Raw genomic sequence first — 115343 nt, 5'->3', positions numbered from 1 at the left:
CGTATTTTCGGGCCAGTAAAAGACTATGAGTGCCTGTGCGGTAAGTACAAGCGCCTGAAACACCGCGGTGTGATCTGTGAGAAGTGCGGCGTTGAAGTGACCCAGACTAAAGTGCGTCGTGAGCGCATGGGCCACATCGAGCTGGCATGCCCGACGGCGCACATCTGGTTCCTGAAATCGCTGCCGTCCCGTATCGGCCTGCTGCTGGATATGCCGCTGCGCGATATCGAACGTGTACTGTACTTCGAATCCTACGTGGTTATCGAAGGTGGCATGACCAACCTCGAACGCAACCAGATTCTGACTGAAGAGCAGTACCTGGATGCGCTGGAAGAGTTCGGTGACGAATTCGACGCGAAAATGGGTGCGGAAGCGATCCAGGCGCTGCTGCGCAATATGGATCTGGAGCAGGAATGCGAACAGCTGCGTGAAGAGCTGAACGAAACCAACTCCGAAACCAAGCGTAAAAAGCTGACCAAGCGCATTAAGCTGCTGGAAGCGTTCGTTCAGTCTGGCAACAAGCCGGAATGGATGATCCTGACCGTTCTGCCGGTTCTGCCGCCAGATCTGCGTCCGCTGGTTCCGCTCGATGGCGGCCGTTTTGCGACTTCTGACCTGAACGATCTGTATCGTCGCGTCATTAACCGTAACAACCGTCTGAAACGTCTGCTGGATCTGGCTGCGCCGGACATCATCGTACGCAACGAAAAACGTATGCTGCAGGAAGCGGTTGACGCCCTGCTGGATAACGGCCGTCGCGGTCGTGCGATCACCGGTTCTAACAAACGTCCTCTGAAATCTTTGGCCGATATGATCAAAGGTAAACAGGGTCGTTTCCGTCAGAACCTGCTCGGTAAGCGTGTTGACTACTCCGGTCGTTCTGTTATCACCGTAGGTCCATACCTGCGTCTGCATCAGTGCGGTCTGCCGAAGAAAATGGCGCTGGAGCTGTTCAAACCGTTCATTTACGGCAAGCTGGAACTGCGTGGCCTGGCCACCACCATCAAAGCCGCTAAGAAAATGGTTGAGCGCGAAGAAGCCGTTGTTTGGGATATCCTGGACGAAGTTATCCGCGAACACCCGGTACTGCTGAACCGTGCGCCAACGCTACACCGTTTAGGTATCCAGGCATTCGAACCGGTTCTGATCGAAGGTAAAGCTATTCAGCTGCACCCGCTGGTTTGTGCGGCCTATAACGCCGACTTCGATGGCGACCAGATGGCTGTTCACGTACCGCTGACGCTGGAAGCCCAGCTGGAAGCGCGTGCGCTGATGATGTCTACCAACAACATCCTGTCCCCGGCGAACGGCGAACCAATCATCGTTCCGTCTCAGGACGTTGTACTGGGTCTGTACTACATGACCCGTGACTGTGTTAACGCCAAAGGCGAAGGCATGGTGCTGACTGGCCCGAAAGAAGCGGAGCGTATTTATCGCGCCGGTCTGGCCTCTCTGCATGCGCGCGTTAAAGTGCGTATCACTGAATACGAAAAAGACGAGAATGGTGAATTCGTCGCGAAGACTAGCCTGAAAGACACGACCGTTGGCCGTGCCATTCTGTGGATGATCGTACCGAAAGGTCTGCCGTTCTCTATCGTGAACCAGGCGCTCGGTAAGAAAGCGATCTCCAAGATGCTGAACACCTGTTACCGTATTCTGGGCCTGAAACCGACCGTTATTTTTGCGGACCAGACGATGTACACCGGCTTTGCTTATGCAGCGCGTTCAGGTGCATCCGTTGGTATCGATGACATGGTCATCCCGGAGAAAAAATACGAAATCATCAGCGAAGCGGAAGCGGAAGTTGCTGAGATTCAGGAACAGTTCCAGTCTGGTCTGGTCACCGCGGGCGAGCGCTACAACAAAGTTATCGATATCTGGGCTGCGGCGAACGATCGTGTATCCAAAGCGATGATGGATAACCTGCAAACCGAAACCGTGATTAACCGTGACGGTCAGGAAGAGCAGCAGGTTTCCTTCAACAGCATCTACATGATGGCCGACTCCGGTGCGCGTGGTTCTGCGGCACAGATTCGTCAGCTGGCTGGTATGCGTGGTCTGATGGCGAAGCCGGATGGCTCGATCATCGAAACGCCGATCACCGCGAACTTCCGTGAAGGTCTGAACGTACTCCAGTACTTCATCTCCACCCACGGTGCGCGTAAAGGTCTGGCGGATACCGCACTGAAGACAGCGAACTCCGGTTACCTGACTCGTCGTCTGGTTGACGTTGCCCAGGACCTGGTCGTCACTGAAGACGACTGCGGCACCCTGGAAGGCATCACCATGACGCCGGTTATCGAAGGTGGCGACGTTAAAGAGCCGCTGCGCGATCGCGTACTGGGTCGTGTGACTGCTGAAGACGTTCTGAAGCCGGGTACCGCGGACATTCTGGTTCCACGCAACACGCTGCTGCATGAGCACTGGTGTGACCTGCTGGAAGAGAACTCCGTTGACTCCGTCAAAGTTCGTTCCGTTGTATCCTGTGACACCGACTTTGGTGTATGTGCGCACTGCTATGGTCGTGACCTGGCGCGTGGCCACCTCATCAACAAAGGTGAGGCTATCGGCGTTATCGCGGCACAGTCCATCGGTGAGCCGGGTACACAGCTGACGATGCGTACGTTCCACATCGGTGGTGCGGCATCTCGTGCGGCTGCTGAATCCAGCATCCAGGTGAAAAACAAAGGTAGCATCCGTCTGAGCAACGCGAAGTCGGTTGTGAACTCCAGCGGTAAACTGGTTATCACCTCGCGTAACACCGAGCTGAAACTGATCGACGAATTCGGTCGTACCAAAGAAAGCTATAAAGTGCCTTACGGCTCCGTTATGGCGAAAGGCGATGGCGAACAGGTTGCCGGCGGTGAAACCGTTGCAAACTGGGATCCGCATACCATGCCGGTTATCACCGAAGTGAGTGGTTTCGTCCGCTTCACTGACATGATCGACGGCCAGACCATTACTCGTCAGACCGACGAGCTGACCGGTCTGTCTTCGCTGGTGGTTCTGGATTCCGCAGAACGTACCTCCGGTGGTAAAGATCTGCGTCCGGCGCTGAAAATTGTTGATGCTCAGGGCAACGACGTTCTGATCCCAGGCACCGATATGCCTGCTCAGTACTTCCTGCCGGGTAAAGCGATTGTTCAGCTGGAAGATGGCGTACAGATCAGCTCTGGTGACACCCTGGCGCGTGTTCCGCAGGAATCCGGCGGTACCAAGGACATCACCGGTGGTCTGCCGCGCGTTGCGGACCTGTTCGAAGCACGTCGTCCGAAAGAGCCGGCAATCCTGGCTGAAATCAGCGGCATCATTTCCTTCGGTAAAGAAACCAAAGGGAAACGTCGTCTGGTTATCACCCCGGTAGACGGTAGCGAACCGTACGAAGAGATGATTCCGAAATGGCGTCAGCTGAACGTGTTCGAAGGTGAACGTGTAGAACGTGGTGACGTGGTTTCCGACGGTCCGGAAGCACCGCACGACATTCTGCGTCTTCGTGGCGTGCACGCGGTAACGCGTTACATCACCAACGAAGTGCAGGACGTTTACCGTCTGCAAGGCGTTAAGATTAACGATAAGCACATTGAAGTTATCGTTCGTCAGATGCTGCGTAAAGCGACCATCGAAAGTGCTGGTAGCTCCGACTTCCTCGAAGGCGAGCAGGTTGAATACTCCCGCGTTAAGATCGCTAACCGCGAGCTTGAAGCGAATGGCAAAGTGGCGGCAACCTATTCCCGCGACCTGCTGGGTATCACCAAAGCGTCTCTGGCAACCGAGTCCTTCATCTCCGCGGCCTCGTTCCAGGAGACCACTCGCGTGCTGACCGAAGCAGCCGTTGCGGGCAAACGCGACGAACTGCGCGGTCTGAAAGAGAACGTCATCGTGGGTCGTCTGATCCCGGCGGGTACCGGTTATGCGTACCACCAGGATCGTATGCGCCGTCGCGCAGCGGGCGAACAGCCAGCTGCTCCGCAGGTGAGCGTAGAAGAAGCGTCTGCCAACCTGGCAGAACTGCTGAACGCAGGCCTGGGCGGTTCTGACAACGATTAATCGTTGATGCACTGCTAAAAAGCCGGTCAGGTTTCCTGACCGGCTTTTTTATTGTTTGTTCGCCGCCTCACCCTCTTCTTTAATTACATTTACGACATATTAACGCCGCATATTTTTAGCAATTAATTCATATAAAATATCCATCCCCCGTTCACTGGAAAAACCTTTGTTTATATATGGGTAAAAGTTCTACTCATATCAAAAAATAATCAATCCAAAGGCGATATATTCAAAATACCTAATGAATCATGGGATTACTTCTGCTGCTTTATCTTCGAAGCCACGGCTCTGGAGAGGGATCGCCGCATCTCATGCTTCTCCCGATAAGACGCAGAAATAATACCGGCAGGCAGGTGTTGGTCATTTCTTTTGGTCTGAGTGGACAGGCTCTGGGGGCTGCATGGAATTTGCGATACAACTCATTATTATCTTAATTTGTCTGTTTTATGGTGCCCGAAAAGGCGGTATTGCGCTGGGCCTGTTGGGCGGCATCGGTTTGGTTATCCTTGTTTTTGTGTTCCATCTTCAGCCGGGTAAACCACCGGTTGATGTAATGCTGGTGATCATTGCCGTCGTGGCCGCTTCGGCCACGCTACAGGCGTCCGGCGGGCTGGATGTCATGTTACAGATTGCCGAGAAGCTGCTGCGGCGCAACCCGAAATATGTTTCAATCGTCGCGCCTTTCGTCACCTGCACGCTGACCATTCTCTGCGGTACCGGACACGTGGTGTACACGATCCTGCCGATTATCTACGATGTCGCCATTAAGAATAACATTCGTCCGGAGCGTCTGATGGCGGCCAGCTCCATAGGTGCCCAGATGGGGATCATCGCCAGCCCGGTCTCGGTAGCGGTGGTGTCGCTGGTGGCGATGCTGGGGAATTTTACCTTTAACGGTAAACACCTGGAATTTCTCGACCTGCTGGCGATAACCATTCCGTCCACGCTGTTGGGGATCCTGGCGATTGGTATCTTCAGCTGGTTCCGTGGCAAAGATCTGGATAAAGACGAAGCCTTCCAGGCGTTTATTGCGGTACCGGAAAATCGCCATTATGTCTATGGCGATACGGCGACGCTGCTGGATAAAAAGCTGCCGACCAGCAACTGGATTGCGATGTGGATCTTTCTGGCCTCCATCGCCGTGGTGGCCTTGCTCGGCGCGTTTTCCGAACTGCGTCCGGCCTTCGACGGTAAGCCGCTGTCGATGGTGCTGGTGATCCAGATGTTCATGCTGCTCTCCGGGGCATTAATCATCATCATTACCAAAACCAACCCGGCGTCGATTTCTAAAAATGAGGTTTTCCGTTCGGGGATGATCGCTATCGTCGCGGTATACGGCATCGCGTGGATGGCGGAGACTATGTTCGGCGCGCATATGACCGAGATTAAAGGTGTGCTCGGGGAGATGGTGAAGGAGTACCCGTGGGCTTACGCCATCGTACTGCTGCTGGTTTCGAAGTTTGTGAACTCTCAGGCGGCAGCGCTGGCGGCGATTGTTCCGGTGGCGCTGGCCATCGGCGTCGACCCGGCCTATATCGTGGCTTCCGCGCCGGCCTGCTATGGCTACTATATTCTGCCGACCTACCCAAGCGATCTGGCGGCGATCCAGTTCGACCGCTCAGGGACCACCCATATCGGCCGCTTTGTCATTAACCATAGCTTCATCCTGCCCGGGCTCATCGGCGTCGGTGTCTCCTGCGTGTTTGGCTGGGTATTCGCCGCGATGTATGGTTTTCTTTGAGAGGGGACGGGCGCCGGCAGCGGCGCCCGTTAAATCCGCGAGATTACTGCGCGAGCGGCAGACGACGATAGAGTTCAATCATATCGGTCGCCAGATCCTGAATGACCATGGCGTTCATCAGGTGGTCCTGAGAGTGAACGGTGATCAGGTTGACCGGCAGCTTACCGGTGCCTTCATCCAGGCCGATGAGCTGGGTCTGGATTTTATGCGCATGTTTGACGAACTCATGGGACTCGGCCATGGCCTGCTCGGCTGCCGCAAAGTCACCTTTCCGTGCTAACTGGAGAGCAGTGAGCGCCGCGCTACGTGCGGAACCGGCATTAACCAACAGTTCCATGATGATCGTTTCTAAATCTTCCATCGATTACTCCAGCATCTTCAGGGCTTTATCCAGAACGGCATCGCCTTTCATCATGCCGTAGTCCATCATATCGATCACCGCGACTTTCTTGCCGAATGGATCGGCCAGCGCCTGCAGTTTCGCCTGCTCATATTTCACCTGCGGGCCGAGCAAAATAATGTCGGCGGCGGCCAGGTTATCTTTAAACTCGGCGACCGGGACGGCCTTGATAGAAACCTCAACACCTTTTTTCTGCGCGGCATCTTGCATACGCTGAACCAGCATGCTGGTGGACATACCGGCGGCACAGCACAAAACGATATTCTTCATAGTCAGTGGCCCTTGTGTTCCGTGATGTCTTATCTTTATCGCGGCCCTGGCGATGCGACAACCGCTTTACCGTGATTGTGTGTAAGTCATCACACAAAAATTGAAACCGGTTTCATTTTTGCCGATAAAAATAAAAAAGCCCACCGAAGTGGGCGGCCGCGTCCTGTTGTCTCACGCGCGGAGGATGCGGTTTTTACCTTGTTGCTTGGCTTTGTAAAGTGCCTCATCGACGCTCACCACCAGCTTATCCAGCGGCTCCATATTCCATTCCCCCAGTCCGGCGCTAAAGGTGACCGTCAGGCCATCTTCGCGCCAGGTACGCCGTTCGACGTTGACCCGCCATGTTTCCAGTAGCGTTCGGGCGTTATCGATGTGTTCGGCAGGAAAGACCACCGCGAACTCTTCACCGCCGTAGCGATAAAGGGAAATCTCCAGCGGCTGGAGGACCTGCAGCCCCTCGCGGGCGACGTTGCGCAGGACGATATCGCCGTTGAGGTGTCCCCAGGTGTCGTTGATCGATTTGAAGTTATCGATATCGACCAGGGCAAGGGCGAAAGGTTGGTGATCGTTCATCAGCGCGGCGATATCGCTGTCGAAGGCGCGGCGGTTTTTGCAGCCAGTGAGGGCGTCGATGGTGGCCTGGCGAACGTAGGTCAGTTCACGCTGTTTGTTGGTTTCAATGGCTTTACTCAGCATTGCCTCAAGGCGCGGAGCGCGTTTGACGTCGCCGGTTTTAATCGCATTGATGATATTCATCAGCACGGTACGGGAAGCATGACGCAGATAAAGGCCGAACAAGAGGATGATAATCGCCGCGAGTGAGAAACCGCCGATCACTAAGTTTGTCTCATGGCGCGTCAGATTGATCAGGGTGGCGTTATCGACACGGTAAATCACGAACCAGTCGGGATTGGTAAAGGAGTAGTAGTAATACCAGGTATCGCTCCTGACATCGTAAAGCTGCCCCTCTCCGCTGGTCATTTTATCCATCAGTTCGTCGCTGACGAAGGGTTTAAACAGCGCGCCCGGGTCGGAGTGCAGGACAACTTTGCCATCCCGCTGCACCACAAAAAATTCCCCCTGTACGGGGGCGACCATCTGCCGTAGCGCGAACCCCATGGAGGTGAGATCTAGATGAAAAGCCAGGCTGCCCTTGAGTTTACCCTCCGGAGTAATGATGGGTTTGAAAATGGTAATCGTCGGATGGTGGGTGAAAAAGTCCATATACGGGCTGGTGTAGTGGCTGAAGGTGCTGGCTTCTGCCTGTTTGATAAACCAGGGCCGCGTTTTGGGGTCGAAAGCCAGGCTGTCTTCATTTTTCAGTACTTCCGGGGCGCGCAGATAGTGGCCCTCGGTATCCGCCAGCGAGATGGATGAGACGCTTGGCATCATGTTCTGTAACTGCATTAGCGTGGTTAACCCTTTCTCCGGATCAACGTTCACCGCGCGGTTCAGTTCGTCATTACGGGCAAAGAAGGTGGCCGCGCGGCCGAGGATAAAATCATTTTCCCGCAGCAGCGTTTCCGTATAGTTGATGGCCAGGTTGTGGGTAAAGTTGCGGTTAATATCGTGATAATCTTCGAGAAAATCTTTCCGCTGTGCCAGGGTGACAAAAGTAGCAATCAGCATGAAACTGAGCAAAATGCCGGCAAACCCCACGACGATTGGTGTCGTAAAAGAGAGTTTTCTGTTGTGTAGCGCCATGAATCGTTAATCGTCCCGGATGTATAAACCAAGGGTCCGAACGCAGCTTGTGTCAGCGAGCCTGCCGATCGAATCAGTTAACTATTGCTCAATTATAACTCTGAGGCCTTCATCTATCGTGATTTATATTCGTCGATAATGAACCGGCCCTCGCGCAGCGCGGAGAGGCAGGGCGAAAATGAGGAAGAAAACGTTCGCCCTGGTCAGCGTCCGCTGCTGACCCGGGCAGAATAGAAAAACGGCGGCAATCGGGCGACTCCCCATTTTTCATCTCTCGTGCAGGCACGCAAAATAATCAGCGGCTTGCAACATACTTCATGATGATTGCGAGGCGCGTCCCAGCCAGCTGTCCCAGTCTTTCCATACCGGCTGCAGGCCACGGGCGGCTAGCGCGCTGGCGACCTCTTCAGGGCGGCGATCGTCATGTGGGGCAAATTGCTCGAGCTCCGGATGATCGTCGGCGTAGCCGCCGGGCTGCGTTTTAGAGAAGGCGCTGACGTTATTGATCGCCAGCGGGATCACCCGGTCGCGGAACCAGGGTGATTCACGGGTTGAAAGCGACAGCTCAACCTCCGGCGCCAGCAGGCGGAAGGCGCAAATGGTCTGCACCAGCTGGCGCTCATCCATCAGCGAAGCTGGTTCAATACCGCCGGCGCAGGGACGCAGGCGCGGGAAGGAGACCGAGTAGCGGCTGCGCCAGTAGCGCTGTTGCAGCCACAGCAGGTGCTCGGCGACCATAAAGCAGTCCACCCGCCAGCTGTCGGAAAGACCAATCAACGCGCCGAGGCCGATCTTATCGATCCCCGCCTCGCCCAGGCGATCCGGTGTATCCAGCCGCCAGAAGAAATCCTGTTTTTTCCCTTTCAGATGGTGCTGGGCATACATGCTTTCATGGTAGGTCTCCTGATAGACCATTACCCCGTCGAGCCCCAGCGTTTTCAGCTCGGCATACTCTTCGGTCGCCAGCGGCTGCACCTCCATATGCAGCGAGGCAAACTGGCTGCGGATAGCCGGCAGGTGCTGGCGGAAATAATCCATTCCCACCTTGCCCTGATGTTCGCCGGTCACCAGCAGCAGATGCTCAAAGCCCAGGTCGCGGATCGCGGCGCACTCGCGGGCAATCTCGGCGGCATCCAGCGTCTTGCGCTTAATGCGATTGCTCATTGAGAAGCCGCAGTAGGTGCAGTCATTGGCGCACAGGTTGGAGAGATACAGTGGTACGTAAAAGCTGACGGTATTGCCGAAGCGCTGCCGGGTGAGCCGCTGCGCGCGCTGGGCCAGCGGTTCAAGATAGTTGGCCGCCGCCGGTGAAAGCAGGGCCATCATGTCGTCACGGGTGAGCTGTTTGGCCGCCAGCGCCCGTTCGACGTCGGCGGCGGTTTTGCTGTTGATGCGCAGGCGGATGTCGTCCCACTCCAGCTCCCGCCAGCGATCGCTGAAGGTTTTCATGCCAGCGCCTCCAGGAATCCGGTCAGCGGGCTGGTGGCCTGCGCCTGCGTACTGCGTGCCCCCGGTCCGGCCTGACGCGCCAGTAATCCGGCATCGACTGCCATACGGAAGGCGCGGGCCATGGTCACGGGGTCGTCGGCGACGGCAATGGCGGTATTGACCAGCACCGCATCTGCGCCCATCTCCAGCGCCTGCGCCGCATGGCTCGGCACGCCAATTCCGGCATCGACCACCACCGGTACCGCCGCCTGCTCGATAATAATCTCCAGCATGGCTTTGGTTTCCAGCCCCTGATTGGAGCCGATCGGCGCGCCCAGCGGCATCACCGCCGCGCAGCCAACCTCTTCCAGCCGTTTACATAGCACCGGATCGGCGCCGCAGTAGGGCAGGACGACGAACCCTTCGCGGACCAGCAGCTCCGCCGCCTTCAGGGTTTCAATCGGGTCAGGCAGCAGCCAGCGGGCATCCGGGTGGATCTCCAGCTTCAGCCAGTGGGTGCCCAGGGCTTCCCGCGCCAGGCGGGCGGCAAACACCGCCTCTTCCGCCGTCTTGGCGCCTGAGGTATTCGGCAGCAGGTTAACGCCCGCCGCCAGCAGCGGCGCGAGAATCGCGTCATTGTGCTGGCGTAAATCGACGCGCTTCATCGCCAGCGTCACCAGCTGGCTTCCCGAGGCGCGAATCGCCTCGACCATCACCTCCGGGGCGGCGAATTTGCCGGTACCGGTAAAAAGATGGGATTCAAACGTTTTGTCTGCAATACGTAACATGTCAGCCTCCAGCGATAACCTGAAAAAGCAGGATCCGATCGCCTTCCTGTAAGAGATGATCTTCCCACCGGTCGCGCGGCAGGATGTGTTGATTAAGCGCCAGCGCAACGCCCGGCTGCAGCTGTTCGAGCTGGGTCAGCAGGGCGCTGACGCTGAGATTGTCGGCACATGCCAGCGGCTCGTCGTTAAACCAAATCTGCATGCCGCCCTCCGCACACCGGGCAATTCCGGGAGCGCTGTAGCGCCAGATTACGCCAGTTGCTGGTGCGGGCGTCGAACAGCCGCAGGGTATTACGCGGCGTCGTCATGCCGCTGAGCAGCTTAATCGCCTCCAGCGCCTGCAGCGTGCCCATCATGCCGACGACCGGGCCGACGATCCCCGCGGTGCGGCAGTTGCGCTGCGGTTCGTCGCTATCCGGCCACAGGCAGCGATAGCAGCCCTGCGTCCAGGGGGGAGTGAGCACCATCAACTGACCGCCGAAGCCGACGGCGCTGGCGGTCACTAACGGGGTGTCGAGGGCCACACAGGCGGCGTTGATTGCCTGTCGGGTCACCATGTTATCGGTGCAGTCCAGCACCACGTCCGCTTTCGCCACCTCAGCGCGCAGCGCCTCGCCGCTCAGACGTTGCTGGAGCGCAACCAGTTTGATCTGCGGGTTTAGCTGACTGAGCCGGGTCTTTGCCGCCGCGGCTTTTGGCCGGTCGATATCCTCGCTGGTGAACAGGATCTGCCGCTGCAGGTTGCTGAGATGCACGGCGTCGTCATCGGCCAGGGTCAGCGTCCCGACGCCCGCTCCGGCAAGATAGAGCGCCGCCGGAGAGCCCAGCCCGCCAAGGCCGATAATCAGCACCCGGCTGGCTAACAGTTTCTGCTGACCCTCGATGGCAATATCCTCCAGCAGCAGCTGGCGGCTATAGCGCATAAAGTCGTGATCATTCATCGCCCGCTCCCGCCAGCGCCAGCAGCTGGTCTGTCGCTGCCCGCCAGTCCGCCGCCTGGGTAATAGCGCTGACCACCGCGATGCTGCCGACGCCGGTCGCCAGTACGCCCGGCGCTTTTTCCAGACTGATGCCGCCGATCGCGACGGTGGGGTAATCCGCCAGGCGTTGAATATGTCTGGCTAGCTGGTCGAGGCCCTGCGGCGCGGAAGGCATCTGTTTGGTTTGCGTCGGGAAGACATGGCCCAGCGCGATGTAAGAGGGGCGCGCCGCCAGCGCGACATCAATTTCCATATCGTCGTGAGTGGAGACGCCGAGACGCAGTCCGGCTTTGCGGATAGCGCTCAGATCGGTGGTTTCCAGATCTTCTTGCCCCAGGTGTACCCCGTAGGCCTGATGCTTAATCGCCAGCTGCCAGTAATCGTTAATGAACAACCGGGCGTGATAGCGGCGGCCAAGGGCGATGGCGGCGATCACGTCATCCTCCACGTCGCTGTCACGTTGATCTTTGATGCGCAGTTGAAGAGTACGCACTCCCGCCTCCAGCAGGCGCTCAATCCACGCCACGCTGTCAACCACCGGGTAGAGTCCAAGACGAAATGGGACGGGTGGAAAATCAGGTTGATACATCAGGCTTCCTCCTGTTTCAGGTAGATTTCGCCGCCACGGGCGCGGAAGTGATGCGACATATCGGCCATGCCAGCTTCGATATTTTGCTTCGCGGCGTAGTCGCGGACTTCCTGGGTGATTTTCATCGAACAGAATTTCGGCCCGCACATGGAGCAGAAATGGGCGACCTTGCCGGACTCCTGCGGCAGGGTTTCATCGTGATAGGCCCGCGCGGTGAAGGGGTCGAGCGCGAGGTTGAACTGGTCTTCCCAGCGGAATTCGAAACGCGCTTTGGACATCGCGTTGTCGCGGATCTGCGCCCCGGGGTGGCCTTTCGCGAGGTCGGCGGCGTGGGCGGCGATTTTGTAGGTAATCAGCCCCTGTTTCACATCCTCTTTGTTGGGCAGGCCGAGATGCTCTTTTGGCGTGACGTAGCACAGCATCGCGCAGCCAAACCAGCCGATCATCGCCGCGCCGATACCGGAAGTGAAATGGTCGTAGCCCGGCGCGATGTCGGTGGTGAGCGGGCCTAAGGTATAGAACGGCGCTTCGTGGCAATGCTCCAGCTCTTCGGTCATATTGCGGCGGATCATCTGCATCGGCACGTGGCCGGGGCCTTCAATCATCACCTGTACGTCATACTCCCAGGCGATTTTCGTCAGTTCGCCTAGGGTGCGCAGCTCGGAAAACTGCGCCTCGTCGTTGGCGTCCTGAATGGAGCCGGGGCGCAGGCCATCGCCGAGGGACAGCGAAACGTCATAGGCGGCGCAGATTTCGCAGATTTCGCGGAAGTGCTGGTAGAGGAAGTTTTCCTGATGGTGCGACAGGCACCATTTGGCCATGATTGAACCACCGCGCGACACGATACCTGTCAGGCGCTTCGCGGTCATCGGCACGTAGCGCAGCAGTACGCCGGCGTGAATCGTGAAGTAGTCGACGCCCTGTTCGGCCTGTTCCAGCAGGGTATCGCGGAAGGCTTCCCAGGTCAGGTTCTCGGCAATGCCGTTGACCTTCTCCAGCGCCTGGTAAATCGGAACGGTACCAATCGGCACCGGGCTGTTGCGCAGGATCCACTCGCGGGTTTCGTGGATATAGCGGCCGGTGGAGAGGTCCATCACCGTGTCGGCGCCCCAGCGGGTTGACCAGACCAGTTTTTCCACCTCCTCTTCGATGGAAGAGGTCACCGCCGAGTTGCCGATATTGGCATTCACTTTCACCAGGAAATTGCGGCCGATAATCATCGGCTCAGATTCCGGGTGGTTGATGTTGGCGGGGATGATGGCGCGCCCGGCGGCAACTTCATCGCGGACGAACTCGGGGGTAATGTTTTCCGGCAGGCGGGCACCGAAGCCTTCCCCGGCATGCTGCTGGCGCAGAACCTCGCTGCGGATACGTTCGCGACCCATGTTTTCGCGAATGGCGATGAACTCCATCTCCGGCGTGACGATCCCCTGGCGGGCGTAGTGCAGTTGGGTAACGCATTTCCCGGCGACGGCGCGTTTGGGCGTCAGCAGGCCGCTGAAGCGCAGCTCATCGAGACCGTCATCGGCCAGCCGCGCTTTGGTATAGGCCGAGCTGCGTTCGCTGAGCGGAGCGCAGTCGTTACGCGCGTCGATCCACGGCTGGCGCAGCTTTGCCAGCCCCTGGCGGACATCAATGCCAATATCCGGGTCGCCATAAGGGCCGGAGGTGTCATATACCGGGATCGGTTCATTGGCTTCGTACCGGGGGTTATCTTTATCGCCGCCGACGAGGGTCGGGCTGAGCTGAATTTCACGCATCGGGACGCGGATATCCGCTTGTGAGCCGTGAACGTAGATGCGGCGTGAATTGGGAAAAGCGGTACCTGCCAGCGTATCAATGAATCGCTGCGCGTGCTCGCGTTGTTCCCGACGGGTGAGTTTGGTAGTAGACATAGCGCATTCCAGTTAAAAAAGGAGATGGCTTGTCAGACGACGGATGGAGTAACAGATGCGACCGGTCCAGAACGGACAGGAGCGACCAGCAGTTTACTCTTGTTCCCTTCGCAGGTATTAGCCTGATCAGGTTCCGCGGATCCCGAATTAACGGTCTCAGCCTTTTCCACTTTAGCCAGCGCATGGAAAATAGGCACTCCGACAAGATGACGTCCCCTCCGGAGAGGGGGAATGGAGGTAAACTACTCGTTAATTGCGCACAACTCAAGCGGTCGGCGCAATATTATCGCGCACGTCGTTGCTCAGGTTATGCGCGACGGCGAGGGCGATCAGTTTATCCTCCAGCGCGAAACGTGCTTCCAGCGACTCGCCGATATCCGACAGCGCCTGCTGAAATTCAAGGTAGTTATCGTGATCGATAGCGTTTTCGAGGCAGGTATCGTAGTAGTCCATCATCTGCTGGGTATTGGCTTCCAGCTGTGGATAAAGCCGGGTGGCGGCTAAAAGTGGGGTGTCGCCTTCCATTTCGCCAATAATGCGTTCATAAATACTAAAATGACCGGATGAGAGGTAATCCACCAGACTTTGGCAAAAGTCATCCAGCGCCTTTTCGTTTAGCCGCATAAATGACTCTTTGCCCGGTTTCAGGCCAACCAGATTGTAGTAAGCCACGAGCAGATGCTTACGCACTTGTAGCCAGCGATCGACCAGTTCATTACTACCGCCAACGCGCTCCGTCAGATTTTCCAGCTGGTTTAGCATGATTGACTCCGCTAGTTTTGATTTAAATCTGCTCACCAAAATGTAAATATAATGTTAACAACATGCCAGTGAAGCAAAGGTAGTGCAATAGATATGGATCGTATTATTGAAAAATTAGATCGCGGCTGGTGGGTTGTCAGTCACGAACAAAAATTATGGTTGCCTGGTGGAGAATTACCACATGGCGAAGCGGTTAATTTCGATCTTGTCGGACAGCATGCGCTGCATATTGGCGAGTGGCAGGGCGAGTCCGTCTGGATGGTGCGCCAGGATCGCCGCCATGACATGGGATCGTTACGCCAGGTTCTGGATCAGGATCCGGGTCTCTTCCAGCTGGCGGGGCGAGGGATCCAGCTCGCCGAATTTTATCGATCGCATAAATTTTGCGGCTACTGTGGCCATCCGATGCATGCCAGCAAAAGCGAATGGGCGATGCTGTGCAGCCACTGCCGTGAACGCTATTACCCGCAAATTGCCCCCTGCATTATCGTCGCTATCCGTCGCGATGATTCGATCCTGTTGGCGCAACATACCCGCCATCGTAACGGCGTGCACACCGTGCTGGCCGGGTTTGTCGAAGTGGGTGAAACCCTTGAGCAGGCGGTGGCCCGCGAGGTGATGGAGGAGAGCGGTATCAAGGTGAAAAACCTGCGCTATGTGACCTCTCAGCCGTGGCCGTTCCCGCAGTCGCTGATGACCGCTTTTATGGCGGATTACGCGGATGGCGATATCGTGGTCGACAAAAAAGAGCTGCTGACCGCGGACTGGTACCGCTATGACAATCTGCCGCTCCTGCCACCGCCGGGCACGGTGGCGCGTCGGCTTATCGAAGATACGGTGGCGATGTGTCGGGCAGAGTTCGAGTGACATGTTACACTGGGCGCATCAACGCTAAAGGAATGTAAAAATGACCGAACTGAAAAACGATCGTTACCTGCGCGCGCTGCTGCGTCAGCCGGTTGATGTCACCCCGGTGTGGATGATGCGCCAGGCGGGCCGCTATTTACCGGAGTACAAAGCCACCCGTGCGCAAGCGGGCGACTTTATGTCGCTGTGTAAAAATGCCGAGCTGGCCTGCGAAGTGACGCTCCAGCCGCTGCGCCGTTACCCGCTGGATGCGGCGATCCTCTTTTCGGACATCCTGACGATCCCGGACGCCATGGGTCTGGGGCTGTACTTTGAAGCTGGCGAAGGTCCGCGCTTCACCTCGCCGATAAAAAGCAAAGCCGACGTCGACAAGCTGCCAATCCCGGATCCGGAGCAGGAACTGGGCTATGTCATGAACGCCGTGCGTACCATTCGCCGCGAACTGAAAGGCGAAGTGCCGCTGATCGGCTTCTCCGGTAGCCCCTGGACGCTGGCGACCTACATGGTGGAAGGCGGCAGCAGCAAAGCGTTCACCGTGATCAAAAAGATGATGTACGCCGAACCGCAGGCGCTGCATGCGCTGCTGGAGAAGCTGGCGAAAAGCGTCACCTTGTACCTCAACGCGCAGATCAAAGCCGGCGCGCAGTCGGTGATGATTTTCGACACCTGGGGCGGGGTGCTGACCGGTCGCGACTATCAGCAGTTCTCGCTCTACTACATGCATAAAATTGTCGATGGCCTGCTGCGGGAGAACGAAGGCCGCCGCGTGCCGGTGACCCTGTTCACCAAAGGCGGTGGCCAGTGGCTGGAAGCGATGGCGGAGACCGGCTGTGACGCGCTGGGGCTCGACTGGACCACCGATATCGCTGATGCTCGCCGTCGTGTAGGTCACAAAGTGGCGCTCCAGGGCAATATGGACCCGTCGATGCTGTATGCTCCCGCCCCGCGTATTGAAGAGGAAGTGGCGACTATTCTCGCCGGCTTCGGCCAGGGCGAAGGCCATGTCTTTAACCTTGGTCACGGCATCCATCAGGATGTCGACCCGCAGCATGCGGGCGTCTTTGTTGAGGCGGTGCATCGTCTTTCCACACCCTATCATCAATAGGAGATAAGCCGTATGGATTTAGCCGCGCTACGTACCCAACAACAACAGTTAGCCGCGTCGGTCGAGCGAGCGGATCGACTGGATCGCGACCCGCCGGCGTTGATCGGCGGCGCGGATGTCGGGTTTGAGCAGGAAGGGGAAGTGACCCGGGCTGCGATGGTGCTGCTGACCTGGCCTGAGCTTGAGCTGGTGGAGTATCAGGTGGCGCGCGTCGCCACCACCATGCCCTATATTCCCGGCTTTCTCTCATTTCGCGAAACACCTGCGCTGCTGGCGGCGTGGGAGCAGCTTTCGCAAAAACCGGACCTGCTCTTCGTCGACGGCCACGGTATCTCCCATCCCCGGCGGCTCGGCGTCGCCAGCCATTTTGGTCTGATGATTGACGTGCCGACCATCGGGGTGGCGAAAAAACGGCTGTGCGGAAAAATCGGCGAACTGGGTGATGAGCCCGGCGCACTGGCCCCGCTGATGGATAAAAATGAGCAACTGGCCTGGGTCTGGCGCAGCAAAGTGCGCTGCAACCCGCTGTTTATTAGCTCCGGTCACCGGGTGGGCATGGACAGCGCCTTAATGTGGGTTGAGCGCTGCATGCGAGGCTATCGTCTCCCCGAGCCGACGCGCTGGGCCGATGCGGTGGCGTCCCGTCGTCCGTCGTTTGTGCGTTGGCAAGCAAATCACGGCTGATTCAGGTACACTGCGCCTAATTTCTGACTTCGAGAATTCATCATGTTACAAAACCCGATTCACCTGCGCCTGGAGAAGCTGGAAAGCTGGCAGCATGTCACTTTTATGGCCTGCCTGTGCGAGCGTATGTACCCTAACTACGCCATGTTCTGCAAGCAAACCGAGTTCGGCGACGGCCAGCTGTACCGTCGTATCCTGGACCTGATCTGGGAAACGCTGACGGTTAAAGATGCGAAGGTGAATTTCGACAGTCAGCTGGAGAAGCTGGAAGAGGCCATCCCGGCGGCAGATGATTTCGACCTGTACGGTGTTTACCCGGCTATAGACGCCTGCGTGGCGTTGAGCGAACTGATCCATTCGCGTCTGAGCGGTGAAACACTTGAGCACGCGATTGAGGTGAGCAAGACATCCATCACCAGCGTGGCGATGCTGGAAATGACCCAGGCCGGTCGCGAAATGACCGATGAAGAGCTGAAAGCGAACCCGGCGGTAGAGCAGGAATGGGATATTCAGTGGGAAATTTTCCGCCTGCTGGCCGACTGTGAAGAGCGTGACCTTGAGCTGATAAAAGGTCTGCGAGCGGACCTGCGTGAGGCCGGTGAGAGCAATATTGGTATAAATTTTCAGCAGTGAGACCAGAAAACGTGATTTACCGCCTGAATTGTAGCGTCTGAAGGCTTCCATTCCGCCCCCCGTCTGGTCTACATTTGGAGGGCGAAAAAAAGTGGCTATCGGTGCGTGTATGCAGGAGGGTGCTTTTTTGGCATTTCCGTCGCACTCGATGCTTAGCAAGCGATAAACACATTGTAAGGATAACTTATGAACAAGACTCAACTGATTGATGTAATTGCGGACAAAGCTGACCTGTCCAAAGCACAGGCTAAAGCTGCCCTGGAATCTACCCTGGCTGCAATTACTGAGTCTCTGAAAGAAGGTGATGCTGTTCAACTGGTTGGTTTCGGTACCTTCAAAGTGAACCACCGCGCTGAGCGTACTGGCCGCAACCCGCAGACCGGTAAAGAGATCAAAATCGCTGCAGCTAACGTGCCGGCATTTGTTTCTGGCAAAGCACTGAAAGACGCAGTTAAGTAAGACCGCGTGGCAGTGAACAGTTTTATCGAAGGGGCTATTAAGCCCCTTTTGTCTGTCTGGCGCCGGCCTCTGGCGCTGGCGGGCATCCTGTTGCTGACTGCCTGCAGCCACGACGCCTCGCTTCCACCGTTTACCGCCAGCGGTTATGCGGATAATCAGGGGGCGATGCGTATCTGGCGTAAAGATTCAGGTGATGAAGTCCATCTTCTCGCCGCTTTCAGCCCGTGGCGTCACGGGGATACCTCGACCAGTGAATATCGCTGGCAGGGCGATCAATTGACGTTTATCGAACTCAATGTCTACGGTAAGCCGCCGGAACATATTCGCGCCCGCTTCGACGCGCAGGGCGATCTCAGCTTTATGCAGCGGGAAGTCGACGGGCAGAAGCAACAGCTCTCCAGCGACCAGGTCGCACTGTATCGTTATCGCGCCGAGCAGATCCGCCAGACCAGCGATGCTCTCCGCCAGGGACGCGTCGTCCTGCGTCAGGGGCGCTGGAACGCTGCCGCGCATACCGTGTTGACCTGTGAAGGTCAGACGGTTAAGCCTGACCTCGATAGCCGGGCCCTGGCGCATATTGAACGTCGCCAGAGTCATTCCTCCGCCGCGGTGAGCATCGCCTGGCTTGAGGCGTCTGAAGGCTCTCAACTATTGCTGGTCGCCAATGAAAACTTTTGCACCTGGCAGCCGACAGAAAAAAGCTTCTAACGATTACCAGTGGTTCATGCCCCTATGACCACCGCCGTTACCGCGGCAGCCGTTGTATCCCATTCCTGCGCCACGGGGAACGCCCGCCTCAGCCAGGGCGACATCAAACTTCACCCGCTGCTGATCCAGCTTCTGGCGTAAGCCTTCCATCTCCTGAGCGACAGCTTCAATCTTTCCACTGTCCGGCTTTTGCGTCGTGAGCAGCGCATTGTACTCATAGCGTTTGGACTGCAGCTGCTGGCGCAGGGCGCTGGTTTGCGCAGCGTAATCGTTATGCAGCTTTTGCGCGGTAGCCTGCTGCTCCTGGGTCAGCTGGCTGTAACCCTGCGCGCCCATTCTGTTGTTATCGCCCCAGTGATGGTTGGCCCAGGCCGCGTTGCTGCCAAAGGTCAGTGCGGCAAGGGTGACGAGGGTGAGAGGTAAGTTACGGTTCCGTTTCATGGCATTATCTCCTGTGTGGTTTCTCTCGTTATTGCATCTTCCATGCCAGCCTGAAAAAGCCCGCCCGTACGGGCCTGCCGGAGGAGCCGATGGGGAAGGTGGGTAAAAATGACCCGTTCCTGGCGGGTCAGGCGGGTCATTTTTACTCGCTAAACCGCAGGCGATATGTTTGAGAACAGGATTGACGGCGTGGGAAAATGGCATGATTTCTGCTGAAGGATCCTGCAGAAAGCGAAAAAGAGATGACAAGGACTCACCGATGAAGATCAAACCTTTCTCCCGGCACGCCGCTGCGGACGCCCTGAGCTGGCTGCTGACCGGCGCAATGGTGCTGTTGGTCATGCTGTTCTCCGTAATGATCGTCCGCGACTACGGTCGTGAGACGACCGCCGCCCGACAAACCATTGAGGAGAAGGGGAGCGTGCTGATCCGCGCGCTGGAGTCTGGCACGCGCGTCGGGATGGGGATGCGTATGCATCATGCGCAGCTGCAGGCCCTGCTGGAAGAGATGGCCTGGCAGCCTGGAGTGCTGTGGTTCGCGGTGACCGATGAAAACGGTAAAATCATCGCCCATAGCGATCCGCAACAGGTGGATAACGCGCTGTACAGTCCGGCGCAGATGCGCGAACTCCACGTGAGCGAACAGGCCCGCTGGCGCCGGCTTAGCGAACCGCAGCCGGCGCTGGAGATCTATCGCCAGTTCCGCCCGCTCAATCCTGCTCGCGGCCATCATATGGGGATGATGAATCGCGGCAACAGCGCGCTGGCTCAGCCCACTGTCCCGCAGGTGATTTTTATCGCCTTTGATAGCCGCGAGCTGGATGCGGCGCAGGCCCGCGGCCAGCGTAACATGATGATCATGCTGGGCGCCGCGGCGCTGGTCATCGCGGCGACGATCCTCGCTCAGTTCTGGTTCCGCCGCTATCGTCGCTCACGCCAGCAGCTGCTGGAGGCGATGGCCCGCAAAGAAAAGCTGGTGGCGCTTGGCCATCTGGCGGCGGGTGTCGCGCATGAGATCCGCAATCCGCTCTCTTCGATTAAAGGGCTGGCGAAGTATTTTGCCGAACGCACTCCCCCAGGCGGCGAAGCGCAGCAATTAGCCCAGGTGATGGCGAAAGAAGCCGACCGCCTGAACCGGGTGGTCAGCGAGCTGCTGGAGCTGGTCCGGCCCGCGCATTTAAATTACCAGCCGGTGGATATCAACGCGCTTATCCGGCACTCATTGCAGCTGGTAAGCCAGGATGCGCAGAGTCGCGGGATCGCACTGCAATTTACTCCGCGCCCTGAGTTAACCACGATCAACGCCGATGCTGACCGCCTGAACCAGGTGCTGTTGAACCTGTACCTGAACGCGATGCAGGCGATTGGCCGTGATGGCGTCATTCACGTATCGGCAAGCGAAGCCGATCGTCAGCGGGTGAAAATCGTCGTCACGGATAGCGGTAAGGGGATGAGCGATGAAGAGCTGCAGGCCATCTTCACACCGTATTTCACCACCAAGGCGGACGGCACGGGGCTGGGGCTGGCGGTGGTACAGAATATTATCGAACAACATGGCGGGACAATCCGCGCCGAAAGCCAGCCGGGGGCCGGAGCGATATTTACGCTTTGGCTACCGGTGGAGGCTCAACGGAGGGAAGATGAGCAGCGATAAAGTACAGATTCTGGTTGTCGATGATGACGTCAGCCACTGCACAATTCTGCAGGCGCTGCTGCGCGGCTGGGGCTATCAGGTGGCGTTAGCTCACAACGGCCTGCAGGCGCTGGAGCAGATCCATCAGCAGGTCTTCGACCTGGTGCTGTGCGATATCCGTATGGCGGAGATGGACGGTATCGCGACGCTAAAAGAGATTAAGGCCTATAACCCGGCGATACCGGTGCTGATCATGACGGCGTTTTCCAGCGTCGGCACGGCGGTAGAGGCCATTAAGTCCGGGGCGCTGGATTACCTGGTCAAACCGCTGGATTTTGACACCCTGCAGCAGACGCTGGTTCAGGCGCTGGCGCACACGCAACAGAGCGAGAGCGATCCCAGCGTTGCGACGGATTCACGGTGGGGCATGATTGGTGATAGCCCGGCGATGCGGGCGCTTATCAACAATATTATGTTGGTGGCGCCCTCAGATGCGACGGTGCTGATCTGCGGCGAATCGGGAACGGGTAAAGAACTGGTGGCGCGCGCCATCCACGCCTGCAGCGAGCGCCGCGAGAAGCCGCTGGTGACGCTAAACTGCGCGGCGCTGAATGAGTCGCTGCTGGAGTCCGAGCTGTTCGGTCATGAAAAAGGGGCGTTTACCGGGGCGGAACGGCGGCGGGAAGGGCGTTTTGTCGAGGCGGATGGCGGCACGCTGTTCCTTGATGAAATTGGTGATATCTCACCGCTGATGCAGGTGCGTCTGCTGCGGGCGATTCAGGAACGCGAGGTGCAGCGCGTTGGCAGTAACCAGACGCTTGCCGTTGATGTGCGGCTGATTGCCGCTACCCATCGTAATCTGGCGGAGGAGGTGAGCGCCGGGCGCTTTCGCCAGGATCTCTATTATCGCCTGAACGTCGTGACCATTGATATGCCGCCGCTGCGTCAGCGCCGGGAAGACATTCCTCTACTGGCGCAACACTTTCTTAAGCGCTATGCCGAACGCAATCGCAAAACGGTGCAGGGGTTTACGCCGCAGGCGATGGATCTGCTGATCCACTACCCCTGGCCGGGTAATATCCGTGAACTGGAAAACACGGTGGAGCGGGCGGTGGTGCTGCTGACCGGAAACTATATCTCCGAACGAGAACTGCCGCTGGCGATAGCGGGCACGCCGTTGCCGTCGGGTGGTAGCGAGAACGCGCTGATTCAGCCGTTAGTGGAAGTTGAAAAAGAAGTCATTCTTTCGGCGCTGGAAAAAACGGGCGGCAACAAAACTGAAGCCGCCCGTCAGTTAGGCATTACGCGGAAAACGCTGCTGGCAAAACTTAGCCGTTAGCTTTTTCACGTTCGATGGCGCGCCAGCCGATATCGTTACGGCTAAAGCTGCCGTCCCAGTGAATATCGGTCAGCAGTTGATAGGCGCGCTGCTGCGCCTGCGCCACGGTTTCACCCAGCGCGGTCACGCACAGCACGCGCCCGCCGTTGGTGACGACGCGCTGGTCGTCTGCCAGTTTGGTGCCGGCATGGAAGACTTTACCATCTGCCGCTTCCTGCTGCGGCAGGCCGAAGATCTCATCACCCGTGTTGTAATTGCCCGGATAGCCGCCGGCGGCAACCACCACACCCAGCGACGCGCGGTCATCCCACTCGGAGGTTTTCTCGTCCAGTTTGCCCGCGCAGGCGGCGAGGCACAGATCTACCAGGTCGGACTTCATGCGCAGCATGATCGGCTGGGTTTCCGGATCGCCAAAGCGGCAGTTGAACTCAATTACCTTCGGGTTACCCTGTTTGTCGATCATCAGACCGGCATACAGAAAACCAGTATAGGTATTGCCTTCAGCGGCCATGCCTTTCACGGTTGGCCAGATAATCCGCTCCATGGTGCGCTGATGGACTTCATCAGTCACGACCGGCGCCGGAGAATAAGCGCCCATCCCACCGGTGTTCGGGCCGGTATCGCCGTTGCCGACGCGTTTGTGATCCTGGCTGGTGGCCATCGGCAGGACGTGCTCGCCGTCGACCATCACAATAAAGCTGGCCTCTTCGCCATCGAGGAACTCTTCAATCACGATACGGTGGCCAGCATCGCCAAAGGCGTTGCCGGCCAGCATATCTTTGACCGCCGCTTCGGCTTCCTCAAGGGTCATCGCCACGATAACGCCTTTACCTGCCGCCAGACCGTCGGCTTTGATGACGATCGGCGCGCCTTTCTCCCGCAGATAAGCCAGCGCAGGCTCGACCTCGGTGAAATTCTGGTATTCCGCCGTCGGGATATGATGACGGGCGAGGAAATCTTTGGTGAAGGCTTTTGAGCCTTCCAGCTGCGCGGCGCCTTCGGTTGGCCCAAAGATGGTCAGCCCTGCGGCACGAAACGCGTCAACCACGCCAATGACCAGCGGCGCTTCCGGGCCAACGATGGTCAGATCGATGTTCTCATCCTGCGCAAAGCGAAGCAGCGCCGGAATATCGGTGACGCCGATGGCGACGTTTTGCAGCGCCGGCTCCAGGGCGGTACCCGCGTTGCCCGGCGCGACATAGACGGTATCAACCAGCGGTGACTGGGCCGCTTTCCAGGCCAGCGCGTGTTCGCGCCCGCCGTTGCCGATTACTAATACTTTCATCTGCTGCTCCGTGAATTAATGGCGGAAGTGGCGCATGTCGGTGAAGATCATGGCGATACCATGTTCGTCCGCGGCGGCAATCACTTCTTCGTCGCGGATAGAGCCGCCCGGCTGGATCACACAGGTGATGCCTACTGCGGCTGCGGCATCAATGCCGTCGCGGAACGGGAAGAAGGCGTCAGAGGCCATGGCGGAGCCTTTCACTTCCAGACCTTCGTCACCGGCTTTAATCCCGGCAATTTTCGCTGAGTAGACGCGGCTCATCTGACCGGCGCCTATGCCGATGGTCATGTTGTCTTTGGCATAGACGATGGCGTTGGATTTAACGAATTTCGCCACTTTCCAGCAGAACAGCGCATCGCGCAGTTCCTGCTCGCTCGGCTGACGTTTGCTGACCACGCGCAGTTCGCCCGCAGTGACCATGCCGAGATCGCGGTCCTGAACCAGCAGGCCGCCATTGACACGTTTGAAATCGAGGCCGGCAACGCGAGTATCCCACTGGCCACAGACCAGTACGCGGACGTTCTGTTTCGCGGCGGTGATCTTCAGCGCTTCTTCGCTGGCGGACGGCGCGATGATCACTTCGACGAACTGGCGAGAGATGATCGCCTGCGCGGTTTCTGCATCCAGCTCGCGGTTAAAGGCGATGATGCCGCCGAACGCGGAGGTTGGGTCAGTTTTATAGGCGCGATCGTAGGCGTCGAGAATCGAGTCGCTGACGGCAACGCCGCATGGGTTAGCGTGCTTAACGATCACGCAGGCTGGCTCATTGAACTCTTTCACGCACTCCAGCGCCGCATCGGTATCGGCAATGTTGTTATAGGAGAGCGCTTTGCCCTGCAGCTGAGTGGCGGTCGCCACGGAAGCTTCTTTGACATTCTCTTCTATATAGAAGGCAGCCTGCTGGTGGCTGTTTTCGCCGTAGCGCATATCCTGCTTCTTAATGAAGTTCAGATTCAGGGTGCGTGGGAAGCGGCCAGCGGCTTCTTTGCTTTCGCCGTGATAGGCCGGAACCATGCTGCCGAAGTAGTTAGCGATCATGCTGTCGTAAGCTGCGGTGTGTTCGAAGGCTTTAATGGCGAGGTCGAAGCGGGTGTTCAGCGTCAGGGAGCCTTCGTTGGCGTCCATCTCATTAATGATGGCGTCGTAGTCGCTGCTCTTCACTACGATAGCAACGTCTTTATGGTTCTTCGCTGCGGAGCGCACCATGGTTGGGCCGCCGATATCAATGTTTTCCACCGCGTCTTCCAGCGAGCAGCCTTCACGAGCGACGGTCTGGGCAAACGGGTAAAGGTTAACGACCACCATATCGATAGGCGCAATACCGTGCTGCTGCATGATACCGTCATCCTGACCGCGACGACCGAGGATGCCGCCGTGTACTTTCGGATGCAGGGTCTTCACGCGTCCATCCATCATTTCCGGGAAACCGGTGTAGTCAGAGACTTCGGTAACCGGCAGGCCTTTATCTGCCAGCAAGCGGGCGGTGCCGCCGGTGGACAGCAGCTCGACACCACGAGCGGAAAGCGCCTGCGCGAATTCGACGATACCGGCCTTGTCAGAAACACTGAGCAGAGCGCGGCGGACTGGACGACGTTGTTGCATGGTATTAAATCCCCAGGATTTGAACATTACAGAGAGCGTTAGGTGAGTTTTTGCCTAAAAACTCACCTAACGCACCCAACCGGGCATCCGTGTCATAGCGCGGCATTGTAACGAAAACGTTTGCGCAACGCTCGCGAATTTTTATCTTTCTCTTTCAGGCACCGTTTCTTCTTTATATAGAAGCTGACCCACCGGGCTTTTGTCGCCCTTTCATCGCGCTTCTGTGGATAATTCTGTGTGTAAAAGGGTATAAAGCGGGGTTTTGCTGGGGAATGCAGCAGTCAGTCATTTTTCTGCCATTTTTCTATTGCAGGCGCTCGAAAACTCCCTATAATGCGCCTCCATCGACACGGCGGATGTGAATCACTTCACACAAACAGCCAGTTCGGTTGAAGAGAAAAATCCTGAAATTCAGGGTTGACTCTGAAAGAGGAAAGCGTAATATACGCCACCTCGCGACAGAGCGCTAAAGCGCGTCGCAACTGCTCTTTAACAATTTATCAGACAATCTGTGTGGGCACTCAAAGTGACATGGATTCTTAACGTCCTCGGACGAAAAATGAATACCAAGTCTCTGAGTGAACATACGTAATTCATTACGAAGTTTAATTCACGAGCATCAAACTTAAATTGAAGAGTTTGATCATGGCTCAGATTGAACGCTGGCGGCAGGCCTAACACATGCAAGTCGAGCGGTAGCACAGAGAGCTTGCTCTCGGGTGACGAGCGGCGGACGGGTGAGTAATGTCTGGGAAACTGCCTGATGGAGGGGGATAACTACTGGAAACGGTAGCTAATACCGCATAACGTCGCAAGACCAAAGTGGGGGACCTTCGGGCCTCATGCCATCAGATGTGCCCAGATGGGATTAGCTAGTAGGTGGGGTAACGGCTCACCTAGGCGACGATCCCTAGCTGGTCTGAGAGGATGACCAGCCACACTGGAACTGAGACACGGTCCAGACTCCTACGGGAGGCAGCAGTGGGGAATATTGCACAATGGGCGCAAGCCTGATGCAGCCATGCCGCGTGTGTGAAGAAGGCCTTCGGGTTGTAAAGCACTTTCAGCGGGGAGGAAGGCGGTGAGGTTAATAACCTCATCGATTGACGTTACCCGCAGAAGAAGCACCGGCTAACTCCGTGCCAGCAGCCGCGGTAATACGGAGGGTGCAAGCGTTAATCGGAATTACTGGGCGTAAAGCGCACGCAGGCGGTCTGTCAAGTCGGATGTGAAATCCCCGGGCTCAACCTGGGAACTGCATTCGAAACTGGCAGGCTAGAGTCTTGTAGAGGGGGGTAGAATTCCAGGTGTAGCGGTGAAATGCGTAGAGATCTGGAGGAATACCGGTGGCGAAGGCGGCCCCCTGGACAAAGACTGACGCTCAGGTGCGAAAGCGTGGGGAGCAAACAGGATTAGATACCCTGGTAGTCCACGCTGTAAACGATGTCGATTTGGAGGTTGTGCCCTTGAGGCGTGGCTTCCGGAGCTAACGCGTTAAATCGACCGCCTGGGGAGTACGGCCGCAAGGTTAAAACTCAAATGAATTGACGGGGGCCCGCACAAGCGGTGGAGCATGTGGTTTAATTCGATGCAACGCGAAGAACCTTACCTGGTCTTGACATCCACAGAACTTTCCAGAGATGGATTGGTGCCTTCGGGAACTGTGAGACAGGTGCTGCATGGCTGTCGTCAGCTCGTGTTGTGAAATGTTGGGTTAAGTCCCGCAACGAGCGCAACCCTTATCCTTTGTTGCCAGCGGTTAGGCCGGGAACTCAAAGGAGACTGCCAGTGATAAACTGGAGGAAGGTGGGGATGACGTCAAGTCATCATGGCCCTTACGACCAGGGCTACACACGTGCTACAATGGCATATACAAAGAGAAGCGACCTCGCGAGAGCAAGCGGACCTCATAAAGTATGTCGTAGTCCGGATTGGAGTCTGCAACTCGACTCCATGAAGTCGGAATCGCTAGTAATCGTAGATCAGAATGCTACGGTGAATACGTTCCCGGGCCTTGTACACACCGCCCGTCACACCATGGGAGTGGGTTGCAAAAGAAGTAGGTAGCTTAACCTTCGGGAGGGCGCTTACCACTTTGTGATTCATGACTGGGGTGAAGTCGTAACAAGGTAACCGTAGGGGAACCTGCGGTTGGATCACCTCCTTACCTTAAAGAACCTGCCTTTGTAGTGCTCACACAGATTGTCTGATGAAAGTAAAGAAGCAAGGCGTCTTGCGATTGAGACTTCAGTGTCCCCTTCGTCTAGAGGCCCAGGACACCGCCCTTTCACGGCGGTAACAGGGGTTCGAATCCCCTAGGGGACGCCACTTGCTGGTTCGTGAGTGAAAGACGCGTGCCGATGTATCTCAAAACTCATCTCCGGGTGATGTTTGAGATATTTGCTCTTTAAAAATCTGGATCAAGCTGAAAATTGAAACGACACACTGTTTAAGTGTGTTCGAGTCTCTCAAATTTTCGCGACACGATGGTGTTTTACGAAACATCTTCGGGTTGTGAGGTTAAGCGACTAAGCGTACACGGTGGATGCCCTGGCAGTCAGAGGCGATGAAGGACGTGCTAATCTGCGAAAAGCGTCGGTAAGGTGATATGAACCGTTATAACCGGCGATGTCCGAATGGGGAAACCCAGTGCAATTCGTTGCACTATCGTTAACTGAATACATAGGTTAACGAGGCGAACCGGGGGAACTGAAACATCTAAGTACCCCGAGGAAAAGAAATCAACCGAGATTCCCCCAGTAGCGGCGAGCGAACGGGGAGCAGCCCAGAGTCTGAATCAGCTTGTGTGTTAGTGGAACGGTCTGGAAAGTCCGACGGTACAGGGTGATAGTCCCGTACACCAAAATGCACAGGTTGTGAACTCGAAGAGTAGGGCGGGACACGTGGTATCCTGTCTGAATATGGGGGGACCATCCTCCAAGGCTAAATACTCCTGACTGACCGATAGTGAACCAGTACCGTGAGGGAAAGGCGAAAAGAACCCCGGCGAGGGGAGTGAAAAAGAACCTGAAACCGTGTACGTACAAGCAGTGGGAGCACCTTCGGGTGTGACTGCGTACCTTTTGTATAATGGGTCAGCGACTTATATTCTGTAGCAAGGTTAACCGTATAGGGGAGCCGCAGGGAAACCGAGTCTTAACTGGGCGTTAAGTTGCAGGGTATAGACCCGAAACCCGGTGATCTAGCCATGGGCAGGTTGAAGGTTGGGTAACACTAACTGGAGGACCGAACCGACTAATGTTGAAAAATTAGCGGATGACTTGTGGCTGGGGGTGAAAGGCCAATCAAACCGGGAGATAGCTGGTTCTCCCCGAAAGCTATTTAGGTAGCGCCTCGTGAACTCATCTTCGGGGGTAGAGCACTGTTTCGGCTAGGGGGTCATCCCGACTTACCAACCCGATGCAAACTACGAATACCGAAGAATGTTATCACGGGAGACACACGGCGGGTGCTAACGTCCGTCGTGAAGAGGGAAACAACCCAGACCGCCAGCTAAGGTCCCAAAGTCATGGTTAAGTGGGAAACGATGTGGGAAGGCACAGACAGCCAGGATGTTGGCTTAGAAGCAGCCATCATTTAAAGAAAGCGTAATAGCTCACTGGTCGAGTCGGCCTGCGCGGAAGATGTAACGGGGCTAAACCATGCACCGAAGCTGCGGCAGCGACACTATGTGTTGTTGGGTAGGGGAGCGTTCTGTAAGCCTGCGAAGGTGGCCTGTGAGGGTTGCTGGAGGTATCAGAAGTGCGAATGCTGACATAAGTAACGATAAAGCGGGTGAAAAGCCCGCTCGCCGGAAGACCAAGGGTTCCTGTCCAACGTTAATCGGGGCAGGGTGAGTCGACCCCTAAGGCGAGGCCGAAAGGCGTAGTCGATGGGAAACAGGTTAATATTCCTGTACTTGGTGTTACTGCGAAGGGGGGACGGAGAAGGCTATGTTAGCCGGGCGACGGTTGTCCCGGTTTAAGCATGTAGGCGGAGGTTCCAGGTAAATCCGGTACCTTTTAACGCTGAGGTGTGATGACGAGGCACTACGGTGCTGAAGTAACAAATGCCCTGCTTCCAGGAAAAGCCTCTAAGCATCAGGTAACATTAAATCGTACCCCAAACCGACACAGGTGGTCAGGTAGAGAATACCAAGGCGCTTGAGAGAACTCGGGTGAAGGAACTAGGCAAAATGGTGCCGTAACTTCGGGAGAAGGCACGCTGGTGTGTAGGTGAAGTCCCTGCGGACGGAGCTGAGACCAGTCGAAGATACCAGCTGGCTGCAACTGTTTATTAAAAACACAGCACTGTGCAAACACGAAAGTGGACGTATACGGTGTGACGCCTGCCCGGTGCCGGAAGGTTAATTGATGGGGTTATCCGTAAGGAGAAGCTCTTGATCGAAGCCCCGGTAAACGGCGGCCGTAACTATAACGGTCCTAAGGTAGCGAAATTCCTTGTCGGGTAAGTTCCGACCTGCACGAATGGCGTAATGATGGCCAGGCTGTCTCCACCCGAGACTCAGTGAAATTGAACTCGCTGTGAAGATGCAGTGTACCCGCGGCAAGACGGAAAGACCCCGTGAACCTTTACTATAGCTTGACACTGAACATTGAGCCTTGATGTGTAGGATAGGTGGGAGGCTTTGAAGCGTGGACGCCAGTCTGCGTGGAGCCAACCTTGAAATACCACCCTTTAATGTTTGATGTTCTAACGTAGGCCCCTGACCGGGGTTGCGGACAGTGTCTGGTGGGTAGTTTGACTGGGGCGGTCTCCTCCCAAAGAGTAACGGAGGAGCACGAAGGTTAGCTAATCCTGGTCGGACATCAGGAGGTTAGTGCAATGGCATAAGCTAGCTTGACTGCGAGCGTGACGGCGCGAGCAGGTGCGAAAGCAGGTCATAGTGATCCGGTGGTTCTGAATGGAAGGGCCATCGCTCAACGGATAAAAGGTACTCCGGGGATAACAGGCTGATACCGCCCAAGAGTTCATATCGACGGCGGTGTTTGGCACCTCGATGTCGGCTCATCACATCCTGGGGCTGAAGTAGGTCCCAAGGGTATGGCTGTTCGCCATTTAAAGTGGTACGCGAGCTGGGTTTAGAACGTCGTGAGACAGTTCGGTCCCTATCTGCCGTGGGCGCTGGAGAATTGAGGGGGGCTGCTCCTAGTACGAGAGGACCGGAGTGGACGCATCACTGGTGTTCGGGTTGTCATGCCAATGGCACTGCCCGGTAGCTAAATGCGGAAGAGATAAGTGCTGAAAGCATCTAAGCACGAAACTTGCCCCGAGATGAGTTCTCCCTGAGACTATAAGTCTCCTGAAGGAACGTTGAAGACGACGACGTTGATAGGCCGGGTGTGTAAGCGCAGCGATGCGTTGAGCTAACCGGTACTAATGAACCGTGAGGCTTAACCTTACAACGCCGAAGCTGTTTTGGCGGATTTGAGAGAAGATTTTCAGCGTGATACAGATTAATCGATGCGTCCGCAGGACGTGTTGAAAACAGAATTTGCCTGGCGGCGATAGCGCGGTGGTCCCACCTGACCCCATGCCGAACTCAGAAGTGAAACGCCGTAGCGCCGATGGTAGTGTGGGGTCTCCCCATGTGAGAGTAGGGAACTGCCAGGCATCAAACAAAGCAGAAAGCTCAGTCGAAAGACTGAGCTTTTTGTTTTTGCGTTTTAACAAGAACCCCGTCCCGAAAGGTGCGGGGTTTTTTGCTGTGTGGGGTATATCTCCCCGGTGGCGCTGCGCTTACCGGGGCTACACGATCCGTAGCCCGGACAAGGTGCGCAGCACCGCCTCCGGGGAGGTCCCTGTCTAAGGGTCAGCAGTTGCGACGTCAATCTTAGTCTGCTTCAGCCTGCTGCTCATGTATCAAATTCAATAACGGATACGGTTGCCCCAGATCGTCCGTCTCAGAACGCCCTGTCACGTTAAAACCCATCCTCTGATAAAACCCGACCGCTTGTTCATTCTGCTCATTCACATTCGTCGTCAGCTTTGGCGTTAACGACAGGGCATGCTCAATCAGCAATTTCCCCACGCCGCAGCCGCGGACATCCGGATCGACGAACAGCGCATCCATATGCTCTCCGGTAAGCAGCATAAAGGCGATCGGCTGGTCCTGGGTGTTAGCCGCCACCCACAGCGGAGCCTCCGGTAAAAATGCGCGTACCATCTCCTCCAGCTCCTTTCGATACGCTTTTGACAGAAAATCGTGCGTGGCGTCGACCGACCGACACCATATCGCAATCAGTTTATCCCCTTCATCTGGCCGGGAACGGCGGATGCTAATAACCATATTTTCTCCTTTTCTTCATTCTTATATTCTAACTCAATGCGCGCCGTGAAATTTTCTCACCGTGAACATGCAGACTCGACATTCACCCGATTCCTGGTTATCTTCAGCTATCTGGATGTCTAAACGTTTATACGTATGCTATGAGGTAATACAGTTATGCCAATTCGGGTGCAGGACGAGCTACCAGCCGTCAGTTTCTTGCGCAATGAAAACGTCTTTGTGATGACGACAACACGTGCAACGACTCAGGAAATTCGCCCCCTGAAGGTGTTAATCCTCAACCTGATGCCGAAGAAAATCGAGACGGAAAATCAGTTCCTGCGTCTGCTGTCGAACTCTCCGCTGCAGGTGGACATCCAGTTGTTGCGTATTGATGCGCGTGAGTCGCGTAATACGCCGGCGGAGCATCTGAATAACTTTTACTGCAATTTCGATGAGATCTGCGATCAGAACTTTGATGGCCTGATTGTCACCGGTGCCCCCTTAGGCCTGGTTGAGTTTAACGATGTTGCTTACTGGCCACAGATCAAACAGGTGCTGGAGTGGGCGAAGGATCACGTCACCTCCACGTTGTTCGTCTGTTGGGCGGTTCAGGCCGCGCTGAATATTCTGTACGGCATTCCGAAGCAGACCCGCGCCGAAAAGATTTCTGGCGTTTATGAACACCATATTCTGCATCCACACGCCTTACTGACCCGCGGTTTCGACGACTCTTTCCTGGCCCCGCACTCACGCTATGCTGATTTTCCGGCGGGGCTTATCCGCGACTACACCGATCTCGAGATCCTCGCGGAGACGGAAGAGGGCGATGCGTATTTGTTTGCCAGCAAAGATAAGCGCATCGCCTTTGTTACCGGCCACCCGGAGTACGATGCCAATACCCTGGCAAGCGAATATTTCCGCGATGTGGAAGCCGGTTTGAATCCAGAGGTTCCTTACAACTATTTTCCGCAAAACGACCCGCAGAACAAACCGCGCGCCACCTGGCGGAGCCACGGCAATCTGCTGTTTGCTAACTGGCTTAACTATTATGTCTACCAGATTACACCATACGATCTGCGCCATATGAATCCTACACTGGAGTAATACTCTACACGAAACGATCCTAAAGCGTTTCAGCACTTTGCCTCTGGCACCTTCGGGTGCCTTTTTTATTTCCGAAATTCACTTCATGCTCGATGATAACTTTAATTCCATTGTTATCAATATGTTAAGTCTGTTTTAAAATTAAAATGGAAATTGTTTTTGATTTTGGAAATTAATTGAGTAGTCTTAATTGTGCTGAGCGAAAACTACACAACGATCTCTCGCTCGCTTCCAGCGGATCAACCAAGAGGAACAGCACAATGACGCAGCAGGCGACAATCACCGATGAACTGGCCTTTAGTCAGCCCTATGGCGAGCAGGAGAAGCAGATCTTAACGCCTGAGGCGGTAGAATTTCTGACGGAACTGGTGAGCCGCTTTGCGCCGGCGCGTAATAAGCTACTGGCCGCGCGTCAGCAGCAGCAGCAGGCCATTGATCAAGGTGTACTTCCTGACTTTATTTCGGAAACCGCTTCCATTAGAAATGGAAACTGGACCATCCGCGGTATCCCGGCGGATTTGCAGGATCGCCGTGTTGAAATCACCGGTCCCGTTGAACGCAAAATGGTCATTAACGCGATGAATGCCAACGTCAAAGTCTTTATGGCGGACTTTGAGGATTCGCTGGCGCCTGACTGGCGTAAAGTCATTGATGGCCAAATTAACCTGCGTGATGCCGTGAACGGGACTATTAGCTACACCAACGAGGCCGGCAAAATCTACCAGCTGCAGCCCAATCCCGCTGTGCTGGTATGCCGTGTGCGCGGCCTGCACCTGCCGGAAAAGCACGTCACCTGGCGTAATGAGGCCATCCCCGGCAGTCTGTTCGATTTTGCGCTCTATTTTTTTCATAACTACCAGGCGCTGCTGGCGAAGGGGAGCGGTCCCTACTTCTATCTGCCAAAAACCCAGGCCTGGCAGGAGGCGGCATGGTGGAACGATGTCTTTAGCTTTACGGAAGATCGCTTTGACCTGCCGCGCGGCACCATCAAGGCCACGCTGCTGATTGAGACGCTGCCAGCGGTGTTCCAGATGGATGAGATCCTGCATGCGCTGCGCGACCATATTGTTGGCCTGAACTGCGGCCGTTGGGACTACATCTTCAGCTATATCAAAACGCTGAAAAACCATCCGGACCGAGTGTTGCCTGACCGTCAGGTGGTGACGATGGATAAACCGTTCCTCAGCGCCTACTCACGGTTGTTGATTAAGACCTGCCACAAACGCGGTGCGTTTGCGATGGGCGGCATGGCGGCGTTTATCCCGAGCAAAGATGCCGAACGTAACCGTCAGGTGCTGAGCAAAGTCACCGCCGATAAAGAGCTGGAGGCGAACAATGGTCACGATGGCACCTGGATTGCCCACCCGGGGCTGGCGGATACCGCTATGGCGGTGTTTAACCGCGTACTGGGCGATAAGCCGAATCAGCTCTCGGTCACCCGGAGCGCGGATGCGCCAATTACCGCCGAACAGCTGCTGGCCCCCTGCGAGGGCGAGCGCACGGAAGCCGGGATGCGCGCCAACATTCGCGTGGCGGTGCAGTACATCGAAGCCTGGATCTCCGGCAACGGTTGCGTCCCGATTTATGGCCTGATGGAAGACGCCGCGACGGCCGAGATCTCGCGCACCTCTATCTGGCAGTGGATCCATCATCAGAAAACCCTGAACGACGGCACCCCGGTCACGAAGGCGCTGTTCCGCCAGTGGCTGGCGGAAGAGCTGATGGTGATTCAGGAGGAGCTGGGAGAGCACCGTTTCAGCCACGGCCGCTTTGACGATGCGGCGCGACTGATGGAGCAGATCACCACCTCCGACGAGCTAATTGATTTTCTGACATTACCGGGCTACCGCCTGCTGGCCTGATCGCCAGATGGTGTGGTTCGCCATTTAGTCCTTCACCAATGCGCCTGGGGAGCCAGGAAATTATATGGAGCATCTGCACATGAAAACCCGTACCCAACAAATCGAAGAATTAAATAAAGAGTGGACGAACCCGCGCTGGGAAGGCATTACCCGCCCGTACAGCGCGGAAGAGGTGGTGAAGTTACGCGGCTCGGTGAATCCGGAATGCACGCTGGCGCAGCTTGGCGCGGCGAAAATGTGGCGTCTGCTGCACGGTGAGGCGAAAAAAGGGTACGTCAACAGTCTCGGCGCGCTGACCGGCGGCCAGGCCTTGCAGCAGGCGAAGGCGGGTATCGAAGCCATTTATCTCTCCGGCTGGCAGGTGGCGGCGGATGCTAACCTGGCGTCCAGCATGTATCCGGATCAATCGCTGTATCCGGCCAACTCGGTACCGGCGGTGGTGGATCGGATCAACAACACTTTCCGTCGTGCCGATCAGATCCAGTGGTCGGTCGGGATTGAACCGAACGATCCGCGTTATATCGACTACTTCCTGCCGATCGTGGCGGATGCGGAGGCCGGTTTTGGCGGCGTCCTTAACGCCTTTGAGCTGATGAAATCGATGATTGAAGCCGGTGCAGCGGCGGTTCACTTCGAAGATCAGCTGGCGTCAGTGAAGAAGTGCGGTCATATGGGCGGTAAAGTGTTGGTCCCGACCCAGGAGGCGATTCAGAAGCTGGTGGCGGCGCGTCTGGCAGCCGACGTGATGGGGGTCCCGACGCTGGTGATCGCCCGTACCGATGCCGATGCGGCCGATTTAATTACCTCTGACTGCGATCCGTACGATCGTGAGTTTATTACCGGGGATCGCACCAGCGAAGGGTTCTTCCGCACCCACGCCGGGATCGAGCAGGCGATCAGTCGCGGGCTGGCTTATGCGCCGTATGCGGATCTGGTGTGGTGCGAAACGTCGAAACCGGATCTTGAGCAGGCGCGCCGCTTTGCTGAGGCTATCCATGCGCGTTTCCCTGGCAAACTGCTGGCCTATAACTGCTCGCCGTCGTTTAACTGGAAGAAAAATCTCGATGATAAAACCATCGCCAGCTTCCAGCAGCAGCTGTCGGACATGGGATACAAATACCAGTTTATTACCCTCGCCGGGATCCACAGCATGTGGTTCAACATGTTCGACCTCGCCCATGCCTACGCTCAGGGTGAGGGGATGCGCCACTATGTTGAGAAAGTGCAGCAGCCGGAATTCGCTGCCGCGCCGGAAGGCTATAGCTTCGTCTCGCACCAGCAGGAGGTGGGCACTGGCTACTTCGACAAAGTCACTACCATTATCCAGGGCGGCGCCTCATCGGTGACGGCGCTGACCGGCTCGACCGAAGAAGATCAGTTTTGAGCCATGCCCGGCGGCGCGACGCTGACCGGGCCTGGGAAGGGATGCAGGCCGGATAAGCGAGCGCGCCATCCGGCATGACGTGGTGCCGGATGGGGGAAAGCGATGACGCGTGGCCTGGAACTACTGATTGCCCAAACCATTTTACAGGGATTCGACGCCCAGTACGGGCGTTTCCTGGAGGTGACCTCCGGCGCGCAGCAGCGCTTTGAACAGGCTGACTGGCACGCCGTACAGCAGGCGATGAAGCAGCGTATCCATCTCTACGATCACCACGTTGGCCTGGTGGTAGAGCAGCTGCGCTGCATTACCGAAGGGAAAAGTACCGACGTCGATTTTCTTCTGCGGGTGAAACAGCAGTACACCCAACTGTTGCCGGATTACCCTCGCTTTGAAATTGCCGAGAGCTTTTTCAATTCGGTCTACTGCCGACTGTTTGACCACCGCTCGCTGACCCCCGAGCGGCTCTTTATTTTCAGTTCGCAGCCCGAGCGTCCCTTTCGCACCCTACCGCGACCGCTGGCGAAAGATTTCTTTCCGGAACGCGGCTGGTCCCACCTGCTGGGCAAAGTACTGTCCGATTTGCCGCTGCGGCTGCCGTGGCAGAACAAAGCGCGGGATATCGGCTATATCATTGCCAGTCTGCAGGAGGCGCTGGGGGAGGAACTGCTCGCCACCTGTCATCTGCAGGTCGCCAATGAGCTGTTCTACCGGAATAAAGCCGCCTGGCTGGTGGGCAAACTGGTCATGCCGATGGCGACGCTGCCTTTTTTGCTGCCGATCCACCGCAGCGATGAGGGTGAGCTGTTTGTTGACACCTGCCTGACCACCCATGCCGAAGCAAGCATCGTTTTTGGCTTCGCGCGTTCCTATTTTATGGTTTATGCGCCGTTGCCCGGCGCTCTGGTGGAATGGCTGCGTGAGATCCTGCCGGGCAAAACGACGGCCGAGCTGTACATGGCGATTGGCTGTCAGAAGCACGCCAAAACCGAAAGCTATCGCGAATATTTACACTACATTACTCGCTGCGATGAGCAGTTTATTGAAGCGCCGGGCATTCGCGGGATGGTGATGCTGGTGTTTACCCTGCCGGGGTTTGACCGGGTGTTTAAGGTGATCAAAGACCGCTTCGCGCCGCAGAAAGAGGTGACCGCCGCCCACGTGCGCGCCTGCTATCAGCTGGTAAAGGAGCATGACCGCGTCGGGCGGATGGCGGATACCCAGGAGTTTGAAAATTTCGTGCTGGATAAACGGCAAATCGCGCCGGCGCTGCTGGCGCTGTTGCAGGCGGAAGCGGGGAACAAACTTACCGATCTCGGCGACCGCATCGTCATCAGTCATCTGTATATTGAACGGCGAATGGTGCCGCTCAACCTGTGGCTGGAGCAGGTTAACGGCCAGGCATTGCGTGATGCGGTAGAAGAGTATGGCAATGCTATCCGCCAGCTGGCCGCCGCCAACATCTTTCCCGGCGATATGCTGTTTAAAAACTTCGGTGTCACCCGCCATGGCCGGGTGGTGTTCTACGACTATGACGAAATTTGCTATATGACAGAGGTGAATTTCCGCCAGATCCCGCCGCCGCGCTATCCGGAAGATGAGCTGGCCAGCGAGCCGTGGTACAGCGTTTCGCCGGGGGATGTGTTTCCGGAGGAGTTCCGCCACTGGCTGTGCGCCGACCCGCGCGTTGGGCCGCTGTTTGAGGAGATGCATGCCGACCTGCTGCGCGCGGACTACTGGCGCGAGCTGCAGACGCGGATTAAAAACGGCCATGTGGAAGATGTTTACGCCTACCGGCGCAAGCAGCGTTTTAGCGTGCGCTATGGCGCTGACAGTAGGCCGGATAAGGTGTTTACGCCGCCATCCGGCAGGGTGCGCCGATCTGCCTGATGGCGCTACGCTTATCAGGCCTACTTAAAATGCCCCAGTGGGGCATTTTTTTATTTAACCCCGCCATACGCCAGCGTCACTTCCTTCGCCGCTTTGATCACCAGCGCGCCCAGCTCGGTCACCCGGTCATCGGTCATGCGTGAAATCGGCCCGGAGATGGAGATTGCCGCGAACGGTTCGCGATGTTCATCATAAATGCAGGCGGCGACGCAGCGCAGGCCGAGCGCGTGCTCCTCGTCATCGAAAGAGTAGCCCCGTTTGCGGGTCTGCGCTAAATCTTCCTTCAGATGCAGCGGCGAGACCAGCGTGGCATGCGTATAGGCATGCAGCCCTTTACGGTGCAGCAGGCTGGTGACCTGCTCTTCGCTTAATTGCGAGAGAAACGCCTTCCCGGCGCCGGAGGCGTGCATCGGCAGTTTACCGCCGATCGGCGCCGACATACGCATCAGCTGGGTGCACTGCACCTGGTCGATAATGATCGCCTGGTGGTCGCTCTGGTCAAGTACCGCCAGATTCACCGTTTCACCGGAATCTTCCATCAGCTGGCGCAGGATCGGGTGGACAATCGCCAGCAGATTGCGGCTTTGCAGAAAGCTGCTGCCCACCACGAAGGCATGCGCCCCGACGGCCCAGTGGCCCAGCTCGCCGACCTGGCGGACGAAACCCAGCTGCTGCATGGTGGTCAGCAGGCGGTGAGTGGTGGAGTTGGGCAGACCCGCCTGCTGCGCCAGCTCGGTCAGCGCGACGCTGCTGTGAGACTCGGCAATCCATTCGAGCAATTTCAGGCCGCGGGTCAGCGACTGAACCTGACCGCCAGCCTGCTGGGCGGTGGCAGCCGCGGGTTTTCTGCCGCGTTTCGCGGGAACGGGGGTAGTGGCCATCGCGGACTCCTTTTTCTGTATCGTGGAAATGATTTTCGTTTTATTTGGCGATAATGCAATCACAACCGGACTCATCGGAGGAGTGAAGCTGAACATGTCTCATATTGCCTGTTGTTGTCTTTTCCGCTCCGGTGGTTTATGCCAGTATGGTTTGTTGGCTATTTGGCCTGAGTTGAGCGTTGTCGGGAGCAAGTGTGAGCAGCAAAGTTGAGCAACTGCATCAGCAGTTAAAAGAACGTATTCTGGTTCTGGATGGGGGCATGGGCACCATGATCCAGGGCTATCGTCTGAGTGAGCAGGACTTTCGCGGTGAGCGCTTTGCTGACTGGCCGTGCGACCTGAAAGGCAACAACGACCTGCTGGTGCTCAGCAAGCCCGAGGTGATCCGCGAGATCCACGACGCCTACTTCGAGGCCGGTGCGGATATCATTGAGACCAACACCTTTAACTCGACGACCATCGCGATGGCGGATTACCAGATGGAATCCCTGTCGGCCGAGATCAACTTTGCCGCGGCGAAGCTGGCCCGCGCCAGCGCCGACGCCTGGACGGCCCGCACGCCGGAAAAACCGCGCTACGTCGCGGGCGTGCTTGGCCCGACCAACCGTACCGCCTCTATTTCGCCTGATGTGAACGATCCGGCGTTCCGTAATATTACCTTTGACCAGCTGGTGGCTGCCTATCGCGAATCCACCCGGGCGCTGGTGGAAGGTGGCGTGGATCTGATCCTGATTGAAACGGTATTTGATACTCTGAACGCCAAGGCGGCCATCTATGCGGTGAAAGAGGAGCTGGAGGCGCTGGGCGTTGACCTGCCGCTGATGATCTCCGGCACCATCACCGATGCGTCCGGCCGCACGCTTTCCGGACAGACCACCGAAGCCTTTTATAACTCGCTGCGTCACGCCGAAGCCTTATCGTTTGGTCTGAACTGCGCCCTCGGGCCGGACGAACTGCGGCAGTATGTCCAGGAGCTGTCGCGCATCGCCGAATGCTACGTTACCGCGCACCCGAACGCCGGTCTGCCCAACGCCTTCGGTGAATACGATCTGGATGCCGACACCATGGCGACGCAAATTCGCGAATGGGCGGAAGCCGGTTTCCTCAATATCGTCGGCGGCTGCTGCGGTACGACCCCGGAGCATATTGCCGCTATGAGCCGGGCGGTGGCCGGTTTACCGCCGCGCCAGTTGCCGGAACTGCCGGTGGCCTGCCGCCTCGCCGGCCTGGAGCCGCTGAACATCGGCGACGACAGCCTGTTCGTTAACGTCGGCGAACGTACCAACGTCACCGGCTCGGCGAAATTTAAGCGCTTGATCAAAGAAGAGAAGTACAGCGAAGCGCTGGACGTTGCCCGTCAGCAGGTCGAAAGCGGCGCGCAGATTATCGATATCAACATGGATGAGGGGATGCTCGACGCGGAAGCGGCGATGGTGCGCTTCCTCAACCTGATTGCCGGCGAGCCGGACATTGCCCGCGTGCCGATCATGATCGACTCCTCCAAGTGGGAAGTCATTGAAAAGGGTTTGAAATGCATTCAGGGCAAAGGCATTGTTAACTCGATTTCGATGAAAGAGGGCGTCGAACCCTTTATCCACCATGCGAAGCTGGTTCGCCGTTATGGCGCCGCGGTAGTGGTGATGGCCTTTGACGAAGTGGGTCAGGCCGACACCCGCGAACGCAAAATTGAGATTTGCCGTCGCGCTTACAAAATTCTCACTGAAGAGGTCGGCTTCCCGCCAGAAGATATCATCTTTGATCCCAATATCTTTGCGGTAGCGACCGGTATCGAAGAGCATAACAACTATGCGCAGGACTTTATCGGCGCCTGCGAAGACATCAAACGCGAGCTGCCGCATGCGCTGATCTCCGGCGGCGTCTCCAACGTGTCGTTCTCGTTCCGCGGTAATGACCCGGTACGTGAGGCGATCCACGCCGTGTTCCTCTACTACGCGATCCGTAACGGCATGGATATGGGGATCGTCAACGCCGGCCAGCTGGCGATTTACGACGATCTGCCGGGCGAGCTGCGCGACGCGGTCGAAGATGTGATCCTTAACCGCCGCGATGACAGTACCGAACGGTTACTTGAGCTGGCGGAAAAATATCGCGGCAGCAAAGCGGACGACGGCGCGAATGCTCAGCAGGCGGAATGGCGCAGTTGGGACGTGAAAAAGCGTCTCGAATATTCGCTGGTGAAGGGCATTACCGAATTTATCGAACAGGACACCGAAGAAGCGCGTCAGCAGGCTGCCCGCCCGATTGAGGTGATTGAAGGGCCGCTGATGGACGGCATGAACGTGGTCGGCGACCTGTTCGGCGAAGGTAAAATGTTCCTGCCGCAGGTGGTGAAATCCGCTCGCGTGATGAAACAGGCGGTGGCCTACCTCGAACCTTATATCGAAGCCAGCAAAGAACAGGGCTCCAGTAACGGCAAAATGGTGATTGCCACCGTAAAAGGCGACGTTCACGACATCGGTAAAAATATCGTCGGCGTGGTGCTGCAGTGTAATAACTACGAAATTATCGATCTTGGCGTGATGGTCCCGGCGGATAAAATTCTCAAAACCGCCAAAGAGGTCAATGCGGATCTGATCGGCCTTTCCGGGCTGATTACTCCGTCACTGGACGAGATGGTTAACGTGGCGAAAGAGATGGAGCGCCAGGGCTTTACCATCCCGCTGCTGATCGGTGGCGCGACTACCTCGAAAGCGCATACGGCGGTGAAAATCGAGCAGAACTACAGTGGCCCGACCGTTTACGTACAGAACGCCTCGCGCACCGTCGGGGTGGTGGCTGCGCTGCTCTCGGATACGCAGCGCGATGATTTTGTCGCCCGCACGCGTAAAGAGTATGAGACCGTGCGTATCCAGCATGGGCGTAAAAAACCGCGCACGCCGCCGGTGACCCTGGCCGCCGCGCGGGAAAACGATCTGGCCTTCGACTGGGAGAGCTACACGCCGCCGGTGGCCCATCGCCTGGGGGTACAGGAGGTGGAAGCGAGCATCGAGACGCTGCGCAACTACATCGACTGGACGCCGTTCTTCATGACCTGGTCGCTGGCGGGCAAATACCCGCGGATTCTGGAGGATGAAGTGGTGGGCGAAGAGGCACAGCGCCTGTTCAAAGACGCCAACGATTTGTTAGATAAACTCAGCGCAGAGAAAACCCTGAACCCGCGCGGCGTGGTCGGGTTGTTCCCGGCCAACCGCATTGGCGACGATATTGAAATTTATCGCGATGAAACCCGCACCCATGTGCTGACGGTGAGCCATCACCTGCGCCAGCAGACGGAAAAGGTCGGCTTCGCGAACTACTGCCTCGCCGATTTTGTCGCGCCGAAGCTGAGCGGCAAGGCAGACTACATCGGCGCCTTTGCCGTGACCGGCGGCCTGGAAGAGGACGCGCTGGCGGACGCCTATGAAGCGCAGCATGATGACTATAACAAGATCATGATCAAGGCCATCGCCGATCGTCTGGCGGAAGCCTTCGCCGAGTATCTGCACGAGAAAGTGCGTAAGGTCTACTGGGGGTATGCGGCCAATGAGAACCTCAGCAATGAGGAACTTATTCGCGAGAATTACCAGGGGATCCGTCCGGCGCCGGGGTATCCGGCCTGTCCGGAGCACACCGAAAAAGGCACCATCTGGCAGCTGCTGGACGTCGAAGCCCATACCGGCATGAAGCTGACCGAATCGTTCGCCATGTGGCCGGGGGCATCGGTTTCCGGCTGGTACTTCAGCCATCCGGACAGCAAGTACTTCGCCGTGGCGCAGATCCAGCGCGACCAGGTCGAAGACTACGCGCTGCGTAAAGGGATGACCCCGGCGGAAGTCGAGCGCTGGTTAGCGCCTAATCTGGGCTATGATGCCGACTAAATCGTCACCTTTCCTTACAACAAACAAGGCGCTCTGTGAGCGCCTTGTCTCTTTATTGAGGTTAACCCCTTATACTGAGAGAGGTTCCTGATCTTCGGAAAACCTATAATGATAAGGAGAAGCTGATTCCGTGTTAACTCTGCTACACCTGTTGTCCGCGGTTGCTCTGCTGGTGTGGGGCACGCATATTGTGCGTACCGGGGTGATGCGCGTCTATGGCGCTCGCCTGCGTACCGTTCTCAGTAGCAGCGTAGAGAAAAAGCCGCTCGCCTTCTGCGCGGGTCTTGGCGTCACTGCGCTGGTGCAAAGCAGCAATGCCACCACCATGCTGGTGACCTCGTTTGTCGCCCAGGATCTGGTGGGCCTGACGCCAGCGCTGGTAATGGTGCTGGGGGCCGACGTCGGGACGGCGCTGATGGCGAGGGTGCTGACCTTCGACCTGTCGTGGCTATCGCCGCTACTCATTTTTATCGGGGTGATCTTCTTCCTTGGCCGCAAGCAAACCCGCGCCGGGCAGCTGGGGCGAGTGGGGATTGGTCTGGGGCTGATCCTGCTGGCCCTGGAGCTGATTGTGCAGGCCGTGAACCCCATCACCCAGGCCAACGGCGTGCAGGTGATTTTCGCCTCGCTGACCGGCGATATCATGCTGGATGCCTTAATTGGCGCCGTATTCGCGATCATCAGCTACTCCAGCCTGGCGGCGGTGCTGCTGACGGCGACGCTGACCGCGGCGGGAGCAATCTCCTTCCCGGTGGCGCTGTGCCTGGTAATTGGCGCCAACCTGGGCTCCGGGCTGTTGGCGATGCTCAACAACAGCGCGGCAAACGCGGCGGCGCGCCGCGTGGCGCTGGGTAGCCTGCTGTTTAAGCTGGTGGGGAGCCTGATTATTCTGCCATTCGTCCATCCGCTGGCCGCGGCGATGCACAAGCTGCCGTTGGCGGAGTCTGAGCTGGTTATCTACTTCCACGTCTTTTATAACCTGCTGCGCTGCATCGCGATGGTGCCCTTTGCCGGACCGATGGCGAAGCTGTGCCAGCGTATGATCCGCGATGAGCCCGAGCTGGATAACCAGCTGAAACCCAAGCATCTTGACCCGTCGGCGCTGGATACGCCAGCGCTGGCGCTGGCCAATGCCGCGCGCGAGACGCTGCGCATTGGAGATGCGATGGAGCAGATGCTGGGGAGCCTGCATAAAGTGATGCATGGCGAACCGCGTCAGGAGAAAGAGCTACGTCGTATGGCGGACGATATCAACGTGCTCTACACCGCCATTAAGCTCTATCTGGCGCGAATGCCAAAGGATGAGCTGGCGGAGGAGGAGTCCCGGCGCTGGGCGGAAATCATTGAGATGTCGCTAAACCTCGAGCAGGCGTCCGATATCGTCGAGCGGATGGGCAGCGAGATCGCCGATAAATCGCTGGCGGCGCGGCGCGCCTTCTCGGTGGAAGGGTTAAAGGAGCTGGATGCGCTGTACGATCTGCTGCTCAGCAATCTGCAGCTGGCGATGTCGGTCTTCTTCTCCAGCGATGTACCCAGCGCCCGCCGTCTGCGGCGCAGCAAACACCGGTTCCGCATTCTTAACCGCCGTTACTCGCATGCGCACGTTGACCGTCTGCATCAGCAGAACGTGCAGAGTATCGAAACCAGTACGTTGCACCTGGCGCTGCTGGGGGATATGAAGCGTCTGAACAGCCTGTTCTGCTCGGTGGCCTACAGCGTGATGGAGCAGCCGGATGAAGACGACGAACGAGATGACTACTGAGACGGATTATTTTTCCGTTTATGTCGCTTCTTTTCTGGCGAGGTAGCCCTCCCGGGACGTGGCTGACGCCTTCCCGGGAGGGACATCCTAGCTTCTGGCAAACGCCGAGGCCTCTGCCACCAGCGCGCTATCCGGCCGTACGCCGGTATAAAGGGCAAACTGCTCGACGGCTTGCAGGGCAATAACTTCCGCACCGCTGATGGTTTGCTTACCCCGTTGTTGCGCCAGGCGGATCAGCGGAGTTTCCGCCGGCAACGCGACCACGTCAAACACGACGCTGGCCTGGGCCACCATGGCCTCGCTGAACGCCAGCGTGTTGCTTTCCGCTCCCCCCGCCATGCCCAGCGGTGTGACATTGACCAGAATCTCGGCTGCGATCCCTTCGGGCAGGGGCTGCCACTGAAAGCCATACTGTTTTGCCAGCGCCAGGCCGCGCTGGCGATTGCGGGCCGCAATGATCACGTCGCGGAAACCGGCATCACGGAAGGCGGCAATGACGGCTTTCCCCATGCCGCCGCTACCCTGAATCATCACTCTGGCGTTGGTATCGAGCCGATGGCTGGCGATCAGGCTTTTGACCGCGATGTAATCGGTGTTCAGCCCGGTTAACTTCCCGTCGTCATTGACGATGGTGTTGACGGAGTCGATGACTTTTGCTGACGGGTCGACCGCGTCAAGAAACGGTATGCAGCTCTCTTTAAACGGCATGGAGACCGCACAGCCGCGGATACCCAATGCGCGAACCCCTTTTACCGCCGCCTCAATATCCGTTGTCGTAAAGGCTTTGTAGAGGTAGTTCAACCCCAGCTTGTCATACAGATAGTTATGAAAGCGGGTGCCGAAGTTGCCGGGGCGACCCGCCAGAGAGATGCACAACAGCGTATCGCGGTTAATCATGCGTAATATCCTCCGCGTGGGCCAGCAGATACGCTTCAGCCTCCTGGGACCAGATCCCATGGTGACGCGCCACAATCGCTGCCAGTTCGGGATCGGCGATCTCGCCCAGCGGCGTGAGCGGGAAGGCTTTTCCGGTATACACCAGCTTTTTTCCCCCGCCGACGGCAGGCAGATCGAGGGTGGTTTCGCCCGCGGCGTTCAGGCCGAGAATATGGGTGACCACTTTCGCCGTCTGGACCTTTTTCGCCTGCATCAGCGCCACCGCGGCGCGCATATCGTCAGTATTGCCGCCGGAGGTGCCGACGTAGTGGGTAAAGGCGTAGTGCACGTCGTAGAAGTTGATCGGGGCGCTGAATTGCTTATCCTGGGGGCCAGCAAAGAAATTCAGGCAGCCGTCCGGAGCCAGCAACGAGGAGGCCAGGGTGATCAGCTGTTCGTTTGGCACAAACACGAAGATATCGTCGAAGCCATGGCCGCCGCTGAGCGCCAGCAGCGTATCGCGACTGGCCTCATGGCCGTCGAGGTAGTGGATCAGCGTCTGCGGCTCAGAGGGGTAATGACGGCGGGCGTAGCTGAGCTTCGGCTTATTGGTATCGGTCACTACCAGTAGTGAAGGATTGATGGGGCCGTGCAGCGCATAGTCGATAGCCAGCAGCCCCATCGGCCCCGTCCCGCCCAGGATCAGAGTGCGTCCCTGAGGACGGATCCCCATCACGTGGTTGTAACTCCCCTCCTGCAGATGATAATTGGCGTTGAAAGCGCCAATGACGCAGGAGAGCGGCTCCACCAGCGATCCTTCAAACCAGGTATCCCCCTCCCAGGTGAGCAGGCAATCCTGCGCCATCACCTCATTGGGGATCACCACATGGGTGGCTTCGCCACCGATCCATGGGAATGAGTAGCCGGGGCAGTCGGGTCGGTCGGGCAACTGCAGGTTGGCCTGGATCACGTAGCGCTGCCCTGGCTGAAACTTATGCTGCCACTTTTTACCGACGGCAAGGATTTCGCCGCAGAATTCATGACCGATAATAATAGGCCTGGTGGCCACATCATCTGGCACCTTTTTATGATCGGCACCCTGATTGGCCTCTTTCCATGAAGAAAGGCACAGGCTGTCAGTGACCACCCGGGCGAGGATCTCATCGTCCTGCATCGCCGGGAGGGTAAAGGTTTCCAGGCGCAGGTCACGTTTGCCATACAGGCGCAGGGCCGTTGTTGTTTGCATAAACCACCTCATCCCCTTCATCTTTCGGGGCTATGTTGTTGACGTCACCCCGGCATCGCCGGGGCGGAATAATCAGGACAGAAAGCCGAGGGCGTTGCCGATAATGCCTAAGCCGAAAAGGGCGAAAATCAGCCAGACCGGATTCACTTTCTTGTTCAGCAGACGCACCATCAGTAGCGTCAGGCCCAGCGCCAGCAGGCCGGGGCAGAGCTGATCGAGGATGTTCTGGACGGTCATCGTGACGGTGGCGCCGTCTGCACCGGGCGTTTGGGACACCACCAGCGGCACATTGATGGTGGTCCATTTGGTCACCAGCACCCCCATGACAAACAGGCCGAGAATGGAGGCGCCTTCGGTCAGCTTCTGCAGCAGATTGCCGCCCATATCGCTGACGATATTGACCCCTTTACGGAAGCCCAGTTGCAGGCCGTACCACTTCATTGCCAGCCGCACCGCATTGAAAATAAAGAAAAATAACAAAGGTCCCAGAATGTTGCCGGAGAGGGCCAGCGAGGCGCCAAGGGCCGCGGTAATTGGCCGCAGCGTGCCCCAGACCAGCGGGTCGCCGACGCCGGCCAGCGGGCCCATCAGACCCACTTTGATGCCGTTGATAGCGCCATCGTCAATGGCCGCGCCGTTAGCCCGGGCCTCCTCCATGGCGGCGGTGACGCCGATCACCGGGCCACACACCGCCGGCGTGGTATTAAAGAACACCAGATGACGCTTCAGCGCCGCGACCTGATCGGCTTTGAGCGGATACAGGCGTTTGATCGCCGGGATCATGTCGTAGCAAAATCCCAGGCCATGAATACGTTCGAAGTTAAAGGAGGCCTGCTGGAGGTTGGAGCGAAGAAACATGCTCACCAGGTCGCCTTGCGTGATTTTTTTCTGTTCCATTTTCGGCTCCGTTAGTCGTCAAGCTGGTCAAGGGCGGGTGCAGAGGGGGCGGTGGAGGCGGCGGGTTCAGCCTTACGCCACTGCGGATTGAGCTGGATGTAGATCAGCGCGATGATGACGCCCACGCCGCCGAAGGCCAGCAGGCTGAAGTCGAGATAACCCCCGGCGAGAAAACCGAGGAAAAAGAAGGGCATCAGGTACTTCACGCCCATCATTCGCAGCACCATCGCGTAGCCCACGACGACAATGAAACCACCGGCAATCTGCAGGCCGCGGGTGACGAATTCCGGGATCGCGCTGAGCATACTGCTGACCATATCCGCGCTAACGAACAGCGAGACCACCAGCGCCGGGATTGCCACGCGCAGTGCCTGCACCCCCAGCGCGGAGACATGCAGCAGGTCGATGGTGCGAAAGCGCGCCTCCTCGGCCGCTTTGTCCGCGGCGTGCTGGAACACCACGGTAATGGTTCGGGCGAAAACGGTCAGCACCTGCCCGGCGGCGGCCACCGGCAGAGCAATGGCAATGCCGGTGGCAATGCTCTGGTGGCCCACAATTACCAGAATGGCGGAGATAATGCTGGCCAGCGCCGAATCTGGTGACTGCGCTGCCCCCACGTTCATCCAGCCGAGGGCGATCAGCTCCAGCGTACCGCCGAGCATAACCCCGGTTTTTAAATCACCCAGGATGAGGCCAATCACGGTACAGGCGATAAGGGGCCGATGGGTCTGAAATTCATCCAGCACGCTGCCCATTCCGGCAATACAGGAAAAAATAAATATGGCTATTATCTGTAGGGTACTAATTTCCATAATTTATGACCTTTAAGGTGTGAGTCATCCTGCCTGCTACGGCATATCACAACAGGCGCTATTTTTTATTCGCAGAAAGCTGTTTCGTTAATTTTGTCGAGAATATTGACTGACGGATCTGATGCGACCACGCGTAAATCGAGTTTTACGCCCAGTTTATCGAGTTCACGGAATGCCTGAATATCCTGCGGATCCAAAGAAACGGCTTTGGTTAGCTGTTTTTTACCGGGTCGCCAGGCCATGCCACCAATATTTAACGTGGCGATCTGCACGCCCTGGCGCACCATCGTTAAAACATCGTGTGGATTGGTAAATAAATAAAAGACGGTCTCGTCCTGATATTGCGGGTTATGATAGACCGCAACCGCTTTTTCCAGACTGACAACGTTTACCTTCATGCCTGGCGGAGCCGCCTGGCGCAACAGGGTCCGGCGAACCTCATCGTTAAATACATCGTCATTGCAGATAATTATCCGCTGGGCGTTGGCGACTTTTGACCACACGGTGGTGACCTGGCCATGAATCAGTCGGTCATCAATACGGGCGAGGGTAATTTGCATCAGAACTCCTCCTCAACGGTTTCTGGCTGCTGCCAGACCACACAGCACTGACTGGCGATGGCCTGCAGATGCTGGCATAAGTCATCGGCGCTCAGGGTATGCTGGTTATCCACCAGCTCGAGCGCCAGCGGCAGCGACAGGCCGCTAATCACCCGGATCTGCGGGTGACGCATTGCCAGCCCAGCTGCGGCATTCCATGGGCTTCCGCACTGCAAATCTACCGCGATTACCCACTCCTCATCGGTGTGGGCGCTTACTAACTTTTCCAGGTTAATGGCGATATCCGCCGCGTTTTCGCCGGGGACAAACGCGACGGCGCTGACGTTAACCTCGCCGTAGACCATGCATACCGAATCAAGCATGGCCCCGGCCAGCTGGCCGTGGGCGCAGAAGATAGCGTGAACCATACTGCCTCCTTAACCGCGCGTTTTTCCGCCGGCAATGTTAGTGGTGACTCCGGTGATGTAGCTGGCGCGCGCTGACAAGAGATAGCAAACAAAATCAGCCACTTCCGAGAGCTTTCCTGCCCGCCCGATGGGAATGGCGTTTTTGGTATATCCCTCGCGAAGTTGCTCGACGGTGATATTGCGCGTCCAGGCCAGCGCCTCTTCATATTCCGGTGTCCGCAGACCGGTTTTTTCGAGGATCCCCGGCGCAACGCCGACCACGCGGATCCCATATTTACCCAATTCTTTGGACCAGGAGCGGGTAAAGCTGTTGAGCGCGGCCTTGGTCGCGGCGTAGCAGCTTTGACCTTCAGAGCCTTCCAGGCCGCTCTCCGAAGAGACATTGACAATCACACCGGCGCGCTGTTTGACCATTTGACGCGCCACCGCCTGCGACATGAAAAACACCCCTTTCTGGTTGATATTGACCATTTTTTCAAAAGCGGCTTCGTTTAATTCATAGCGGCCGGCCGGTGCTTTTTCGTCGACTAATAAACGCGGGAAATTCACGCCAGCGTTATTGACCAAACCATCAATACGCGACCAGCGCTGAATAATGGCATCGATAGTCTGTTGCACCTCTGTCGCGCTGGAAATATCCGTCGGCCAGAAGTGATAATTATCGCCATTGTGATGACGATCGCCGCCATGAATATCAATCATCTGGACATGAGCACCTTGTGATAATAATTCATCGACAATGGCCAGCCCAATTCCCGAGGCGCCGCCGGTCACGATAATGACGTTATCTTTTAAATTTAACCAGGTATTCATTATTCACTCCCATTTCTTTAGATAAAGGGATCCCCCGCAGCGGGTGCTGCGTGAAATCATATCCTGTGTGTTATTTCAGTAATAACTCAGCCGTTTCTCTGTTTGTCACCAGACAATTAATATAGCGTCCGTGCAATGCGCCAAGAATGCCAGAGTATTTCTCTTCCCCCATGGCGATGCCGATGGAATAGCGAGCCTGGCGCAGCTTCGCCATTTCGATCGACAGGGTTTTTTCGCTCATATTGGTATCGACTAACCCGCCGTTAATATCGTAGAAACGCGAACAGATATCCCCGGCGACGTGGCGGGCGTTGAGATCGTCGCTCTCTTCGCTGCCGTAGAAGGCGTGCCAGTTTGCGCCGTCGCGAATGGCCGGTGAACCAATACCCACCAGCGCCACATCCAGGCTGTCCCAGTAGGATGAGATGGTTTTAAAGTGCTGGGACTGCATGATGCCGTTGCGGATCAGCGGGTTATCCAGCAGGGCTGGAAAATCGGCAAGGTGGGATTCCGCTTTCAGTCTGGCTGCCGCGCCGTAGGTTAAGGTGTTCACATGGTAGCGGCTCTCCAGTTTACCGGAAGGTCCACCGATGATGGGGACGCAGATCACCTGGCGTGACTGGCTGGCCTGCGGCAGGTTCTCCACCAGCGAACGCACGGCGCGGCCCCATGAAAAACCGATGATATCGCCTGGCTCCAGCAACCGATCGACAAGCAGGGCGCCATGCTGGCCCATCGCACTCAGCTGTTCTTCTTCCAGCAGCCCATCGCTGCTGGCAACCACCGCCTCTTTCAGGCCAAATTTTTGCTTGAGCTGTTGCTCGAGCCACAGGTTTTCATTGTAGTCATAGTTGATGGCGATGGTAACAATGCCCTGCTCGCGGCCGCGCTTCAGCAGGCGACTGATGGTGGTGCGATAGATCCCCAGCTCGCGAGCGATTTGCGCCTGAGTCATATCCTGCTCGTAATAGAGCTGGGCGATTTTGACAATCAACCGGATATCATCGCTGTTTTCCATGGTCATCTGCAGGCTCCTGCACATTTGTGCAAATCGCGGGTTTGTGCTGTTGATCTGATATAACCCTATTAGAGCCACCGTTTAAAGCGATTTTCTTTTATTTCATCACCCTAATCTGGCGAATAATCTTGCACATTTGCGTTATCAATAGCGGGTTGTTGGCACCTTTGTGCATTGCACGCTAAATCGCTGATTCTGTGATATTTCATCATGCAAAGTTGCCAGGCGTTGAGCGGGACACTTTTGTGAAAAAAGGCGTAGTCGATCACACCTTGCGCCGGAGGGCGCAAAGGCACATCTTTTTTCTCGCCCACAAGGTAGGGTATATTTCGCTTTTACAGGAGAATCTATGCTGCCCGACTCATCAACCCGATTAAATAAATACATCAGCGAAAGCGGCATCTGCTCGCGTCGCGAAGCGGACCGCTTTATTGAACAAGGCAACGTCTTTATTAATGGCAAGCGCGCCACCATTGGCGATCAGGTGAAGCCTGGTGACCTGGTCAAAGTGAACGGACGGTTGATTGAGCCGCGTGAAGCGGATGATCTGGTGCTGATTGCGCTGAATAAGCCGGTCGGTATTGTGAGCACCACCGAAGATGGCGAACGCGACAATATTGTCGACTTCGTCAACCACAGCAAGCGTATCTTCCCTATTGGCCGTCTGGATAAAGATTCTCAGGGGCTGATCTTCCTCACCAACCACGGTGATCTGGTGAACAAGATCCTGCGTGCCGGCAACGACCATGAAAAAGAGTATCTGGTGACGGTCGATAAGCCAGTGACCGATGAGTTCATTCGCGGGATGGGCGCGGGGGTGCCGATTCTCGGGACGGTGACGAAAAAATGTAAAGTGAAGAAAGAGGCGCCGTTCGTTTTCCGCATCACTCTGGTGCAGGGGCTGAATCGCCAGATCCGTCGTATGTGCGAGCACTTTGGCTATGAAGTGACGAAGCTTGAGCGTACGCGGATTATGAACGTGAGCCTGACGGGGATCCCCTTGGGGGAATGGCGTGATCTAACCGATGACGAGTTGATCGACCTGTTCAAGCTGATTGAAAACTCCTCTTCCGAAGCGAAGCCGAAAGCCAGGCCGAAGGCCAAAGCGGCGACTCCCGGCATCAAGCGCCCGGTGGTGAAGATGGAAAATAGCAACGATAAGGGCCGCCCGGCTGCTAACGGGAAACGTTTCACCCAGCCGGGACGTAAAAAGAAAGGGCGTTAACGCCTGCCGCGGGTCGGCGTATTCGCCGACCAGGAAAAGGTCGCTTCCTTATCCGTTTTATAAGCCTGCTGTTTTTTCACCTGGCGGGCTTTCTTCGCTTCCGCTTCACGCTGCGCCATCAGCTTATCGATATATTCCTTTTTCACGCTGTTCGTTTCCGCATTGCTCAGCGGGCGGCCATGCGCAATGCGCGCGCGGTCAAGCAGCGTTTTCAATTCGCGCTGTTCGCGCTCGGTCATCTCTTTTTGTGTAATACGGGGGAGTGCCATGGTGGTGCCCTCAGTCAGACCAGAGCACCCAGTGTACGGCAATCAGCGCAAAATAGAACGCATCCGGAAAGCGCCTCGCAGAATATTTCCCTCGTTCGTGACCAGTGAGCGGGTCTGGCTTAGGGTAATGGCACGTCTACCGTCCAATGACGACAAATTTTGGGTGGGTGATGTATAAAATTTTATACAAGGATGTGATATGCTCAATCAGCAACAGAGATTAAGGCGTATCGTCTGGATGGGCTCTTCCTTTGACGATCTGCGCCAGTTTCCTGAGGACGTCCGCAGAGATGCCGGATTCCAGCTTTATCGTTTACAGTCGGGTTTAGAGGCTGCGGACTGGAAAGCGATGCCTCAACTGGGGCGGGGCGTTGAAGAAATCCGCCTGCGCCACTTTTCCGGTGCATATCGGGTAATTTATCTGGCCCGTTTTGCAGAGGCGATATATGTCCTGCACTGTTTTAACAAAAAGACGCGGCGTACCGCCGAACACGAAAAACAGATTGTCAGAAACCGTTTGCAGGTAATACAGCAGGAACACAGGAGTCATAAATGAATCGTAAGAGGGTGGATGGTATTCGTCATGTGACCTCTGAAGAGAGCAATATATTCAGTGAACTGGGCTTTGATGATGCTGACGCAGAGCAGCTTCGGGGACAAGCGGAAAAAGAAGTTGAGCAGTTGATGGCGCTTAAACGACAGTTAATGCAGGAAATCGCTGAGTGGATAGATGAACATCAATTGAAGCAGGCCGATGCTGCCGCGAAGTTGAGCATTTCGCGCCCGCGTATTTCAGATGTGGTCAATCAGAAAACCAGTAAGTTTACCCTGGATGCGTTAGTCATGATGTTAATGAAGTTAGGTAAACCAGTACGTTTGCAGATTGGATAACGCACACGCCCGGGCCTGCGCCCGGACGTATCACGCTCAGCGCTTGTCGGCTTTTTTGGCGATAGGCTTTCCTGACCAGTACCCGGCCAGCAGCGAACCGGACAGGTTATGCCAGACGGAGAACAGCGCGCCTGGCAGCGCCGCCAGCGGGCCGAAGTAAATTTTACCCAGCGCGGCCGCCAGGCCAGAGTTCTGCATCCCCACCTCGATCGCCAGCGTACGGCAGGTGGATTCATCAAAACCAAACAGACGTCCGCCCCAGTAGCCGCCAAGCAGGCCAATGGTGTTATGCAGGATCACCGCGATAATCACCACCAGGCCGACGGAGGCGATATGGGCGGCGGAACCCGCCACCACCGCGCTGATGATCGCCAGTATGCATACCATCGAGAAGGCGGGCAGGAACGGCTCTACCGCTTTCACCACCTTCGGCAGCAGATGATGGACAATCAGTCCCAGCGCGATGGGGATGACCACAATCTGCAGAATGCTGAGCAACATGCCCATGACGTCGACCTGAATATGCGCGTCGACGTACAGACGGGTGAGCAGCGGTGTCGCCACGACGCCGACGAGGGTGGAGACCGAGGAGATGGTCACCGACAGCGCCACATCCCCTTTGGCAAGAAAGATCATCACGTTGGAGGCAGTCCCGCTGGCGACGCTGCCGACCAGCACCATCCCGGCGGAAAGCTCCGGCGGCATATGAAACAGCAGCGCCAGCAGCCAGGCGGCGAGCGGCATCACCAGATAATGGAGAAAGATCCCTGCAGCGACCGGCGCCGGGCGCGACAGGACGCGTTTGAAATCCTCCAGCTTCAGATGCACACCCATACCGAACATGATCAGCATCAGCAGGGTGGTGACCCATGGGCCAATTGGGGTGAAGGTGGTGGGAGTGTAATAGGCCAGAACGGAGAGCAGCAGTGCCCATAATGGGAACAGCCGCGTCAGAGTTGCGAGCATGTTGTGTTCCTTGCGATACGCGAACCGGGCCGCGCCATCCCGATGGGGCGGCGAGCAGGTCCGCTGGTTGTGTTGATGTTGTTATAAAAAAGCCGGGTTCGAGCCCGGCTATAGGTATTGTTTATCGTGCTAAGAAATTTTATTCAAACAAATTATGATGCAGCTTCTGCACCACCTTCTCCGCATCGGCGCCAGGCACCAGGAAGCAGAGGTTATGGCTGGAGGCGCCATAGCAAATCATGCGGATATTAAACGGCTCGAGGACGCCAAAGACCTCTTTGCCGACGCCGCAGGCTTTCGACAGCTCATTGCCAATCAGGGCCACCAGCGCCAGGTCTTCCTCCACTTCCACGCGACACAGCGAGGAGAGCTCGGTCAGCAGCGCCTGGGTCAGCAGGGTATCGCCCGCAGAGGTCGAGCCGGTGGTGTCCATGGTCAGGGCCACGCTCACTTCGGAGGTGGTGATCAAATCGACGGAGATATTATGGCGCGCCAGAATGCCGAATACCTCGGCGAGGAAGCCGCGGGAGTGCAGCATATTCAGGCTGTGCAGCGTCAGCAGCGTCTGGCGGCGACGCAGCGCCAGCGCGCGGAATAGCGGCGGGTTCTCGGTGGTTTTACACACCAGCGTACCGCCCGCTTTAGGCTCTTTACTCGAGCCGACAAACACCGGAATATCGCTGCGCACGGCAGGCAGCAGGGTCGCCGGGTGCAGCACTTTGGCGCCAAAGGTGGCCATTTCCGCTGCCTCTTCAAAGGCGATGACGTCGATGCGTTTCGCCGCCGGCGCCACGCGCGGATCGGTCGTATAGATCCCGGGCACATCGGTCCAGATATCGACGCGGGTGGCATTCAGCGCTTCGCCGAGCAGAGCGGCGGTATAATCGCTGCCGCCGCGGCCGAGGGTGGTGGTGCGGCCTTTCGCTTCGCTGCCGATAAAGCCCTGCGTCACCACCAGGCCTTCCGCCAGGCGCGGCGCCAGCTGCTGCTGGGTCAGTTCGGCGACGGCGGCGATGTCCGGTTCGGCGCGGCCAAAGCGATCGTTAGTGCGCAGCACTTTACGGGCGTCAAACCACTGCGCCTGAATACCGCGTTCACGCAGAATTTCCACAAACAGCAGGGTGGACATCAGTTCGCCATGGCTGACCAGTTCGTCGGTCAGGGCGGTCGAGGAGGCGAGCGCGGCGGCTTCCGCCAGCGTCGTGATATTTTCCAGCAGGCGCTCAATCTCTTCGCGGATCACGTTGGGATAGCGCAAACGCTCCAGAATATTGAACTGGATCTGGCGCAGAGCATCCAGCTGGGAAAAACGTTCGGTGGGTTCCAGCCCTCCCGCTAAGGCCACCAGAATGTTGGTCACGCCGGCAGAGGCGGAGAGCACAACAATACGGGTATTGGCATCGAGCAGCGCCACATCGATGCTGCGGTTCATAGCGTCAAAATCGGCAACGCTGGTGCCGCCAAATTTGGCGACGACTAGATCTGTCATAACAACCTCGTGTCAGGGGGCCTGACTTATTAAAACGATTCCTGAACACCGATCGTGGCAGGGGCTGGACGCCGCCGGATCGCAACAAAATGTCTTAATAAGCCAGGCCAAATTATTCAGCCATGGCACAAGGGAAGAGCGATAAACAGGGTGGCGCAGAGTGATAAACAACTACGATGTCACCCAGAAGTGCTCCACCTTGTAGACCCGACTCACCGCTCTGGGCGCTGAGGTGTTCGGGTATGAAACGCCCGACTGCGAACGTTTCTGGTGACAACCCAGGGGATTCAGCCCCTGTGGCCGGTGAGGAGCGTGACCAGACGCTCTTTCACCTCGGCGTTGCTCCCCCTCACGTATTTTCCCCGGACTGGTTCCTCCAATACGGTTACCTGGGCAACGCACCTCTTCTGGCAATTACCGACGTCTTTCACCTGGCCGGGGGAACAGGGACATTATATCCCCCGCGAATACCCTTTCGCTGTAGCGTGAAATGCGCGAGCAATAGATACCTACCAATACGTAAGCACTGCGGATATATAAAGGCTTAACACCAGCTATGTCAACGCTGCGGTTATGCGGATTTTTCATGCCCCTGCGGCTAACAGAAAAAAGCCTTATGATAGCTATACTAATGGGGCTTTTTACTCCGTTTTGACCCGATTCCTGACCGGCGTCAGGGACAAGTCACAAAAATCATCACAATTTTCCGTCACCGGCGCTACAATCGACCGAAGTCACAATCTCAAATCAGAAGAGTATTGCTAATGAAAAACATCAACCCAACGCAGACCTCTGCCTGGCAGGCATTACAGAAACACTTCGACGAAATGAAAGATGTCACTATCAGCGAGCTGTTCGCCAAAGATAGCGACCGTTTTTCTAAGTTTTCCGCGACGTTCGACGATCTGATGCTGGTGGACTTCTCCAAAAACCGCATCACCGAAGAGACGCTGGCTAAACTGCAGGATCTGGCGAAAGAGACCGATCTGGCAGGCGCCATTAAATCGATGTTCTCCGGCGAAAAGATCAACCGTACCGAAGACCGTGCGGTACTGCACGTCGCGCTGCGCAACCGCAGCAATACGCCGATTGTGGTTGATGGCAAAGATGTGATGCCGGAAGTGAACGCTGTGCTGGAGAAGATGAAAACCTTCTCAGAAGCGATTATCTCCGGTAGCTGGAAAGGCTATACCGGCAAATCGATCACCGACGTGGTCAACATTGGTATCGGCGGTTCCGACCTCGGTCCGTTCATGGTCACCGAAGCGCTGCGTCCGTACAAAAACCACCTCAACATGCACTTTGTCTCCAACGTCGATGGCACCCACATCGCCGAAGTGCTGAAGAACGTGGATCCGGAAACGACCCTGTTCCTGGTGGCGTCCAAGACCTTCACCACCCAGGAGACCATGACCAACGCCCACAGCGCGCGCGACTGGTTCCTGGCGACCGCGGGCGACGACAAGCACGTGGCTAAACACTTCGCCGCGCTCTCTACCAACGCGAAAGCAGTTGGCGAGTTCGGCATCGACACCGCCAACATGTTCGAATTCTGGGACTGGGTTGGCGGCCGCTACTCCCTGTGGTCGGCGATTGGCCTGTCCATCATTCTCTCCGTGGGCTTCGACAACTTCGTTGAGCTGCTGTCCGGCGCGCATGCGATGGATAAACACTTCTCCACCACCCCGGCGGAGAAAAACCTGCCGGTGCTGCTGGCGCTGATCGGTATCTGGTACAACAACTTCTTCGGAGCAGAAACCGAAGCGATTCTGCCGTACGACCAGTATATGCACCGTTTTGCCGCCTACTTCCAGCAGGGCAACATGGAGTCCAACGGTAAGTATGTTGACCGTAACGGCCACGCGGTAGACTACCAGACTGGCCCGATTATCTGGGGTGAGCCGGGCACCAACGGTCAGCACGCGTTCTACCAGCTGATCCACCAGGGCACCAAAATGGTACCGTGCGATTTCATCGCCCCAGCTATCACCCACAACCCGCTGTCCGACCATCATCCGAAGCTGCTGTCCAACTTCTTCGCTCAGACCGAGGCCCTGGCTTTCGGTAAATCCCGTGAAGTGGTCGAGCAGGAATACCGCGATCAGGGTAAAGATCCGGCGACCCTGGAGCACGTGGTGCCGTTCAAAGTGTTTGAAGGCAACCGTCCGACGAACTCCATCCTGCTGCGTGAAATCACCCCGTTCAGCCTGGGGGCGTTGATTGCCCTGTATGAACACAAGATCTTCACCCAGGGGGCGATCCTCAACATCTTCACCTTCGACCAGTGGGGCGTTGAACTGGGCAAACAGCTGGCTAACCGCATCCTGCCGGAGCTGAAAGACGGCAGCGAAGTTAGCAGCCACGACAGCTCGACTAACGGCCTGATTAACCGTTATAAAGCCTGGCGCGCATAATCTTGCGCAGCTAAGACGCAATGCCGACCCTTAGGTCGGCATTTTTTTTACAGCCGCCGCAGCAGCCTCGCCGGATTCCCCGCCCACACCCCTTTCTCGGTAATGGACTTCGTCACCACGCTGCCCGCGCCTATCACCACCCCATCGCAGATGCTGACGGCCAGAATCGTGGCGCCGCTGCCGATCGACACGTCATCGCCAATCTCAATTCGCCCCCAGCTGGCGCGGTCGGCATTCGGTTTGCCGTCGCGAAACAGGTCGTTGGCAAACATCACGCCGTGACCGATAAAGCAGCGCTGGCCAATGGTGACGTACTCGCAGATAAAAGTATGGGACTGAATTTTACTGTTCGCGCCAATGCGGGTATTGCCCTGGATCTCAACGAACGGCCCGACGAAGACGTTATCGCCAAGGACACAGTCGTACAGGTTGGCGGGCTGGTAGATCACCACGTTCTCACCGCTGGTGACGTTGCGGATCGCCGTTTCCCGAAGGGTATGCATAGTGCCTCTCAGATCGGTTTGGCCAGAATATGTAAGGTGCTTTGCTGGCTGGCGGAATGAAATGCGACATCTTTCACGTGCTGCATCCCCTGACGTTCGTAAAAGCGGCGCGCAGCGGGGTTATCGGCGAGCACTTCCAGCCACAGCCAGCGTTCACCGGCCGCTTTTGCTCTCGCCTCGACGGCGCGAAATATCTGCTCGCCGTAGCGTCGGCCCGTTGTGTCAGGCAGCAGGTAGAGCTTATGCAACAGCGTACCGGACGGACCTTCAGGACTTATCGCCTGACGACAGGCGTATTTCGCAAAGCCGACAGGGTGGGGGGCTTCAGCAATCAACCAACAGCACTGGGAATCGGTCAGGCTGCGTTGCAGCGAGGCCAGGGAATACTCTTGTTGCAGGTAGCACGCCAGCTCGTCGGCGTTATGCCAGAGGTGAGCAAAGTGATGGCGATAGCTGGCATTGCCCATTTCATTGAGTAAAGCCGCATCCTCTGCGCGTGCGGTACGAATCTTCAGCATGGTTGTTTCCTTTTTAACCCGTCCGTCTGGGCTGTGATTGTTACATCTTCGCCGGTGGTGGCAAAAAGTTAGCGAATAATGTCGATCTGGATCACATTTTTGCGTTATACAGGTCTCAAAGAAGCATAATGATGAGGGGTATTTATGTCGTCGGTTTATCGTCCGCTGGTGAATTTTATCGCCACCGCGATGCAAACGGTTTTGAATCTTGGGCTGCTGTGCCTGGGGATTATTTTGATCGTCTTCCTCGGGAAAGAGACGCTGCATCTGGCCGATGTCCTCTTTACCCCGGAGCCGACCAGTAAGTACCGGCTGGTGGAAGGTCTGGTGGTCTACTTCCTCTACTTCGAGTTTATCGCGCTGATCGTCAAGTATTTTCAGTCGGGGTTCCACTTCCCGCTGCGCTATTTCGTCTATATCGGTATCACCGCGATTGTGCGCCTGATTATCATCGACCATGAGTCGCCGATGTCGGTGCTGATTTACTCTGCTGCGATCCTGATCCTGGTGATTACGCTCTGGCTGTGTAACTCCAATCGCCTGAAACGCGAATAAAAAAAAGCGGCCTCCAGGGCCGCTGACCAACAGTCACAAATAAAATTTATGTAGGGTCCAGTTGAGGATAGCAGTGGCATTGGCCTTACTTTTTCAGCTGAGGGCGACGGCGACAATACCCGGTTGGGGTCGTGTATTGCGGCTAGACCGTCGGCCCTCATCTGAAATTTGGGGCCGGTGTTACAAAAAAACTTAACCTTTCACCCCACCCGCCGTCAGGCCGTTAACCAGCCAGCGCTGCGCCAGCAGGAAGACGACCGTGATCGGGATGGCGGAGAGCACCGCCGCAGCGGCGAAGTCGCCCCACAGATAGTTCTGCGGGTTGAGATACTGTTGCATACCTACCGCCAGGGTATAGCTGTTCACATCGCGCAGCAGCAGCGAGGCGACGGGCACTTCGGTGATGGCCGCGATGAACGACAGAATAAACACCACCGCCAGAATCGGCACCGACAGCGGCAGCAGCACGAGGCGGAAAGCCTGCCATGGGGTCGCGCCATCCAGCGCCGCCGCTTCTTCCAGCGAACCATCGATGGTTTCGAAGTAGCCTTTAATCGTCCAGACGTGCAGCGCGATACCGCCCATATAAGCGAAGATCACGCCGCCGTGGGTGTTGAGGCCGACGAACGGGATGTACTGGCCCAGGCGATCAAACAACGCATACAGAGCCACCAGCGACAGCACCGCCGGGAACATCTGGAAAATCAGCATCCCTTTCAGCAGCGTCGCTTTCCCCGGGAAGCGCATACGGGCAAAAGCGTAGGCGCAGGTGGTGGAGAGGGCGACGATACCGATCGCGGTAATGCCGGCGACCTTAATCGAGTTCCACAGCCACAGCAGCACCGGGAACGGCGGCGGCGTGACGCGGCCATCGGCGTGTTCGACGCTGAAGCCTAACGCCAGACGCCAGTGTTCCCAGGAGATGGTATCCGGGATCAGGCTGCCGGTGGCGAAGTTACCCTCGCGCAGCGAGATGGCGATAACCATCAGCAGCGGAAACATAATCGCCGCGATAAAAATCAGTAGCAGGAGATGCGTGGTAAAGAGACGCAGCTTTTGAGATTTGGGTTGGACCATAGCCATTATCGTTATCTCCCTTAATCAAACTTCATGCGCGTGGCTTTCAGATTCACAATCGCTAACGCGCCAACCAGCAGGAAGATAAGCGTTGCGATAGCCGCCGCCAGGCCGAAGTCCTGACCGCCGCCGCCTTCAAAGGCGATGCGATAGGTGTAGCTCACCAGCAGGTCGGTATAACCGGCCGGGGTGGTGGTGCCGAGACGGTCCGGACCACCGTTGGTCAACAGCTGAATCAGCACGAAGTTGTTAAAGTTAAAGGCGAAGCTGGCGATCATCAGCGGTGTCAGCGGTTTGATCAGCAGCGGCAGCGTAATTTTAAAGAAGTTCTGGAACGGACCGGCGCCATCCATCGCCGACGCTTCGTACAGATCGTCCGGAATCGCCTTCAGCAACCCCATGCACAGGATCATCATGTACGGATAGCCCAGCCAGGTATTGACGATGATGATCATGGTACGCGCGGTGGTCGGGTCGCTAAACCAGGCCGGCTTAATGCCGAACAGCGCGCTGAGCATCATATTGATTTCACCAAAGCTCTGGTTGAACAGCCCTTTGAAAATCAGAATCGAAATAAACGACGGTACGGCATACGGCAGAATCAACAGGACGCGGTAAATTGCTTTGCCTTTCAGCGCTTCCCACTGCACCAGACAAGCCAGCACCATTCCCACGGCCACGGTCAAAATCACCGTCAGCACCGAGAACACCACGGTCCAGACGAAAATAGCGAAGAACGGTTTCTGGATACCTTCGTCCTGGAAGACGCGGGTGAAGTTATCCCAGCCGATCGTCACGGTGTAGCCCGGGCTCAGCTTTTCAGTGCCCCAGCTGCCGTCGGCGTTAATCGCCTGGTAGAAGCCTACGTCATTGTTCGGGCGGTATTTAACGTGGGTCTGATTGTTGGTCAGCACCCCATCTTCGCTAAGCGTATACAGCGGTTGAGTGCCAGAGAACTGACGCAGCGAGCTCATGATCACTTTGCTGTCATCCGGCAGCACCGCGGTCAGTTGGTTCAGCGCGGTGCGATTCTGGGTAATGACGCGCAGGCTTACGCGCTCGCCTTCCGGCAGGGCATCTGTTTCTTTTAACGCCAGCTTCTGCTCACCGCCGAATTTAAAAGCGTCGGAAAGGTAGTTTTTACCGCTCTCGCCGTCGGTCAGGGCCAGTTTCCACTCGTCCCCCGCCGGGATCAGCGTGAAGTTATAGGCTTTGCCAGCCTGGAAAGAGCGATCCATCAGCACCTGCTGCGCACGTTCAAAGGTCAGCTGGTTGGTGCTGCTGTAGTTAGTGAAGGCGATGGCAATGGTACAGATCAGCGGAAACAGGACGAACAGACCCATGCCGGCGAGGCCGGGATAGACATAGCGCCAGGCATAAGCCTTGCGATTAGCGAAAATATACAGGCCAACTGAGCTTAAAATCAGCGTCATGATGGCGAACAGGTACTCCCCCTGGGCGTACATCAAAACAACAAGGTAACCCACCAGCAGGCACAGTAAGCCAATCACAGACCATGTGAGTTGCGGACTTTGCCACCAGTGTTTCTTTTTAACGGCATCCATGGGGATCATCCTCTACAGCGGTGAAAACTTATTTGTCAGGCGGCGCTTCGCTTACCTGACCTACGGTCCGAGCCGTAGTGGTAGGGCGGGTAAGCGCAAGCGCCACCCGCCGTTTTCTTACTTGGTGATACGGCTCTGTGCATCCTTCAGTGCAGCATCGACCGTCTGGCGACCGCTGGCGGCGTTGATTACCGCGGTACGAACGGCATACCAGAAGGCAGACATCTGCGGGATGTTAGGCATGATTTCGCCATTCTGGGCGTTCGCCATGGTGGCGGCGATGCGCGGATCTTTTTCCAGTTTCTCCTGGAAGGATTTCAGCGCGACAGCACCCAGCGGTTTGTCGTTGTTAACCGCTTCCAGACCCTGATCGGTCATCAGGTAGTTTTCGAGGAACTCTTTCGCCAGCTCTTTGTTCGGGCTGGCGGCGTTGATACCGGCGCTCAGCACGCCAACGAACGGTTTCGATGGTTTGCCTTTAAAGGTCGGCAGCAGGGCGACGCCGTAATTAACCTTGCTCTTATCAATGTTAGACCACGCCCACGGACCGTTGATGGTCATGGCGGTTTCGCCTTTGTTGAAGGCGGCTTCCGCGATGGAGTAATCCGTGTCGGCATTCATGTGCTTGTTCTTGATCAGGTCAACCAGGAAGGTGAGACCCGCTTTCGCGCCTGCGCTGTCTACGCCGACGTTTTTCACGTCATATTTGCCGTTTTCAAACTTGAAGGCGTACCCGCCGTCGGCAGCGATCAGCGGCCAGGTGAAGTACGGTTCTTGCAGGTTGAACATCAGCGCGCTCTTACCTTTCGCTTTCAGCGCTTTATCCAGCGCCGGGATCTCTTCCCAGGTTTTCGGCGGGTTCGGCACCAGGTCCTTGTTATAAATCAGGGACAGGGCTTCAACCGCCACCGGATAGGCGATCAGTTTGCCGTTAAAGCGCACGGCATCCCAGGTGAAGGGATAGAGTTTGTCCTGGAACGCTTTGTCCGGGGTGATTTCAGCCAGCAGGCCGGACTGTGCGTAGCCGCCGAAACGGTCATGCGCCCAGAAGATGATGTCCGGGCCGTCGCCGGTCGCCGCAACCTGCGGGAACTTCTCTTCCAGCTTGTCCGGATGCTCTACGGAAACTTTAATGCCGGTGTCTTTTTCAAACTTTTTACCCACTTCAGCGAGGCCGTTATAGCCTTTGTCGCCGTTAATCCAGATAACCAGCTTACCTTCTTCAATTTTTGCGAGGGCAGAGGCGGAAAACATCATCGTGGTCAGTGCTGACAGCGCGAGGATGCGAGCGCCAGTTTTGATTTTCATATACCCGTCCTATTTGGTGATGTACTCGTGGATACACTTCGGTGGCTTAACGATGATGAGTTTCCTTTTTTAACAACCCCTTTCCATCCTCCCCAGGTCTACGCCCCACCCGCTGGTTGTGTGATCTCCATTGCAAAAACGGCCGTATTGCGTCCTGGAGCACAGAAAAAAGTGCCCAATTTTGTCGTCCCCATCACGAAATCACGCTGCGTCCGCCATCCCCCGCGGCGAGAGGCAATCTCTCATCCTCCCATCTCCTCCCCCATAAAAAAGCCGGGGGGTGGAGGATTTGCCAGCCTAAGGAATGCCGCATAGTCGACCCATCTTGAATGTGTCTTTAAGTGACAGGTTGTAACGAAGGGAGAAGGGCATGGCGAGCGTACAGCTGCGAAATGTAACGAAAGCCTGGGGCGACGTGGTGGTATCTAAAGATATCAATCTCGAGATCCAGGATGGGGAGTTCGTCGTGTTTGTTGGACCGTCGGGCTGCGGCAAATCCACCCTGCTGCGTATGATTGCCGGACTGGAAACCGTCACCAGCGGCGATCTGTTTATTGGCGATACCCGGATGAACGACGTGCCGCCAGCCGAACGTGGCATCGGCATGGTATTCCAGTCATATGCGCTTTATCCCCATCTTTCCGTTGCCGAAAATATGTCTTTCGGCCTCAAGCTGGCCGGCGCGAAAAAAGAGGTTATTAACCAGCGTGTGACTCAGGTGGCTGAGGTCTTACAGCTGGCGCATCTCCTGGAGCGTAAACCGAAAGCGCTTTCCGGTGGTCAGCGCCAGCGTGTGGCGATCGGTCGTACGCTGGTGGCAGAGCCAAGCGTCTTCCTGCTGGATGAACCGCTCTCTAACCTGGATGCCGCCCTGCGCGTCCAGATGCGTATCGAGATCTCCCGTCTGCATAAGCGACTGGCCCGCACCATGATTTATGTCACCCACGATCAGGTGGAAGCGATGACCCTCGCCGACAAGATCGTGGTTCTGGACGCCGGCCGTGTGGCGCAGGTCGGGAAACCGCTGGAGCTCTATCACTATCCGGCTGACCGCTTCGTTGCTGGCTTTATCGGTTCGCCGAAGATGAACTTCCTGCCGGTCAAAGTCACGGCGACGGCTATCGATCAGGTGCAGGTAGAACTGCCGAACCGTCAGCAAGTCTGGCTGCCGGTGGACAGCGCCAACGTTCAGGTGGGCGCCAACATGTCCTTAGGTATCCGCCCGGAGCATTTACTGCCCAGCGATATCGCCGATGTGACCCTCGAAGGCGAGGTTCAGGTCGTCGAACAGCTCGGTCATGAAACGCAAATTCATATCCAGATCCCCGCCATCCGTCAGAACCTGGTTTACCGCCAGAACGACGTGGTGTTGGTAGAAGAGGGAGCCACATTCGCCATCGGTTTGCCGCCAGAACGTTGCCACTTATTCCGTGAGGATGGCACCGCTTGTCGTCGGCTGCATAAAGAGCCGGGCGTGTAAGGCTTCCCATTAAAAAAGGCGCGAACCCGGCAGGCGGTACACCGGCGAAGCGTTCAAAGAAAAGCAATGATCTCAGGAGATAGAATGATGATTACTCTGCGCAAACTTCCTCTGGCGGTCGCCGTCGCAGCAGGCGTAATGTCTGCTCAGGCGCTGGCTGTCGATTTCCATGGCTACGCGCGTTCCGGCATTGGCTGGACCGGCAGCGGCGGCGAGCAACAGTGCTTCAAAGCGACCGGTGCTCAAAGTAAATACCGTCTTGGTAACGAATGTGAAACCTATGCGGAACTGAAGCTGGGCCAGGAACTGTGGAAAGAAGGGGATAAGAGTTTTTATTTCGATACTAACGTTGCCTATTCCGTGAATCAGGAAGATGACTGGGAAAGCACCTCTCCGGCGTTCCGTGAAGCCAACATCCAGGGTAAAAACCTGATCGACTGGCTGCCGGGCTCCACGCTGTGGGCGGGTAAACGCTTCTATCAGCGTCATGACGTTCACATGATCGACTTCTACTACTGGGATATCTCCGGCCCGGGTGCAGGTCTGGAAAACGTTGACCTTGGCTTCGGTAAGCTCTCTCTGGCCGCTACCCGTAACTCAGAAAGCGGCGGTTCTTATACCTTCTCCAGCGATGACACCAAAAAATATGCAGCGAAAACGGCCAACGACGTCTTTGACATCCGTCTGGCGGGCCTGGAAACCAACCCGGGCGGCGTGCTGGAGTTAGGCGTCGATTACGGCCGCGCGAACCCGCAGGATGACTACCGCCTGGAAGACGGCGCGTCGAAAGACGGCTGGATGTGGACCGGTGAACATACTCAGTCCATCTGGGGCGGCTTCAACAAGTTTGTCGTTCAGTACGCGACCGACGCAATGACCTCCTGGAACAGCGGCCACTCTCAAGGGACCAGCATCGATAACAACGGCAGCATGATCCGCGTTCTGGATCACGGTGCGATGGACTTCAACGATGACTGGGGCCTGATGTACGTGGCGATGTACCAGGACGTGGACCTGGACAGCAAAAACGGTTCGACCTGGTACACCGTGGGTGTCCGTCCGATGTACAAATGGACGCCGATCATGAGCACCCAGCTGGAAATCGGTTACGACAACGTGAAATCCCAGCGTACCAGCGAAAACAACAACCAGTACAAAATTACTCTGGCTCAACAGTGGCAGGCAGGCAACAGCGTCTGGTCTCGTCCGGCTATCCGTATTTTCGCAACCTACGCGAAGTGGGATGAAAACTGGGGTTACAGCAACGCCTCCGGTCTGCAGACCAAAGACAGCAGCGGAAGCGGCATGTACACCTCCAGCCGCGGTGACGACAGCGAAGTTACCTTCGGTGCCCAGATGGAAGTGTGGTGGTAATACCGTCCGCAGGACGGGTGTAACCTGGGAGGGGCGTCAGCCCCTCCTGACTATTCAGGGTTAGCGCGCTATTGCCTGGCTACCGCTAAACCGATGCTATCCAAGGTGAGAAGAATGAAAATGAAGAAAACTCTCGTCGCTCTGTGTTTATCCGCAGGGATGTTGGCATGCGTGCCGGGGATGAGCCTTGCCGATGTTAACTTTGTACCGCAGAACACCAGCGCCGCGCCGTCTATTCCAGCCAGCGCGCTGCAGCAGCTGATCTGGACGCCTGCCGATCAATCAAAGACGCAGAGCGTTGATTTAACCACCGGCGGTCAACGCCTGGATGTCCCGGGGATCGTCGGACCGGTCGCCGCCTGGAGCGTACCGGCCAATATCGGTGAGCTGACCCTGACGCTCGACAGCGAACTGAACAAACATAAGCAGATTTTTGCGCCGAACGTGCTGATTCTGGATCAGAACATGACGCCAGCGGCGTTCTTCCCCAGCAACTACTTTACCTATCAGCAGCCGGGCGTCATGACCGCTGACCGCCTGGGCGGCGTGATGCGCCTGACCCCGGCGCTGGGCCAGCAAAAACTCTATGTGCTGGTGTTTACCACTGAAAAAGATCTCCAGCAGACCACGACCCTGCTGGATCCGGCGAAAGCCTATGCCAAAGGCGCCGGCAATGCGGCCCCGGATATCCCGGATCCGATCGCTAAACATACCACCGATGGCGTGCTGAAGCTGAAAGTGAAAACCAATAGCACCTCCAGCGTGCTGGTGGGCCCGCTGTTCGGCTCCGCCGGCCCGGGTCCGGTCACCGTAGGCAATACCGCCGCGCCGGTGGCCGCGCCAGCCGCCGCTGCTGCTGCTGCACCGGCAGCCAAAAGCGAACCGATGCTCAGCGATACCGAAACCTACTTCAACAACGGTATTAAGCAGGCGGTGAAACAAGGTGACATCGACAAAGCCCTGAAATTGATGAACGAAGCTGAGCGCCTCGGCTCGAAATCCGCTCGTTCCACCTTTATCAGCAGTGTAAAAGGCAAGGGGTAATCGTCTCCCCACAATGCTGATGTTTAGGCACAGCCTTTAGGTGCATCCTTCGGGATGCACCTTTTTTTGCACGCGCGGCAGCCTGTTGCATGGCTGTTGCGTGAATGATCGTATATTGACGTTTGCCCGCCACCAACCGCCTATTCTGCGATACAATGCTTTCACGTTATGTACCGGAGAATCAGGCATGTCCCATCCTGCGCTTACGCGACTGCGTGCGCTGCGCTATTTTGCCGTTATGCCATCCCTGGCGCCGCCCCTGAGTGACTGGCTGCTGCTGGAGGACTCAATGACCCAGCGCTTTGAGCAACAAGGAAAGCAGGTCACCGTGACCCTGATTAACGAAGGGTATATTGAGCGTGAGGCGCTGACTGACGAAGCGGCGCTGCTACCTGACGAGCCGCGCTACTGGCTGCGGGAGATTATACTCAATGCCGATGGCGAACCCTGGCTGGCCGGGCGCACGGTGGTGCCGGAGTCGACACTGTGTGGTCCGGAGCTGGCGCTACAGCAGCTCGGGCAGATCCCGCTGGGCCGATACCTGTTCACGTCGTCGACATTAAGCCGCGATTTTATTGAAATTGGTCGCGATGCAGCGCTGTGGGGGCGTCGTTCCCGCCTGCGGCTGAGCGGCAAACCCCTGCTGCTGACCGAGCTGTTTTTACCTGCGTCGCCGTTGTACTAAGAGGAAGAAAAAATGGAGTGGAGTCTGTCGCAGAATAAGCTGTTGGCGTTTCATCGCCTGATGCGCACTGACAAACCGATCGGCGCTTTGCTGCTGCTGTGGCCGACGCTGTGGGCGCTGTGGGTGGCCTCGCCGGGCGTCCCGTCGCTGTGGATCCTGGCGGTATTCGTCGCCGGCGTCTGGCTGATGCGCGCCGCCGGCTGCGTGGTGAATGACTATGCCGATCGAAAATTTGATGGTCACGTAAAGCGTACCGCCCGTCGTCCGCTACCGAGCGGCGACGTTACCGAGAAAGAGGCGCGAACGCTGTTTATCGTTCTGGTGTTGCTCTCCTTCCTGCTGGTGCTCACCCTCAACACCATGACCATTCTGCTGTCGGTCGCGGCGCTGGCCCTGGCGTGGGTCTACCCGTTTATGAAGCGCTACACTCATCTGCCGCAGGTGGTGCTGGGGGCCGCCTTTGGCTGGTCGATCCCGATGGCCTTCTCGGCCGTTAGCGAATCGCTGCCGCTGAGCTGTTGGCTGATGTTCCTCGCCAACATTCTGTGGGCGGTGGCCTACGATACCCAGTATGCGATGGTGGATCGCGATGACGACGTGAAGATCGGCATCAAGTCCACGGCGATCCTGTTCGGCGAAAACGATCGTCTGATTATCGGTATCCTGCAGGTGGCCGTGCTGGCGCTGATGGGCGCGGTGGGCTGGCTGAATGGGCTGGGCTGGGAATACTACTGGTCGTTGTTTGTCGCGGCAGGTCTGTTTGGCTGGCAGCAGAAGCTTATCTTCAATCGCGAGCGCGATAACTGCTTCAAAGCGTTTATGAACAATAACTACGTCGGGCTGGTGCTATTCCTGGGCCTGGCGATGAGCTACCTGTAATCCCCTGTCCGCTTCCCCCCGGTGTATCGGGGGGAAGCGAGGGCAGAAAACACCGCGTTACGCGTCATCCTGCGTGACGCTTTCAATCGTCAGCCGCACATCCGACGTAATCAAGTCCGCCAGCATCCGATAAACCTTCAGGGTCTCTTCCGGCTCGGCATCGCCGGTGTCGCTAATGTAGCCTTCATCGCGCAGGGTCAGCACCAGGGTGCTGAACACCGCTTTGTCGAAGAACTCCGGCGCGTTAATGCCATGCAGCACCGACAGGCGCTGGGCCACGGTACGACTCTCTTTTTCCAGCGAACTGCGGTTGATCGACGGGTTGGCGCTCAGCAGCCAGAAGGTAATGGCATAGCGCTGCAGCGTCTCGCGCGCGCCCGCGGCCAGCAGTTGCAGGGAGCGAGAGTGCGACGGATTGAGGCTCATCACCTCGCCATCGACGACGATCAGCTCCTGACGCAGCATCTCGGCAATCAATGCATCCACCACCCCGGCCAGCTCTGCTTTCTCCCAGCGCAGGAACAGCTCGGCCTTGAGGAACGGATACAGCGTTTCGACATGGCGCAGCACTTCGGTGCGGCTGAGCTGACGATGCTGAGTCACCAGGGCGGCTAACAGCGACGGTATCACCAGCATATGGGCGATGTTGTTGCGATAGTAGGTCATCAGCACCGCCTGCTCGCGCGGCAGGATGATGATATCGCCGATGGTGTCCTTCTCCACTTCGAACTTGTTCATTTGCAGCGCGTGGTCGATAAGCTCGCTGGCCGAAGCGGAAGGTGTCGTCGCATCTGGCGAATAGGGCACATTGCGCAGCAGCGCGAGGTAGCACTCCAGCTGTTGGGTGAGCTGCTCCCGGGTCAGTGAACGCTGACGCGAGGCCAGCAGCGCCGTGCAGCACAGGTTCATGGCGTTGGCCGCGCCGGCGTTGTTGATGCGCACCATCAGGTCAGCGGCGATGTTGTTCACCGTTGGCGTCAGCCAGGAAGGGCGGATGGCTTCGATCGGGTCGATGGCTTCCCGCCACTCCGGCACATGGTGGTTAAGGTAGGTCATCAGCGGCAGTGGTTCGCCGAAGTTGACATAGCCCTGGCCAAGGTTGCGCAGCTTGCTCAAGCCACGCACCATCTGCGGCAGGCTCTCTTTCTCTTTGGTGGCGCCGCGCAGCTCTTTAGCGTAGGTGCCTACTTCCATCACGTGTTCATAGCCGATGTAGATAGGCACCAGAGTGATCGGCCGGGTGCCGCCGCGCAGCATCGCCTGGATGGTCATCGACAGCGTACCGGTCTTCGGATCGAGCAGACGGCCGGTACGGGAGCGGCCGCCTTCGACGAAATACTCGACGGAATAGCCGCGGCTGAACAGCTCGCCAAGATATTCACGGAACACCGTGGAGTAGAGCTTGTTGCCCTTAAAGGTGCGACGGATGAAGAACGCGCCCAGGCGGCGGAAGATCGGCCCGGCAGGCCAGAAGTTGAGGTTGATGCCCGCCGCGATATGCGGTGGCACCAGGCCCTGATGATACAGGACGTAGGAGAGCAGCAGATAGTCCATGTGGCTGCGGTGGCAGGGGACATAGACAATCTCATGGCCGTCGTGAGCCAGCTGGCGCACGCGCTCGGCGTTATGCACGTTGATCCCCTGGTACAGGCGGTTCCAGGTGAAGCCGAGAATGCGGTCGGTCAGGCGGATCATCTCATACGAGAAGTTCGCGGCAATCTCTTCCATCAGCGCGATAGCGTTCTGCTGAGCCTTCTCATGCGAAATTTTCTTGCTGCGCGCTTCGTCTTCCACCGCGCGGGCAATCGCTTTCGAGGCCAGCAGTTTATTAAACAGATCCTGGCGAGCCGGCAGACGCGGGCCGACGGCGGCCAGGCGCTGGCGGGCAAAGTGCATCCGGGCGACGCGAGCCAGCTTCTGGGCGATGATCTTATCGGTACCGTGCTCATCCGCCATGCGGCGCAGCGACACGGAAGGCGAGAAACGCACGAAACTGTCGCGGCCGAGCCAGGAGACGGCGAAAAATTTCTGGATACCGTTCAGCATCCGCAGCGGCGGATTGACTTCCCCTTTCTCACGACCCGGCGAGCGGCCGAACATCACCGAGACCGGCACCATTTGCACATCGAGGTCCGGATGGTTGCGGTGCAGATCGAGGTAGTCGTGGAACAGCTTGATGGACTCTTCTTTTGGCGTGTAATAGGTAAATACGCGCGGCCCACCGTGGATGAATACGTAACGCGGCAGCAGCGCGCCGTCGATCTCCAGCGGTTCAAGCGGATCGGGTAAATCATGCGCCAGGCATTGGGCGCGCAGCGTCAGCAGGTCCGCCTTGGAATTATAGGGCAGGACGTACATGACCGGACGCGAGGTATCGAGTCCTAATTCCTGGGCAGGCTCTGCCGGAATAGACTTGCTTTTTACCAGCACCCGTAATGGTAAATTCAGTAATTTATAGTAAATTCGTTGCCAGCCGGACATAAACGATGTGAAGCCTCTGGTTAATCATGCAAATGCGCGGCAAGAATAACAGAAAGTGGGCAAAATTTCCGTTACCACGCGGCAAACGCGTACACTCATCGACGTCATTTACGTAAAAAGGTTTTGTGATGGCCAATAATACCACCGGGTTAACCCGAATCATTAAGGCGGCAGGTTACTCCTGGAAAGGATTTCGCGCAGCGTGGATCAACGAGGCCGCGTTTCGTCAGGAAGGTATCGCCGCCATCGTGGCCGTCGCGATAGCCTGCTGGCTGGACGTCGACGCCATCACCCGCGTATTGCTGATTGGGTCGGTCCTGCTAGTGATGATAGTCGAAATTCTCAACAGCGCGATTGAGGCGGTCGTGGACCGTATTGGCTCGGAATATCATGAGCTTTCAGGGCGCGCCAAAGACATGGGGTCGGCGGCGGTCCTGCTGGCGATTATCATCGCGCTGATCACCTGGGGAACGCTGCTGTGGAGCCATTATCACTAACGTTCTTCGCTAAGCCTCGCAAAATATAAACAATCTGCCGATTTTTGTGTGCCATGTGGTTCCAAAATCACCGGTAGCTGTATATACTCACAGCATAACTGTATATACACCCAGGGGGCGGAATGAAAGCGTTAACGACCAGGCAGCAAGAGGTGTTTGATCTCATTCGGGATCATATCAGCCAGACGGGCATGCCGCCGACGCGTGCGGAAATTGCTCAGCGCTTGGGGTTCCGTTCCCCAAACGCGGCGGAAGAACACCTGAAAGCGCTGGCGCGTAAAGGCGCGATCGAGATCGTCTCCGGTGCTTCTCGCGGTATCCGCCTGCTGACGGAAGAAGAACATGGCCTGCCGCTGATCGGCCGCGTCGCCGCCGGCGAGCCGCTGCTGGCGCAGCAGCACATTGAGGGGCACTATCAGGTCGACCCGTCGATGTTTAAACCCAACGCGGATTTCCTGCTGCGCGTCAGCGGCATGTCGATGAAAGACATCGGTATCCTTGATGGCGATCTGCTGGCGGTCCACAAAACCCAGGACGTGCGTAACGGCCAGGTGGTGGTAGCGCGCATTGACGACGAAGTGACGGTGAAGCGCCTGAAAAAGCAGGGTAACGTCGTCGAACTGTTGCCGGAAAACAGCGAATTTACCCCTATCGTTGTCGATCTGCGTCAGCAGAGTTTTACCATTGAGGGTCTGGCCGTTGGCGTGATCCGTAATGGAGAATGGCTGTAACGCCTGCCCCTGCGCAGCGTCATCTGATGCATGACGCTGCGACGTTTGTCCTCAATCAGGTCTCCGAACATGCTGCTCAACGCTGCCGATAAAGCGCTGTGGCGCCTTGCGATCCCGATGATTTTCTCCAATATCACCGTCCCGCTGCTGGGGCTGGTGGATACCGCGGTGATCGGCCACCTTGACAGCCCGGTATACCTCGGCGGCGTCGCGGTTGGGGCGACGTCTACCAGTTTCCTCTTCATGCTGCTGCTGTTTTTGCGCATGAGCACCACCGGGCTCACCGCTCAGGCCTGGGGTGCCAAAGATCCGCTGCGACTGGCGCGGGCGCTGGTGCAGCCGCTGGCTCTGGCGCTGGGCGCCGGGGTTCTCATCATCCTGTTTCGCCTGCCGCTGATTAACCTCGCTCTGCATATTGTCGGCGGCAGTGAGGCGGTGCTTGAGCAGGCGAGACGGTTTCTCGAAATCCGCTGGCTCAGCGCCCCCGCCTCGCTGGCCAATCTGGTGCTGCTCGGCTGGCTGCTGGGAGTCCAGTACGCCCGGGCGCCGGTGATTCTGCTGGTGGTCGGTAATCTGCTCAATATTGTGCTCGACCTGTGGCTGGTGATGGGCCTGCGGATGAACGTCCAGGGGGCGGCGCTGGCCACGGTCACCGCGGAGTATGCCACTCTCATTATTGGCCTGATGATGGCGAAGCGGGTGCTGACGCTGCGCGGCGTGTCGCTGGCAATGCTGAAAAACGCCTGGCGCGGGGATCTGCGCCGTCTGCTGGCGTTGAATCGGGACATCATGCTGCGTTCCCTGCTGCTACAGCTGTGCTTTGGCGCGCTGACCGTGTACGGCGCGCGTCTGGGCAGCGACATTGTGGCGGTCAATGCGGTACTGATGACCATGCTGACCTTTACCGCCTATGCGCTGGATGGTTTTGCCTATGCCGTGGAGGCCCACTCCGGCCAGGCCTACGGCGCGCGCGACGGCAGCCAGCTGCTGGAAGTCTGGCGGGCGGCCTGCCGGCAGTCTGGCATGGTGGCGCTGGCGTTTGCCCTGATTTATAGCCTGGCGGGGGAGTACATCATCGCGTTGTTAACCTCGCTGCCTTCTCTGCAGCAGCTGGCCGATCGCTATCTGATCTGGCAGGCCATCTTGCCGGTGGTGGGCGTCTGGTGCTATCTGCTGGACGGCATGTTTATCGGCGCCACACGCGGCGCGGAGATGCGGAACAGCATGGCGGTCGCCGCGGCGGGGTTTGCTGTAACGCTGCTTTCGGTCCCGCTGCTCGGTAACCACGGTCTGTGGCTGGCGCTGGCGGTGTTCCTCGCCCTGCGCGGCCTGTCTCTGGCGCTGATCTGGCGTCGCCACTGGCGACACGGCACCTGGTTTAGCTAGTCATTGCCGTTCATCACGGCCATCTATGAATTCCCGCGGTTGCGCGCCGCTTACCGGGGCAACTCAGTAGCCCGGCTCAGCGTAGCGCAAGCCGGGAAAATCGCCTCAGCCTTACCCATCGGTATGATGGTTAAAAATTCCGAATAACGAATCGGTACCAGCATTCTCATCTATAGTTAATACCATGTCCGGTACAAAACGGGCTGTAAACCCACCGAATGATGAGGACGTTATCATGAATAAAGACGAAATCGGCGGTAACTGGAAACAGTTGAAAGGTAAAGCCAAGGAACAGTGGGGCAAACTTACCGATGATGATATGACCGTGATCGAAGGTAAGCGCGATCAGCTGGTCGGTAAAATTCAGGAACGGTACGGCTATGCGAAGGATCAGGCTGAGAAAGAAGTCTCAGACTGGGAGCATAAAAACGACTACCGCTGGTAGCGTTCCGTGGCTCAAAGAATAAAGCATTTGTGTTAGTGCCTGTCTGAATGGCGTAAGGATGCGCCGTTAACCCTGTTTCCCGCTGCGGCTGACGCTCAGCGGGCTTTCTTTTTCAGCTGAATGGAATGGTCGTGCTGGCAGTGTCCCGGCGTGCTGCAGGCTTCGACTTCCACGCAGTCTGCACAAAGGCCGTGAGCTTCAATCACGTTGTGGCGCAGGGCAAAGCCCATTCTGGCCGCTAACGTATGCATGATATCTTCCACCCCTTCCGCCGCCTCTTCCTTCACCACGCCACAGCGGTCACAGATAAACATGGCTGAGCTATGGGTCGGCTGGTCAAAGAGATGGCACAGCACATAGCTGTTGGTCGATTCAACCTTATGAACAAAACCCTGCTCGAGTAAAAACTCCAGCGCGCGGTAAACCGTCGGCGGTTTAGCCTGCGGCTCTTTGTCACGCAGGAGATCCAGCAGATCGTAGGCGCTGATCGCCCCTTGTTGCAGGCTCATCAGGCGCAACACCTCCAGACGCTGTGGGGTCAGGCGTACGCCGCGCTGCGCGCATAGCTTTTCAGCATGCGCTAACATCTCTTGCGAAGGGGTCTTATCCATGAGCATCCTCGGGTTGTGTGAATTTGAATCTGTTACTTTATCACGTTCCTCAGAAAACACCGAGAGCCGGCAGGTGATACGGGTCATACTTCAGATTGTCGGTACCTGCGCCAGTTCCGGGTGCTGGCCGCTGACTTTCGTGCAGACTACGCCTTAGTCGATCGCTAAAACCGTCCTGCCCGATTTAATCGCAACACGCATGACCCTGGGTATGCTATATCTGAAGTGTCTCATTTTCGGGAGAAAACGATGAAACGACCTGATTGCATTCGCCACTGGCGCGAACTGGAAGGGCCCGACGATGCCACTTATCCCGACAGCCCGGAGCGTTTTTCGATTGGCGCGCCGCTGGGGCGCGGTTTACGTCTCAACCGGCTGGGGATCCACCACGAGCGACTGCCGCCCGGGCGGCGCACCTCGTACCCGCACGCGGAGAGCGATGAGGAAGAGTTCATCTACGTGCTGGAGGGCTATCCGGAAGTGTGGATAAACGGCTATCTCTGGAAGCTGGAGCCAGGGGACAGCGTGGGTTTTCCCGCGGGTACCGGTATCTGCCACACTTTTCTCAATAACACCGAGCAGGAGGTTCGTCTGCTGGTGGTGGGCGAGGCCAACAAGAAATACAACCGCATCTATTATCCGCTCAATCCAGGCTATGCCGCGACGCGCCAGGATCGCTGGGTTGACCATCCGCCGCAATTCTTCGGTCCACACGACGGCAAGCCGCGGAAAAAGTAATCGACCCGGGGAAGGGGCGAAGCGCGGCGCACTATGCGCCTGTGGTTTATCTTTGTGCTATAGTAGCGCCCCTTTTTACCCGGATGCTTATTTATTCGCCATGATGCCTGAATCAACGTCACCTGTTTTCCCTGCTCACCGCTTCTCCATCGCGCCGATGCTCGACTGGACTGACCGACACTGCCGCTACTTCCTGCGGCTGCTGTCGCGGCATACGCTGCTGTATACCGAAATGGTGACCACGGGGGCGATTATTCACGGCAAAGGTGACTATCTGGCCTATAGCGAAGAAGAGCACCCGGTTGCTCTGCAGCTCGGCGGCAGCGATCCGCAGGCCCTGGCGCAGTGCGCGAAGCTGGCTGAAGCGCGTGGCTACGATGAGATCAATCTCAACGTCGGCTGCCCCTCCGACCGCGTGCAGAACGGGATGTTTGGCGCCTGTCTGATGGGCAATGCGCCACTGGTGGCCGACTGCATCAAGGCGATGCGCGATGTGGTGTCGATTCCGGTCACGGTGAAAACCCGTATCGGGATTGACGATCAGGATAGCTATGAGTTTCTATGCGAATTCATTGAGACGGTCTCCGGCAAGGGCGAGTGTGAGATGTTTATTATTCACGCCCGCAAAGCCTGGCTCTCCGGCCTGAGCCCAAAAGAGAACCGCGAGATCCCGCCGCTGGATTACCCCCGCGTCTGGCAGCTGAAGCGCGACTTTCCCCACCTGACGATGGCGATTAACGGCGGGATCAAATCGCTGGACGAAGCCAGACTGCAGCTTGAGCATATGGATGGGGTGATGGTCGGGCGTGAGGCCTATCAGAACCCGGGTATTCTGGCCTCGGTCGACCGCGAAATTTTCGGCATCGCCGGCGCGGATGCCGATCCGGTGGCGGTGGTGCGAGCCATGTACCCGTATATTGAGCGCGAGCTCAGCAATGGCACCTATCTGGGCCATATTACCCGCCATATGCTGGGGCTGTTTCAGGGCATCCCCGGCGCTCGCCAGTGGCGTCGCTACCTGAGCGAGAACGCGCATAAAGCCGGCGCCGATATTGCGGTGCTGGAGCATGCTCTGAAGCTGGTGGCCGATAAACGTTAATTTCTGACGAAAACCTGGTGAAATTGACCACGCCTCGCGCACTGACGCGGGGCGTTTTCTTTTAAAGTCAAATGTTTATGTTTGGCATGCTTTTTGTAATACCTGCAGAGTGAAGTATTCATTCGTTGGGGAGAGAACCATGCTGGAACTGCTATTTGTCATTGGATTTTTTGTCATGCTGTTGGTGACCGGCGTATCGCTGCTGGGGATTATCGCGGCTATCGTGGTCGCTACCGCGCTGATGTTCGTCGGCGGGTTGTTTGCCTTGATGATCAAATTACTGCCGTGGCTGCTGCTGGCCGTGGTGGTGGTGTGGATTATTCGGGCGCTGAAATCCCCGAACGGAAACGCTTTTCGCGACAATAACCGTTGGCGTTACTAAGGTATTGAGGGGTCTGTCACAACCTGAACAATTTTGCAGACAACCGCGTAGGCATTACTGAGCAAATCTGTCACTATTAGCGCGTTAACGAATTCATCGCGCTGTACCCTACATACAGCCGAACTAAAAAAAAGTAAGGGCTTCCCAGGTGGAAGCCCTAAACTTTTGTCCCTTTGTCCGCTTACGGCAGCAGCAAACTAGACCCCTGAGTTACCCGGCTTTCCAGAACTTCATGCGCCCGACGGGCCTCGGTCAGCGGATAGGTCTGACTCTCGGGCACGTCCACTTTGATTACCCCACTGGCGATCAGTGAAAACAGTTCACTGCAGGCTTCCGCCAGCTCTTCCCGGTTGGTGATATAGCCCTGCAGCGATGGGCGGGTGACGTACAGAGAACCTTTCTGATTCAGGATCCCCAGATTGACGCCGGTCACCGGGCCGGAGGAGTTGCCAAAGCTGACCATCAGGCCGCGTCGCTGCAGGCAGTCCAGAGAGGCTTCCCAGGTATCTTTCCCCACCGAGTCGTAGACCACGGCCACTTTCTTACCGTCGGTAAGCGCCTTGAGTCGCTCCACGATTTGCTCTTCGCGATAGTTAATTACCTGCCAGGCGCCAGCCTCTTTGGCACGCTGCGCTTTCTGCGCGCTGCCGACGGTACCGATAAGTTTCGCGCCCAGCGCTTTCGCCCACTGACAGGCAATCAGCCCCACGCCGCCGGCGGCCGCGTGAAACAGGAACACTTCATTAGGCTTAATTTCATAGGTTTTGCGCAGCAGATACCAGACCGTCAATCCTTTCAGGAACGATGCCGCGGCCTGTTCGAAAGAGATGGCGTCCGGCAGGACCGCGGTTTTGTCGGCCAGCACATTGTGTACCGTGCTGTAGGCGCCGAGCGCCGACTGCGCGTACACCACCCGATCGCCTACCTTAATGTGCGTTACCCCATGGCCAACTTTACTGACGACGCCGGCTGCCTCGGTGCCCAGACCGCTCGGCAGCGATGGTGGCGGATAGAGGCCGCTACGAACATAGGTGTCGATATAGTTGATACCGATGGCTTTGTTTTCGACCTGAATTTCATGTTCCGCAGGATCGCGGGGCGTGAACTCAACCGCCTGAAGCACCTCCGGCCCGCCGTGTTTTGAAAATTCGATGCGTGTTGCCATGTTCGCTCCTGTGTTGTTCTGAGATTATCCAGTAAGCTTAACAGCCTGCGGCGGCAGCGACGGATTTTCTTATCCGCCTCAGGCCTGCCACGCTTAATGGGTTCTTTAGCGGCAATGGCTTTCTCGCTATACTGTCACGCTCTTTTCCGTATCGGTGAAATGTTAGGCTATGGCAGGAAATAAACCCTTCAACAAACCACAGACAGAAACCCGCGAACGCGATCCGCAGCTCGCCGGGCTGAAAGTCCCGCCGCACTCGATTGAAGCGGAGCAGTCGGTGTTGGGCGGTTTAATGCTGGATAACGAGCGCTGGGACGACGTCGCCGAACGCGTGGTGTCGGAAGATTTCTATACTCGTCCGCATCGTCATATCTTTACCGAGATGGCGCGTCTGCAGGAGTCAGGTAGCCCGATTGACCTGATCACCCTTGCGGAGTCGCTGGAGCGTCAGGGGCAGCTGGACAGCGTCGGCGGCTTCGCCTACCTGGCCGAACTGTCCAAAAACACGCCCAGCGCGGCGAACATCAGCGCCTATGCTGACATCGTGCGCGAACGCGCGGTGGTGCGCGAGATGATTTCGGTGGCCAACGAGATCGCCGAAGCCGGCTTCGACCCGCAGGGGCGAACCAGCGAAGATCTGCTCGATCTCGCCGAATCCCGGGTTTTCAAAATCGCCGAAAGCCGGGCCAATAAAGACGAAGGGCCGAAAAACATCGCCGATGTGCTTGATGCCACCGTCGCCCGTATCGAACAGCTGTTCCAGCAGCCGCATGACGGTGTCACCGGGGTGAATACCGGCTACGACGACCTCAACAAAAAGACCGCTGGCCTGCAGCCGTCGGATCTGATTATCGTCGCCGCCCGTCCGTCGATGGGTAAAACGACCTTCGCGATGAACCTCGTGGAAAACGCGGCAATGCTGCAGGATAAGCCGGTACTCATCTTCAGTCTTGAGATGCCCTCGGAACAGATCATGATGCGTTCTCTGGCCTCGCTGTCGCGCGTCGATCAGACCCGCATTCGTACCGGTCAACTGGACGATGAAGACTGGGCGCGGATCTCCGGCACCATGGGCATCCTGCTGGAAAAACGCAATATCTATATCGATGACTCCTCCGGCTTGACGCCGACGGAAGTGCGCTCCCGCGCGCGGCGTATCGCCCGTGAGCACGGCGGCATCGGACTTATCATGATCGACTACCTGCAGCTGATGCGCGTGCCGTCGCTCTCCGACAACCGTACCCTTGAGATCGCCGAAATCTCCCGCTCGCTGAAGGCGCTGGCGAAAGAGCTGCAGGTGCCGGTGGTGGCGCTGTCGCAGCTGAACCGCTCGCTGGAACAGCGCGCCGATAAACGCCCGGTCAACTCCGACCTGCGTGAGTCCGGATCCATTGAACAGGATGCCGACTTGATCATGTTCATTTACCGTGATGAGGTTTATCACGAGAACAGCGATCTTAAAGGCATCGCGGAAATTATCATTGGTAAACAACGTAACGGCCCGATCGGCACCGTGCGACTGACCTTTAACGGCCAGTGGTCGCGTTTCGATAATTATGCCGGCCCTCAGTATGACGATGAGTAAACCTCTGTCTGTCTTTTTTTAAGGAATTCAAATGCAAGCGGCAACTGTAGTTATCAACCGCCGCGCTCTGCGACACAACCTGCAACGTCTGCGTGACCTGGCGCCTGCCAGCAAACTGGTTGCGGTGGTGAAAGCGAACGCCTACGGACACGGCCTCCTTGAGACCGCGCGAACGCTGACCGACGCCGACGCCTTTGGCGTCGCCCGCCTGGAAGAGGCGCTGCGCCTGCGAGCAGGAGGCATCGCCCAGCCGATCCTCCTGCTGGAAGGCTTTTTTGCTGCGGAAGACCTGGCGGTGATCGCCGCCCAGCGCCTGCATACGGCGGTGCATAGCCCCGAACAGCTGGCGGCGCTGGAGCAAGCCGATCTCCCCGAGCCGGTAACCGTGTGGATGAAGCTGGATACCGGCATGCATCGCTTAGGGGTGCGCCCGGAGGAAGCCGAGGCGTTTTATCAGCGTCTGAGCCAGTGTAAAAACGTCCGCCAGCCGGTGAACGTGGTGAGCCATTTCGCCCGCGCCGATGAGCCGACCTGCGGCGCCACCGAACGCCAGCTGGATATCTTCACCACCTTTACCGAAGGCAAACCGGGGCTGCGCTCTATCGCCGCCTCGGGCGGCATTCTGCTGTGGCCGCAATCGCATTACGACTGGGTGCGCCCCGGGATTATCCTGTATGGCGTGTCGCCGCTGGACGATCGCTCCACCGGGAAAGATTTTGGCTGCCAGCCGGTGATGACCCTGACGTCCAGCCTGATTGCGGTGCGCGAGCATAAAGCAGGGGAGCCCGTCGGCTACGGCGGCACCTGGATCAGCGAACGCGATACCCGTCTCGGCGTGGTGGCGATGGGCTATGGCGACGGTTATCCGCGCGCCGCGCCGTCGGGCACGCCGGTGCTGGTCAATGGCCGGGAAGTGCCGATTGTCGGCCGGGTAGCGATGGATATGATCTGCGTTGACCTCGGACCGCAGGCCCAGGATAAAGCCGGCGACGCGGTAGTGCTGTGGGGAGAGGGACTCCCGGTAGAGCGCATCGCCGAGATAACGAAAGTGAGTGCTTACGAACTTATTACGCGACTGACCTCCCGCGTCGCCATGAAATACCTCGACTAAGCACCAGCCGTACCGGATAACCCTGATGTTATCCGGTACGCCATCGGCACAGCCGCGAGCGAATAAGCGGTTTATGCCACCTCGCGGTCATTTTCCCCTCAACATCCTCTCGACCTGCCGTCATATCCGGTTTATTGTGTAAGAACCTGCCCTATGTAAACCTGGAGATACATCGCGTGTTTCAAAAAGTTGACGCCTACGCCGGCGACCCTATTCTTTCTCTGATGGAACGCTTCAAAGAAGATCCGCGAAGCGACAAAGTCAACCTGAGTATCGGGCTGTACTACAACGATGACGGCATTATCCCGCAGCTGCAGGCGGTGGCGGAAGCGGAAGCACGCCTGAACGCCGGGCCGCATGGCGCCTCGCTGTATCTGCCGATGGAAGGGTTGAGCGGCTACCGTCAGGCGATTGCGCCGCTGCTGTTCGGCGCAGAGCATACCGCGCTTAAGCAAAACCGCATTGCCTCCATTCAGACGGTCGGCGGTTCGGGCGCGCTGAAGGTCGGGGCCGACTTCCTCAAACGCTACTTTCCGGAGTCTCATGTCTGGGTCAGCGATCCGACCTGGGAAAACCACATCGCCATTTTTGAAGGGGCTGGCTTCGAAGTCAGTACTTACCCCTGGTTTGACAAAGCCACCAACGGCGTGCGCTTTGAGGACCTGCTGGCGACGCTGCAAACGCTGCCGGCGCGCGATATTGTGCTGCTGCACCCTTGCTGCCACAACCCGACCGGCGCCGACCTGACGCCAGCCCAGTGGGACCGCGTGGTTGAGGTATTACAAGCGCGTCAGCTGATCCCCTTCCTCGACATCGCCTACCAGGGCTTTGGCGGGGGGCTGGAAGAGGATGCTTACGCCATTCGCGCCATCGCCAGCGCCGGGATGCCGATGCTGGTCAGCAACTCGTTCTCCAAGATTTTCTCCCTGTACGGGGAGCGTGTCGGCGGTCTGTCAGTGGTCTGTGAAGACAGCGAAACTGCAGGCCGCGTGCTGGGTCAGCTGAAGGCCACCGTGCGCCGCAACTACTCCAGCCCGCCAAGCTTTGGCGCGCAGGTGGTGGCGACGGTGCTGAACGATGCAGCTCTGAAAGCCACCTGGCAGGCGGAAGTGGACGCCATGCGCGCGCACATCCTGACCATGCGCCAGGCGCTGGTCGACGCGCTGCAGCAGGTTGCTCCGGGCAGCAAGGTGGATTACCTGCTTAAGCAGCGCGGGATGTTCAGCTACACCGGCTTCAGCGCAGCGCAGGTCGATCGTCTGCGCGACGAGTTTGGCGTCTACCTGATTGCCAGCGGTCGTATGTGCGTGGCAGGGTTAAACTCACGTAATGTTCAGCAGGTGGCGAAAGCCTTTGCTGCGGTGATGTAAGCCGCTCTCCAGTGGGTTGCCGCTGCCGGTCAACGGGCAGCGGCAACCTCCTCTCTGATTGTGATCATCCTCTTTTTCTATGACATCTACGCGAAAAAGGCTTTTCATCCACGCGATCGGCGGGTAAGGTCGGGGCGTTGCTAAGCATGCACATTATTAAAAATAATAATGATTGATAGATTTAGGGATAAATATGCGCAAACTTACTCTCGCCTTTGCGGCGGCTTCTCTTTTGTTCACGCTGAACAGCGCCGTTGTGGCGCGCGCCTCCACGCCACAGCCGCTGTGGGTGGGCACCAATGTGGCCCAGCTGGCCGAGCAGGCGCCGATCCACTGGGTTTCGGTGGCGCAAATCGAGAACAGCCTGCTGGGGCGGCCGCCGATGGCCGTCGGTTTTGATATCGATGACACCGTCCTCTTCTCCAGTCCGGGCTTCTGGCGCGGGCAAAAAACTTTCTCCCCCGGCAGTGAGGATTACCTGAAAAACCCGCAGTTCTGGGAAAAAATGAACAACGGCTGGGATGAATTCAGCATGCCGAAAGAGGTGGCGCGCCAGCTGATTGCGATGCATGTGAAGCGTGGGGACAGCATTTGGTTCGTCACCGGCCGCAGCCAGACCAAAACAGAAACCGTTTCTAAAACCCTGCAGGATGATTTTCTCATTCCGGCCGCCAATATGAATCCGGTGATTTTCGCCGGTGATAAGCCTGGCCAGAACACCAAGACCCAGTGGCTGCAGGCGAAGCAGATAAAGGTTTTCTACGGCGATTCGGATAACGACATCACCGCTGCCCGTGAGGCCGGCGCCCGTGGGATCCGCGTGCTGCGGGCCGCCAACTCCTCCTATAAGCCGCTGCCGATGGCCGGGGCGCTGGGCGAAGAAGTGATCGTCAATTCCGAATACTGACGATCGCCTGAACGCGATAAACGGCAGCGGTAGCGCTGCCGTTTTTTTATGCAAAATCAGGGGTGGAAGGTTTTACCTTTTCACGTATTGCTGCACACTTAGAAGGATTCATTCGCAAAAGGAGTCGATGATGTGGTATCAGCAAACCCTGACGCTTGGGCCAAAATCCCGCGGTTTTCATCTGGTCACCGATGAGGTCCTCGGTCAGATTCGCGGGCTGTCCGGGGTGAAGGTTGGCCTGCTGCACCTCCTGCTCCAGCATACTTCCGCTTCCCTGACGCTCAACGAAAACTGCGATCCCACCGTCCGCTATGACATGGAGCAGTATTTTCTCAACGCCGTGCCGGACAATGCGCCGTACGAACATGATTATGAAGGTCCTGACGATATGCCTTCGCACATCAAATCATCGATGCTTGGCGTGTCGCTGATGCTGCCGGTCGAGGACGGGCGCGTCAGGCTGGGAACCTGGCAGGGCATCTGGCTGGGGGAGCATCGGATACACGGCGGTTCGCGGCACATCGTTGCGACGCTCATGGGGGAATAAAAGATGACAATTTCGGAGTTATTGCAGTACTGCATGGCGAAACCGGGAGCGGAGCAGAGCGTCCATAGCGACTGGAAAGCCACGCAGATCAAAGTCTCGGACGTGCTGTTTGCCATGGTGAAGGAAGTGGAGGACCAGCGGCCGGCGGTCGCGCTGAAAGCGAGCCCGGAACTGGCGGAGCTGCTGCGAGAGCAGCATCGCGATGTCCGGCCCAGCAAGCATCTCAATAAAGCGCACTGGAGCACCGTCTTTCTGGATGGCTCGCTGCCGGATTCGCAAATCTACTACCTGGTCGATGCATCTTACCAGCAGGCGGTGAAAATGCTGCCGGAGTCGGTCCGGCAGCAGCTATCCCGCTAATTATTTCAGCATCGGCTTCAGGAAGCGCGCGGTGTGCGAGGCTTCGCACTCGGCGACGGTCTCAGGTGTACCGGAGACCAGTATTTCGCCGCCGCCGCTACCGCCTTCCGGACCCAGATCGACAATCCAGTCGGCAGTTTTAATCACATCGAGGTTATGCTCAATCACCACGATGGTATTGCCCTGATCGCGCAGCTGATGCAGCACTTCCAGCAACTGCTGAATATCGGCGAAGTGCAGACCCGTGGTCGGCTCATCGAGGATATACAGCGTCTGGCCGGTACCGCGTTTGGAGAGTTCGCGCGCCAGCTTCACGCGCTGCGCCTCGCCGCCGGACAGCGTCGTCGCCGACTGGCCGAGACGGATATAGGTCAGGCCGACGTCCATCAGGGTTTGCAGCTTACGCGCCAGCGCCGGTACGGCATCAAAGAATTCACGCGCCTCTTCAATGGTCATATCCAGCACTTCGTGGATGGTCTTACCCTTGTACTTAATCTCCAGCGTTTCGCGGTTATAGCGTTTGCCTTTGCACTGGTCGCACGGCACATAGATATCCGGCAGGAAGTGCATCTCAACCTTAATGACGCCATCACCCTGGCAGGCTTCACAGCGCCCGCCGCGAACGTTAAAACTAAAGCGCCCTGGCGTATAGCCGCGTGAACGTGATTCCGGCACCCCGGCGAACAGTTCGCGCACCGGCGTAAACACCCCGGTATAGGTCGCCGGGTTGGAGCGCGGCGTACGGCCGATCGGGCTCTGGTCGATATCGATCACTTTATCGAAGTGCTCCAGCCCCTGGATATCGCGATACGGCGCCGGTTCGGCGATGGTCGCGCCGTTAAGCTGGCGCTGAGCAATCGGGAACAGGGTGTCGTTAATCAGCGTCGATTTACCCGAGCCGGAAACGCCGGTAATGCAGGTAAACAGACCGACCGGCAGGGTCAGCGTCACATCCTTCAGGTTGTTGCCGCGCGCGCCGGTCAGTTTCAGCACTTTTTCCGGATTGGCGGGTACGCGCTGTTTCGGCACTTCGATTTTGCGCTTACCGCTCATGAACTGCCCGGTGAGGGATTCTGGTACCGCCATAATGGCGTCCAGTGGCCCTTCGGCCACCACCTGGCCGCCGTGGACCCCAGCGCCAGGGCCGATATCGATCACATGGTCGGCGGCGCGAATCGCGTCTTCGTCATGCTCAACGACGATCACCGTGTTGCCTAAATTACGCAGATGGATCAGGGTACCCAGCAGGCGTTCGTTATCGCGCTGGTGCAGGCCGATAGAAGGCTCATCCAGCACGTACATCACACCAACCAGCCCGGCGCCAATCTGGCTCGCCAGACGGATACGCTGGGCTTCGCCGCCGGAGAGCGTTTCCGCCGAACGGGAAAGCGTCAGATAGTTCAGACCGACGTTGACAAGGAACTTCAGGCGATCGCCGATCTCTTTCAGCACTTTCTCAGCGATTTGCGCCCGCTGGCCGGAGAGCTTCAGGTTGTTGAAGAAGTCCATCGCGTGGCCGATGCTCATATCGGAAATGGTCGGCAGCGGGGTGTTCTCTACAAACACGTGGCGCGCTTCACGACGCAGCCGCGTGCCGTCACAGCTGGCGCATGGGCGGTTGCTGATGAATTTCGCCAGCTCTTCGCGCACGGCGCTGGATTCCGTCTCTTTGTAACGGCGCTCCATATTGTGCAGCACGCCTTCGAACGGGTGACGACGTACCGAGGTGTCGCCGCGATCGTTCATGTATTTGAATTCAATATTCTCTTTACCGGAACCGTACAGGACCACTTTCTGCACGCTGGCGCTGAGGGTGCCCCACGGCGCTTCGACGTCGAATTTATAGTGCTCCGCCAGCGACTTCAGCATCTGGAAGTAGTAGAAGTTGCGGCGATCCCAGCCGCGGATGGCGCCGCCCGCCAGCGACAGCTCCGGATTCTGCACCACGCGGTCGGGATCGAAATATTGCTGAACGCCGAGGCCGTCGCAGGTCGGGCAGGCGCCCGCCGGGTTGTTGAAGGAGAACAGGCGCGGCTCCAGCTCGCGCATGCTATAGCCGCAGATCGGGCAGGCGAAGTTAGCGGAAAACAGCAGTTCTTCCGCTTTTTCATCATCCATATTGGCCACAATGGCGGTACCGCCGGAGAGCTCCAGCGCGGTTTCGAACGACTCGGCCAGGCGCTGCGCCAGATCGTCGCGCACCTTAAAGCGGTCGATGACCACCTCGATGGTGTGCTTCTTCTGCAGCTCCAGCTTCGGCGGATCCGAAAGATCGCAGACTTCGCCGTCGATCCGCGCGCGGATGTAGCCCTGGCTGGCGAGGTTTTCCAGGGTTTTGGTGTGCTCGCCTTTACGCTCTTTAATAATGGGCGCCAGCAGCATCAGGCGCAGGCCTTCCGGCTGCGCGAGGACGTTATCGACCATCTGGCTGACGGTTTGCGCCGCCAGCGGCACGTCGTGATCCGGACAGCGCGGTTCACCGACGCGGGCGTACAGCAGACGCAGGTAGTCGTGAATTTCGGTAATGGTACCCACCGTCGAACGGGGGTTGTGAGAGGTTGATTTCTGTTCGATGGAAATCGCCGGCGACAGCCCTTCGATATGGTCGACGTCCGGCTTCTCCATCAGCGACAGGAACTGTCGCGCATAGGCGGAGAGCGATTCGACGTAGCGACGCTGGCCTTCGGCATACAGGGTGTCGAAAGCGAGTGAAGATTTGCCAGACCCGGAAAGCCCGGTGACGACAATGAGTTTGTCGCGCGGGATAACGAGGTTGATGTTTTTGAGATTATGGGTGCGGGCGCCCCGAACTTCGATCTTATCCATTCACCTTTCCCGGTAGGTAGATACACGGATTGCCTGGTTTGCTTGAAGGACAAACGGCAGAAACGGCTAATTATGACACAATTTAACCTGAATGAATATACAGTATCGGAATGCAAATTCAGGGGGAGTGTGCAACAATGTCTTGTACGAGTGCTATCTCTGGAATCAGCCTCGCAGCTATCAAAATGCTACGTGGAAATGGTACACTCGCGCGTTTAAACTATTAAGAAACGTATTCAGGAGACACGAACATGGCCAGCAGAGGCGTAAACAAGGTGATTCTCGTCGGTAATCTGGGGCAGGACCCGGAAGTACGCTACATGCCAAGTGGCGGCGCTGTCGCCAACTTCACGCTGGCAACTTCCGAATCCTGGCGTGACAAGCAGACCGGCGAAATGAAAGAGCAGACCGAGTGGCACCGCGTTGTGCTGTTCGGCAAACTGGCGGAAGTCGCTGGCGAGTATCTGCGCAAAGGCTCTCAGGTATATATCGAAGGCCAGCTGCGTACCCGCAAGTGGACCGATCAATCCGGTCAGGAGAAATACACCACCGAAGTCGTGGTTAACGTTGGCGGCACCATGCAGATGCTGGGCGGCCGTCAGGGTGGCGGCGCGCCGGCAGGCGGCGGCCAGCAGCAGGGCGGTTGGGGTCAGCCTCAGCAGCCGCAGGGCGGCAACCAGTTCAGCGGCGGCGCACAGTCCCGTCCGCAGCAGCAGGCCCCGGCAGCGCCTTCTTCTAACGAACCGCCGATGGACTTCGACGACGACATCCCGTTTTAAGGCTTGCCTTAAACGCGTTGCCTGCGCCGTAAAATACAAAAAGCCCCGGTTTCGCCGGGGCTTTTTCTTTATCCTTTCAGCATTTTTTCTGCGCCACCGTGTCAGAACCGGTTTTTAACCTGCGGCGACGAGCGTTTCAGGCAGAGGGCGCCTGAGCGGTCTCCGGCGTCGCCACGCTGGGCTGCGGTTTCACTGGCTCTGCTGCTGGCTCCTGTCGCGGCGCGGCCGTCGCTTTCTGTTTGCGGGCCATATCATCGACGATCAGCCGATAGGCGATGTAATACTTATAGATATTACTGACGTAGGTGACCGTCTCGGCGCCAATTTTTTCTGCCGCCAGATTTTCGACATTACCGAACCAGACGTTCGGGTCAAATCCTCGCTGTTTAGTCATGGTGCGCAGGCGGGCGATACGCGCCGGACCCGCGTTATAGGAGGCAAAGGCAAACAGCGCCTTATCGAGCCGGGTCATGGGCTCATCAGCATAGTAGCGATCTATCATCCAGCGCATGTATTTCACGCCAGCATGGATGTTGGGATCCAACTGTTTAATATCGCCCACTTTCAGCTCTTTTCCGGTGCTGGGCATCACCTGCATTACCCCGACGGCGCCGACGTGGCTTCGCACCGACTGGTTCAGTCGCGATTCCTGGTACCCCTGGGCCGCCATCAGCAGCCAGTCGACATCGTAGCGATCGCCATATTTGCGGAAGACTTCCACCATGGCGAGGAACTTGCGCCGTTCCTTACTCGCGGCGGCATTTTTGACATATTTGGCATTTTTCAGGTAACGCAGCAGGAGGGTATTACCCAGCGTGGTGCCCTGACGATTCTTTTTGACGAAGTTGTTTAGCACCGCCAGCAGCTGCGGGCTGTCTTTGCGTACCGCCCAGGCAATATTGCCGCCGTCGCGCAGCACCACGTTGTCATGGACCTGAATTTTCGGAAACACCTGTTTCCAGAAAACGGCTTTGTGTTGATCGACGACGATCAGCGGAATCAGCCCGGCGTTGAGCATTTCCAGCAGATCTTCATCCTCCAGCGCTTCCGGCGCTGCCTCCAGGATAACCGGCGGCCGCGACTCACTGGCAAATCGGGCATTCAGCGCCTGCAGACTCTCGTGATAGCTGGAGGAGCGGCGAACAAAGACGGTTTGGCCGGAGAGCTGCTCCAGGCTGTCGATCTTCGGCGATGCCGGCCCGGAGATCAGTAATTCTTTCACGTTGCTGTAGAGCGGCTGGGCGAAATCGACCTGGGCTTCCCGCGAGGGCGTGATGGTCAGATTGGCAGCCGCAATATCGCCTTTACCTTCATTAAGCGCGATAAAGAGATTATCCCGGCTGACCGGCACAAAAACGATATGCAGCTTCAGGTGGCGCTGTTTGAGCTTTTTATCCTTCGCCAACTGCTTATTCAGATCGTTTTCCAGCGCCATAAAGATATCGTGGGTTGCTCCGCGCTGAGTGCCTTTATCAATAAAAAAGAAGGTTTTGCTGTAGGTGGTTAATACCCGAATGGTGCGCCGCTCGGTCATGCCGGGCAGATCGCCTTTCCATGGCTGCAGCATATCGTCGATGTGGATCGACAGCGTATTGTCTTCGGTTGCGACTGGCGGCGCTTTTTCCGCCTCCGCCGCAAGCAGGATAGGGGCGAATAACAGCGCCGCGAGGCAGGTGAGCCAGGCGATAAACAGGCGTGATAGCAAGTTGGCGTTCATGGAGGAACACTCCGCAGGGGGATGTGGTTATTTTAGCAGAACGGCTGCCGTTAGCCGGGCACGACAAGGGCATAAAAAACATAACGATGCCGACAAATAGTCTTCTCCCATTTTATCGCTTGCTATTAATGTGCTTTTATCTTTACTTTAACTATGGAGATAATATGGCGGAAATGTGTGTTTTTAATGATAAATAGAAAATGATGATGATATTTTTATTTTATTCTTCTCCATTTGTTTTGTTGTAACTGTTTGATTATTTGTGTTTATTTTATTTTTCCCCGATATTGATTATTATCATCTTGATAATGAATCTCATTTTTATTACCGTAGCACAGCACATTACTCTTATTATTCGCTGTCTGGATTACGCTATCAAAGAATAGCGCGCAGCGCTTTTTCTCTAATGATGAAACAGGGCACTTAATTTTATTATGCCTCATGCTGTTTTCTTATTCCCATGACTATCGGGAAGGGGCTGACCTACGCCAAAATCTGGCGAGGCGCAGAGGCGAGTATTTTATCCCATTGTTTTTTCAATTGGGGAAGGCGTTATGCCCGACAGCAACAGAAAACAGGGCATATTCTATGAAATACACGTCTCACTTCCCGCTGGGGATCGTCATTCCTTTGCTCGCCTGTAGCGTGCCGCTGCAGGCGGCAGAGAATATGACAGAACAATCGACGCGCGATAAGAGCACCCCAACGGCCGAAAACCAGGAGGAAACGATGGTGGTGACCGCTGCCAGGCAGAACCTGCAGGCACCGGGCGTGTCGACCATTACCGCAGAGGAGATTCGCAAACATCCCCCCGCCCGCGATGTATCGGAGTTAATTCGTACGCAACCTGGGGTAAACCTGACCGGCAACTCCACCAGTGGTCAGCGCGGCAACAACCGGCAAATTGATATCCGTGGCATGGGGCCCGAGAATACGCTGGTGCTGGTCGATGGTAAACCGGTGACCAGCCGTAACTCGGTGCGGTATGGCTGGCGCGGCGATCGTGACTCCCGCGGCGATACCAGTTGGGTGCCAGCGGAGATGATCGATCATATCGATGTGATCCGCGGCCCGGCGGCGGCGCGCTATGGTAATGGCGCGATGGGCGGGGTCGTCAACATCGTGACCAAACCGACCACGCCAGAATGGCACGGGTCGTGGAATACCTATATGAATGCTCCGCAGCACCGTAAAGAAGGGGCGACGAAACGTACCAACTTTAGCCTCAATGGTCCACTGTCGGACAGTGTCAGCTTCAATCTCTGGGGTAATCTGAGTAAAACCCAGGCTGATGCTCAGGACATTAACGCCGGGCATGAAGCGGAGCGTACCGGTTCCTACGCCGGTTCTTATCCCGCCGGACGTGAAGGGGTGGTGAACAAAGATATTCACAGTAAGCTACGCTGGGAGTTCGCCCCGATGCAGGCCCTGGAGTTTGAGGCCGGCTACAGCCGCCAGGGCAACCTCTATGCCGGCGACACGCAAAACACCAATACCAGTACGTTGGTGAAGAGTATGTACGGGAAAGAGACCAACCGTCTCTACCGGCAAACTTACGGCGTCACATGGACCGGCGGCTGGGATAATGGCGTGACCAGCAACAGCTATGCCCAGTACGAACACACCCGTAATTCGCGAATGAATGAAGGGCTGGCGGGCGGTACGGAAGGGATCTTCTCCAGTAGCGAGTTTTCAGATATCGATCTGGCCGATGTCCTGCTACATAGCGAAGTGAATATTCCGTTTACGCTGGGGGTCGATCAGAATCTGACGCTGGGCACCGAATGGAATCAGCAGCGGATGAAAGATGGCGTATCGACAACCCAGGCGCTCTCTTACGGGACTATCGACGGTGTGTCGGCTACCGGTCGTAGCCCGTACTCCAGCGCCGAGATCTTCTCGCTGTTTACCGAAGATAATATGGCGCTAACGGACAGTACCATGCTGACACCCGCCCTGCGCTTCGATCACCACAGCATCGTCGGCAATAACTGGAGCCCCTCACTGAACCTCTCCCAGGAGTTGACGGATGACTGGACGCTGAAGCTGGGCATTGCCCGCGCTTACAAGGCACCTAACCTCTACCAGTTGAACCCGAACTATATTCTCTACAGCAACGGTCAAGGCTGTTACGCCAGTAGTTCCGCCTGCTATCTGATGGGGAATAGCGACCTGAAAGCGGAGACCAGCGTTAATAAAGAGATTGGTCTTGAGTACAAGCATGATGGCTATCAGGCGGGAATCACCTGGTTCCGTAACGACTATCACAACAAGATTGAGTCAGGGTACGCGGCGGTGGGCACCGCCAGCAACGGCACCACCAATATCTATCAGTGGGAAAACGTACCAAAGGCGTTAGTGGAAGGCCTGGAAGGAACGCTGAATCTTCCGGTGGGGGAGACGGTTAACTGGAGCAATAACCTGACATGGATGCTGCAGAGCAAGAATAAGACGACCGGCGACCGGCTGTCAGTGATCCCGCAGTTTACCCTGAACTCGACTTTGAGCTGGCAGGTTCGTGAAGATCTCTCCCTGCAGAGCACCTTTACCTGGTATGGTCGACAGAAACCAAAACGCTTTAATTATAAGGGCGAGGCGGTCAGCGGCAGCGAACTAAACGAAGTCAGCCCATACAGCATTGTCGGCCTCAGTGCGACCTGGGATGTGAACAAAAATCTGAGCTTCACCAGCGGGATAGATAACCTGTTTGATATTCGCCACTACCGGGCAGGGAATGCGCAAACGACCGGCAACGCGACGACGGGGGCTTATCTTTATGGCGCGGGTGCGGAGACCTATAACGAGTCGGGGCGGACCTTCTTTATGAGCGTTAATACTCATTTCTGATGATCCTGACGAGGAGTAAACCGGGTGCAGCGCGACCCGGTTTTTTTATTTCAGATGAGAGCGGAGGAGGCGGTTATAAATCGTGACAAAATCTTCACGCCCTCTACATTATTAGCTCAACATATCCTTTTATACTGATTTCCGTCGCGCAAGGTCGTTGATCCCGACCGGGTTCGATAATAGCATCCTGCTATTTCCCTTCTGTAATATCCCCTGTCCCCCTTCCATTCCCAACCGCAGCGATGCGGAGGAGGGGGACCTCCTTATTTTTGCCGCGTGATCTGATAGCGATACTGAGTGGGTGTGAGCGCATAATATTTTTTGAAGGTACGATTAAACGCACTGAGATCGTCATAACCGACCATCATACAAATATCGACGATTCGGTAACCAGGCGTCGTCAGCAATAAACGGCAACACAGCGACATGCGCTGCTGGCGGATATATTCCATGGGCGAACGATCAAAATAATGGCGGAAGAGTCGAAATAAATGCCAGGGGGAATAACCAGAGATATCGCTCAGATCGTCGACGGTCAGTTTCTTATCCAGATTATTATCGATCCACAAGAGCAGGTCGTTTAATACCGATTGCTGGAGCGTTTTGCTACGCATGATTGCGGCTAATCCCATAACGAATGGCTCCTCAGCGAGGAGCCTTGGGGTTTATTGAACAGTGAGTTCGCCGTGGCGAACCTGATAATTTTTTTGATTATCAGGGCCAATATAGTCGCTGGCGGGTTTTGCCAGCTGCAGATGACCAAACGCGGTTGATTGCTCTGCATGATAATTTTCGCCGTCATTCACGTCGCCGTGCCCGTTATAACGGGCAATGGCCGGAAAGGGGTACGCCGGGCGAGTCGCGATAACGGCTGGGGCGGCGTCAGCGAAAGGCTGACTGACTTTCTGCACGCCGTGAAACTGCGTTTGGGCATCTGGTTTTTCTGTCATCGGCGGCAGGCTGGTGGCGGCTGGCGCCCGTTTTCCGGCCATGATCTCTTGCGGCGCGATGCCTTCCTCGGTCCAGCGCATCAGCGGGGTAAGGAGATCAATTTGATCGTAACCTTCGCCATTACCGCAATGGGCTACCCCAGGCAGCAGGAATAACCGCAGGAAGGTATCCGTTGCGGCATGGCCCATCTCTGCTTCTACGCTGCGGTAATAGGCGATAGAAAAGGCTGGGCTGACGGAGTCATCGGCCAGACCGTGCCACAGGATAAGCTTGCCGCCGCGCTGTTGATAGGCATGAAGATTGGTATTTGCCGCGTTATAGAGCGGTGCCAGTTGAGCGACGGCGTCAAAATTCTGCTGGTTCAGTGGGAAATCCCGCATCGATTGGATCTTCTGTTTTCCTCCCGGCAGGAGCACGGATTGCAGAGCCGGCAGTACCATCATTTCCGACATCGAGTGGCCGGTCGGGGTCTCGGGCACCGGCCAGCGTAGCTCGGAGCCCAGCGGCAGACCGCCAGCGACAAACTGGGCGCCGTGGCTGTCGTAAGCGCCGCGGTAGAGTTTTTTCACCACCTCGATCTCTTCCTGCGTCAGGCAGGTAGAACGGTCCTGAGCATCGGCAGGACAGCGGGGGAGCCATGACTCAGAGAACTGACAGGCATACGGATTTTGCAGGATACCATCCTGCACGCCGGAAAGCGTCGGGCAGTGAGCCAGCACGGCCTGGTGAATCAGAGGAAGGCGATCTTTCAGCAGGATAGCGGTACCGTCCGGACGCTGATTGGCGGCCACATTCCAGCCGTGGAAGAAGGAATTCTGAAACTGGAAAAAGGCCGCAGGCGCGCCAGCGCTGATACCGTCAAAATCTTGCGGAAAGCGCTGTGCTTCCATCAATGCTTCGCGACCGCCGTCTGAGCAGCCCATAAAGTACGCGTACTTTGGTTGCTGGCGGTAAAGCGTCTGAATCACCGCTTTGGTCAGCACGGCGGTCAGGTGGTTGGCGCGCCAGGCAAAATCGATGCGCTTTTGCGGATCCTCGGCCCATGAAGCATCCATCATACTGCCATGGTGCCCCATATCGGTTGCTGCCACCACAAACTCGCCGTTCATTGCCGGCAGGCAGCCGCTGGCATTCGACAGACTCAGGTTAATACTCCCGCACAGTCCGCCGCAGCCGACCTGCAAGAAACGTTGACTCCAGCGTTGGGTCGGCAGGGCAATCTGCACGCCAATCTGGGGGGCAATAGTGGCGCTCACCTTGCACCAGCTTCCCTGCGCGGAGGTTTGCATTTCAGTGTGGTTGATAGTGACCTTTGCGCCAACGGCGGCGCTGAAGTCGGTCGCGCTCAGCGCATCGCATGTTAGCGCGGGGAGAACCATCGGCAGACTGGCGGCAGCCTGCGTGGGTGAAGCGAACGATAACCCAAAGAGGGTGCAGAGGATGACGGGTAAGATCGTCTTGAGTAAGCGTGTCATACGCAGTTCCCTGTTGCTAATGATGGGAGGCGGCAGGATGGCGAAGCCTATGCCTCACCTTCCCTGGCGAGGCGCCACTGCTTGGCTATTGTAGATAACGATAGACTTTCCTTGATGCCTTGATAAGGCGACCCTACTGTATTCTGCTATTTTGAGGAAAATATGGAGATGTTCGTTAACGGCCTTTGGCAGTGTATACGGGGTAGAATGTTGTGATATCAGTTGCATAATTTATTCAATTTCTCTTCATTATATCTGCTGGGTTTCAGGATATTTTTCTCCCTGTTCCTGGTGATCCCAGAGAGCATCATTCCTAACGAGAATTTTCCCCCTTTCCATTAACAAGAAAGGGGGCTTTTTTAATAAAAAACGTTCAGGTAAATCTAAATATAGCTCTGGTGTTGGCCATTAGAACCACGGCGTTCAGCAAAAGTTCCATCATTAAATATATTTTTAAAGATGATTTAACATCCTTTTTTTCTCCATTTTATCGCCATAATTGCATGTAATTCTGCGCCTCGCTCAGGTTATTTTCTGTCGCACATTTTAGAGATGCATCCTGAACAAATAAGCTCAACACCAGCAGAATACTGCTATTGCTCATTATCTCGTAGACGACACATTCATGTTAAAAAAGACTCATATCATCAGCGGATTATTGATCGCCCCTTTAACGTTATATGCCGCAACATCATATCAAGTTGATGATATCCGTTTTGAAGGGCTACAGCGCGTGACCGTCGGGGCAGCGCTATTAAGTATGCCATTGCACGCGGGAGATGCGGTGACGCCAGAAGATGTCAGCGAGGCTGTGCGCGCGCTGTATGCGAGCGGCAATTTCGAGAATGTGCAGATCCTGCGCGATGGGAAAACGCTGGTGGTGCAGGTTAAGGAACGGCCCACTATTGCCAGCGTCAGTTTTTCCGGGAATAAGTCAGTGAAGGATGATGCGCTAAAGGAAAATCTCACCGCGTCCGGTATTTCTGCAGGTAGCGCACTGGACAGAAATTCGCTTAGCGAAATAGAAAAAGGGTTACAGGATTTCTATTACAGTGCGGGGAAATACAGTGCGCAGGTTCACGCGGTGGTGACCCCGTTACCGCGTAATCGCGTTGACTTAACGTTCGTCTTTCAGGAAGGCATCTCGGCGAAAATCGCACAAATAAACATTATCGGTAATCAGGCGTTTCGGGAAGAGACGCTCCTGGACCAGCTTCAGCTACGCGATAATGTGCCGTGGTGGAACGTGGTAGCCGATAAAAAATACCAGAAGCAGAAGCTGGAAGCCGATCTGGAAACGCTGCGCAGTTTTTATCTCGATCGCGGCTATGCGCGCTTTGCTATCGAGTCCACGCTGGTCAGTATGACGCCAGATAAAAAATCCCTGTATATCACTATCGCCCTCAATGAAGGCGAACGTTATCGGGTCGACCGAACTCAGGTGACAGGCGACCTGGCGCAGCATGGCCCAGAGATCGAGGCCCTTGCCCAGCCGCTGGCGGGGGCATGGTACAGCGGGGCGCAAGTCACCACAGTTGAAAATGAGATCAAAAAGCGTTTCGGTAAGTATGGTTATGCCTGGCCGCAGGTGACGACCACGCCGGAAATCGATGATGCGCATCACCGCGTGGCGCTGCATATTCAGGTCAACGCGGGCCGCCGCTACTCGGTACGCCAGATCCGATTTTCCGGTAACGACACCTCCCGGGACGCGGTGCTGCGTCGTGAAATGCGCCAAATGGAAGGGGCGTGGCTCAACAACGAAAAAGTCGAACAAGGGAAAGTACGTCTTGACCGAACGGGTTTTTTTGAGAACGTTGAACAGCAGATCGTTCCGGTCAGTGGGACGGCAGATCAGGTCGATGTGGTCTACAAGGTGAAGGAGCGCAACACCGGCTCATTTAACGTGGGCCTGGGATTTGGTACGGACAGCGGCGTGAGCTATCAGCTTGGCGTGACTCAGGATAACTGGCTGGGAACGGGTAATAGCGTTAGCTTCAACGGGACGCGCAACAGCTACCAGTCTTATCTTGAACTGGGGGCGACGAACCCGTGGTTTACCGTCGATGGCATCAGCCTGGGCGGAAAGATTTTTTATAACAGCTATGATGCTTCCGATGCGGATGCCGGGAGCTATAACCAGCAGAGCTATGGCTTAGGCAGTACGCTGGGGTTTCCCATTAGCGAAAATAACTCCCTGAACCTGGGACTGGATTATGTTCATAATCGCCTGACCAATATGGATCCGGAGCTGACGACCTGGCGCTACCTCAGCTCCCGGGGAATCGAGCCCAGCGTGGTGACGAAAGATGGCGACAGCGGTGCGAAATATAGCGCCAACGATTATTTTGTGAGTCTTGGATGGGGATATAACGATCTCGATCGCGGCTTCTTCCCGCGTGCGGGAAACAAGAGCAGTCTTAGCGGTAAAGTGACCCTCCCCGGTTCGGATAATAGCTACTACAAGCTCTCATTTGACACCGCCCAGTATCTGCCGCTGAGCGAGAATAAGCGCTGGGTCTGGATGGAACGTTTGCGTGCAGGCTATGCCGGTGGGTTAGACGGCAAAAGTGTACCGTTCTACGATAACTTTTACGCCGGCGGCTCGTCGTCAGTGCGCGGCTTCTCTTCTAACACCATTGGGCCTAAAGCGGCCTATTACCGCTGCAATGGTAGCGAAAGCAGCTATAGCGCCTGCCCGCTGGACGCCTCATCTGATGCGGTCGGCGGGAATGCCATGGCGGTGCTGAACAGCGAATTTATCATTCCAACCCCCTTTGTGAATGATAAGTACGCCGATAGCTTGCGAACCTCGCTGTTTGTTGATGCCGGGACGGTCTGGAGCACATCCTGGCAGAACACCGCGCAGACGCTGGCGGCAGGGATCCCTGATTACGGCGATCCGGGTCATATTCGTCTCTCCGCGGGGATTGCCGTGCAGTGGATGTCTCCCCTCGGTCCACTGGTCTTCTCCTGGGCAGAGCCGTTTAAAAAGTATGATGGCGATAAAGCAGAACAGTTTCAGTTTAATATTGGCAAAACCTGGTAAAAACGCAGGCAGGTCCAACGGGCCTGCCTGCCGTGTGGATCAGGGTTGCACCACTTTCCAGATGGTATATTTCTCTTCTCCCGGTTTAACCGCCTGAGCGAAGTGTTGGTTTAAATGGCTGGCGGTGAACATTACCGCGCCATCCGGGCCGATAGTCGGCGTATCGGGCCAGTACACGCGGTCGTCAGCGGCAAGCAGGGTGAACCGCCCGCTCTGCGGGCGATAACGGACAATACCGTTATGGGTCACATCGGTGATATAGAGTGCGCCATGCTTATCGACCACGATCCCATCGCTATTCCCGCCGACCTCACCCGCGGTACGGATGGCCGCGGCGAGCTGGCGTTCGTTCATCGCGGGATCGCGCAGCGCGGCGGTGGCGATGGTCCGCGCGGTGGTACCGGTGGTGACCGTCCAGTAGAGGGTTTCCTGGTCCGGTGACAGCGCAATACCATTGATACCAAGCATAATGGGGTTGCCCGGCCAGACCGTTTCCCCATGTGAAACCACCTGCAGACCGGCAACCGGCATCAACGCCGGGTGCTGGTTCAGTACCCGGCGGACCGTCCCACGGTTAGCATCCGCGACGATCAGTCCGGCCTGATTGTCCGGCGCGCTGCGCAGGCCGCTGTCGGCGATATACGCCACCCGGCGCGCCTCATCGACCACAATATCGTTGAGGAAGCTTCCTTCCCGGTCGGCGACGCTGTCGAGCGGAATACGCTGCACCAGATGACCGTCGCTGAGCGCATAGATCATGATTTTTTGCGCCCCCGGCGGCGCCGTCTTTTCCCCTGCGACAAAGCCCTGATCTAACGCCCATAGCCAGCCGTTGCGGTTATCGACGTAAAAGCCCAGCACATTGCGCAGGTGCGTGCGGGGATCGGCGCTGATGCTGTTGGCCGCGGTGGACGGAAAGGCGGTGAGTCGTGCCGGGCCGCTCAGGGACTTGGTATCGAGCAGGCTGAGCGTGGCGGGCGCCTGGGTCGAAATCAGACGTGGGGTGCTAACAAATGCCCGACCGGCGGCGTCAAAGTGCAATCCTGCGATGGGCGCATTGACGGAATGCGCATCGACGCGCTGCTGCCAGGTGACCCCGGTATAACTGCGCCATAGCGCCAGATGGGCAGGGGCGTCAGGCCCGGCCGCCAGTGCGGTCTGCCCCAGGGACAGCAGGCCGAGAACGAAGAGTGAAAAACGATGCATCATGGTCTCCAGAAAGCAGTAAAAAAGAGGGGCAGATGGCCCGGTTAAGCCTCGGTAAACGATTTTATTAAATCCCTTCGGGAAGATAAGATGCCTGGAATGACAATCATTTGTTCTCTGGAGAACCAAATGGCCCGGCGGTTTGATTATCTTGCGGATGTAGAAGTCTTTCTGGCGGTGGCCGAGCGCGGGTCGTTTACCGCCGGCGCGGTGGCGCTGTCGTCGACGCCGTCGGTGTTAAGCCGGGCCGTCACCCGTCTTGAAACGCGTCTGGGGTGCCAGCTGCTGCGCCGCTCCACCCGTCGGATCAGCCTGACCGAGGCCGGAAGCGCCTATCTGAGTCAGGTCCGCCAGGCGTTTGAGGTGCTGGATAATGCCGAACGGGAGACGCAGGGGCAAAAAGGGGCGTTATCCGGGCGCGTTAAATTGAGCGCCCCCACCACCTGGGGACACTATCGTTTGCCCGCCCGGCTGGCGTTGTACCGTCAGTTGCACCCCGACGTACAGATTGAGCTGAATATTACCAACCGTAATGTCGATATTATCGCTGAGGGCTTCGATCTGGTGGTGCGCCAGGGACATTTACCCGACAGCGGCCTGGTGGCAAAAAAGCTGGAAGATGCGGCGCTATGTCTGGTGGCCTCGCCGGCCTATTTACGCTCGACAGCGAGACCGCTGAGTAAAATAGCCGATTTGCGCCATCATTCATGCCTGACATTTATTATGCCGGCAACGGGAAAAGTCGCCGAATGGGTATTTCGTGAGGATGGCCGGGATATCAGCTGGCTGCCGACGTCATCTCTGCATGTCTCCGATGATGTGCTCGGGGTGGTCTCGCTGGCCCTGCAGGGGGCGGGGATCTGTCAGAGCTATGCGTTTATTGTGCAGGAGGCGATCGCGCGCGGGGAGCTGGTTCCTGTTCTTCCGGCGTTCGCCGGACGTTCACGGCCTTTCTCGGTGCTTTACCCGCCGCATAAAAACCAGTCAGCCGCTGCCCGGGCATTAATTACTCTGCTGACCATGCCTGCCGAGGCGCTGGCGACGCTGTGCGCGACATTACCTGATGCCTATGGCTGAGGGCTCATCCACAAGGACTAAGACGTTTTGTCAATTATGTTTATATTATCTTATTTTTTATTATATTTTCTTTTCTGTGGTTAATTTATTTCTTTTTTTATAGAGGTTAACCATTAATCTCTTGATGAAAAATTAAGGTTACCGATAATGGGTTATGTTGTTAGGAATTGTCTTAAGTCACATAATTGTCAGGTGTGCTTGCAGTTTATAATAATGGATGCTATCACTATATAAGGTAATAATTTGTAGCATCTTTTATAAGGAAGGAATATGAAATGGACTATTCTTAATACTCTCATCTGCCCGCAATCCGGCATCGCCTTTTCGGCAATATCCAGCCTGCGTTTCTTAAAATTTATTATGTGGTACGAGGCCGATGTGATACTGCTGCCCGGCGAGTCGATGAAGCTCTATTCCTCGAGAGTTTTAATTAATGACCAGTATCATTCATTAAAAATCTACAATATTACGGTGTACGACGAGGCGCAGTGGGAGAAATTACGCGAACGGCCATCTTGCCCGTATCAGGCTGGCGGCAAGCAGTCTGACTCCTGTTTTTTCCAGTCCTTTTGCGCGATTAAGCGCTGCCCGAATAATATTCCGCGCGGTGAACCCTGGCGTTAGCCCGAGAAAGCCGCCGGTCGGCTACCGGCGGCGCGATGTTATTTGACCAGCAGGGCGGCCATTCGTGGCTGGACGCTTGCGCAGCCGGCGAGGACGAGGTTGCCTTGCCGCAGCCCTTCATTGGCGAGAAATGCATTGCACGTTCCGCCCGCCTCCTCAATCAACAGCATACCCGCCAGCGCGTCCCAGCTGTTCATATGCGCTTCAAAATAGCCATGGATCTGACCGGCAGCGACATGCGCCAGCATCAGGGCGCCTGCGCCAAAACGGCGATACTCCAGGCCGGCGTCGAGCAGCGTGTCGATGGCCCGGGCATAGTCGCTGGCCGGGGCGCGGCTGGAGCGCCCCATGCCGATCACCACCGCGTCGGGATCCGGTTCACGCAGCGTCAGGCGACGACCGTTGAGAAACGCCCCTTCGCCGCGGCCGGCGAAGAAAAACTCATTGCGATCGGGGGCGTAGATGATGCCGAGCGAGAGTTCGCCCTGGCACACTCTCGCCAGTGAGATGCACCAGTAATCCATGCCAAGGATAAAGTTGGTGGTGCCATCCACGGGGTCAAGCACCCAGACGGTGTGCTCATCGCCTTCGAAACCGCTCTCTTCACCGAGGAAACCCTCCTGCGGAAAGTGCGCCTTCAGCCACCCTTTAATCTCCTGTTCTACCGCGAGATCTGCTTGCGAAACAAAGTCCTGGCGCGATTTTTTATCGACCTGCAATCCCGCATCGCGCAGCGCCTGGGCGTGGGCGCCTGCCTGGCGAATCAAGGCGCATAATGACTCTCGTTGTGCTTCCGTCATGGTCTTGCTCTCAGATAATAAAGGGCGACGTGCGCCGGTGAATTAATGTCACCTCCACCCAGGTGGTGCGTGAAGGTTGTAAAGGGTCGACGGTGCGCTCCTGCAGCCGGGCGAGTGCCTGGCGGGAGATCGCCGCCACATCCTGATGTAGCGTGGTGAGCTGGTAGCTATATTGCGCGGTCGGCGGCGTGTTATCAAAACCAATCAACTGATAATCCTCAGGCGCCTGTTTGCCGCGCTGGCGCATTCCATCGAGAAAGCCGCAGGCAATCTGGGCGTTAGCGCAGAAGATCCCCTCCAGCGCCTCGTCGGCGAGCGCAGCGGCCTGAAACCCGCCCGTATAGCCCTCTTCCGGGCAGGCGAGGATCGCCAGATTGCGTTCGACGTCCACTCCGCGCGCCTGCAGTGCCCGGCTGAATGCTTCCCCACGCATGCGCCCGGCCCAGGTGGAAGGTGAGTGGTTGAGCCAGCCAAACCGCCGGCAGCCGCTGCGCAGCAGCTGGTCGGCCGCCAGTTCGGCGCCGGCGATGTTGTCAGAGCAGACATAATCCACCCCGGGTATCGTCGGCTGGCGGTTAATGCCCACTACCGGGATATGCTGCTGGACGCACTCATTCACCACCGCCTCCGGCGGCTGGCCGGAGGTGACGATAACGCCGGAGACGCGAAACTGCGTGAAACGGCGCAGGGTGTGCGCCAGGTCCTGCTCGCTGTGGATCTCGCTCACCAGCGCCTGAAAGCCCTGGCGCTGGATCTCGTTGAGCAGGGCATCAAGCAGGGCGCTGCGAAAAGGATCGCTGATGCGCGAGACGATCACGCCGATTAAGTGGCTGCGCTGGCGATTGAGCCCCTGGGCAAGAAAGTTAACCTGGTACCCCAGCTCTTCGGCGGCGCGCAGCACCCGCGCCCGGGCGTCGGGAGAGATGCTGCCGTTGCTGCTCAGCGCGCGTGACACCACCGCCCGCGAGACGCCGGCCAGTCTGGCCACATCCTGGGCGGTGACGCTGGGTTTACGTGGGCTCATAGGGCATGCGCCTCATCGGCGAATGCGGGACGCGGCAGCGTAAAGTGGTCCCCATCCTGCGACACGAATAATCCCTGCCACGGCTGACAGGCTTGCTTCAGCGCCGACAGGGCGGCGTCCTCGCAGTGATAGAGCCCCAGCGCCGGGAGCTGCAGCGTTCTGAACAGCATCAGGCAGGAGGGGAAATCGCCATGAGAAGCATCGTCGTCAAGGGCCGCCACTGAGGCACACTCCTGAAACGCCAGCCCGGCGCCGGCCATCAGGGCTATCGAGTCGGCGGTTGGCCGGCCATCGCCGCTGTAAAACAGCGTCTGCCCGGCAATGGTGATGCGGATGGCGCGATTACTCAGCTCATGCTGGGTGGCGGCGGTGCGGATCTGCCAGTCCTGCCACGTCCAGGCTTCGCGGCATTCCTGCCAGTCGATGGTGAAACCAGGATCCGCCTGAGGCCAGTTCGCCAGCGCGGTCAGCTGCATGAGCACCGGCTGCTGCGCTGGCTGGCAGTAGATAATCAGCGGCTTCTGACGGGAGCCACTTTTCCAGTAATTCAGCAGCGCCGTCAGACCGGTACAGTGATCCGGATGGACGTGGGTGAAGTAGATTGCGTCAATATCATTGACCCCACCGCCGCGCTGCCAGAGTGCGCGGGGAACGGTGGGGCCGCAGTCGATTAACCACTGTTTGTTGTCCGCGTCGATCACCCGCAGCGCGGAGGTATTTTGCGTGCAGGAAAAGGCGCTCCCGCAGCCAAGCACATCTATTTTCATTGACCCTCGCCAAAATTTTTTGCCGCTTAATTAAATTGTCATAAATACCCGACAAAGTAGGCTCACATCATGTCGAGTTAACGTTGCATTTTTTTTACAGCCAAATGAACACGTGTTCACCTTGCTAAAAAAATGCCGCAGCAGCGCTTTCAGGTAGCGAATATGAGTTATTTACAGATCACCGGCCTTAAAATTAGTTATGGCGATAACGTGGTTTTACATAATATCGATCTGGCGGTCGAGCAAGGGGAAATGATTGCCCTGCTGGGTCCGTCGGGATGCGGAAAAACCACGCTGCTGAACGCGCTCTGCGGCTTTATTCCGGTGCAAAGCGGCGAGATGGCTATTGCCAGTCGAACGATCACCCATCTTGCGCCGGAGCAGCGCAATATCACCATGGTGTTTCAAAGCTACGCCCTGTGGCCGCACCTGACGGTAGCGCGCAATATCGGCTATGGCCTGAAGCTGCGCAAATGGCGCGGGGCGGATATCGCGCGGCGGGTGGCGGAGCTGCTGCGAATAGTGAATCTTGAGGGACTTGGCGAGGTGAAAGTGACCGAACTGTCGGGCGGTCAGCGGCAGCGGGTGGCGCTGGCAAGAGCCCTGGCCATAGAGCCCCAGGTGCTGGTGCTGGATGAGCCGTTATCTAATCTGGATGCCAAAGTGCGCCTGAATGTGCGCCATGAAATTAAATCTCTGCAAAAGAGACTGGGTTTCACGTCATTAATTGTCACCCACGATCAGCAGGAAGCCTTAGTGATGGCGGACCGCATTGCGGTATTAAATCAGGGGCGTATTGAACAAACTGGCACCCCGGAACAAATATATCAACGTCCCGCGACGCCCTTCGTCGCTGATTTTATGGGCGCCGATAATAAAATAACCTCCGGTGAATTATCCGCTGCCGCAATATCCGGTTTATCCGCCGCTCAGCAGGGGGAAAAAGTTATTTATTTTCGCAGCGCTGATGCCGCGCTCGCTGAATTAACGCAGCCTGCGCCGTAGGAGGGACTTGCTCTGGAGGGCGTGGTGGAGCAAAGCGCGTTTCTGGGCAATCTGTATCGCCACAGCGTGCGCTGTCATGACCGCCTGCTACTGGCCGATGCCGCGCAGTGCTGGCCGACAAAAAGCCGCGTTCGGCTCCATGTGCCAACGCCGGCCCTGCATATTTTTCCTTTACCACTATCACAGTGATATAAGCGTGTTCATTCTGGGGACAATCCATGTTGACTAAGACGAAAGCAGCGATCGTAACGACCCTCTTCCTGAGCCTTGGCGCACAGGCCGACACCATTCTGAATGTCGCCACCGCGGGCGATCAGAATATGGTGGATTATGTAAAAACCTGGCTGGGGCCAAAATTTGAAGCCGCTCATCCCGGCGTCAAGGTGCGGGTGATCGGTACCGGCCCCGGCGACGCCGGGTCGAATAAAATTAGCGAGAAGCTAACGGCCCAGCAGGAGAGCGGCGCGCAGCAGTGGGATATCGACGTCGCGGTAGTGCACCAGAAGGCGGGCGGTGAGCAGGTGGAAAAGGGATTACTGCAAAAATACCGTCAGGATATTCAGACCGGCGGCATGGTGAGTTCGCCGAGCGCCACTCAGGCGCTGGGCGTTAACGTCGATGGATACGTCATGCCGATGTTCTTAAGCCAGACCGCTATCGCCTGGAACAGCGATCTGCTCAGTACCCCACCGGCGTCGTATGACGAGCTGGTGGCCTGGACGCAGAAACATCCGCAGGCTTTTGGCTATAACGGCATCAAGAACGGCATGTCCGGCGTCAGCTTTGTGGTGGGCTGGATCTACGCCTACGGGACCGACGCCCAGCGTCTCTCCGCCGGGCCCTATGATAAAAGCGTCGAAAAAGGCTGGCAGCAGGCCTATGAGAAGCTGAAGGCGTTCAATAAAAACGTAACTTTTACCCCGGGCAACGCCGGGACGCTCGATATGCTGAGCCGGGGGGAAATCGCCATGGGCCCGGTGTGGGTCGATATGTTCTATAGCTGGAAAGATCAGGGCAAGCTGCCGCCCTCGATCAAGCTTGCTTTACTGGCGCCGGGTATGCCGGGTCAGCCGATGTATTACGTCATCCCGGCGAAGGCGGCGAATCCGCAGCTGGCGCGCGACTTTATCGCGCTGGCCACCAGTCCGGAAGTGCAGGCGCAGGGGATCGTTAAGCAGTTTAACTGGTATCCGGGCATCGACGCCGGGCAGGTGAAGCCGAAGCTGGATACGGCGACCTGGCAAAAGCTGTTTGCCGAAATCTCGCCGGAAGCGCTGGCAAAGTATGGCAAAAGCTTCCCGATCGCTCCCTATTTTGACGACATCAAAGAGGGTTACGAAAGCCAGGTGGCCAACTAACGCCTTCTCCCGCCCGGGTTGTCGGCCCGGGCGCTTTCTTGTGCTGACGCCAGGTGCATTATGTCCAGTTCATTAAAATATCTGCTGCTGGTTGCTCCGGCGGCGCTGATGATCGCGATCCTGTTTTTGTATCCGCTGGGGTTTTCGCTGGTCTCGGCGTTTACCGCGCCGGGACAGCCGTTCACGCTCGATCACTTCCGCAAGGTCTATGCGCTTTACGCCAGTGATGTGCTCTTTTCGCTGATTATCGTACTGGTCTCAGTGGCGCTGTTAGCGCTGATCGCCATTACCCTGTCGGCAGTGATTGCGCTGTCACCGTGCCGACCCGTTGTTCGTCTGCTGGGTTTTTTGTATCGCTTACCGCTGTTTATTCCGTTTATTGTCGTCGCCCAGATGATGCGCACTTTTCTCGCCAAAAATGGCCTGATGAACAATGCGCTGGTGGCGGCCGACCTGGTCACACCGCTGGAGACGCTCTCCTGGCTGGGATGGAAAGGGATAGTGATCACCTTTGTCTGGAAGCAACTGGCCTTTGCCACGCTGCTGATCTGCGGGGCGATGGCGGCGCTGGAGTCGTCGCAGATCCTTGCTGCGCGTAACCTTGGCGCCTCCCGGCCGCGGATCCTGTTCGATATCATGCTGCCGCAGGTCCTGCCGACCATCGGCGTGGCGCTGGTGCTGTCGACGGTGACCATGATGTCGGTGCTGTCGGTACCGTTGATGATCGGCGTCGGAACGCCGACGATGCTGACGGTGGATATGGCGTTTCGCGTGAATTCCTATGGCGATTACGCGGTGGCGAATGCGCTGGGTATGGTGTCGCTGGCGATCTGCGGCGCGCTGTCGTGGTTTTACCTGCGCCACAGCCTGCAGCAAAAAGGAGGGGAATCATGAAAGCGCTGACCCTCGCCTCATCCCCGTCATGGTGGATAAAAGGGCGCCGTAAAGTGCGCGCCAGCCTGGCGCTGCAGACCCTGCTGCTGCTGTTTATGCTGCTGGCGATGTTTGGCCCGTTGCTGAACCTGTTGATCTGGACCGTAGCGGAAAGCTGGTATTTTCCCCATTCGCTGCCCAGTCAGTGGGGTTTGAAGTACTGGTATCAGGTTTTCAATCCATACAGCGATGTGTCCGGTTCGCTGTTAACCAGCGTGTTGATCGCCCTGTTATCGGTGGGGGTCTGTTTGCTGATTTCCGTCCCCGCCGGCTATGCGCTTTCCCTGCGGAAAATGCCGCTGCGGGTGCTGTTTATGCTGCTGTTTCTCATCCCGCAGGCCTTTCCCAACCTGACGGTATACATGAATGTTGCCCGATTGTTTTATCAGTGGGGATTGAACGGCAGTATCGCAGGGGTGGTACTGGTGCATAGCGTTCACGGCCTGATGTATTCGGTGTGGATCTGTATGGCAGCCTTCTCATCCATCGACCCGCTGCTGGCGCGGGCGTCGCGTAACCTTGGCGCCGGACCGGTGTATACCTTCTGGCACATTGTGCTGCCGCAGGCGGCGCCGGGGATCGTTGCCGCCAGCATCTTCGTTTTTCTGGAGTCGCTGGATGAGTTTACCGGCACCTTCTTTGTCGGCGCGCCGGATATCACCACGCTGCCGCTACTGCTCTATAACGCCAGCATGTCGGGTAACTATCAGGTCTCGTCGATTACGGCGCTGATTTTGCTGGTGCCATCGCTGCTCTTTATGGTGGTGATCCATAAATTTATGCGCCCGGAGATGATGGCGAAACTGGGGAAGTAAGGACCGTAGAAAACGAAAAAGCTTCCCGGTGGGAAGCTTTTTAACCTCAGGTCATCATCATTGGCCATTCTGGCGGCGTCTGACTCATGACCTCAATCATCACATCTTTGATATTACCCCAGATTTTTGCGATATCGATCAGGGTGATGCCCAGCAAACCGGTGGCGAACCAGCAGGCGGCGGCAAGGCCGAGGCAGCTGCAGATCACTGCCAGACCGGCATAATCGCTTTTCCGTAACTGGATATTCAACGAGCTGGCGAGAAACATCAGTACCGCGCTCACCAGGGGCCAGCGCAACAAAACGACACTGGTAGTAATGGAAGCCATTAACCTATCCTCAAAGAAAGTCGGGGAGCCATGGATGACCTGGCGCGACTGACGATGGCATAGCGCTCTGGTCTCGACTGGCAAACTAGAGAGTGATGAAACGTCATTTCTGTTTCATCAACTTGTGTGAACTATATCACACTTGGTGCTTTATTCGCCAGCCAAAAAATGAGCTTTCGCTGCGCTTAATAAGCTTTTATTTTGTGTGGATATAGGTAAGCAAAACCCGATTATCTTATTTTCATTCTCTTGCTAATGATTATTATTCTGCGGGTTTTATTACCAGTTCCTGTTTATTACACGGAGAAACCGAGTCAGATGCGCGTCTATTCTTAATCTGACGAGAATATCTTTCGAATACCTGATAAATAAGTATTATTCAACACCACCAGCTGAAAAGCTGACGCCCTGAAGGGCTGGCAGATATCTGCTGATGTCTATCGCAGTCGCGATTGCTAACGTGTTCGGGCTACCTTAATTAAGGCATATCGCATGGATGAAAGCGTAAATGGCTGACAGTGCGCCGCATAAGGCGCTCAGACTTGTCGGAATGGGGCTGGTTATTTTATTGCCGGTGATGTTGGCATTGTGGTTTGCCCAGCTGCGGGCCAAAGCCGAAACCATTGATCAATTGCACTCATTTTCGCAGCTGGCGCTGCAAAAAACAGAAATGGTCATCCGGGAAGCGGATCAGGCGCGGTTTAAAGCCAGCCAGTATCGTGGTGAGCTATGCTCAGCGGAGCACCAGCGTTATTTACTGCATATTGTTCGCGGTCTGCTGTATGTAGAAGATCTGATCTACGCCAACGGTCAGCGCTTTATCTGTTCAACGTCCGCTCATCCCGAGACCGGCTGGCGGATGCCCGCGGCGAATTACACCAAAAAGCCGGATGTGGCGATTTACTACTATCGGGATACGCCGTTTTACCCGGGCTTTGCCATGAATTATATGCAGAAGGGGCCCTATGTGGTGGTGGTCAACCCCTACTCGTTCAGCTCGGTGATTGCCAGCGACCGCGATTTAGCCTATGGCGTTTTCGATACTAAAACCAACCTCTTTTTCTCGCTGAGTAATAATGTTGAGCCCGCCGAACTCCAGGCGTTAATTCGCGAAGGCGATGCTTTTTTTAATCAGAATGGCCGGGTGTATACGATAGCCCGCTCCGCTATCCGGCCGATCGCGGTCATCATGTCCACCTCCCGGGCCAGCTACTACCACAACTTCTGTGACCAGGCGAGCCTGACGCTGCCGCTGGGGATCATTTGCAGTATTTTACTGGTGCTGGTGTGGACACGAACCCGCCGCCAGTATCACTCGCCGCGCAATATGCTACAGCGGGCTCTGAGCTGCCGCCAGCTGCGGCTGCACTACCAGCCGATTATCGATATTAAAAATAACCGCTGCGTCGGGGCGGAGGCGCTACTGCGATGGCCGGGGTTTGATGGCCCGGTGATGAACCCGGCGGAGTTTATCCCGCTGGCGGAAAATGAAGGCATGATTGCCCAGATCACGGACTACGTGGTGGACGAGCTGTTTTATGAAATGGGTGAGTTTCTTGCCAGCCATCCGCAGCTGTATGTGGCGATCAATCTCTCTGCGTCCGATTTCCACTCGGCGCGGCTGATTTCCCAGATCAGTGAGAAAGCGCACAGCTATGCGGTCTGCATCGGACAGATCAAAATCGAAGTGACCGAGCGCGGGTTTATCGACGTGGCGAAAACGACGCCGGTGATCCAGGCGTTCCGCGAAGCAGGCTATGAGATTGCGATCGATGATTTCGGTACCGGCTACTCGAATCTGCATAATCTGCACGCGCTGAATGTCGATATCCTCAAAATCGATAAAACCTTCGTTGATACGCTGACCACCAACAACACCAGCCATCTGATCGCTGAGCACATCATCGAGATGGCGCGCGGGCTGCGTTTAAAAACTATCGCGGAAGGGGTGGAGACCCCGGAGCAGGTAAGCTGGCTCTACAAGCGCGGCGTGCAATTTTGTCAGGGCTGGCTGTTTGCGAAAGCCATGCCGGCGCGGGAGTTTATGCAGTGGTTAGCGAATGCTCCCACGCCCATAAGCAGGCCTCAGCCGCCGCGTCACGCGGAGATCTGATGGCGGTAGTCGCTGGGAGTGCGGTCGAACTCGCGACGGAACACCCGGGAGAAGGTTTGCTGCGAGACGTAGCCCAGATCCATCGCGATATCAAAGATAGGTCGCTGAGTGGTTCGCAACGCTTCCGCCGCCAGCAGCAGGCGGCGCTGACGAATATAATCACCCAGCGTCTGATGCATTACGGTACGGAACATCCGCTGCAGATACCATTTCGAGTATCCTGACTTTCTGGCGACTATATCAATGTTAAGTGGTTGATCGATATGTTCATCAATCCATTCAATCAGTGTTTGAATAATATCCTGATGGGACATAAAGCGGCCTCTCTCAATTCTCGATTCGTCGTTTTGTCTGCGGGCGAGTATAATTCCTCAAGTTAACTTGAGGTAAAGCGCTTTATGGAAAAGAAATCACCCCGCATCAAAATGCTGCTGACGCCCGGGGAAGTGGCAAAACGAACCGGCGTGGCGGTCTCGGCTCTCCATTTTTATGAGAGTAAAGGCCTGATCCATAGCCAGCGGAATGCCGGCAACCAGCGGCGCTACCGGCGCGATGTCCTGCGCGCGGTGGCGATTATCAAAATTGCGCAACGCATCGGCATCCCGCTGGCGACCATCGGCGACGCGTTTGGCGTACTGCCGGAAGGGCACAACCTCAGCGCAAAAGAGTGGAAGATGCTGTCATCGCAGTGGCGTGAGGAGCTGGACCGGCGTATTCATACCCTGACGGCGTTGCGCGACCAGCTCGACGGCTGTATCGGCTGCGGCTGTTTATCACGGCGCGACTGCCCGCTGCGCAACCCGGGCGATAAGCTGGGGGAAGAGGGGACCGGCGCCCGGCTGCTGGAAGAGGAGTAATAAAACTAAAGCGCCACAACTGGGCGCTTTAGTTGTTTTCCGGTCTTTGTCTTTCGCATTATCTCGCTGGTTCACGAGAGGGTTTCCCCCGACATCGACGTCCCTCAGTATTGCGCAATCTGTTGATGGAGGTTCCGGTTTGCGTCGACACTTTAACTATGGCAGCTGCTGCCATTTTTTCCTTACTATTTTGCCGAAATTTTCCCGGCAATGAGCGCCTGTTCCTATAGTTAATTTGAACAAACCACGGGAGAGGCCCATGCTGACGGTACACCATCTTAATCAATCACGATCGCAACGCGTACTGTGGGCACTGGAAGAGCTGCAGCTGCCTTATCAGATAGTCCGCTATCAGCGGGAAAAGTCGATGCTGGCGCCGGCGGCGCTGAAGAAAGTCCATCCGTTGGGGAAATCGCCGGTGCTGGAAGACAACGGCTATGTGCTGGCGGAGTCCGGGGCCATTCTCGAGTATTTGCAGGAGACCTGGGACAGCGGCGGGCTGCTGAAGCCGCAGGCGATAGAGGACAAACTGCAGTACCGCTTCTGGCTGCACTATGCCGAAGGCTCGCTGATGCCGCTGCTGTTAATGAAGCTGGTGTTCGCCAGCCTGGGTAAACCCCCTGTGCCCTTTGGCGTCCGCTCTCTGGGCGCCCTGCTGGGCAAGGGCATTCAGAAAGCGTGGCTGGATCCCCAGCTGGCCACCCATGCGCGGTTTATTGACGACCATCTTGCCACGCGGCCATGGTTTGCCGGCGAGCGTCTAAGTATGGCCGATATCCAGATGAGCTTCCCGGTGATGGCGCTGTTGGCGCGCGGTGGCGTGCATGACCTTGTCCATATTGAGGCCTGGCGACAGCGGGTGGAGCAGCGTCCGGCCTGGCAGCGGGCCATCGAGCGCGGCGGTCCCTTCACCTTACCCGGCGCCTGAGGTATCAGCGGATCCGATGACGCCGACAAATGAAAGCAACTCACTAAAAATTTGTTAGCGGATTGCGCATAGACGATAACGTTTGCGCATCGTCTGGTTATTTTCTGCTCGTCATAAGCGAAATTTAGCGAAATACGATAAACATCGGTTGAAAAGGGTTATCTAAAGGCCGGATAATCGTTTGCCTTTCTGTTTTGCTCCCTCTTTTTTCTGCTATCCAGGGGGAGGAGATAAGGTTGACACACCGTAGTGTATGCGCGGAGTTAAACGTTTGCTTTTTTGCAGCCCCCCTGGCGCTGCGATTCGGTACAAGGAGATCGCGTTTAACTGGCAGTGGAGGGTCCACCACGCATATCAACGAACAATAAAAATTTTCAGGGGAAGTTTTCTATGTCTACGCCTTCAGCGCGTACCGGCGGTTCATTAGACGCCTGGTTTAAAATTTCGGCGCGCGGTAGCACCGTGCGTCAGGAGATTGTTGCAGGTCTTACTACCTTTCTGGCGATGGTTTACTCCGTCATCGTGGTGCCGGGCATGCTCGGTAAAGCGGGCTTCCCGCCGGCCGCGGTGTTTGTCTCGACCTGTCTGGTGGCGGGCGTTGGCTCGCTGGTGATGGGGTTATGGGCAAATCTGCCGATGGCTATCGGCTGCGCCATTTCGTTGACCGCCTTCACCGCCTTTAGCCTGGTGCTGGGGCAGCAGATCAGTATTCCGGTGGCCCTCGGCGCAGTATTCCTGATGGGTGTCCTGTTCACGGTGATTTCCGCGACCGGCATCCGCAGCTGGATCTTGCGCAACCTGCCGCAGGGCGTGGCGCATGGTACCGGGATCGGGATTGGCCTGTTCCTGCTGCTGATCGCCGCCAACGGCGTTGGTCTGGTGATCAAAAATCCGCTGGACGGTCTGCCGGTGGCGCTGGGCAAATTTGCCAGCTTCCCGGTGGTGATGTCGCTGATTGGCCTCGCGGTGATCATTGGTCTGGAAAAAATGAAGGTGCCGGGCGGTATTCTGCTGACCATTATTGGCGTGTCGATTGTGGGCCTGATTTTCGATCCGAACGTCCATTTCTCCGGTATTTTCGCCATGCCATCCCTGAGCGATGATAAAGGCAACTCGCTGATCGGCAGCCTCGACATCATCGGCGCGCTGAACCCGGTCGTGCTGCCCAGCGTGCTGGCGCTGGTGATGACGGCGGTCTTTGACGCCACCGGTACTATCCGCGCGGTGGCCGGCCAGGCAAACCTGCTGGACAAAGACGGACAGATCATCAACGGCGGTAAAGCGTTGACCACCGACTCCCTGAGCAGCGTCTTCTCCGGTTTAGTTGGCGCGGCGCCAGCGGCAGTGTATATCGAATCGGCGGCGGGTACCGCGGCTGGCGGTAAAACCGGTCTGACCGCGGTGACGGTCGGTGTCCTGTTCCTGCTGATCCTGTTCCTCTCCCCGCTCTCTTATCTGGTACCGGCCTACGCGACCGCGCCGGCGCTGATGTACGTCGGCCTGCTGATGCTGAGCAACGTGGCAAAAATCGATTTCAACGACTTCGTTGACGCGATGGCTGGCCTGATCACCGCGGTGTTTATCGTGCTGACCTGTAACATCGTGACCGGCATCATGATCGGTTTCGCTACCCTGGTGATTGGCCGTCTGGTCTCCGGCGAGTGGCGCAAGCTGAACCTCGGTACGGTAATTATCGCCGTGGCGCTGGTGGCGTTTTACGCGGGCGGTTGGGCGATTTAAACCCTTCGTGCTCCTCACGGGCGGCTCAGGCCGCCCGTTTTATTTTTAAGCCACATCCTGTTTCCATTTGCGTTAATCTGGGTAGCGTATGATTCACAGGCACGACGCCTCACAGGTATAAAAGAAAACGCAGCAAACAGGGAACACATGGAAATATTCTTTACCATCCTCATCATGACCCTCGTGGTCTCACTGTCCGGGGTAGTGACGCGTGTACTGCCCTTTCAGGTTCCACTCCCACTGATGCAAATCGCCATTGGCGCGCTTCTGGCATGGCCGACCTTCGGTTTGCACGTTGAATTTGATCCAGAGCTGTTTCTGGTCCTGTTTATCCCGCCGCTGCTGTTCGCCGACGGCTGGAAAACGCCGACCCGTGAGTTTATTGAACACGGGCGGGAGATCCTTGGTCTGGCGCTGGCGCTGGTGGTCGTGACGGTGGTCGGCATCGGCTTTCTGATCTACTGGATTGTGCCTGGCATTCCGCTGATCCCGGCGTTCGCGCTGGCGGCCGTACTCTCGCCGACCGATGCCGTGGCGCTCTCCGGCATCGTCGGGGAAGGGCGGATACCGAAAAAAATCATGGGCATTCTGCAGGGGGAGGCGTTAATGAACGACGCCTCTGGTCTGGTTTCGCTCAAGTTTGCCGTCGCGGTGGCGATGGGCACTATGGTCTTTACCGTTGGCGGCGCGACCGTAGAATTTCTGAAGGTGGCGATCGGCGGCGTGCTGGCCGGGTTTGTGGTGAGCTGGTCGTATGGCCGTTCGATGCGTTTCCTCAGCCGCTGGGGCGGGGATGAACCCGCCACGCAGATTGTCCTGCTGTTCCTGCTGCCGTTTGCCTCCTATCTGATTGCCGAACATATCGGTGTCTCCGGTATCCTGGCGGCGGTGGCGGCGGGGATGACCATCACCCGTTCCGGCGTGATGCGTACCGCGCCGTTGGCCATGCGTCTGCGCGCCAACAGCACCTGGGCGATGCTGGAATTTGTCTTCAACGGCATGGTCTTCCTGCTGTTGGGCCTGCAGTTGCCGGATATCCTCTCCAGCTCGCTGGTGGCGGCGGAAGCTGACCCCAACGTCGAGACCTGGATGCTGTTTACCGACATCATCCTGATCTATGCCGCGCTGATGCTGGTGCGTTTTGGCTGGCTGTGGTCGATGCGTAAGCTTAGTCAGCGCTTCCTGAAGAAGAAACCGATGGAGTTTGGCTCCTGGACCACCCGCGAGCTGCTGATCTCCTCTGTGGCCGGGGTGCGCGGGGCGATTACCCTCGCCGGTGTGCTCTCGATTCCGCTGTTGCTGCCGGACGGGAATGTTTTCCCGGCGCGCTATGAGCTGATTTTCCTCGCCGCCGGGGTGATCCTGTTCTCGCTGTTCGTCGGGGTGATTGCGCTGCCGATCCTGCTGCGCCACATTGAATCGAGT

The 115343-nt window shown here is 56.9% G+C and carries 96 protein-coding genes, 1 tRNA gene, 3 rRNA genes, 1 pseudogene and 2 riboswitches (2 of these 103 cut by a window edge); of the genes and pseudogenes, 57 read left to right on the top strand and 44 right to left on the bottom strand.

The window, feature by feature from the left end:
- Positions 1–4047: the 3' portion of a DNA-directed RNA polymerase subunit beta' gene (rpoC, locus tag R0140_RS25780; RefSeq protein ID WP_008808004.1), read on the top strand. Its footprint begins 177 nt before the window's first position; only the last 4047 of its 4224 coding nucleotides appear in the window; its start codon lies off the left edge, out of view; its stop codon occupies positions 4045–4047.
- Between the two features lie 400 nt (positions 4048–4447).
- On the top strand, positions 4448–5788 hold the full coding sequence (gene dcuB / locus R0140_RS25775) for an anaerobic C4-dicarboxylate transporter DcuB (RefSeq protein ID WP_317703923.1): 1341 nt from the start codon (positions 4448–4450) through the stop codon (positions 5786–5788).
- 43 nt (positions 5789–5831) lie between these two features.
- On the opposite strand, the gene R0140_RS25770 is transcribed toward dcuB, so the two are convergent.
- From R0140_RS25770 to R0140_RS25725, 10 genes are all read right to left on the bottom strand, one after another.
- The gene (locus R0140_RS25770; protein WP_008808002.1) at positions 5832–6149 is read right to left on the bottom strand and encodes a PTS lactose/cellobiose transporter subunit IIA; all 318 of its coding nucleotides are present in this window, start codon (positions 6147–6149) and stop codon (positions 5832–5834) included.
- A 3-nt stretch (positions 6150–6152) separates the two neighbouring features.
- On the bottom strand, positions 6153–6413 hold the full coding sequence (locus R0140_RS25765; protein WP_004198931.1) for a PTS sugar transporter subunit IIB: 261 nt from the start codon (positions 6411–6413) through the stop codon (positions 6153–6155).
- Between the two features lie 216 nt (positions 6414–6629).
- The gene (locus R0140_RS25760; protein WP_012543212.1) at positions 6630–8162 is read right to left on the bottom strand and encodes a sensor domain-containing diguanylate cyclase; all 1533 of its coding nucleotides are present in this window, start codon (positions 8160–8162) and stop codon (positions 6630–6632) included.
- Between the two features lie 315 nt (positions 8163–8477).
- Complete coding sequence (gene thiH, locus R0140_RS25755) at positions 8478–9611, bottom strand: 2-iminoacetate synthase ThiH (protein WP_012543211.1); 1134 nt, start codon at positions 9609–9611, stop codon at positions 8478–8480.
- Positions 9608–10378: a thiazole synthase gene (thiG, locus tag R0140_RS25750; protein ID WP_023323451.1), complete on the bottom strand. Its 771-nt coding sequence runs from the start codon at positions 10376–10378 to the stop codon at positions 9608–9610. Before thiG ends, thiH begins: the two co-directional genes overlap by 4 nt.
- 1 nt (position 10379) lies before the next feature.
- Complete coding sequence (gene thiS / locus R0140_RS25745; protein WP_008807998.1) at positions 10380–10580, bottom strand: sulfur carrier protein ThiS; 201 nt, start codon at positions 10578–10580, stop codon at positions 10380–10382.
- On the bottom strand, positions 10564–11319 hold the full coding sequence (thiF, locus tag R0140_RS25740; RefSeq protein WP_023323452.1) for a thiazole biosynthesis adenylyltransferase ThiF: 756 nt from the start codon (positions 11317–11319) through the stop codon (positions 10564–10566). Before thiF ends, thiS begins: the two co-directional genes overlap by 17 nt.
- A complete protein-coding gene (gene thiE, locus R0140_RS25735) occupies positions 11312–11947 on the bottom strand; it encodes a thiamine phosphate synthase (RefSeq protein WP_023296881.1) in 636 nt (211 codons plus the stop codon). Before thiE ends, thiF begins: the two co-directional genes overlap by 8 nt.
- Complete coding sequence (thiC, locus tag R0140_RS25730) at positions 11947–13842, bottom strand: phosphomethylpyrimidine synthase ThiC (protein ID WP_023323453.1); 1896 nt, start codon at positions 13840–13842, stop codon at positions 11947–11949. The genes thiE and thiC overlap by 1 nt, the downstream gene beginning before the upstream one ends.
- 86 nt (positions 13843–13928) lie before the next feature.
- Positions 13929–14053, bottom strand: a riboswitch (TPP riboswitch).
- Between the two features lie 53 nt (positions 14054–14106).
- The gene (locus R0140_RS25725) at positions 14107–14604 is read right to left on the bottom strand and encodes an Rsd/AlgQ family anti-sigma factor (protein WP_002884324.1); all 498 of its coding nucleotides are present in this window, start codon (positions 14602–14604) and stop codon (positions 14107–14109) included.
- 93 nt (positions 14605–14697) lie between these two features.
- On the opposite strand from R0140_RS25725, the gene nudC reads away from it, so the two are divergent.
- From nudC to R0140_RS25695, 6 genes are all read left to right on the top strand, one after another.
- Complete coding sequence (gene nudC, locus R0140_RS25720) at positions 14698–15471, top strand: NAD(+) diphosphatase (protein ID WP_008807994.1); 774 nt, start codon at positions 14698–14700, stop codon at positions 15469–15471.
- A gap of 40 nt (positions 15472–15511) precedes the next feature.
- Positions 15512–16576 carry a uroporphyrinogen decarboxylase gene (gene hemE, locus R0140_RS25715; RefSeq protein ID WP_008807993.1) on the top strand — a complete coding sequence of 355 codons (1065 nt, stop codon included), beginning with the start codon at positions 15512–15514 and terminating at the stop codon, positions 16574–16576.
- 12 nt (positions 16577–16588) lie between these two features.
- Positions 16589–17260 carry a deoxyribonuclease V gene (gene nfi, locus R0140_RS25710; protein ID WP_012969177.1) on the top strand — a complete coding sequence of 224 codons (672 nt, stop codon included), beginning with the start codon at positions 16589–16591 and terminating at the stop codon, positions 17258–17260.
- A gap of 42 nt (positions 17261–17302) precedes the next feature.
- Positions 17303–17893, top strand: a complete 591-nt coding sequence (locus R0140_RS25705; protein ID WP_012543208.1) for a YjaG family protein — start codon at positions 17303–17305, stop codon at positions 17891–17893.
- A 186-nt stretch (positions 17894–18079) separates the two neighbouring features.
- Positions 18080–18352 (top strand): nucleoid-associated protein HU-alpha, encoded by a 273-nt coding sequence (hupA, locus tag R0140_RS25700; protein WP_002884342.1) that lies wholly within the window; start codon positions 18080–18082, stop codon positions 18350–18352.
- Between the two features lie 12 nt (positions 18353–18364).
- On the top strand, positions 18365–19060 hold the full coding sequence (locus R0140_RS25695) for a DUF1481 domain-containing protein (RefSeq protein ID WP_012969176.1): 696 nt from the start codon (positions 18365–18367) through the stop codon (positions 19058–19060).
- A 3-nt stretch (positions 19061–19063) separates the two neighbouring features.
- Here R0140_RS25695 and zraP read toward each other — a convergent pair whose 3' ends face one another.
- Positions 19064–19501, bottom strand: a complete 438-nt coding sequence (zraP, locus tag R0140_RS25690; RefSeq protein ID WP_012543206.1) for a zinc resistance sensor/chaperone ZraP — start codon at positions 19499–19501, stop codon at positions 19064–19066.
- Between the two features lie 259 nt (positions 19502–19760).
- Between zraP and zraS the strand changes: the two genes are divergently transcribed.
- The gene (gene zraS, locus R0140_RS25685) at positions 19761–21155 is read left to right on the top strand and encodes a two-component system sensor histidine kinase ZraS (RefSeq protein WP_008807988.1); all 1395 of its coding nucleotides are present in this window, start codon (positions 19761–19763) and stop codon (positions 21153–21155) included.
- On the top strand, positions 21142–22473 hold the full coding sequence (zraR, locus tag R0140_RS25680) for a sigma-54-dependent response regulator transcription factor ZraR (protein WP_032741701.1): 1332 nt from the start codon (positions 21142–21144) through the stop codon (positions 22471–22473). Before zraS ends, zraR begins: the two co-directional genes overlap by 14 nt.
- Here zraR and purD read toward each other — a convergent pair.
- Both purD and purH read right to left on the bottom strand, forming a co-directional pair.
- The gene (purD, locus tag R0140_RS25675; RefSeq protein ID WP_023341011.1) at positions 22463–23758 is read right to left on the bottom strand and encodes a phosphoribosylamine--glycine ligase; all 1296 of its coding nucleotides are present in this window, start codon (positions 23756–23758) and stop codon (positions 22463–22465) included. The genes zraR and purD overlap by 11 nt on opposite strands.
- A gap of 15 nt (positions 23759–23773) precedes the next feature.
- Positions 23774–25363, bottom strand: coding sequence for a bifunctional phosphoribosylaminoimidazolecarboxamide formyltransferase/IMP cyclohydrolase (gene purH, locus R0140_RS25670; protein ID WP_022064764.1), 1590 nt, complete (start codon positions 25361–25363; stop codon positions 23774–23776).
- Between the two features lie 627 nt (positions 25364–25990).
- Here purH and R0140_RS25665 point away from each other — a divergent pair.
- The 4 genes from R0140_RS25665 to rrf all read left to right on the top strand — a co-directional run bounded on the left by R0140_RS25665 (position 25991) and on the right by rrf (position 30997).
- A 16S ribosomal RNA gene (locus tag R0140_RS25665) occupies positions 25991–27530 on the top strand.
- Positions 27531–27615: 85 nt separating this feature from the next.
- Positions 27616–27691: transfer RNA gene (locus R0140_RS25660), tRNA-Glu, on the top strand.
- 190 nt (positions 27692–27881) lie between these two features.
- Positions 27882–30785, top strand: a 23S ribosomal RNA gene (locus R0140_RS25655).
- A gap of 96 nt (positions 30786–30881) precedes the next feature.
- Positions 30882–30997 (top strand): 5S ribosomal RNA (rrf, locus tag R0140_RS25650).
- Together the 16S, 23S and 5S rRNA genes with 1 tRNA gene alongside form the textbook arrangement of a ribosomal RNA operon.
- 220 nt (positions 30998–31217) lie before the next feature.
- On the opposite strand, the gene R0140_RS25645 is transcribed toward rrf, so the two are convergent.
- On the bottom strand, positions 31218–31673 hold the full coding sequence (locus tag R0140_RS25645; protein WP_008807332.1) for an acetyltransferase: 456 nt from the start codon (positions 31671–31673) through the stop codon (positions 31218–31220).
- 156 nt (positions 31674–31829) lie between these two features.
- On the opposite strand from R0140_RS25645, the gene metA reads away from it, so the two are divergent.
- The 4 genes from metA to aceK all read left to right on the top strand — a co-directional run bounded on the left by metA (position 31830) and on the right by aceK (position 37892).
- Positions 31830–32759: a homoserine O-acetyltransferase MetA gene (gene metA, locus R0140_RS25640; protein ID WP_008807331.1), complete on the top strand. Its 930-nt coding sequence runs from the start codon at positions 31830–31832 to the stop codon at positions 32757–32759.
- Positions 32760–33019: 260 nt separating this feature from the next.
- The gene (gene aceB, locus R0140_RS25635; protein WP_008807330.1) at positions 33020–34621 is read left to right on the top strand and encodes a malate synthase A; all 1602 of its coding nucleotides are present in this window, start codon (positions 33020–33022) and stop codon (positions 34619–34621) included.
- Positions 34622–34700: 79 nt separating this feature from the next.
- On the top strand, positions 34701–36005 hold the full coding sequence (aceA, locus tag R0140_RS25630) for an isocitrate lyase (protein ID WP_032701149.1): 1305 nt from the start codon (positions 34701–34703) through the stop codon (positions 36003–36005).
- Between the two features lie 102 nt (positions 36006–36107).
- The gene (gene aceK, locus R0140_RS25625; RefSeq protein ID WP_012969170.1) at positions 36108–37892 is read left to right on the top strand and encodes a bifunctional isocitrate dehydrogenase kinase/phosphatase; all 1785 of its coding nucleotides are present in this window, start codon (positions 36108–36110) and stop codon (positions 37890–37892) included.
- A gap of 50 nt (positions 37893–37942) precedes the next feature.
- Here the strand turns inward: aceK and iclR are convergent, their stop codons facing one another.
- On the bottom strand, positions 37943–38773 hold the full coding sequence (gene iclR, locus R0140_RS25620) for a glyoxylate bypass operon transcriptional repressor IclR (protein WP_004206826.1): 831 nt from the start codon (positions 38771–38773) through the stop codon (positions 37943–37945).
- 194 nt (positions 38774–38967) lie between these two features.
- Here iclR and metH point away from each other — a divergent pair, with 194 nt between their 5' ends.
- Together metH and R0140_RS25610 are read left to right on the top strand one after the other, a co-directional pair.
- The gene (gene metH, locus R0140_RS25615; protein ID WP_008807326.1) at positions 38968–42651 is read left to right on the top strand and encodes a methionine synthase; all 3684 of its coding nucleotides are present in this window, start codon (positions 38968–38970) and stop codon (positions 42649–42651) included.
- A 130-nt stretch (positions 42652–42781) separates the two neighbouring features.
- Entirely contained in the window at positions 42782–44413 is a 1632-nt protein-coding gene (locus R0140_RS25610; RefSeq protein WP_008807325.1) for a Na/Pi cotransporter family protein, read from the top strand.
- An 87-nt stretch (positions 44414–44500) separates the two neighbouring features.
- Here R0140_RS25610 and R0140_RS25605 read toward each other — a convergent pair whose 3' ends face one another.
- The 8 genes from R0140_RS25605 to R0140_RS25570 all read right to left on the bottom strand — a co-directional run bounded on the left by R0140_RS25605 (position 44501) and on the right by R0140_RS25570 (position 51042).
- The gene (locus R0140_RS25605; protein WP_022065226.1) at positions 44501–45310 is read right to left on the bottom strand and encodes a shikimate 5-dehydrogenase; all 810 of its coding nucleotides are present in this window, start codon (positions 45308–45310) and stop codon (positions 44501–44503) included.
- The gene (gene sorE, locus R0140_RS25600; RefSeq protein WP_008807323.1) at positions 45303–46535 is read right to left on the bottom strand and encodes an L-sorbose 1-phosphate reductase; all 1233 of its coding nucleotides are present in this window, start codon (positions 46533–46535) and stop codon (positions 45303–45305) included. The genes R0140_RS25605 and sorE overlap by 8 nt, the downstream gene beginning before the upstream one ends.
- A gap of 72 nt (positions 46536–46607) precedes the next feature.
- Entirely contained in the window at positions 46608–47432 is an 825-nt protein-coding gene (locus R0140_RS25595; protein WP_002884590.1) for a PTS system mannose/fructose/sorbose family transporter subunit IID, read from the bottom strand.
- 11 nt (positions 47433–47443) lie between these two features.
- Positions 47444–48244, bottom strand: a complete 801-nt coding sequence (locus tag R0140_RS25590) for a PTS mannose/fructose/sorbose transporter subunit IIC (protein WP_002884608.1) — start codon at positions 48242–48244, stop codon at positions 47444–47446.
- A gap of 65 nt (positions 48245–48309) precedes the next feature.
- Positions 48310–48804 (bottom strand): mannose/fructose/sorbose PTS transporter subunit IIB, encoded by a 495-nt coding sequence (locus R0140_RS25585; protein ID WP_004151751.1) that lies wholly within the window; start codon positions 48802–48804, stop codon positions 48310–48312.
- Positions 48804–49211: a PTS sugar transporter subunit IIA gene (locus R0140_RS25580; protein ID WP_002884611.1), complete on the bottom strand. Its 408-nt coding sequence runs from the start codon at positions 49209–49211 to the stop codon at positions 48804–48806. Before R0140_RS25580 ends, R0140_RS25585 begins: the two co-directional genes overlap by 1 nt.
- A gap of 9 nt (positions 49212–49220) precedes the next feature.
- Complete coding sequence (locus R0140_RS25575; protein ID WP_002884614.1) at positions 49221–50024, bottom strand: SDR family oxidoreductase; 804 nt, start codon at positions 50022–50024, stop codon at positions 49221–49223.
- A gap of 70 nt (positions 50025–50094) precedes the next feature.
- The gene (locus R0140_RS25570; RefSeq protein WP_002884616.1) at positions 50095–51042 is read right to left on the bottom strand and encodes a sugar-binding transcriptional regulator; all 948 of its coding nucleotides are present in this window, start codon (positions 51040–51042) and stop codon (positions 50095–50097) included.
- A gap of 349 nt (positions 51043–51391) precedes the next feature.
- Between R0140_RS25570 and rluF the strand changes: the two genes are divergently transcribed.
- Positions 51392–52267 carry a 23S rRNA pseudouridine(2604) synthase RluF gene (gene rluF / locus R0140_RS25565; protein WP_008807321.1) on the top strand — a complete coding sequence of 292 codons (876 nt, stop codon included), beginning with the start codon at positions 51392–51394 and terminating at the stop codon, positions 52265–52267.
- Here rluF and R0140_RS25560 read toward each other — a convergent pair.
- The gene (locus R0140_RS25560) at positions 52264–52536 is read right to left on the bottom strand and encodes a YjbD family protein (protein WP_004177859.1); all 273 of its coding nucleotides are present in this window, start codon (positions 52534–52536) and stop codon (positions 52264–52266) included. The two genes, rluF and R0140_RS25560, sit on opposite strands and share 4 nt — an antisense overlap.
- A 199-nt stretch (positions 52537–52735) precedes the next feature.
- Here R0140_RS25560 and R0140_RS25555 point away from each other — a divergent pair, with 199 nt between their 5' ends.
- Positions 52736–53092 carry a type II toxin-antitoxin system RelE/ParE family toxin gene (locus R0140_RS25555; RefSeq protein WP_008807320.1) on the top strand — a complete coding sequence of 119 codons (357 nt, stop codon included), beginning with the start codon at positions 52736–52738 and terminating at the stop codon, positions 53090–53092.
- The gene (locus R0140_RS25550) at positions 53089–53427 is read left to right on the top strand and encodes a helix-turn-helix domain-containing protein (protein WP_008807319.1); all 339 of its coding nucleotides are present in this window, start codon (positions 53089–53091) and stop codon (positions 53425–53427) included. The genes R0140_RS25555 and R0140_RS25550 overlap by 4 nt, the downstream gene beginning before the upstream one ends.
- A 36-nt stretch (positions 53428–53463) precedes the next feature.
- On the opposite strand, the gene panS is transcribed toward R0140_RS25550, so the two are convergent.
- Together panS and lysC are read right to left on the bottom strand one after the other, a co-directional pair.
- The gene (gene panS / locus R0140_RS25545) at positions 53464–54393 is read right to left on the bottom strand and encodes a ketopantoate/pantoate/pantothenate transporter PanS (protein ID WP_002884627.1); all 930 of its coding nucleotides are present in this window, start codon (positions 54391–54393) and stop codon (positions 53464–53466) included.
- 139 nt (positions 54394–54532) lie between these two features.
- On the bottom strand, positions 54533–55882 hold the full coding sequence (lysC, locus tag R0140_RS25540) for a lysine-sensitive aspartokinase 3 (protein ID WP_008807318.1): 1350 nt from the start codon (positions 55880–55882) through the stop codon (positions 54533–54535).
- Between the two features lie 179 nt (positions 55883–56061).
- Positions 56062–56297: riboswitch (Lysine riboswitch) on the bottom strand.
- Positions 56298–56646: 349 nt separating this feature from the next.
- Here lysC and pgi point away from each other — a divergent pair.
- Positions 56647–58296: a glucose-6-phosphate isomerase gene (gene pgi / locus R0140_RS25535; RefSeq protein ID WP_080923773.1), complete on the top strand. Its 1650-nt coding sequence runs from the start codon at positions 56647–56649 to the stop codon at positions 58294–58296.
- 47 nt (positions 58297–58343) lie between these two features.
- On the opposite strand, the gene R0140_RS25530 is transcribed toward pgi, so the two are convergent.
- Together R0140_RS25530 and R0140_RS25525 are read right to left on the bottom strand one after the other, a co-directional pair.
- A complete protein-coding gene (locus R0140_RS25530; RefSeq protein ID WP_032701144.1) occupies positions 58344–58799 on the bottom strand; it encodes an acyltransferase in 456 nt (151 codons plus the stop codon).
- 8 nt (positions 58800–58807) lie between these two features.
- A complete protein-coding gene (locus R0140_RS25525; protein ID WP_008807315.1) occupies positions 58808–59317 on the bottom strand; it encodes a GNAT family N-acetyltransferase in 510 nt (169 codons plus the stop codon).
- 144 nt (positions 59318–59461) lie between these two features.
- Between R0140_RS25525 and psiE the strand changes: the two genes are divergently transcribed.
- On the top strand, positions 59462–59872 hold the full coding sequence (psiE, locus tag R0140_RS25520) for a phosphate-starvation-inducible protein PsiE (protein ID WP_046882476.1): 411 nt from the start codon (positions 59462–59464) through the stop codon (positions 59870–59872).
- A gap of 192 nt (positions 59873–60064) precedes the next feature.
- On the opposite strand, the gene malG is transcribed toward psiE, so the two are convergent.
- The 3 genes from malG to malE all read right to left on the bottom strand — a co-directional run bounded on the left by malG (position 60065) and on the right by malE (position 63822).
- Complete coding sequence (gene malG, locus R0140_RS25515) at positions 60065–60955, bottom strand: maltose ABC transporter permease MalG (RefSeq protein WP_002884725.1); 891 nt, start codon at positions 60953–60955, stop codon at positions 60065–60067.
- Positions 60956–60969: 14 nt separating this feature from the next.
- Positions 60970–62514: a maltose ABC transporter permease MalF gene (malF, locus tag R0140_RS25510; RefSeq protein ID WP_008807314.1), complete on the bottom strand. Its 1545-nt coding sequence runs from the start codon at positions 62512–62514 to the stop codon at positions 60970–60972.
- Positions 62515–62631: 117 nt separating this feature from the next.
- A complete protein-coding gene (gene malE / locus R0140_RS25505) occupies positions 62632–63822 on the bottom strand; it encodes a maltose/maltodextrin ABC transporter substrate-binding protein MalE (protein WP_008807313.1) in 1191 nt (396 codons plus the stop codon).
- Positions 63823–64192: 370 nt separating this feature from the next.
- On the opposite strand from malE, the gene malK reads away from it, so the two are divergent.
- The 5 genes from malK to ubiA all read left to right on the top strand — a co-directional run bounded on the left by malK (position 64193) and on the right by ubiA (position 69284).
- Positions 64193–65302: a maltose/maltodextrin ABC transporter ATP-binding protein MalK gene (malK, locus tag R0140_RS25500; protein ID WP_008807312.1), complete on the top strand. Its 1110-nt coding sequence runs from the start codon at positions 64193–64195 to the stop codon at positions 65300–65302.
- Between the two features lie 84 nt (positions 65303–65386).
- Complete coding sequence (locus tag R0140_RS25495; RefSeq protein WP_008807311.1) at positions 65387–66676, top strand: maltoporin; 1290 nt, start codon at positions 65387–65389, stop codon at positions 66674–66676.
- Between the two features lie 114 nt (positions 66677–66790).
- Complete coding sequence (gene malM, locus R0140_RS25490) at positions 66791–67720, top strand: maltose operon protein MalM (RefSeq protein ID WP_023323463.1); 930 nt, start codon at positions 66791–66793, stop codon at positions 67718–67720.
- Positions 67721–67907: 187 nt separating this feature from the next.
- Positions 67908–68405 carry a chorismate lyase gene (ubiC, locus tag R0140_RS25485; protein WP_022065222.1) on the top strand — a complete coding sequence of 166 codons (498 nt, stop codon included), beginning with the start codon at positions 67908–67910 and terminating at the stop codon, positions 68403–68405.
- A gap of 12 nt (positions 68406–68417) precedes the next feature.
- On the top strand, positions 68418–69284 hold the full coding sequence (ubiA, locus tag R0140_RS25480; protein ID WP_049152849.1) for a 4-hydroxybenzoate octaprenyltransferase: 867 nt from the start codon (positions 68418–68420) through the stop codon (positions 69282–69284).
- 57 nt (positions 69285–69341) lie between these two features.
- On the opposite strand, the gene plsB is transcribed toward ubiA, so the two are convergent.
- Entirely contained in the window at positions 69342–71765 is a 2424-nt protein-coding gene (plsB, locus tag R0140_RS25475; RefSeq protein WP_008807307.1) for a glycerol-3-phosphate 1-O-acyltransferase PlsB, read from the bottom strand.
- 128 nt (positions 71766–71893) lie between these two features.
- Here plsB and R0140_RS25470 point away from each other — a divergent pair, with 128 nt between their 5' ends.
- From R0140_RS25470 to R0140_RS25455, 4 genes are all read left to right on the top strand, one after another.
- Positions 71894–72262, top strand: coding sequence for a diacylglycerol kinase (locus R0140_RS25470; protein WP_008807306.1), 369 nt, complete (start codon positions 71894–71896; stop codon positions 72260–72262).
- A gap of 122 nt (positions 72263–72384) precedes the next feature.
- Positions 72385–72993 (top strand): transcriptional repressor LexA, encoded by a 609-nt coding sequence (gene lexA, locus R0140_RS25465; RefSeq protein ID WP_004206291.1) that lies wholly within the window; start codon positions 72385–72387, stop codon positions 72991–72993.
- Positions 72994–73062: 69 nt separating this feature from the next.
- A complete protein-coding gene (gene dinF, locus R0140_RS25460) occupies positions 73063–74379 on the top strand; it encodes an MATE family efflux transporter DinF (protein WP_049152850.1) in 1317 nt (438 codons plus the stop codon).
- Between the two features lie 235 nt (positions 74380–74614).
- Complete coding sequence (locus R0140_RS25455; RefSeq protein ID WP_004206293.1) at positions 74615–74824, top strand: CsbD family protein; 210 nt, start codon at positions 74615–74617, stop codon at positions 74822–74824.
- Between the two features lie 95 nt (positions 74825–74919).
- On the opposite strand, the gene zur is transcribed toward R0140_RS25455, so the two are convergent.
- Complete coding sequence (zur, locus tag R0140_RS25450; protein ID WP_012543190.1) at positions 74920–75435, bottom strand: zinc uptake transcriptional repressor Zur; 516 nt, start codon at positions 75433–75435, stop codon at positions 74920–74922.
- Positions 75436–75684: 249 nt separating this feature from the next.
- Between zur and R0140_RS25445 the strand changes: the two genes are divergently transcribed.
- The 3 genes from R0140_RS25445 to pspG all read left to right on the top strand — a co-directional run bounded on the left by R0140_RS25445 (position 75685) and on the right by pspG (position 77654).
- Entirely contained in the window at positions 75685–76173 is a 489-nt protein-coding gene (locus tag R0140_RS25445) for a cupin domain-containing protein (protein WP_002884935.1), read from the top strand.
- Positions 76174–76273: 100 nt separating this feature from the next.
- Positions 76274–77272, top strand: a complete 999-nt coding sequence (gene dusA, locus R0140_RS25440; RefSeq protein WP_012543189.1) for a tRNA dihydrouridine(20/20a) synthase DusA — start codon at positions 76274–76276, stop codon at positions 77270–77272.
- Positions 77273–77411: 139 nt separating this feature from the next.
- Positions 77412–77654, top strand: a complete 243-nt coding sequence (pspG, locus tag R0140_RS25435; RefSeq protein WP_012543188.1) for an envelope stress response protein PspG — start codon at positions 77412–77414, stop codon at positions 77652–77654.
- A gap of 181 nt (positions 77655–77835) precedes the next feature.
- Here the strand turns inward: pspG and R0140_RS25430 are convergent, their stop codons facing one another.
- Positions 77836–78819, bottom strand: coding sequence for a quinone oxidoreductase (locus R0140_RS25430; protein WP_032734031.1), 984 nt, complete (start codon positions 78817–78819; stop codon positions 77836–77838).
- A 169-nt stretch (positions 78820–78988) separates the two neighbouring features.
- Between R0140_RS25430 and dnaB the strand changes: the two genes are divergently transcribed.
- The 6 genes from dnaB to R0140_RS25400 all read left to right on the top strand — a co-directional run bounded on the left by dnaB (position 78989) and on the right by R0140_RS25400 (position 84699).
- Entirely contained in the window at positions 78989–80404 is a 1416-nt protein-coding gene (gene dnaB / locus R0140_RS25425) for a replicative DNA helicase (RefSeq protein WP_008807299.1), read from the top strand.
- Positions 80405–80435: 31 nt separating this feature from the next.
- Positions 80436–81515 carry an alanine racemase gene (gene alr, locus R0140_RS25420; RefSeq protein WP_008807298.1) on the top strand — a complete coding sequence of 360 codons (1080 nt, stop codon included), beginning with the start codon at positions 80436–80438 and terminating at the stop codon, positions 81513–81515.
- A gap of 176 nt (positions 81516–81691) precedes the next feature.
- Entirely contained in the window at positions 81692–82885 is a 1194-nt protein-coding gene (tyrB, locus tag R0140_RS25415) for an aromatic amino acid transaminase (RefSeq protein WP_008807297.1), read from the top strand.
- A gap of 193 nt (positions 82886–83078) precedes the next feature.
- Positions 83079–83792 (top strand): acid phosphatase AphA, encoded by a 714-nt coding sequence (gene aphA, locus R0140_RS25410; RefSeq protein ID WP_008807296.1) that lies wholly within the window; start codon positions 83079–83081, stop codon positions 83790–83792.
- 130 nt (positions 83793–83922) lie between these two features.
- Positions 83923–84339: a secondary thiamine-phosphate synthase enzyme YjbQ gene (locus R0140_RS25405; RefSeq protein ID WP_008807295.1), complete on the top strand. Its 417-nt coding sequence runs from the start codon at positions 83923–83925 to the stop codon at positions 84337–84339.
- A gap of 3 nt (positions 84340–84342) precedes the next feature.
- Positions 84343–84699, top strand: a complete 357-nt coding sequence (locus R0140_RS25400) for an MmcQ/YjbR family DNA-binding protein (RefSeq protein ID WP_008807294.1) — start codon at positions 84343–84345, stop codon at positions 84697–84699.
- Here the strand turns inward: R0140_RS25400 and uvrA are convergent, their stop codons facing one another.
- The gene (gene uvrA / locus R0140_RS25395) at positions 84700–87525 is read right to left on the bottom strand and encodes an excinuclease ABC subunit UvrA (RefSeq protein WP_008807293.1); all 2826 of its coding nucleotides are present in this window, start codon (positions 87523–87525) and stop codon (positions 84700–84702) included. It lies immediately after the preceding gene.
- Between the two features lie 251 nt (positions 87526–87776).
- Here uvrA and ssb1 point away from each other — a divergent pair, with 251 nt between their 5' ends.
- Complete coding sequence (gene ssb1 / locus R0140_RS25390; protein ID WP_008807292.1) at positions 87777–88304, top strand: single-stranded DNA-binding protein SSB1; 528 nt, start codon at positions 87777–87779, stop codon at positions 88302–88304.
- Positions 88305–88440: 136 nt separating this feature from the next.
- Here the strand turns inward: ssb1 and R0140_RS25385 are convergent, their stop codons facing one another.
- On the bottom strand, positions 88441–90021 hold the full coding sequence (locus R0140_RS25385; protein ID WP_032741333.1) for an MltF family protein: 1581 nt from the start codon (positions 90019–90021) through the stop codon (positions 88441–88443).
- A gap of 588 nt (positions 90022–90609) precedes the next feature.
- Here R0140_RS25385 and R0140_RS25380 point away from each other — a divergent pair.
- Positions 90610–92868, top strand: a complete 2259-nt coding sequence (locus R0140_RS25380; RefSeq protein WP_008807289.1) for a TonB-dependent siderophore receptor — start codon at positions 90610–90612, stop codon at positions 92866–92868.
- A 263-nt stretch (positions 92869–93131) separates the two neighbouring features.
- On the opposite strand, the gene R0140_RS25375 is transcribed toward R0140_RS25380, so the two are convergent.
- Together R0140_RS25375 and R0140_RS25370 are read right to left on the bottom strand one after the other, a co-directional pair.
- Complete coding sequence (locus R0140_RS25375) at positions 93132–93500, bottom strand: helix-turn-helix transcriptional regulator (RefSeq protein WP_008807288.1); 369 nt, start codon at positions 93498–93500, stop codon at positions 93132–93134.
- A gap of 33 nt (positions 93501–93533) precedes the next feature.
- On the bottom strand, positions 93534–95294 hold the full coding sequence (locus R0140_RS25370) for a tannase/feruloyl esterase family alpha/beta hydrolase (protein ID WP_032741334.1): 1761 nt from the start codon (positions 95292–95294) through the stop codon (positions 93534–93536).
- A 625-nt stretch (positions 95295–95919) separates the two neighbouring features.
- Between R0140_RS25370 and bamA the strand changes: the two genes are divergently transcribed.
- A complete protein-coding gene (bamA, locus tag R0140_RS25365) occupies positions 95920–98343 on the top strand; it encodes an outer membrane protein assembly factor BamA (protein WP_032731696.1) in 2424 nt (807 codons plus the stop codon).
- A 39-nt stretch (positions 98344–98382) separates the two neighbouring features.
- On the opposite strand, the gene R0140_RS25360 is transcribed toward bamA, so the two are convergent.
- Positions 98383–99549 carry an L-dopachrome tautomerase-related protein gene (locus tag R0140_RS25360; protein WP_023323470.1) on the bottom strand — a complete coding sequence of 389 codons (1167 nt, stop codon included), beginning with the start codon at positions 99547–99549 and terminating at the stop codon, positions 98383–98385.
- Positions 99550–99678: 129 nt separating this feature from the next.
- Between R0140_RS25360 and R0140_RS25355 the strand changes: the two genes are divergently transcribed.
- Positions 99679–100626, top strand: a complete 948-nt coding sequence (locus R0140_RS25355; RefSeq protein ID WP_032741335.1) for a LysR family transcriptional regulator — start codon at positions 99679–99681, stop codon at positions 100624–100626.
- A 270-nt stretch (positions 100627–100896) separates the two neighbouring features.
- Positions 100897–101250 (top strand): anti-adapter protein IraM, encoded by a 354-nt coding sequence (locus tag R0140_RS25350; protein WP_008807283.1) that lies wholly within the window; start codon positions 100897–100899, stop codon positions 101248–101250.
- A 38-nt stretch (positions 101251–101288) separates the two neighbouring features.
- On the opposite strand, the gene R0140_RS25345 is transcribed toward R0140_RS25350, so the two are convergent.
- The 3 genes from R0140_RS25345 to R0140_RS25335 are packed head-to-tail and all read right to left on the bottom strand — an operon-like array spanning position 101289 to position 103841.
- A complete protein-coding gene (locus tag R0140_RS25345; RefSeq protein ID WP_012969157.1) occupies positions 101289–102050 on the bottom strand; it encodes an inositol monophosphatase family protein in 762 nt (253 codons plus the stop codon).
- Between the two features lie 10 nt (positions 102051–102060).
- Positions 102061–103074: a LacI family DNA-binding transcriptional regulator gene (locus R0140_RS25340; protein ID WP_166709398.1), complete on the bottom strand. Its 1014-nt coding sequence runs from the start codon at positions 103072–103074 to the stop codon at positions 102061–102063.
- Complete coding sequence (locus R0140_RS25335; RefSeq protein WP_032736693.1) at positions 103071–103841, bottom strand: MBL fold metallo-hydrolase; 771 nt, start codon at positions 103839–103841, stop codon at positions 103071–103073. Before R0140_RS25335 ends, R0140_RS25340 begins: the two co-directional genes overlap by 4 nt.
- Positions 103842–104003: 162 nt before the next feature.
- On the opposite strand from R0140_RS25335, the pseudogene R0140_RS25330 reads away from it, so the two are divergent.
- From R0140_RS25330 to R0140_RS25315, 4 genes and pseudogenes are all read left to right on the top strand, one after another.
- Positions 104004–105035 (top strand): annotated as a pseudogene (locus tag R0140_RS25330) (ABC transporter ATP-binding protein).
- 29 nt (positions 105036–105064) lie between these two features.
- Positions 105065–106204 carry an ABC transporter substrate-binding protein gene (locus tag R0140_RS25325; protein ID WP_008807278.1) on the top strand — a complete coding sequence of 380 codons (1140 nt, stop codon included), beginning with the start codon at positions 105065–105067 and terminating at the stop codon, positions 106202–106204.
- 60 nt (positions 106205–106264) lie between these two features.
- Positions 106265–107098: an ABC transporter permease gene (locus R0140_RS25320; protein ID WP_012969154.1), complete on the top strand. Its 834-nt coding sequence runs from the start codon at positions 106265–106267 to the stop codon at positions 107096–107098.
- Positions 107095–107952: an ABC transporter permease gene (locus R0140_RS25315; RefSeq protein WP_032741336.1), complete on the top strand. Its 858-nt coding sequence runs from the start codon at positions 107095–107097 to the stop codon at positions 107950–107952. Before R0140_RS25320 ends, R0140_RS25315 begins: the two co-directional genes overlap by 4 nt.
- 46 nt (positions 107953–107998) lie before the next feature.
- Here the strand turns inward: R0140_RS25315 and R0140_RS25310 are convergent, their stop codons facing one another.
- Positions 107999–108280 (bottom strand): YjcB family protein, encoded by a 282-nt coding sequence (locus tag R0140_RS25310; RefSeq protein WP_008807275.1) that lies wholly within the window; start codon positions 108278–108280, stop codon positions 107999–108001.
- Positions 108281–108788: 508 nt separating this feature from the next.
- On the opposite strand from R0140_RS25310, the gene R0140_RS25305 reads away from it, so the two are divergent.
- A complete protein-coding gene (locus R0140_RS25305; RefSeq protein ID WP_008807274.1) occupies positions 108789–110393 on the top strand; it encodes an EAL domain-containing protein in 1605 nt (534 codons plus the stop codon).
- Here R0140_RS25305 and soxS read toward each other — a convergent pair.
- On the bottom strand, positions 110378–110707 hold the full coding sequence (gene soxS, locus R0140_RS25300) for a superoxide response transcriptional regulator SoxS (RefSeq protein ID WP_004151738.1): 330 nt from the start codon (positions 110705–110707) through the stop codon (positions 110378–110380). The two genes, R0140_RS25305 and soxS, sit on opposite strands and share 16 nt — an antisense overlap.
- 84 nt (positions 110708–110791) lie before the next feature.
- Between soxS and soxR the strand changes: the two genes are divergently transcribed.
- The 4 genes from soxR to R0140_RS25280 all read left to right on the top strand — a co-directional run.
- The gene (soxR, locus tag R0140_RS25295; RefSeq protein ID WP_004206331.1) at positions 110792–111250 is read left to right on the top strand and encodes a redox-sensitive transcriptional activator SoxR; all 459 of its coding nucleotides are present in this window, start codon (positions 110792–110794) and stop codon (positions 111248–111250) included.
- A 259-nt stretch (positions 111251–111509) separates the two neighbouring features.
- Entirely contained in the window at positions 111510–112178 is a 669-nt protein-coding gene (locus tag R0140_RS25290; RefSeq protein ID WP_008807273.1) for a glutathione S-transferase family protein, read from the top strand.
- 390 nt (positions 112179–112568) lie between these two features.
- Positions 112569–113918, top strand: a complete 1350-nt coding sequence (locus R0140_RS25285; RefSeq protein WP_008807272.1) for an NCS2 family permease — start codon at positions 112569–112571, stop codon at positions 113916–113918.
- A 147-nt stretch (positions 113919–114065) separates the two neighbouring features.
- Positions 114066–115343: the 5' portion of a Na+/H+ antiporter gene (locus tag R0140_RS25280; protein ID WP_004206334.1), read on the top strand. Its footprint extends 369 nt past the window's final position; only the first 1278 of its 1647 coding nucleotides appear in the window; its start codon is at positions 114066–114068; the stop codon falls past the right edge of the window.

It is taken from the genome of Klebsiella sp. w6 (genome assembly GCF_033100215.1).
GTDB classification, from domain to species: Bacteria; Pseudomonadota; Gammaproteobacteria; order Enterobacterales; family Enterobacteriaceae; genus Klebsiella; species Klebsiella variicola.
Note: the sequence above shows the minus strand (reverse complement) of the source record. Positions and strands in the feature narration are given on the sequence as shown.

Excerpts from the sequence above, each read along its gene's own strand:
- panS (WP_002884627.1), bottom strand. The coding sequence starts at position 54,393 with ATGCTCGCAACTCTGACGCGGCTGTTCCCATTATGGGCACTGCTGCTC.
- rluF (WP_008807321.1), top strand. The coding sequence starts at position 51,392 with ATGCTGCCCGACTCATCAACCCGATTAAATAAATACATCAGCGAAAGC.
- uvrA (WP_008807293.1), bottom strand. The coding sequence starts at position 87,525 with ATGGATAAGATCGAAGTTCGGGGCGCCCGCACCCATAATCTCAAAAAC.
- malF (WP_008807314.1), bottom strand. The coding sequence starts at position 62,514 with ATGGATGCCGTTAAAAAGAAACACTGGTGGCAAAGTCCGCAACTCACA.
- R0140_RS25765 (WP_004198931.1), bottom strand. The coding sequence starts at position 6,413 with ATGCTGGTTCAGCGTATGCAAGATGCCGCGCAGAAAAAAGGTGTTGAG.
- lexA (WP_004206291.1), top strand. The coding sequence starts at position 72,385 with ATGAAAGCGTTAACGACCAGGCAGCAAGAGGTGTTTGATCTCATTCGG.
- nfi (WP_012969177.1), top strand. The coding sequence starts at position 16,589 with ATGGATTTAGCCGCGCTACGTACCCAACAACAACAGTTAGCCGCGTCG.
- nudC (WP_008807994.1), top strand. The coding sequence starts at position 14,698 with ATGGATCGTATTATTGAAAAATTAGATCGCGGCTGGTGGGTTGTCAGT.
- R0140_RS25470 (WP_008807306.1), top strand. The coding sequence starts at position 71,894 with ATGGCCAATAATACCACCGGGTTAACCCGAATCATTAAGGCGGCAGGT.
- thiH (WP_012543211.1), bottom strand. The coding sequence starts at position 9,611 with ATGAAAACCTTCAGCGATCGCTGGCGGGAGCTGGAGTGGGACGACATC.
- R0140_RS25345 (WP_012969157.1), bottom strand. The coding sequence starts at position 102,050 with ATGACGGAAGCACAACGAGAGTCATTATGCGCCTTGATTCGCCAGGCA.
- malE (WP_008807313.1), bottom strand. The coding sequence starts at position 63,822 with ATGAAAATCAAAACTGGCGCTCGCATCCTCGCGCTGTCAGCACTGACC.
- ubiA (WP_049152849.1), top strand. The coding sequence starts at position 68,418 with ATGGAGTGGAGTCTGTCGCAGAATAAGCTGTTGGCGTTTCATCGCCTG.
- R0140_RS25530 (WP_032701144.1), bottom strand. The coding sequence starts at position 58,799 with ATGCATACCCTTCGGGAAACGGCGATCCGCAACGTCACCAGCGGTGAG.
- pspG (WP_012543188.1), top strand. The coding sequence starts at position 77,412 with ATGCTGGAACTGCTATTTGTCATTGGATTTTTTGTCATGCTGTTGGTG.
- R0140_RS25605 (WP_022065226.1), bottom strand. The coding sequence starts at position 45,310 with ATGATTAACCGCGATACGCTGTTGTGCATCTCTCTGGCGGGTCGCCCC.
- R0140_RS25495 (WP_008807311.1), top strand. The coding sequence starts at position 65,387 with ATGATGATTACTCTGCGCAAACTTCCTCTGGCGGTCGCCGTCGCAGCA.
- soxR (WP_004206331.1), top strand. The coding sequence starts at position 110,792 with ATGGAAAAGAAATCACCCCGCATCAAAATGCTGCTGACGCCCGGGGAA.
- R0140_RS25705 (WP_012543208.1), top strand. The coding sequence starts at position 17,303 with ATGTTACAAAACCCGATTCACCTGCGCCTGGAGAAGCTGGAAAGCTGG.
- R0140_RS25595 (WP_002884590.1), bottom strand. The coding sequence starts at position 47,432 with ATGGAACAGAAAAAAATCACGCAAGGCGACCTGGTGAGCATGTTTCTT.
- malG (WP_002884725.1), bottom strand. The coding sequence starts at position 60,955 with ATGGCTATGGTCCAACCCAAATCTCAAAAGCTGCGTCTCTTTACCACG.
- R0140_RS25525 (WP_008807315.1), bottom strand. The coding sequence starts at position 59,317 with ATGCTGAAGATTCGTACCGCACGCGCAGAGGATGCGGCTTTACTCAAT.
- R0140_RS25335 (WP_032736693.1), bottom strand. The coding sequence starts at position 103,841 with ATGAAAATAGATGTGCTTGGCTGCGGGAGCGCCTTTTCCTGCACGCAA.
- R0140_RS25285 (WP_008807272.1), top strand. The coding sequence starts at position 112,569 with ATGTCTACGCCTTCAGCGCGTACCGGCGGTTCATTAGACGCCTGGTTT.
- R0140_RS25455 (WP_004206293.1), top strand. The coding sequence starts at position 74,615 with ATGAATAAAGACGAAATCGGCGGTAACTGGAAACAGTTGAAAGGTAAA.
- aceK (WP_012969170.1), top strand. The coding sequence starts at position 36,108 with ATGACGCGTGGCCTGGAACTACTGATTGCCCAAACCATTTTACAGGGA.
- R0140_RS25430 (WP_032734031.1), bottom strand. The coding sequence starts at position 78,819 with ATGGCAACACGCATCGAATTTTCAAAACACGGCGGGCCGGAGGTGCTT.
- hupA (WP_002884342.1), top strand. The coding sequence starts at position 18,080 with ATGAACAAGACTCAACTGATTGATGTAATTGCGGACAAAGCTGACCTG.
- R0140_RS25320 (WP_012969154.1), top strand. The coding sequence starts at position 106,265 with ATGTCCAGTTCATTAAAATATCTGCTGCTGGTTGCTCCGGCGGCGCTG.
- malM (WP_023323463.1), top strand. The coding sequence starts at position 66,791 with ATGAAAATGAAGAAAACTCTCGTCGCTCTGTGTTTATCCGCAGGGATG.
- aphA (WP_008807296.1), top strand. The coding sequence starts at position 83,079 with ATGCGCAAACTTACTCTCGCCTTTGCGGCGGCTTCTCTTTTGTTCACG.
- dinF (WP_049152850.1), top strand. The coding sequence starts at position 73,063 with ATGCTGCTCAACGCTGCCGATAAAGCGCTGTGGCGCCTTGCGATCCCG.
- R0140_RS25570 (WP_002884616.1), bottom strand. The coding sequence starts at position 51,042 with ATGGAAAACAGCGATGATATCCGGTTGATTGTCAAAATCGCCCAGCTC.
- lysC (WP_008807318.1), bottom strand. The coding sequence starts at position 55,882 with ATGACAGATCTAGTCGTCGCCAAATTTGGCGGCACCAGCGTTGCCGAT.
- purD (WP_023341011.1), bottom strand. The coding sequence starts at position 23,758 with ATGAAAGTATTAGTAATCGGCAACGGCGGGCGCGAACACGCGCTGGCC.
- R0140_RS25350 (WP_008807283.1), top strand. The coding sequence starts at position 100,897 with ATGAAATGGACTATTCTTAATACTCTCATCTGCCCGCAATCCGGCATC.
- bamA (WP_032731696.1), top strand. The coding sequence starts at position 95,920 with ATGTTAAAAAAGACTCATATCATCAGCGGATTATTGATCGCCCCTTTA.
- malK (WP_008807312.1), top strand. The coding sequence starts at position 64,193 with ATGGCGAGCGTACAGCTGCGAAATGTAACGAAAGCCTGGGGCGACGTG.
- dcuB (WP_317703923.1), top strand. The coding sequence starts at position 4,448 with ATGGAATTTGCGATACAACTCATTATTATCTTAATTTGTCTGTTTTAT.
- iclR (WP_004206826.1), bottom strand. The coding sequence starts at position 38,773 with ATGGCCACTACCCCCGTTCCCGCGAAACGCGGCAGAAAACCCGCGGCT.
- ssb1 (WP_008807292.1), top strand. The coding sequence starts at position 87,777 with ATGGCCAGCAGAGGCGTAAACAAGGTGATTCTCGTCGGTAATCTGGGG.
- hemE (WP_008807993.1), top strand. The coding sequence starts at position 15,512 with ATGACCGAACTGAAAAACGATCGTTACCTGCGCGCGCTGCTGCGTCAG.
- R0140_RS25405 (WP_008807295.1), top strand. The coding sequence starts at position 83,923 with ATGTGGTATCAGCAAACCCTGACGCTTGGGCCAAAATCCCGCGGTTTT.
- sorE (WP_008807323.1), bottom strand. The coding sequence starts at position 46,535 with ATGCAAACAACAACGGCCCTGCGCCTGTATGGCAAACGTGACCTGCGC.
- thiG (WP_023323451.1), bottom strand. The coding sequence starts at position 10,378 with ATGTTACGTATTGCAGACAAAACGTTTGAATCCCATCTTTTTACCGGT.
- R0140_RS25760 (WP_012543212.1), bottom strand. The coding sequence starts at position 8,162 with ATGGCGCTACACAACAGAAAACTCTCTTTTACGACACCAATCGTCGTG.
- R0140_RS25445 (WP_002884935.1), top strand. The coding sequence starts at position 75,685 with ATGAAACGACCTGATTGCATTCGCCACTGGCGCGAACTGGAAGGGCCC.
- zraS (WP_008807988.1), top strand. The coding sequence starts at position 19,761 with ATGAAGATCAAACCTTTCTCCCGGCACGCCGCTGCGGACGCCCTGAGC.
- thiF (WP_023323452.1), bottom strand. The coding sequence starts at position 11,319 with ATGAATGATCACGACTTTATGCGCTATAGCCGCCAGCTGCTGCTGGAG.
- R0140_RS25355 (WP_032741335.1), top strand. The coding sequence starts at position 99,679 with ATGGCCCGGCGGTTTGATTATCTTGCGGATGTAGAAGTCTTTCTGGCG.
- R0140_RS25380 (WP_008807289.1), top strand. The coding sequence starts at position 90,610 with ATGAAATACACGTCTCACTTCCCGCTGGGGATCGTCATTCCTTTGCTC.
- R0140_RS25400 (WP_008807294.1), top strand. The coding sequence starts at position 84,343 with ATGACAATTTCGGAGTTATTGCAGTACTGCATGGCGAAACCGGGAGCG.
- R0140_RS25385 (WP_032741333.1), bottom strand. The coding sequence starts at position 90,021 with ATGAACGCCAACTTGCTATCACGCCTGTTTATCGCCTGGCTCACCTGC.
- purH (WP_022064764.1), bottom strand. The coding sequence starts at position 25,363 with ATGCAACAACGTCGTCCAGTCCGCCGCGCTCTGCTCAGTGTTTCTGAC.
- R0140_RS25725 (WP_002884324.1), bottom strand. The coding sequence starts at position 14,604 with ATGCTAAACCAGCTGGAAAATCTGACGGAGCGCGTTGGCGGTAGTAAT.
- thiS (WP_008807998.1), bottom strand. The coding sequence starts at position 10,580 with ATGCAGATTTGGTTTAACGACGAGCCGCTGGCATGTGCCGACAATCTC.
- alr (WP_008807298.1), top strand. The coding sequence starts at position 80,436 with ATGCAAGCGGCAACTGTAGTTATCAACCGCCGCGCTCTGCGACACAAC.
- R0140_RS25340 (WP_166709398.1), bottom strand. The coding sequence starts at position 103,074 with ATGAGCCCACGTAAACCCAGCGTCACCGCCCAGGATGTGGCCAGACTG.
- R0140_RS25645 (WP_008807332.1), bottom strand. The coding sequence starts at position 31,673 with ATGGTTATTAGCATCCGCCGTTCCCGGCCAGATGAAGGGGATAAACTG.
- aceB (WP_008807330.1), top strand. The coding sequence starts at position 33,020 with ATGACGCAGCAGGCGACAATCACCGATGAACTGGCCTTTAGTCAGCCC.
- psiE (WP_046882476.1), top strand. The coding sequence starts at position 59,462 with ATGTCGTCGGTTTATCGTCCGCTGGTGAATTTTATCGCCACCGCGATG.
- R0140_RS25550 (WP_008807319.1), top strand. The coding sequence starts at position 53,089 with ATGAATCGTAAGAGGGTGGATGGTATTCGTCATGTGACCTCTGAAGAG.
- R0140_RS25555 (WP_008807320.1), top strand. The coding sequence starts at position 52,736 with ATGCTCAATCAGCAACAGAGATTAAGGCGTATCGTCTGGATGGGCTCT.
- R0140_RS25590 (WP_002884608.1), bottom strand. The coding sequence starts at position 48,244 with ATGGAAATTAGTACCCTACAGATAATAGCCATATTTATTTTTTCCTGT.
- R0140_RS25375 (WP_008807288.1), bottom strand. The coding sequence starts at position 93,500 with ATGGGATTAGCCGCAATCATGCGTAGCAAAACGCTCCAGCAATCGGTA.
- dnaB (WP_008807299.1), top strand. The coding sequence starts at position 78,989 with ATGGCAGGAAATAAACCCTTCAACAAACCACAGACAGAAACCCGCGAA.
- dusA (WP_012543189.1), top strand. The coding sequence starts at position 76,274 with ATGATGCCTGAATCAACGTCACCTGTTTTCCCTGCTCACCGCTTCTCC.
- ubiC (WP_022065222.1), top strand. The coding sequence starts at position 67,908 with ATGTCCCATCCTGCGCTTACGCGACTGCGTGCGCTGCGCTATTTTGCC.
- R0140_RS25770 (WP_008808002.1), bottom strand. The coding sequence starts at position 6,149 with ATGGAAGATTTAGAAACGATCATCATGGAACTGTTGGTTAATGCCGGT.
- R0140_RS25325 (WP_008807278.1), top strand. The coding sequence starts at position 105,065 with ATGTTGACTAAGACGAAAGCAGCGATCGTAACGACCCTCTTCCTGAGC.
- R0140_RS25305 (WP_008807274.1), top strand. The coding sequence starts at position 108,789 with ATGGCTGACAGTGCGCCGCATAAGGCGCTCAGACTTGTCGGAATGGGG.
- pgi (WP_080923773.1), top strand. The coding sequence starts at position 56,647 with ATGAAAAACATCAACCCAACGCAGACCTCTGCCTGGCAGGCATTACAG.
- R0140_RS25360 (WP_023323470.1), bottom strand. The coding sequence starts at position 99,549 with ATGCATCGTTTTTCACTCTTCGTTCTCGGCCTGCTGTCCCTGGGGCAG.
- zur (WP_012543190.1), bottom strand. The coding sequence starts at position 75,435 with ATGGATAAGACCCCTTCGCAAGAGATGTTAGCGCATGCTGAAAAGCTA.
- R0140_RS25560 (WP_004177859.1), bottom strand. The coding sequence starts at position 52,536 with ATGGCACTCCCCCGTATTACACAAAAAGAGATGACCGAGCGCGAACAG.
- R0140_RS25580 (WP_002884611.1), bottom strand. The coding sequence starts at position 49,211 with ATGGTTCACGCTATCTTCTGCGCCCACGGCCAGCTGGCCGGGGCCATG.
- R0140_RS25585 (WP_004151751.1), bottom strand. The coding sequence starts at position 48,804 with ATGCAAATTACCCTCGCCCGTATTGATGACCGACTGATTCATGGCCAG.
- R0140_RS25575 (WP_002884614.1), bottom strand. The coding sequence starts at position 50,024 with ATGAATACCTGGTTAAATTTAAAAGATAACGTCATTATCGTGACCGGC.
- R0140_RS25290 (WP_008807273.1), top strand. The coding sequence starts at position 111,510 with ATGCTGACGGTACACCATCTTAATCAATCACGATCGCAACGCGTACTG.
- R0140_RS25315 (WP_032741336.1), top strand. The coding sequence starts at position 107,095 with ATGAAAGCGCTGACCCTCGCCTCATCCCCGTCATGGTGGATAAAAGGG.
- R0140_RS25370 (WP_032741334.1), bottom strand. The coding sequence starts at position 95,294 with ATGACACGCTTACTCAAGACGATCTTACCCGTCATCCTCTGCACCCTC.
- R0140_RS25310 (WP_008807275.1), bottom strand. The coding sequence starts at position 108,280 with ATGGCTTCCATTACTACCAGTGTCGTTTTGTTGCGCTGGCCCCTGGTG.
- plsB (WP_008807307.1), bottom strand. The coding sequence starts at position 71,765 with ATGTCCGGCTGGCAACGAATTTACTATAAATTACTGAATTTACCATTA.
- zraR (WP_032741701.1), top strand. The coding sequence starts at position 21,142 with ATGAGCAGCGATAAAGTACAGATTCTGGTTGTCGATGATGACGTCAGC.
- thiC (WP_023323453.1), bottom strand. The coding sequence starts at position 13,842 with ATGTCTACTACCAAACTCACCCGTCGGGAACAACGCGAGCACGCGCAG.
- metA (WP_008807331.1), top strand. The coding sequence starts at position 31,830 with ATGCCAATTCGGGTGCAGGACGAGCTACCAGCCGTCAGTTTCTTGCGC.
- soxS (WP_004151738.1), bottom strand. The coding sequence starts at position 110,707 with ATGTCCCATCAGGATATTATTCAAACACTGATTGAATGGATTGATGAA.
- aceA (WP_032701149.1), top strand. The coding sequence starts at position 34,701 with ATGAAAACCCGTACCCAACAAATCGAAGAATTAAATAAAGAGTGGACG.
- zraP (WP_012543206.1), bottom strand. The coding sequence starts at position 19,501 with ATGAAACGGAACCGTAACTTACCTCTCACCCTCGTCACCCTTGCCGCA.
- thiE (WP_023296881.1), bottom strand. The coding sequence starts at position 11,947 with ATGTATCAACCTGATTTTCCACCCGTCCCATTTCGTCTTGGACTCTAC.